General features: G+C 72.8%; 104 protein-coding genes (1 of these 104 cut by a window edge). 52 read left to right on the forward strand and 52 right to left on the reverse strand.

What is annotated here, in order from left to right; genetic code table 11:
- On the forward strand, positions 1 to 76 hold a 76-nt coding region (locus ACFYZ4_RS37275; RefSeq protein ID WP_390786126.1), incomplete at its 5' end, for a galactose oxidase-like domain-containing protein.
- 311 nt (positions 77 to 387) lie between these two features.
- Here the strand turns inward: ACFYZ4_RS37275 and ACFYZ4_RS37280 are convergent.
- Positions 388 to 834 carry a hypothetical protein gene (locus ACFYZ4_RS37280; RefSeq protein WP_390786092.1) on the reverse strand — a complete coding sequence of 149 codons (447 nt, stop codon included), beginning with the start codon at positions 832 to 834 and terminating at the stop codon, positions 388 to 390.
- A gap of 3715 nt (positions 835 to 4549) precedes the next feature.
- On the opposite strand from ACFYZ4_RS37280, the gene ACFYZ4_RS37285 reads away from it, so the two are divergent.
- The 7 genes from ACFYZ4_RS37285 (at position 4550) to ACFYZ4_RS37315 (ending at position 10690) form a co-directional block, all read left to right on the forward strand.
- The gene (locus tag ACFYZ4_RS37285) at positions 4550 to 5389 is read left to right on the forward strand and encodes a HipA family kinase (protein ID WP_351304372.1); all 840 of its coding nucleotides are present in this window, start codon (positions 4550 to 4552) and stop codon (positions 5387 to 5389) included.
- Positions 5386 to 5769 (forward strand): DUF3037 domain-containing protein, encoded by a 384-nt coding sequence (locus ACFYZ4_RS37290; RefSeq protein WP_351304375.1) that lies wholly within the window; start codon positions 5386 to 5388, stop codon positions 5767 to 5769. Before ACFYZ4_RS37285 ends, ACFYZ4_RS37290 begins: the two co-directional genes overlap by 4 nt.
- A gap of 215 nt (positions 5770 to 5984) precedes the next feature.
- Positions 5985 to 6746 (forward strand): 3-oxoacyl-ACP reductase FabG, encoded by a 762-nt coding sequence (fabG, locus tag ACFYZ4_RS37295; RefSeq protein WP_351304814.1) that lies wholly within the window; start codon positions 5985 to 5987, stop codon positions 6744 to 6746.
- Between the two features lie 34 nt (positions 6747 to 6780).
- Positions 6781 to 7542 carry an SDR family oxidoreductase gene (locus tag ACFYZ4_RS37300; RefSeq protein WP_351304811.1) on the forward strand — a complete coding sequence of 254 codons (762 nt, stop codon included), beginning with the start codon at positions 6781 to 6783 and terminating at the stop codon, positions 7540 to 7542.
- 152 nt (positions 7543 to 7694) lie between these two features.
- Complete coding sequence (locus tag ACFYZ4_RS37305) at positions 7695 to 9278, forward strand: ABC transporter substrate-binding protein (RefSeq protein ID WP_390786093.1); 1584 nt, start codon at positions 7695 to 7697, stop codon at positions 9276 to 9278.
- 110 nt (positions 9279 to 9388) lie between these two features.
- Positions 9389 to 10057, forward strand: a complete 669-nt coding sequence (locus ACFYZ4_RS37310) for a uracil-DNA glycosylase (protein ID WP_351303116.1) — start codon at positions 9389 to 9391, stop codon at positions 10055 to 10057.
- Positions 10058 to 10153: 96 nt separating this feature from the next.
- Positions 10154 to 10690 (forward strand): hypothetical protein, encoded by a 537-nt coding sequence (locus tag ACFYZ4_RS37315; RefSeq protein WP_390786094.1) that lies wholly within the window; start codon positions 10154 to 10156, stop codon positions 10688 to 10690.
- A gap of 10 nt (positions 10691 to 10700) precedes the next feature.
- Here ACFYZ4_RS37315 and ACFYZ4_RS37320 read toward each other — a convergent pair whose 3' ends face one another.
- Together ACFYZ4_RS37320 and ACFYZ4_RS37325 are read right to left on the reverse strand one after the other, a co-directional pair.
- Positions 10701 to 11219, reverse strand: coding sequence for a hypothetical protein (locus ACFYZ4_RS37320; RefSeq protein ID WP_351303104.1), 519 nt, complete (start codon positions 11217 to 11219; stop codon positions 10701 to 10703).
- A gap of 106 nt (positions 11220 to 11325) precedes the next feature.
- A complete protein-coding gene (locus ACFYZ4_RS37325) occupies positions 11326 to 11850 on the reverse strand; it encodes a DinB family protein (protein ID WP_351303101.1) in 525 nt (174 codons plus the stop codon).
- A gap of 83 nt (positions 11851 to 11933) precedes the next feature.
- Here ACFYZ4_RS37325 and ACFYZ4_RS37330 point away from each other — a divergent pair, with 83 nt between their 5' ends.
- Entirely contained in the window at positions 11934 to 12839 is a 906-nt protein-coding gene (locus ACFYZ4_RS37330; protein ID WP_351303098.1) for a Gfo/Idh/MocA family oxidoreductase, read from the forward strand.
- Here the strand turns inward: ACFYZ4_RS37330 and lnt are convergent.
- The 5 genes from lnt to ACFYZ4_RS37355 all read right to left on the reverse strand — a co-directional run bounded on the left by lnt (position 12784) and on the right by ACFYZ4_RS37355 (position 16900).
- Entirely contained in the window at positions 12784 to 14361 is a 1578-nt protein-coding gene (gene lnt / locus ACFYZ4_RS37335; protein WP_390786095.1) for an apolipoprotein N-acyltransferase, read from the reverse strand. The genes ACFYZ4_RS37330 and lnt overlap by 56 nt on opposite strands.
- Before the next feature lie 44 nt (positions 14362 to 14405).
- A complete protein-coding gene (locus tag ACFYZ4_RS37340; protein ID WP_351303092.1) occupies positions 14406 to 14873 on the reverse strand; it encodes a nuclear transport factor 2 family protein in 468 nt (155 codons plus the stop codon).
- A 69-nt stretch (positions 14874 to 14942) separates the two neighbouring features.
- On the reverse strand, positions 14943 to 15119 hold the full coding sequence (locus ACFYZ4_RS37345) for a hypothetical protein (protein WP_351303089.1): 177 nt from the start codon (positions 15117 to 15119) through the stop codon (positions 14943 to 14945).
- 125 nt (positions 15120 to 15244) lie between these two features.
- Positions 15245 to 16123: an undecaprenyl-diphosphate phosphatase gene (locus tag ACFYZ4_RS37350; RefSeq protein WP_351303086.1), complete on the reverse strand. Its 879-nt coding sequence runs from the start codon at positions 16121 to 16123 to the stop codon at positions 15245 to 15247.
- Positions 16124 to 16171: 48 nt separating this feature from the next.
- Positions 16172 to 16900, reverse strand: coding sequence for a VTT domain-containing protein (locus ACFYZ4_RS37355; RefSeq protein WP_351303084.1), 729 nt, complete (start codon positions 16898 to 16900; stop codon positions 16172 to 16174).
- A 49-nt stretch (positions 16901 to 16949) separates the two neighbouring features.
- Here ACFYZ4_RS37355 and ACFYZ4_RS37360 point away from each other — a divergent pair, with 49 nt between their 5' ends.
- The 4 genes from ACFYZ4_RS37360 to ACFYZ4_RS37375 all read left to right on the forward strand — a co-directional run bounded on the left by ACFYZ4_RS37360 (position 16950) and on the right by ACFYZ4_RS37375 (position 20989).
- Entirely contained in the window at positions 16950 to 17666 is a 717-nt protein-coding gene (locus tag ACFYZ4_RS37360; protein ID WP_390786096.1) for a DNA alkylation repair protein, read from the forward strand.
- A gap of 273 nt (positions 17667 to 17939) precedes the next feature.
- Positions 17940 to 19121: an elongation factor Tu gene (gene tuf, locus ACFYZ4_RS37365; protein WP_390786097.1), complete on the forward strand. Its 1182-nt coding sequence runs from the start codon at positions 17940 to 17942 to the stop codon at positions 19119 to 19121.
- Positions 19122 to 19223: 102 nt separating this feature from the next.
- On the forward strand, positions 19224 to 20069 hold the full coding sequence (locus ACFYZ4_RS37370; protein ID WP_351303113.1) for a patatin-like phospholipase family protein: 846 nt from the start codon (positions 19224 to 19226) through the stop codon (positions 20067 to 20069).
- Positions 20070 to 20197: 128 nt separating this feature from the next.
- On the forward strand, positions 20198 to 20989 hold the full coding sequence (locus ACFYZ4_RS37375; RefSeq protein ID WP_390786127.1) for a spermidine synthase: 792 nt from the start codon (positions 20198 to 20200) through the stop codon (positions 20987 to 20989).
- A 43-nt stretch (positions 20990 to 21032) separates the two neighbouring features.
- Here the strand turns inward: ACFYZ4_RS37375 and ACFYZ4_RS37380 are convergent, their stop codons facing one another.
- Both ACFYZ4_RS37380 and ACFYZ4_RS37385 read right to left on the reverse strand, forming a co-directional pair.
- Complete coding sequence (locus ACFYZ4_RS37380) at positions 21033 to 22370, reverse strand: MFS transporter (protein ID WP_390786098.1); 1338 nt, start codon at positions 22368 to 22370, stop codon at positions 21033 to 21035.
- A gap of 69 nt (positions 22371 to 22439) precedes the next feature.
- The gene (locus ACFYZ4_RS37385; protein WP_351301489.1) at positions 22440 to 23450 is read right to left on the reverse strand and encodes a hypothetical protein; all 1011 of its coding nucleotides are present in this window, start codon (positions 23448 to 23450) and stop codon (positions 22440 to 22442) included.
- Positions 23451 to 23546: 96 nt separating this feature from the next.
- On the opposite strand from ACFYZ4_RS37385, the gene ACFYZ4_RS37390 reads away from it, so the two are divergent.
- From ACFYZ4_RS37390 to ACFYZ4_RS37410, 5 genes are all read left to right on the forward strand, one after another.
- Complete coding sequence (locus tag ACFYZ4_RS37390) at positions 23547 to 23999, forward strand: DUF4442 domain-containing protein (RefSeq protein ID WP_181382609.1); 453 nt, start codon at positions 23547 to 23549, stop codon at positions 23997 to 23999.
- Positions 24000 to 24170: 171 nt separating this feature from the next.
- Positions 24171 to 24371, forward strand: coding sequence for a type II toxin-antitoxin system VapB family antitoxin (locus tag ACFYZ4_RS37395; RefSeq protein WP_351301492.1), 201 nt, complete (start codon positions 24171 to 24173; stop codon positions 24369 to 24371).
- 115 nt (positions 24372 to 24486) lie between these two features.
- Positions 24487 to 27015: a beta-glucosidase gene (locus ACFYZ4_RS37400; RefSeq protein ID WP_390786099.1), complete on the forward strand. Its 2529-nt coding sequence runs from the start codon at positions 24487 to 24489 to the stop codon at positions 27013 to 27015.
- A gap of 57 nt (positions 27016 to 27072) precedes the next feature.
- Positions 27073 to 27744, forward strand: coding sequence for a DedA family protein (locus ACFYZ4_RS37405; RefSeq protein ID WP_351301498.1), 672 nt, complete (start codon positions 27073 to 27075; stop codon positions 27742 to 27744).
- Complete coding sequence (locus ACFYZ4_RS37410; RefSeq protein ID WP_390786100.1) at positions 27741 to 28439, forward strand: ankyrin repeat domain-containing protein; 699 nt, start codon at positions 27741 to 27743, stop codon at positions 28437 to 28439. Before ACFYZ4_RS37405 ends, ACFYZ4_RS37410 begins: the two co-directional genes overlap by 4 nt.
- Here the strand turns inward: ACFYZ4_RS37410 and ACFYZ4_RS37415 are convergent.
- Positions 28436 to 28981, reverse strand: a complete 546-nt coding sequence (locus ACFYZ4_RS37415) for a gamma carbonic anhydrase family protein (protein WP_351590640.1) — start codon at positions 28979 to 28981, stop codon at positions 28436 to 28438. The two genes, ACFYZ4_RS37410 and ACFYZ4_RS37415, sit on opposite strands and share 4 nt — an antisense overlap.
- 143 nt (positions 28982 to 29124) lie before the next feature.
- Here ACFYZ4_RS37415 and ACFYZ4_RS37420 point away from each other — a divergent pair, with 143 nt between their 5' ends.
- Positions 29125 to 29886, forward strand: a complete 762-nt coding sequence (locus ACFYZ4_RS37420) for an acyltransferase (RefSeq protein ID WP_351301507.1) — start codon at positions 29125 to 29127, stop codon at positions 29884 to 29886.
- Between the two features lie 39 nt (positions 29887 to 29925).
- Here the strand turns inward: ACFYZ4_RS37420 and ACFYZ4_RS37425 are convergent, their stop codons facing one another.
- Entirely contained in the window at positions 29926 to 30792 is an 867-nt protein-coding gene (locus ACFYZ4_RS37425) for an EamA family transporter (protein WP_384345701.1), read from the reverse strand.
- A gap of 119 nt (positions 30793 to 30911) precedes the next feature.
- Between ACFYZ4_RS37425 and ACFYZ4_RS37430 the strand changes: the two genes are divergently transcribed.
- The gene (locus ACFYZ4_RS37430; protein ID WP_351301512.1) at positions 30912 to 31496 is read left to right on the forward strand and encodes an XRE family transcriptional regulator; all 585 of its coding nucleotides are present in this window, start codon (positions 30912 to 30914) and stop codon (positions 31494 to 31496) included.
- On the opposite strand, the gene ACFYZ4_RS37435 is transcribed toward ACFYZ4_RS37430, so the two are convergent.
- Positions 31493 to 31897, reverse strand: a complete 405-nt coding sequence (locus tag ACFYZ4_RS37435; protein WP_351301530.1) for a CoA-binding protein — start codon at positions 31895 to 31897, stop codon at positions 31493 to 31495. The two genes, ACFYZ4_RS37430 and ACFYZ4_RS37435, sit on opposite strands and share 4 nt — an antisense overlap.
- Positions 31898 to 32003: 106 nt before the next feature.
- Here ACFYZ4_RS37435 and ACFYZ4_RS37440 point away from each other — a divergent pair, with 106 nt between their 5' ends.
- From ACFYZ4_RS37440 to ACFYZ4_RS37450, 3 genes are all read left to right on the forward strand, one after another.
- Entirely contained in the window at positions 32004 to 32630 is a 627-nt protein-coding gene (locus ACFYZ4_RS37440; protein WP_351301515.1) for a YigZ family protein, read from the forward strand.
- An 85-nt stretch (positions 32631 to 32715) separates the two neighbouring features.
- On the forward strand, positions 32716 to 33885 hold the full coding sequence (locus ACFYZ4_RS37445; protein ID WP_351301518.1) for an exonuclease SbcCD subunit D: 1170 nt from the start codon (positions 32716 to 32718) through the stop codon (positions 33883 to 33885).
- On the forward strand, positions 33882 to 36893 hold the full coding sequence (locus ACFYZ4_RS37450; RefSeq protein ID WP_390786101.1) for an AAA family ATPase: 3012 nt from the start codon (positions 33882 to 33884) through the stop codon (positions 36891 to 36893). Before ACFYZ4_RS37445 ends, ACFYZ4_RS37450 begins: the two co-directional genes overlap by 4 nt.
- On the opposite strand, the gene ACFYZ4_RS37455 is transcribed toward ACFYZ4_RS37450, so the two are convergent.
- Positions 36883 to 37329, reverse strand: coding sequence for an Lrp/AsnC family transcriptional regulator (locus ACFYZ4_RS37455; protein ID WP_351301524.1), 447 nt, complete (start codon positions 37327 to 37329; stop codon positions 36883 to 36885). The genes ACFYZ4_RS37450 and ACFYZ4_RS37455 overlap by 11 nt on opposite strands.
- Positions 37330 to 37423: 94 nt before the next feature.
- On the opposite strand from ACFYZ4_RS37455, the gene ACFYZ4_RS37460 reads away from it, so the two are divergent.
- Complete coding sequence (locus ACFYZ4_RS37460) at positions 37424 to 37951, forward strand: rhodanese-like domain-containing protein (protein WP_351301527.1); 528 nt, start codon at positions 37424 to 37426, stop codon at positions 37949 to 37951.
- Positions 37952 to 38068: 117 nt separating this feature from the next.
- On the opposite strand, the gene ACFYZ4_RS37465 is transcribed toward ACFYZ4_RS37460, so the two are convergent.
- The 4 genes from ACFYZ4_RS37465 to ACFYZ4_RS37480 all read right to left on the reverse strand — a co-directional run bounded on the left by ACFYZ4_RS37465 (position 38069) and on the right by ACFYZ4_RS37480 (position 44238).
- The gene (locus tag ACFYZ4_RS37465; RefSeq protein ID WP_351303309.1) at positions 38069 to 39790 is read right to left on the reverse strand and encodes a DUF885 domain-containing protein; all 1722 of its coding nucleotides are present in this window, start codon (positions 39788 to 39790) and stop codon (positions 38069 to 38071) included.
- A 150-nt stretch (positions 39791 to 39940) separates the two neighbouring features.
- Positions 39941 to 41383 carry a GNAT family N-acetyltransferase gene (locus ACFYZ4_RS37470; protein WP_351303312.1) on the reverse strand — a complete coding sequence of 481 codons (1443 nt, stop codon included), beginning with the start codon at positions 41381 to 41383 and terminating at the stop codon, positions 39941 to 39943.
- Between the two features lie 196 nt (positions 41384 to 41579).
- Positions 41580 to 43139 carry an alkaline phosphatase D family protein gene (locus ACFYZ4_RS37475; RefSeq protein ID WP_390786128.1) on the reverse strand — a complete coding sequence of 520 codons (1560 nt, stop codon included), beginning with the start codon at positions 43137 to 43139 and terminating at the stop codon, positions 41580 to 41582.
- A gap of 247 nt (positions 43140 to 43386) precedes the next feature.
- Positions 43387 to 44238, reverse strand: a complete 852-nt coding sequence (locus ACFYZ4_RS37480) for an alpha/beta fold hydrolase (protein ID WP_351303315.1) — start codon at positions 44236 to 44238, stop codon at positions 43387 to 43389.
- A gap of 290 nt (positions 44239 to 44528) precedes the next feature.
- On the opposite strand from ACFYZ4_RS37480, the gene ACFYZ4_RS37485 reads away from it, so the two are divergent.
- Positions 44529 to 45299: a GntR family transcriptional regulator gene (locus tag ACFYZ4_RS37485; protein ID WP_351303318.1), complete on the forward strand. Its 771-nt coding sequence runs from the start codon at positions 44529 to 44531 to the stop codon at positions 45297 to 45299.
- A 69-nt stretch (positions 45300 to 45368) separates the two neighbouring features.
- Here ACFYZ4_RS37485 and ACFYZ4_RS37490 read toward each other — a convergent pair whose 3' ends face one another.
- The 3 genes from ACFYZ4_RS37490 to ACFYZ4_RS37500 form a co-directional block, all read right to left on the reverse strand.
- Complete coding sequence (locus ACFYZ4_RS37490) at positions 45369 to 46523, reverse strand: ROK family transcriptional regulator (protein ID WP_351303321.1); 1155 nt, start codon at positions 46521 to 46523, stop codon at positions 45369 to 45371.
- 99 nt (positions 46524 to 46622) lie between these two features.
- The gene (locus ACFYZ4_RS37495) at positions 46623 to 47273 is read right to left on the reverse strand and encodes a response regulator transcription factor (protein WP_351303324.1); all 651 of its coding nucleotides are present in this window, start codon (positions 47271 to 47273) and stop codon (positions 46623 to 46625) included.
- Between the two features lie 4 nt (positions 47274 to 47277).
- Complete coding sequence (locus tag ACFYZ4_RS37500; protein WP_351303327.1) at positions 47278 to 48453, reverse strand: histidine kinase; 1176 nt, start codon at positions 48451 to 48453, stop codon at positions 47278 to 47280.
- 108 nt (positions 48454 to 48561) lie between these two features.
- On the opposite strand from ACFYZ4_RS37500, the gene ACFYZ4_RS37505 reads away from it, so the two are divergent.
- From ACFYZ4_RS37505 to ACFYZ4_RS37515, 3 genes are read left to right on the forward strand one after another with little or no spacing between them, the layout of a single operon-like run.
- Positions 48562 to 49473 carry an ABC transporter ATP-binding protein gene (locus ACFYZ4_RS37505; RefSeq protein WP_351294011.1) on the forward strand — a complete coding sequence of 304 codons (912 nt, stop codon included), beginning with the start codon at positions 48562 to 48564 and terminating at the stop codon, positions 49471 to 49473.
- Between the two features lie 35 nt (positions 49474 to 49508).
- Positions 49509 to 50258, forward strand: coding sequence for an ABC transporter permease subunit (locus ACFYZ4_RS37510; RefSeq protein WP_390786102.1), 750 nt, complete (start codon positions 49509 to 49511; stop codon positions 50256 to 50258).
- 40 nt (positions 50259 to 50298) lie between these two features.
- Positions 50299 to 50736 carry a hypothetical protein gene (locus ACFYZ4_RS37515; RefSeq protein WP_390786103.1) on the forward strand — a complete coding sequence of 146 codons (438 nt, stop codon included), beginning with the start codon at positions 50299 to 50301 and terminating at the stop codon, positions 50734 to 50736.
- On the opposite strand, the gene mug is transcribed toward ACFYZ4_RS37515, so the two are convergent.
- The 5 genes from mug to ACFYZ4_RS37540 all read right to left on the reverse strand — a co-directional run bounded on the left by mug (position 50733) and on the right by ACFYZ4_RS37540 (position 55993).
- Positions 50733 to 51287: a G/U mismatch-specific DNA glycosylase gene (mug, locus tag ACFYZ4_RS37520; protein WP_390786129.1), complete on the reverse strand. Its 555-nt coding sequence runs from the start codon at positions 51285 to 51287 to the stop codon at positions 50733 to 50735. The two genes, ACFYZ4_RS37515 and mug, sit on opposite strands and share 4 nt — an antisense overlap.
- The gene (purB, locus tag ACFYZ4_RS37525) at positions 51284 to 52717 is read right to left on the reverse strand and encodes an adenylosuccinate lyase (protein WP_351294002.1); all 1434 of its coding nucleotides are present in this window, start codon (positions 52715 to 52717) and stop codon (positions 51284 to 51286) included. The genes mug and purB overlap by 4 nt, the downstream gene beginning before the upstream one ends.
- Positions 52718 to 52788: 71 nt before the next feature.
- The gene (locus ACFYZ4_RS37530) at positions 52789 to 53571 is read right to left on the reverse strand and encodes an SGNH/GDSL hydrolase family protein (protein WP_390786104.1); all 783 of its coding nucleotides are present in this window, start codon (positions 53569 to 53571) and stop codon (positions 52789 to 52791) included.
- Positions 53572 to 53636: 65 nt separating this feature from the next.
- On the reverse strand, positions 53637 to 54662 hold the full coding sequence (locus ACFYZ4_RS37535) for a hemolysin family protein (protein WP_351293932.1): 1026 nt from the start codon (positions 54660 to 54662) through the stop codon (positions 53637 to 53639).
- The gene (locus ACFYZ4_RS37540) at positions 54659 to 55993 is read right to left on the reverse strand and encodes a hemolysin family protein (RefSeq protein ID WP_351293929.1); all 1335 of its coding nucleotides are present in this window, start codon (positions 55991 to 55993) and stop codon (positions 54659 to 54661) included. The genes ACFYZ4_RS37535 and ACFYZ4_RS37540 overlap by 4 nt, the downstream gene beginning before the upstream one ends.
- A gap of 205 nt (positions 55994 to 56198) precedes the next feature.
- On the opposite strand from ACFYZ4_RS37540, the gene ACFYZ4_RS37545 reads away from it, so the two are divergent.
- Positions 56199 to 56633: a GNAT family N-acetyltransferase gene (locus tag ACFYZ4_RS37545; protein WP_390786105.1), complete on the forward strand. Its 435-nt coding sequence runs from the start codon at positions 56199 to 56201 to the stop codon at positions 56631 to 56633.
- Here ACFYZ4_RS37545 and ACFYZ4_RS37550 read toward each other — a convergent pair.
- From ACFYZ4_RS37550 to bioB, 4 genes are all read right to left on the reverse strand, one after another.
- Complete coding sequence (locus ACFYZ4_RS37550) at positions 56605 to 57300, reverse strand: class I SAM-dependent methyltransferase (protein ID WP_351293923.1); 696 nt, start codon at positions 57298 to 57300, stop codon at positions 56605 to 56607. The two genes, ACFYZ4_RS37545 and ACFYZ4_RS37550, sit on opposite strands and share 29 nt — an antisense overlap.
- 193 nt (positions 57301 to 57493) lie before the next feature.
- Positions 57494 to 58279, reverse strand: coding sequence for a dethiobiotin synthase (bioD, locus tag ACFYZ4_RS37555; protein WP_390786106.1), 786 nt, complete (start codon positions 58277 to 58279; stop codon positions 57494 to 57496).
- Position 58280: 1 nt separating this feature from the next.
- A complete protein-coding gene (locus ACFYZ4_RS37560) occupies positions 58281 to 59612 on the reverse strand; it encodes an adenosylmethionine--8-amino-7-oxononanoate transaminase (RefSeq protein ID WP_384351176.1) in 1332 nt (443 codons plus the stop codon).
- Positions 59605 to 60858, reverse strand: a complete 1254-nt coding sequence (gene bioB / locus ACFYZ4_RS37565; protein ID WP_351293915.1) for a biotin synthase BioB — start codon at positions 60856 to 60858, stop codon at positions 59605 to 59607. Before bioB ends, ACFYZ4_RS37560 begins: the two co-directional genes overlap by 8 nt.
- 156 nt (positions 60859 to 61014) lie before the next feature.
- Between bioB and ACFYZ4_RS37570 the strand changes: the two genes are divergently transcribed.
- Positions 61015 to 62187 carry an 8-amino-7-oxononanoate synthase gene (locus ACFYZ4_RS37570; protein WP_390786107.1) on the forward strand — a complete coding sequence of 391 codons (1173 nt, stop codon included), beginning with the start codon at positions 61015 to 61017 and terminating at the stop codon, positions 62185 to 62187.
- A gap of 6 nt (positions 62188 to 62193) precedes the next feature.
- On the opposite strand, the gene ACFYZ4_RS37575 is transcribed toward ACFYZ4_RS37570, so the two are convergent.
- Together ACFYZ4_RS37575 and ACFYZ4_RS37580 are read right to left on the reverse strand one after the other, a co-directional pair.
- A complete protein-coding gene (locus ACFYZ4_RS37575) occupies positions 62194 to 62415 on the reverse strand; it encodes a DUF397 domain-containing protein (protein WP_384351170.1) in 222 nt (73 codons plus the stop codon).
- Positions 62416 to 62427: 12 nt separating this feature from the next.
- The gene (locus tag ACFYZ4_RS37580) at positions 62428 to 63312 is read right to left on the reverse strand and encodes a helix-turn-helix transcriptional regulator (RefSeq protein WP_351593827.1); all 885 of its coding nucleotides are present in this window, start codon (positions 63310 to 63312) and stop codon (positions 62428 to 62430) included.
- 198 nt (positions 63313 to 63510) lie between these two features.
- Between ACFYZ4_RS37580 and ACFYZ4_RS37585 the strand changes: the two genes are divergently transcribed.
- The 8 genes from ACFYZ4_RS37585 to ACFYZ4_RS37620 all read left to right on the forward strand — a co-directional run bounded on the left by ACFYZ4_RS37585 (position 63511) and on the right by ACFYZ4_RS37620 (position 70747).
- The gene (locus tag ACFYZ4_RS37585) at positions 63511 to 63966 is read left to right on the forward strand and encodes an ATP-binding protein (RefSeq protein ID WP_351293903.1); all 456 of its coding nucleotides are present in this window, start codon (positions 63511 to 63513) and stop codon (positions 63964 to 63966) included.
- Between the two features lie 350 nt (positions 63967 to 64316).
- Positions 64317 to 64619, forward strand: a complete 303-nt coding sequence (locus ACFYZ4_RS37590; protein ID WP_351293900.1) for an urease subunit gamma — start codon at positions 64317 to 64319, stop codon at positions 64617 to 64619.
- Between the two features lie 14 nt (positions 64620 to 64633).
- Positions 64634 to 64945, forward strand: coding sequence for an urease subunit beta (locus ACFYZ4_RS37595; protein ID WP_266578461.1), 312 nt, complete (start codon positions 64634 to 64636; stop codon positions 64943 to 64945).
- Positions 64938 to 66659: an urease subunit alpha gene (locus tag ACFYZ4_RS37600; RefSeq protein WP_351293894.1), complete on the forward strand. Its 1722-nt coding sequence runs from the start codon at positions 64938 to 64940 to the stop codon at positions 66657 to 66659. The genes ACFYZ4_RS37595 and ACFYZ4_RS37600 overlap by 8 nt, the downstream gene beginning before the upstream one ends.
- Positions 66660 to 66690: 31 nt before the next feature.
- Positions 66691 to 67365 (forward strand): urease accessory protein UreF, encoded by a 675-nt coding sequence (locus tag ACFYZ4_RS37605; protein ID WP_384351165.1) that lies wholly within the window; start codon positions 66691 to 66693, stop codon positions 67363 to 67365.
- Positions 67366 to 67386: 21 nt separating this feature from the next.
- A complete protein-coding gene (gene ureG, locus ACFYZ4_RS37610) occupies positions 67387 to 68085 on the forward strand; it encodes an urease accessory protein UreG (protein WP_351293889.1) in 699 nt (232 codons plus the stop codon).
- 50 nt (positions 68086 to 68135) lie between these two features.
- Entirely contained in the window at positions 68136 to 68897 is a 762-nt protein-coding gene (locus tag ACFYZ4_RS37615; protein WP_390786108.1) for an urease accessory protein UreD, read from the forward strand.
- A 248-nt stretch (positions 68898 to 69145) separates the two neighbouring features.
- Positions 69146 to 70747, forward strand: coding sequence for an alpha/beta hydrolase (locus ACFYZ4_RS37620; RefSeq protein ID WP_351294014.1), 1602 nt, complete (start codon positions 69146 to 69148; stop codon positions 70745 to 70747).
- Between the two features lie 29 nt (positions 70748 to 70776).
- Here ACFYZ4_RS37620 and ACFYZ4_RS37625 read toward each other — a convergent pair whose 3' ends face one another.
- From ACFYZ4_RS37625 to ACFYZ4_RS37650, 6 genes are all read right to left on the reverse strand, one after another.
- Positions 70777 to 71487: a lysophospholipid acyltransferase family protein gene (locus ACFYZ4_RS37625; RefSeq protein WP_390786109.1), complete on the reverse strand. Its 711-nt coding sequence runs from the start codon at positions 71485 to 71487 to the stop codon at positions 70777 to 70779.
- A gap of 78 nt (positions 71488 to 71565) precedes the next feature.
- Complete coding sequence (locus ACFYZ4_RS37630) at positions 71566 to 71730, reverse strand: hypothetical protein (protein WP_351293880.1); 165 nt, start codon at positions 71728 to 71730, stop codon at positions 71566 to 71568.
- 32 nt (positions 71731 to 71762) lie between these two features.
- On the reverse strand, positions 71763 to 72719 hold the full coding sequence (locus ACFYZ4_RS37635) for a cytochrome c oxidase assembly protein (RefSeq protein WP_390786110.1): 957 nt from the start codon (positions 72717 to 72719) through the stop codon (positions 71763 to 71765).
- Positions 72720 to 72808: 89 nt separating this feature from the next.
- Positions 72809 to 73834, reverse strand: a complete 1026-nt coding sequence (locus ACFYZ4_RS37640) for a 6-phosphofructokinase (RefSeq protein WP_030711550.1) — start codon at positions 73832 to 73834, stop codon at positions 72809 to 72811.
- A gap of 215 nt (positions 73835 to 74049) precedes the next feature.
- Complete coding sequence (locus ACFYZ4_RS37645) at positions 74050 to 74778, reverse strand: glutamine amidotransferase (RefSeq protein WP_351293874.1); 729 nt, start codon at positions 74776 to 74778, stop codon at positions 74050 to 74052.
- 28 nt (positions 74779 to 74806) lie between these two features.
- Positions 74807 to 76045, reverse strand: a complete 1239-nt coding sequence (locus ACFYZ4_RS37650; RefSeq protein WP_319731572.1) for a MurT ligase domain-containing protein — start codon at positions 76043 to 76045, stop codon at positions 74807 to 74809.
- A gap of 123 nt (positions 76046 to 76168) precedes the next feature.
- Here ACFYZ4_RS37650 and def point away from each other — a divergent pair, with 123 nt between their 5' ends.
- Entirely contained in the window at positions 76169 to 76714 is a 546-nt protein-coding gene (gene def / locus ACFYZ4_RS37655) for a peptide deformylase (RefSeq protein ID WP_351293871.1), read from the forward strand.
- Between the two features lie 269 nt (positions 76715 to 76983).
- Here def and ACFYZ4_RS37660 read toward each other — a convergent pair whose 3' ends face one another.
- Positions 76984 to 77628 (reverse strand): TetR family transcriptional regulator, encoded by a 645-nt coding sequence (locus tag ACFYZ4_RS37660; protein WP_351294662.1) that lies wholly within the window; start codon positions 77626 to 77628, stop codon positions 76984 to 76986.
- A 204-nt stretch (positions 77629 to 77832) separates the two neighbouring features.
- On the opposite strand from ACFYZ4_RS37660, the gene ACFYZ4_RS37665 reads away from it, so the two are divergent.
- On the forward strand, positions 77833 to 79062 hold the full coding sequence (locus tag ACFYZ4_RS37665) for an acyl-CoA dehydrogenase family protein (RefSeq protein WP_030711563.1): 1230 nt from the start codon (positions 77833 to 77835) through the stop codon (positions 79060 to 79062).
- A gap of 53 nt (positions 79063 to 79115) precedes the next feature.
- On the opposite strand, the gene ACFYZ4_RS37670 is transcribed toward ACFYZ4_RS37665, so the two are convergent.
- The gene (locus ACFYZ4_RS37670) at positions 79116 to 79880 is read right to left on the reverse strand and encodes a hypothetical protein (RefSeq protein WP_390786111.1); all 765 of its coding nucleotides are present in this window, start codon (positions 79878 to 79880) and stop codon (positions 79116 to 79118) included.
- Positions 79881 to 79944: 64 nt separating this feature from the next.
- Positions 79945 to 80382, reverse strand: coding sequence for an SRPBCC family protein (locus tag ACFYZ4_RS37675; protein WP_351294669.1), 438 nt, complete (start codon positions 80380 to 80382; stop codon positions 79945 to 79947).
- A 156-nt stretch (positions 80383 to 80538) separates the two neighbouring features.
- Here ACFYZ4_RS37675 and ACFYZ4_RS37680 point away from each other — a divergent pair, with 156 nt between their 5' ends.
- A complete protein-coding gene (locus tag ACFYZ4_RS37680; RefSeq protein WP_351294672.1) occupies positions 80539 to 80724 on the forward strand; it encodes a DUF5999 family protein in 186 nt (61 codons plus the stop codon).
- Between the two features lie 158 nt (positions 80725 to 80882).
- Here ACFYZ4_RS37680 and ACFYZ4_RS37685 read toward each other — a convergent pair whose 3' ends face one another.
- The gene (locus ACFYZ4_RS37685; RefSeq protein ID WP_384350065.1) at positions 80883 to 82892 is read right to left on the reverse strand and encodes an ATP-binding protein; all 2010 of its coding nucleotides are present in this window, start codon (positions 82890 to 82892) and stop codon (positions 80883 to 80885) included.
- A 147-nt stretch (positions 82893 to 83039) separates the two neighbouring features.
- A complete protein-coding gene (locus ACFYZ4_RS37690; RefSeq protein WP_390786112.1) occupies positions 83040 to 84008 on the reverse strand; it encodes a fibronectin type III domain-containing protein in 969 nt (322 codons plus the stop codon).
- Between the two features lie 180 nt (positions 84009 to 84188).
- On the opposite strand from ACFYZ4_RS37690, the gene ACFYZ4_RS37695 reads away from it, so the two are divergent.
- The 7 genes from ACFYZ4_RS37695 (at position 84189) to ACFYZ4_RS37725 (ending at position 91325) form a co-directional block, all read left to right on the forward strand.
- Positions 84189 to 85805 carry an ABC transporter substrate-binding protein gene (locus ACFYZ4_RS37695; protein WP_390786113.1) on the forward strand — a complete coding sequence of 539 codons (1617 nt, stop codon included), beginning with the start codon at positions 84189 to 84191 and terminating at the stop codon, positions 85803 to 85805.
- A gap of 17 nt (positions 85806 to 85822) precedes the next feature.
- Complete coding sequence (locus ACFYZ4_RS37700; protein ID WP_390786114.1) at positions 85823 to 86788, forward strand: ABC transporter permease; 966 nt, start codon at positions 85823 to 85825, stop codon at positions 86786 to 86788.
- A gap of 16 nt (positions 86789 to 86804) precedes the next feature.
- Positions 86805 to 87677, forward strand: a complete 873-nt coding sequence (locus tag ACFYZ4_RS37705) for an ABC transporter permease (protein ID WP_390786115.1) — start codon at positions 86805 to 86807, stop codon at positions 87675 to 87677.
- 47 nt (positions 87678 to 87724) lie between these two features.
- The gene (locus tag ACFYZ4_RS37710) at positions 87725 to 88672 is read left to right on the forward strand and encodes an ABC transporter ATP-binding protein (RefSeq protein WP_390786130.1); all 948 of its coding nucleotides are present in this window, start codon (positions 87725 to 87727) and stop codon (positions 88670 to 88672) included.
- Positions 88665 to 89324: an ABC transporter ATP-binding protein gene (locus tag ACFYZ4_RS37715; protein WP_384350052.1), complete on the forward strand. Its 660-nt coding sequence runs from the start codon at positions 88665 to 88667 to the stop codon at positions 89322 to 89324. Before ACFYZ4_RS37710 ends, ACFYZ4_RS37715 begins: the two co-directional genes overlap by 8 nt.
- A gap of 98 nt (positions 89325 to 89422) precedes the next feature.
- Entirely contained in the window at positions 89423 to 89617 is a 195-nt protein-coding gene (locus ACFYZ4_RS37720) for a hypothetical protein (protein WP_351294688.1), read from the forward strand.
- A gap of 142 nt (positions 89618 to 89759) precedes the next feature.
- Positions 89760 to 91325: a hypothetical protein gene (locus ACFYZ4_RS37725; RefSeq protein ID WP_351294690.1), complete on the forward strand. Its 1566-nt coding sequence runs from the start codon at positions 89760 to 89762 to the stop codon at positions 91323 to 91325.
- A gap of 105 nt (positions 91326 to 91430) precedes the next feature.
- On the opposite strand, the gene ACFYZ4_RS37730 is transcribed toward ACFYZ4_RS37725, so the two are convergent.
- Positions 91431 to 95234 carry a helix-turn-helix domain-containing protein gene (locus tag ACFYZ4_RS37730; protein WP_390786116.1) on the reverse strand — a complete coding sequence of 1268 codons (3804 nt, stop codon included), beginning with the start codon at positions 95232 to 95234 and terminating at the stop codon, positions 91431 to 91433.
- A 147-nt stretch (positions 95235 to 95381) separates the two neighbouring features.
- On the reverse strand, positions 95382 to 95744 hold the full coding sequence (locus tag ACFYZ4_RS37735) for a hypothetical protein (RefSeq protein ID WP_351294695.1): 363 nt from the start codon (positions 95742 to 95744) through the stop codon (positions 95382 to 95384).
- Positions 95745 to 96095: 351 nt separating this feature from the next.
- Between ACFYZ4_RS37735 and ACFYZ4_RS37740 the strand changes: the two genes are divergently transcribed.
- Together ACFYZ4_RS37740 and ACFYZ4_RS37745 are read left to right on the forward strand one after the other, a co-directional pair.
- A complete protein-coding gene (locus ACFYZ4_RS37740) occupies positions 96096 to 97253 on the forward strand; it encodes a nitrous oxide reductase family maturation protein NosD (RefSeq protein ID WP_390786131.1) in 1158 nt (385 codons plus the stop codon).
- Positions 97254 to 97287: 34 nt separating this feature from the next.
- A complete protein-coding gene (locus ACFYZ4_RS37745; RefSeq protein ID WP_351294701.1) occupies positions 97288 to 98352 on the forward strand; it encodes a methyltransferase in 1065 nt (354 codons plus the stop codon).
- A gap of 162 nt (positions 98353 to 98514) precedes the next feature.
- Here the strand turns inward: ACFYZ4_RS37745 and ACFYZ4_RS37750 are convergent, their stop codons facing one another.
- Both ACFYZ4_RS37750 and ACFYZ4_RS37755 read right to left on the reverse strand, forming a co-directional pair.
- On the reverse strand, positions 98515 to 98772 hold the full coding sequence (locus ACFYZ4_RS37750) for an acyl carrier protein (protein WP_351294704.1): 258 nt from the start codon (positions 98770 to 98772) through the stop codon (positions 98515 to 98517).
- Between the two features lie 13 nt (positions 98773 to 98785).
- The gene (locus ACFYZ4_RS37755) at positions 98786 to 99979 is read right to left on the reverse strand and encodes a SchA/CurD-like domain-containing protein (RefSeq protein WP_390786117.1); all 1194 of its coding nucleotides are present in this window, start codon (positions 99977 to 99979) and stop codon (positions 98786 to 98788) included.
- 147 nt (positions 99980 to 100126) lie between these two features.
- Here ACFYZ4_RS37755 and ACFYZ4_RS37760 point away from each other — a divergent pair, with 147 nt between their 5' ends.
- Positions 100127 to 101797 (forward strand): FAD-dependent monooxygenase, encoded by a 1671-nt coding sequence (locus tag ACFYZ4_RS37760; protein WP_351294710.1) that lies wholly within the window; start codon positions 100127 to 100129, stop codon positions 101795 to 101797.
- Positions 101798 to 101882: 85 nt separating this feature from the next.
- Here ACFYZ4_RS37760 and ACFYZ4_RS37765 read toward each other — a convergent pair whose 3' ends face one another.
- The 3 genes from ACFYZ4_RS37765 to ACFYZ4_RS37775 form a co-directional block, all read right to left on the reverse strand.
- Entirely contained in the window at positions 101883 to 102416 is a 534-nt protein-coding gene (locus ACFYZ4_RS37765) for a hypothetical protein (RefSeq protein ID WP_390786118.1), read from the reverse strand.
- A 163-nt stretch (positions 102417 to 102579) separates the two neighbouring features.
- Complete coding sequence (locus ACFYZ4_RS37770) at positions 102580 to 103215, reverse strand: TetR/AcrR family transcriptional regulator (protein ID WP_390786119.1); 636 nt, start codon at positions 103213 to 103215, stop codon at positions 102580 to 102582.
- 176 nt (positions 103216 to 103391) lie between these two features.
- Positions 103392 to 105458, reverse strand: a complete 2067-nt coding sequence (locus ACFYZ4_RS37775) for a discoidin domain-containing protein (protein ID WP_351294718.1) — start codon at positions 105456 to 105458, stop codon at positions 103392 to 103394.
- A gap of 265 nt (positions 105459 to 105723) precedes the next feature.
- Between ACFYZ4_RS37775 and ACFYZ4_RS37780 the strand changes: the two genes are divergently transcribed.
- A complete protein-coding gene (locus ACFYZ4_RS37780; RefSeq protein ID WP_390786120.1) occupies positions 105724 to 110469 on the forward strand; it encodes a hypothetical protein in 4746 nt (1581 codons plus the stop codon).
- Positions 110470 to 110926: 457 nt separating this feature from the next.
- Here the strand turns inward: ACFYZ4_RS37780 and ACFYZ4_RS37785 are convergent, their stop codons facing one another.
- Positions 110927 to 111139 carry a hypothetical protein gene (locus tag ACFYZ4_RS37785; RefSeq protein WP_390786121.1) on the reverse strand — a complete coding sequence of 71 codons (213 nt, stop codon included), beginning with the start codon at positions 111137 to 111139 and terminating at the stop codon, positions 110927 to 110929.
- A gap of 118 nt (positions 111140 to 111257) precedes the next feature.
- Positions 111258 to 111604, reverse strand: partial view of a serine hydrolase domain-containing protein gene (locus tag ACFYZ4_RS37790; protein WP_351304129.1) — the end only. Its footprint extends 850 nt past the window's final position; 347 of the gene's 1197 nt are visible here — the last part of the coding sequence; its start codon lies beyond the right edge, outside the window; it ends in the stop codon at positions 111258 to 111260.

Consider the following 111604-nt stretch of genomic DNA (forward strand, 5'->3'; position numbering starts at 1 on the left):
GCCCGGCCACTACATGCTCTTCCTGCTGGACGAGAAGGGGGTACCGAGCGCGGCCAAATGGGTGTCCCTGCGCTGAACGAAACGAACGGGAGCGATGGCCCGGTCCTGGATCCCCGGACTCGCGTGCGGCGCGAGGATCGCGTCGGACCGGCCGCCGCCGAACTCGTCGAGACCGTCGGTGAACTGGGCCTGCCCGCCGACAGGGTGCAAGACACCGGCGGAAACGAAACGCCCCGTCCTCGATGGCGAACTGGTCGTCCGGGACACCGAAGCGAGCCGCTTGTCGTTCGAGGCGCCGCGGGCGCGCGGCCGCCGGCCTCGCCGCCGGGTGGCGGCCTGCTTCGCTGCCTTCGACGTCTTGGCCGCGGCCCGTCAGCTCGCAGGGTCTCAGTGGGACCGCGTCGGCCTTCGGTCCACGCCGGCTGGATGCCCGGTGTCGCGCAGGGCCAGGAGGAATGTGGCGACGTGGTCCGGTGCGGCCGGGGCTTCGGCGCGCAGGATCCGGTAGCCGTCGACTTCGACGCCGTAGCCGGTGCGCTGTTGCTTCAGGCCTTCCCGAGGCCGTTCCGCCTTGCCGGCTTTCCGTTGGTACCGCAGGGCGTCGGCACCTGCGGCAATGACTTCGGCGAGCCGGTTGGCGAAGGCCGCGTTGCACCCGCCGAGCCGGACGAAGCCGTGGCCGGCCACCGGCCCGTCGTTGGTCAGGGAGGGAAGCGTCAGGTTTGCGAGCGCGAGCGCGGCCTGAAGGTTGGTCACGGCATCTTCGCCGGCCTGGTAGGCGGTGTCCTGGCGCCGCTTGTACTGGATTCGTTCCGTGTAGGTCAATTCGTACATATTGCTGACCTCTCCTGTGGTTCTGGAGTTGAGGCGCCGGAGCGCGTTGTGTATTCCGTTCAGCGGGGCGCGGTCCTCTACCCGGCGCGCCGGCCCTGCGCACGCATCCCGTGGCCGCCGCAGCGCTGATCGTCCGAGGAGCAGGCCGGCCGCAGATGCCGACTCCGCCGCCCCCGTTGGGCATGGCCGTTCCCTACGGCACGTGGCTCGGTGTGCCGCAGTGACTGGACGCACAGGGGCTGCGGGGGTGCGGACAAGGTCGCATCGCGGTGGACGGCCCGGGCTCGGCTTGCGAGGGGGGCAAGAGTGGGTAGACCGTCGGGCTGAGTCTGTGCACGGCCCGTGACTATCGGTTTGGATCTTCGTTTCAAAGGTGCAGGCGAGCACCCCTTTGACGTGTAGGAAGGACCGGGTTGGCCAGGGAGGAGTTAGCGGCTGCTGCTACCGCCTTTGTCCTTCGCGGTCGCCGCCCATGGGTTGCTCGGCCCTCTTGCGCCGTCGTCCGACAGCGCCGTTCCCGCTGGGACGCTCACCCGGGATTCCCCCTCCCGTGCTTGGGCGGCGAATCGCTCTGGCCGACGGCAAGGCTGTCGGACGGCTGTACTCGCAGCCCCCGTGGAGGATCGAGCGTCGTTCCGATGGCCTCATCGCCCGAGGCGAGAGCCGTTGCGCCGACTTGCGCACGTGGCACTGTCGCACGCGTACGACCGTCATGCGCCGTACCCGAATCCGGGACTGCGGGACGGAGAGCCGGAGCCGGCTTCCCTGCTGTCTGCCACGGGGAAGCGGGGAGGGGCACTGCCCGGGTCACGTCGGGCCGCGGCCGTCTGCCTGAGCGGAACGGACACAGAGGCTGCCGGGTTTCGGTGCCGCGGAGCGGCCTGGCGAGGCGGCCGCGTGAGCGTGATCTGGCGGACCAGCTGTTGGAAGCAGGACAGTGCCGCGACTGCGGGAAGAGCAGACGCCGCCCCGGCGGCGATCGTTCTGGGTGCCTGGGCCACGCACAGAAGTGTGGCCAGGGTGGAGAACAGCAAGACGATGGACCAGGAATGGAGCGCGCGGCGCTGGTGCAAGGCCGATCTAAGGATGGACAGGGAGGCGACCATCCAGGGGCCGTAGATCAGCAGGGGCCACCAGCTGACCACCTCGCGGGCCGTGTGGGGTCCGGCGCTGTGGCGCAGGGTGTCGCAGATGGCCAAGCCACTGAGGATGCTCACCACAGCCGCGATGGCGCCGACCAGCGCGGCGGTGAACACACTGCCCGTTTGGATCAGGGTCACGACTGGCGATTTCGGCAGGTTCCGGCGGTGCCCTCTGGAGGCTTGCGCGGGCGGACGCCTGGGAGGGGTGGGCTTCAGCCCTGCGACGAGGCCGATGGTGTCGGCCGTGTCACCGGTGCCGTCGAAGCTGCCTCGGGTGAGGGGCTCCCGGTGCCCAGGTACGGCGTTCTCCTGGAGAAGGCCGGCGAGTTCCTCGGTCGGATCCCATGGCCGATGCGCCTCGCCCGGCCCGCCGGGCGGTTGCCCAGGAGAGGGGTGTTGTACGTGCTCCGGCCGGCCCCAGAAGGCCGAGGTCTCCTGCAGGGGGCGGACGCCGTGGATGTCCGGGTACCCGTACGGCTCATGCACGGGAGCTGCCACCCGAGCACTCGCCGGCAGCCGTTGCGGACGCTGCCGTGTTCCCCAACCGCCTGCCGAAGTCGACTTGGATCACGCTCATCGTATGGAGGAAGTCCTCAAAGATCGAGGACGAGTAGCTTAGATCGATTTCCAGACTTTCGTGTTCCAGCGTTGCGTTCCGGGTGGCGCCACAGTCGGCTGAGCCCGGAATGAAAAGCCACTTACCGATCCGGATCGCACCGGAGTGAAAACTTCCTCCCTGTCCGTCTTCTTCCGCAGTCCTACGGAAGAAGACGGGGGGCTTTGCTGTTGTCATATTCCATAAACGCTGTCGATGTTGGTCAGGGTATGCGCCATCCGGGTGATGGTGGCCGATGAGTAAATGGTGGGTCTGTCCTATCGGTTCGACGGACAGGCCGGGCGGACAGCTGGAACGTTATTCCAGCCGCCCCGCCACGCCGCGCCGCGCCCGCGACCCATGACACCCCGTCCGCCCCTCTGCCGGGGCGCTTGACGGCAACGCGTGCACGTCCATACGACTGTCTTGCCACGCGCCGAGCCCCACCCGGCGGAGCGGTCCATCGACTTGGAGCCCGGAGGGTCGGCTGCGGCCCTCGTCCGGCCGCTCATGGCAGTCGACCGATCATCGGTAAATAGATCGAGATGCCAAGGCCGGCGGATTGCTGCGCATGGCTGCAATCGAAGGACAGGGCGCAACCAGGCATATGCCTCTGCGTTATGCCGATCGATCGCTGGGGCTCCAGTCCAGGCGTTCCTTGCTACCTCAACCTTCGAAAGGACTAGTCGTGGGAGGCATCCTCCTGTGGATCGTGCTGATTTCCACCGCACTGGGCACAGTTTTCACCTCGTTGAACTCCTCCGGGATCGGCCGCCTCTGGGGCGTGGACACCCTTGAGCTGAGGCGCCAACGACGCTTCAAGCAGGTTCTGTCCCTGCACGTGGACTCCACCCGGCTGTCTCGTCGGGAAGCCGCAGTGCCGGTATGGCCGGGGGAGGGGCCTGTCGGTGTCTGCGTATCCGGGTCGTTCCTGAGCCATGTCGGCCACCCTTCCTACGGCTCGACGCCTCCTTGCCGGTGGCCGGCTCCACCCGCTGAACGACTGCAGTTCTGACGAAGGGTGGTCGCGTCGGCTCGGCCTTCGTCGCGCCCCGGGTTCCGGCGAGGCGTGTGCTGCCGGCACCCCGGGCGTGAGGCTCTGCCCCCGCTGCATTGCCCTCGCGAACCGTGACCCGTAGGGCTCGGTCGGGTCGGGTCGGAACGCGATCCAATGTCACACGCCGGCAGGTCGCTCGGCCCGCTTTCCTGATCAAGCGCACTCGGCGGAAAGGGCGGCTGATATCACTGAAAAACCCCGGCAATTCGTACATCGCCGGAGCGGGGTGGAAACCCCGGCAATTTACACATCGGCGGGCGGGTGAAAACCCCGGCAATTCACGCATCGCTGCTCTCTCGCCGCCAAGCGAGTTGGGCACTTTGTCCTGGCCGCCGAGAGAAAGTCGAGATGTGTCTGAATTGAAAGAATTATCATCGGCCTGTCATTGCGGATGGGGAAATCTCGTGGCATGGACCGGGCCTTCCGGATCATCTGGACACACTCCGCGAGAAGGGGTGTGTGAGGATGCCACCCCGTGGTGACCCGGCAGCTTGTGATCCATGGGCGGCGGCGCAACGGGTGGCGTGCACGGTGCGGGCGGCGCTGATGCGAGCGATCCGGCGCCTGGCTGAAGCAGGCGCGGCCGGCGAAAGGACCCCGCCCCGCACGGGGATGAGCTCGATGCCAGTACTTCAGGACGAATACAGGTCTGGTTTCTCCCTGCCCCTGCCCCTGCCTCCTCCGGCGGGCTCGGCGAGCGGCCTCCACGAATGCACATGGTGCCGATCCCTTGGAACTCCCGGGACTCCTGGCCGGTCGGGGCCTACTGAGGACTGTTGGCGATGACGGAAGGGGCGGAGCGTCAACCCGGTGTTCGAGTCGCCCGCCCCCCCCGGTTTGGCTGATCGGGACCCGGGAAGGTGTGTCATTCCCTAACAACGCCTTGGATGTGCAGACTTGTAGGCCGTGTAGCCTTGGAAGATGTTGACAGAAGTCATGGCGACCCGCTATGTCACGCCCCTGCGTGAGGGCGGCTCGCTCCCGGGAATCGTCGAGGCCGACGACCTCGGTACCTACGTCATGAAATTCACCGGAGCCGGCCAGGGCCGCAAGACCCTGGTCGCCGAGGTCATCTGCGGTCGCCTGGCCCAGCGGCTGGGACTGCGCGTCCCGCGGCTGGTCCAGATGCAGCTCGACCCCGTCATCGGGCTCGGCGAGCCCGACCAGGAGGTCCAGGAGCTGCTCAAGGCCAGCGGCGGACTCAACCTCGGCATGGACTACCTGCCCGGCTCGATCGGCTTCGACCCGCTCGCCTACCAGGTGGACCCGGTCGAGGCGGGGCGCGTGGTCTGGTTCGACGCCCTCATCAACAACGTCGACCGGTCCTGGCGCAACCCGAACATGCTGGTCTGGCACGGGGACCTCTGGCTCATCGACCACGGCGCCACCATGATCTGGCACCACAACTGGCCCACCGCCGGGGCCGCGGCCGCCAAGCCCTACAACGCCTCCGACCACGTACTGGCCCCCGTGGGCCCGGACATCGAGGCGGCGGCCGCCGCCCTCGCGCCGCTCGTGACCGAGGAGCTGCTGACGGAGGTCGCGGCCGACGTCCCCGACGAGTGGCTCGTCGACGAGCCGGGCTTCGACTCCACCGACGCGCTGCGCCGCGCCTACGTGGAGGCGTTGCTGCCGCGCGCGGCCACGATCCACGAGAGGATCACCATGGAGGCCGAGGTCAGGCAGCGGTCCGGTCCGCCGGGCTGGCTGGCCGAACGCCTCGCCCCCCTGCCCCACAAGAAGAAGAGCGACGACGAGTGACCAAGCGGGACGTGTTCGAGTACGCGCTGGTGCGTGTGGTGCCCCGGATGGAACGGGGCGAGTGCTTCAACGCCGGCGTGATCGTCTACTGCCGGGCGCACGCGTACGTCGCCGCGCGCACCCACCTCGACGAGGCGAAGCTCCTCGCGCTGGACCCGAGGGCGGACGTGGCCGGGGTGCGGGCCGCGTTGCACGGGGTCGAGGGCGTGTGCGCGGGTGGGGAGTCCGCCGGGCAGGCGGCCGGTGACGATGCCGGGCGGCGGTTCCGGTGGCTGATCGCCCCGCGGAGCACGGTGGTGCAGCCGGGGCCGGTGCACACCGGCCTTACGGCCGATCCCGCCGCCGAGGTGGAGCGGTTGCTGGACCTGCTGGTCCGCTGACCTCGGGTCCCGTCCGTGGACCGGTGCGGCTCCGTTGCGGGGGCTCCGCCCCCGAGCCCCCGCGCCTCAAACGCCGGCGGGGCTGATTGTGGGCGGCGGGCTGGAAGCGTCGCCGTTGACACCGGGTGCCAGGGCTCCTAGCGTCTCCTCAGCTGAAGCTACTAAGCGGTTGCTCACCTCTGGGCGGCCGTCTCTCAAGGGCGAGGAGATCCAGCATGTCCACCACCGAGCAGCGCGTCGCGATCGTGACCGGGGCGGCCCGGGGCATCGGCGCGGCCACCGCCGTACGCCTGGCCGCCGAGGGCCGTGCCGTCGCCGTACTCGACCTCGACGAGGCGGCCTGCAAGGACACCGTGGAGGCGATCACGGCGGCCGGCGGCAAGGCCCTGGCGGTCGGCTGCGACGTCTCCGACGCCGCGCAGGTGGAGGCCGCCGTCGCGCGCGTCGCGAGCGAGCTCGGCGCCCCGACCATCCTGGTCAACAACGCCGGTGTGCTGCGCGACAACCTGCTCTTCAAGATGAGCGAGACCGACTGGGACACCGTCATGAACGTGCACCTGCGCGGTGCCTTCCTGATGTCGAAGGCCTGTCAGAAGCACATGGTGGAGGCCAAGTTCGGCCGCATCGTGAACCTCTCCAGCAGCTCGGCGCTCGGCAACCGCGGCCAGGTCAACTACTCCGCCGCCAAGGCCGGTCTGCAGGGCTTCACCAAGACCCTGGCCATCGAGCTCGGCAAGTTCGGCGTCACCGCCAACGCCGTCGCCCCCGGCTTCATCGTCACCGAGATGACCGCCCAGACGGCCGCCCGCGTCGGCATGGGCTTCGAGGACTTCCAGGCCGCGGCCGCCACCCAGATCCCCGTCCAGCGCGTCGGCCGCCCGGACGACATCGCCAACGCCATCGCCTTCTTCACGGGCGAGGCCGCGGGCTTCGTCTCCGGCCAGGTCATGTACGTGGCCGGCGGCCCGCTCAACTGACGAGCGAAGAGATCACGAGAGGCAGGCGCACGTCATGACGTACGACGGTATCGACAGCGGCAAGGTCGCGCTGATCACCGGGGCGAGCCGGGGCATCGGCTACGGCATCGCCGAGGCGCTGGTCGCCCGCGGCGACCGGGTCTGCATCACCGGACGCAACGAGGACGCACTCAAGGAGGCCGTCGAGCGGCTCGGCGCGGACCGGGTGATCGGGGTCGCCGGCAAGGCGCACGACGAGGCCCACCAGGCCGTCGCCGTCGAGCGCGCGATGGAGGCCTTCGGCCGCGTCGACTTCCTGGTGAACAACGCGGGCACCAATCCGGTCTTCGGGCCGATCGCGGACCTGGACCTCGGGGTCGCGCGCAAGGTCTTCGAGACCAATGTGATCTCGGCGCTCGGCTTCGCCCAGCGGACCTGGCACGCCTGGCAGAAGGACAACGGCGGAGCGATCGTGAACATCGCCTCCATCGCCGGCGTCTCCGCCTCGCCCTTCATCGGGGCGTACGGGATGAGCAAGGCCGCCATGGTCAACCTGACCCTCCAGCTCGCCCACGAGATGGCACCGGGTGTCCGGGTCAACGCGATCGCCCCCGCGGTGGTCAAGACCAAGTTCGCGCAGGCGCTCTACGAGGGCCGGGAGCAGGAGGCCGCGGCGGCCTATCCGCTCGGCCGGCTGGGGCTCCCGGAGGACATCGGAGGCGCCGCGGCGTTTCTTACATCTGCACAAGCGGAATGGATCACGGGCCAAACTCTGGTCGTCGATGGTGGGATGTTCCTCAATGCTGGTGTGCACTGACCGATAGTCGGACACATTTGCCTCCGAAAGGGAGGTAAATGCGTACTGAATATGCACGTAACCGGTCAAGTGCCCCACGAAACCACCCCATTGGATTCGTGGGGCACTGCGGTAGGGTCTGCCGCACCCCTGGCTGATCGAGGAGCGTGCACGTGTTCAACCGGACCAGATGCCTGCAGATCACTGCGGCCCTTGCGTCCATATCCCTGCTCGCCGGATGCGGCCTGCTGTCGGAGGACAACGACGGCGACGTCAAGAAGATCGTCGTCGGCACCACGAGCGCCCCGAGCACCCTCGATCCCGCCGCGGCGTGGGACGGCTCCTGGGAGCTGTACCGGAACGTCTACCAGACCCTGCTGGCGTTCCCCACGGGCTCCACCAAGCCCCAGCCCGACGCCGCCCAGAACTGTGAGTTCACGGACGGGGCGAGCCAGGCCTACCGGTGCACCCTGCGCAAGGGCCTGAAGTTCTCCAACGGCGAGCCGCTCGACGCCAAGGCGGTCAAGTACTCCCTCGACCGGATCAAGACGATCGGCTCCAAGGTCGGTCCGAAGGACCTCTTCGGCAGTCTCGACAAGATCGAGACCCCGGACGCCCTGACGGTCGTCTTCCACCTGAACACCTCGGACGCCACCTTCCCGTACGTCCTCGGCTCGCCCGCCGCCTCGCTGGTCGCGCCCAAGGACTACCCCGCCGACAAGGTGCGCCAGGACGGCAAGATCACCGGCTCCGGCCCGTACGTGCTCGACTCGTACAAGGAGGGCAGCGAGGCCGTCCTCGGCAACAACGCGACCTACACGGGCTTCGCCAACCGCCGTAACAAGGCGGTGACCATCCGCTATTTCCAGGACTCCCAGAAGATGGTCGCGGCCCTGAAGGCCAAGGAGATCGACGCCACCTACCGAGGCCTGTCGGCCACGGAGATCACGGACCTGCAGAGCCCCGCCGCGCACGCGCAGGGCGTCCAGGTCGTCGAGAACGTCGGCGCCGAGATCCGCTACCTGGTCTTCAACCCCAAGGACCCCGCCGTCGCCAAGCCGGCGGTCCGCCAGGCCATCGCCCAGACCGTCGACCGCGGCACCCTCGTCTCCAAGGTCTACCAGGGCACCGCGGAGCCGCTGTACTCGATGGTCCCCAAGGGAGTCGTCGGCCACAAGACGCCCTACTACGACAAGTACGGCCCCGCCGACGTCACCAAGGCCAAGAAGATCCTCAAGGACGCCGGGGTGGCCACCCCGGTCGACCTGACCTTCTGGTACACCACCGACCGGTACGGCTCCTCCACCGCCGAGGAGTTCACCGAGCTCAAGCGCCAGCTGGACGAGAGCGGACTCTTCCGGATCACCCTGCGCAGCCAGCCCTGGAAGACCTTCCAGGAGGGCTACAAGGGCCAGGAGTACCCGGTCTTCGGCCGTGGCTGGTTCCCCGACTTCCCGGACCCGGACAACTTCATCGCGCCGTTCGTCGGCAAGGAGAACGCGGTCGGCACCCCGTACGAGCCCACCGAGATCCTCACCGACCTGCTGCCCAAGTCCCGCCGCGACGGCGACCGCTCCGCCGGGGTCCAGCAGTTCGAGAAGGCACAGCAGATCTTCGCCGAGGACGTCCGGCTGCTGCCCCTGTGGCAGGGCAAGCTGTACGTCGCCGCGCAGGAGGACATCGCGGGCGGCGAGCGGGCGCTGGACCCGCAGACCGCCATGCAGATGTGGGAGCTGTACCGCAAGACCAGCTGGTAGCGGCCCCGCCCGGGGCATCCGCCCCGGGCGGCCGACGCGTTGTCAGTGGCCACCGGTAGGTTCTGGAGCAGTTGCACGAACTTGTACCGGAGGTTGTCGCCGTGACCCAGATGCTGCCCGAGTCCTGGCTCCCCGTCCTCGGCGGGGAGCTGGACCAGCCCTACTTCAAGGAACTCACCGAGTTCGTCGAGAAGGAACGGGCGAACGGGCCGGTCTACCCGCCCCGCGAGCAGGTGTTCGCGGCCCTGGAGGCCACCCCCTTCGACCAGGTCAAGGTGCTGGTCCTGGGCCAGGACCCCTACCACGGCGCCGGCCAGGGGCACGGCCTGTGCTTCTCCGTGCAGCCCGGCGTCAAGACCCCGCCCTCGCTGCGCAACATCTACAAGGAGATGAAGGAGGAGCTCGGCCTGCCCGTCCCGGACAACGGGTACCTGATGCCGTGGGCCCAGCAGGGCGTCCTCCTGCTCAACGCGGTGCTCACCGTCCGCGAGGCCGAGCCCAACTCGCACAAGGGCAAGGGCTGGGAGAAGTTCACCGACGCCGTGATCCGCGCGGTGTCCGAGCGGCCCGACCCCGCCGTCTTCGTCCTCTGGGGCGCCTACGCCCAGAAGAAGATCCCGCTGATCGACGAGGAGCGGCACGTCGTGGTCAAGGGGGCCCACCCCTCCCCGCTGTCGGCCAAGAAGTTCTTCGGGTCCCGGCCCTTCACCCAGATCAACGAGGCCATCGCCGCCCAGGGCCATGAGCCGATCGACTGGCGGATCCCGGACCTCGGCTGACGCCCCACCGCGCCTCGGCGCCAATGCCGGTGCCTCCGGCTAGCTTCTTGATGATCAGACCCGGAGCAGGTCTGGCGGAGCGAGCCGGAGGCCGCGGTGACGGAGCAGCAGGAGGCGTCGGAGGACGCCGTCATGACCAGGATCGGCCAGGCGGTCATCCTGCTGCACGCCGGGGACCGCGAGGAGGCCCGCAACCGGCTCGGCGCGATCTGGTCGGAGATCGGTGAGGAGGGGGACGACCTCCACCGCTGCACCCTCGCCCACTACATGGCCGACGCCCAGGACGATCCCGCCGACGAACTGGCCTGGGACCTGCGGGCCCTGACCGCGGCCGAAGCCCTGCGCGACCCGCCCGCCACCGGGCCCCGGGACGGGGGGAGCGCACCGCGGGAACCGCATCTCGCGATGCGCGTGTTCTACCCGTCCCTGCACCTCAGCCTGGCCGCCGACTACCTGAAGCTGCAGCGGCCCGAGGCCGCCCGGGTCCACCTGACCCGGGCCCGCGCGGCCACCGGGGCACTCCCCGACGACGGGTACGGGAACGGCGTGCGCGAGGCCATCGCGCGGCTGGAGCGGCGCCTGGCCACGGAACCGGGCGCCGGGCCCCGTCCCTTCCCCGAGCAGTCTCCGTAGCGCCCGGCGGTCAGCCGTCGTGGACGCCCGCGCAAATGCGGGCCTCCGGGCTGTCCGGGTGCCAGCGGCCGTGTCGGCGGCCCAGGGCGCACACGTCGGCCGGGCGCACCGGCAGCTTCCGCACCAGCTCGCGCTCCACGTCGGCATCGGGCCGGGAAGGGTGCGGGCGCCCGCCCGGACGCCCGGACGCGGGCCCGGCCGGCTTCGGCGGCTCCGGGATGTCCGGGACCGGCGGCACGTCCGGCGCGGGCCCCCCGGAGGGGCGCTGGGCGGACCTCCGGGCGGGCGCGGGGGCCACCGGGTGCGCGGGCTGCTCCGGGACCGCCTTCAGCGCCTCCAGGGCGGGCGCCTGGACGACCACGGGGGCGGCCCCGGGCCCGCCGCGCGGCTCGTGACGGGGGAGCCCGCCGGTGGCGGGGACCGCCGCCGGCTGCACGGGACCGGGGCTCACGTTCACACAACCGGAGACGGCCGAGACGGCACAGGCGACTCCGAGCAGCAGGGTTGTCGTGGTTCGGGTTGGATGCACCCGCGCAACTCTGCTGTGCGAGGACCCCGTTGCGAAAACCCTGAGCGGATATTCACCCCGCACGGGTGACGGGGAGCGGGTGTCCGGCGGATCCGCCGGATCCGGCCTAGTCGCCCGTGGCGCCGTCTATCTGCTCGCGCAGCAGGTCCGCGTGGCCGTTGTGGCGCGCGTACTCCTCGATCATGTGGGTGTAGACCCAGCGCAGGCTGAAGATCTCGCCGCGGTGGTGGCTCTCCGCCTTCGACACCAGGTCCAGGGAACGGCCCGAGGCGGCCTGGCGGGCCAGTTCGACCTCGGTCTGCCACACCTGCTCGTTCTCGGCCCAGGTGGCGTCCTCGGCGAAGTGGAAGTCGCCGTCCGGGTCCTCGTCGGTGCAGTACAGCTCGGGAAGGTCCTCGCCGAGCATGATCTCCCGGAACCAGTACCGTTCCACCTCCGCCATGTGCCGTACGAGGCCCAGGAGGCTCAACTCCGAGGGCGCGAGCGGGGCGCGGCGCAGCTGCTCGTCCTGGAGCCCCTCGCACTTCCAGGCGAGGGTCGCGCGGTGGTAGTCGAGCCAGCCGTCGAGCATGTCCCGCTCGTCGGCGGTGGTCGCGGGCTCGGTGCGATGTGATCCGGAACTGGTGGTCATGTGGTCATCCTCGGTGAACGGGGCCCCTGCCACCAGGGATTAAGCTGCGGAAGTCCCACAAGGATCAACCTGGAGGTTCCCCGGTGAAGGTCGGTTGCATCGGACTCGGCGACATCGCGCAGAAGGCGTACCTCCCCGTCCTCACCACCCGCCCCGGGATCGAGCTGCACCTGCAGACCCGTACTCCCGCCACCCTCGAGCAGGTCGGCGCGATCCACCACGTCCCCGCCGCGCGCCGGCACACCGATCTCGACGACCTGCTCGCCGAGGGGCTCGACGCGGCCTTCGTGCACGCCTCGACTGCCGCCCACCCGGAGATCGTCACGCGGCTCCTGCGTGCCGGCGTGCCGACGTACGTGGACAAGCCGCTCGCCTACGAGCTGCCGGACTCGGTGCGGCTGGTGGAACTGGCCGAGGAACGCCGGGTCTCGCTCGCCGTCGGCTTCAACCGCCGCCACGCGCCCGGCTACGCGCAGTGCGCCGACCACCCGCGCGAGCTCATCATCATGCAGAAGAACCGGGTCGGGCTGCCCGAGGACCCGCGCACCCTGGTCCTCGACGATTTCATCCACGTCGTCGACACCCTGCGCTTCCTGCTGCCCGGCGAGGCCGAGCACGTCGACGTCCGGGCCGTGGTGCGCGAGGGGCTGATGCACCAGGTGGTGCTCCAGCTGTCCGGCGACGGCTTCACCGCGCTCGGCATCATGAACCGGCTGTCCGGATCCACCGAGGAGATCCTGGAGGTCTCCGGCCGGGACACCAAGCGGCAGGTCGTCAACCTCGCCGAGGTCATCGACCACAAGGGGCAGCCGACCGTCCGGCGCCGCGGGGACTGGGTGTCCGTGGCCCGTCAGCGCGGCATCGAGCAGGTCGTGGACCACTTCCTGGAGGCCGTCGAGACGGGCAGGACCCTCAGCGCCCGGGACGCGCTGCTCACCCACCGGCTGTGCGAGCAGGTGGTGAAGTCGGCTCTGGAGCAGGCTTCCTGAGCGAACGGACGCCCGCCACCGCGCAGTACACCGCGAGCGCGGCGAGGGCGGCCCCCACCGGCCAGTCCCCGAAGCGCCCGTAGAGGGTCGTGCCCCGGGCGAGCGGGACCTCGTACACCGCCGCCGCGCTCGCGGAGGTCGGCAGGGCCGCGCCGATCCGCTCGCCGGACGGGCCGTGCACGACGCTGATGCCCGTGAGGGTGGCGTGCACCATCGGGCGGCCGTTCTCGGCCGCGCGCAGGGCCGCCAGCGAGGCGTGCTGGGCCGGGGCCCAGCTCTCCTGGAAGGTGGAGGTCGCCGACTGGGCGACGAGCACCGAGGCCCCGCCCCGGGTCAGGTGCCGGCTCATGTCGGGGAAGGCCGACTCGAAGCAGACCAGGGGGCCGAGGCGGACGCCGGCGGGTGCGCTGCCGGCCCCGTCAGGCCGGGCGGGCAGGTCCATGACCACGGGGGCCGTGCCGGCCACCCGGTCCTCGCCGGCCGCCTTGCCGACCGAGGTGGCCCAGCCGAGCAGCGCCCGGGCCGGTACGTACTCCCCGAACGGGACGAGCCGCATCTTGTCGTACCGGTCGCCGGTGGGGCCCCCGGGACCGACCAGGACGGCGCTCTTGCGGATCCCCGGGCGGTCCGCCTGCCGCGCGTCCACGTTCACCAGCAGCGGAGCCCCGACCTCCGCCGACAGCGAGGCCAGCCGCCGGGCCAGGTCCGGGCGGGCCGTCAGGTCCTCGCCGACGCTGCTCTCGCCCCACACCACGAGGTCGACCCGCTGCCCGGCCAGCGGCTGCGTCAGCCGCTCTCCGATCGCGAACCGCCGCTCCGCGCTGTCCGGACCGTCCGGCACCGGACCCGGCTGTACGACGGCCACGCGCAGCCGGCCGGACTCCGCGGGCACCGTCGCCCACACCCACACCACCGCGGTCAGCACCGCGCACCCCGTCATCCCCGCCACCGCCGGGATCCGCGCCCCCGGCACCGCGACCAGCAGCACCACGGCGCAGTTCACCGCCACCACGAGCAGGCTGACCAGCCACACCCCGCCCACGGAGGCCAGCCGCAGCGCGGGCGGCACCTGCCACTGGCTCGCCCCCAGCAGCCCCCACGGCCCGCCCAGCCCCTGCCAGGACCGGACCAGCTCCGACAGCAGCCAGCCCGCCGGTACGAGGACCAGCGCGGACAGCGCCCGGCCCGCCGACGGCACCCCGCCGAGCAACTCCCGCACCAGGAGGCCCCAGGGGATCCACAGCAGCCCCAGCAGTGCGGCCACCGGCACCAGGAAGACGTGCAGGCTGGGCAGCAGCCAGTGGTGGACGGCCACGATGAACCCCGCGCCGCCGAGCCAGCCCTCCAGGGCCGCCCGCCGCCCGGTGGGGGCCGACCTCAGCAGCAGCATCCAGGGCGCGAGGGCGACGTAGGCGAACCACCAGAGCGCGGGGGCGGGGAAGGCGAGGGCGGGCAGCGCTCCGGCGGCGACCGCGGCGGGCACGCGCCACCGGGGCATCCGATCGTTCCGCATCGCGACCATGGCGCGCCTCCGCTTCCAGTCTGGCAGTGCAGGGCCGGGCAGGCTCAGGCGGACATGTGCCGCCAGGTCTCGTGCACGGTGACGCGGGTGAGCCGCCAGCCGTCACGGGTGCGGGCCAGCGCGAAGGAGTAGCGTCCGGCGGCGACGAAGTTGGGCGCCGTGACCGTACCGTCGAACTCCGGACCCGCCAGGCGCATCGGGTTGAGGAAGTCGGCCCGGACCTCGGCGCTGTCGCCGGGCGAGCCGCCCAGGTCCTCCAGCCGGACCAGCCGGTTGACGATCAGGTGCTGCCGCACGGGGAAGAGCTTCATGGTCTCCGCGAGCCAGTCCGCGACCTCCCCCGCCGCCCCCTCGATCCCGCCCGCCGAGCTGTAGTCGGCCCGCCCGGAGGCCGTGAAGAGGGCGCGGTAGGCGTCCCAGTCGCCGTCGTCGACGGCGACCGCGTAGCCCGTGACCACCTCGTCGATCGCCAGCCGGTCCATTACCGTCGCGAGATCCACACGCTGAGTCATCGGGTCAGTGTGGGGCTGCGCGTGCCCGAGGCCAAGGGGGATGCGCGGACCGGATCTTCCCGCGGGCGCTCAGTGACCGGAACGGGCCTCCCGCTGCCGTACGACGACGAGGAACGCATCGCTGTCCAGGTCCATGACCACCTCGGCCGGCACCCCCTCCTGCATCCGCTGCGCCGCGTACTCCTCGGCGGGCCAGCTCCCCCTCGGACTTCCGGCCGGAAAACGCTCCAGTACCACTCGACCCATGGGACACCCCCTGCTTGCTTGCCTTCCGGTCTCTTCAGGTCTCTTCAGGCACAACGACGCGGAAGCCGCCCGGGAACGTTCCCGAGCGGCTTCCGGTTCACCCGAAGCGGTGGAGCGGGGTCCTGCTAGGAGCCGGACTCACCCGCGTGCGGGCTCAGCACGTCCGCGCCGATCAGCGCGAACAGCAGGATGCCCAGGAGGATCCGGTAGATCACGAAGGGCATGAAGCTCTTCGTCGAAATGAACTTCATGAACCACGCGATCACGACGTAGCCCACGAAGAAGGCGATGACCGTCGCGAAGACCGTCGGACCCCAGGAGATGTGTCCCGGCTCCTCCATCACGTCCTTGATCTCGAACGCGCCGGAGGCCAGCACGGCCGGGATGGCCAGCAGGAAGGAGTAGCGCGCCGCGGCCTCGCGGGTGAAGCCCAGCAGCAGACCGCCGGAGATCGTCGCGCCGGACCGGGAGACGCCCGGGATCAGCGCCATCGCCTGGCAGAGACCGAAGATCAGACCGTCCTTGACACCCAGCTGCTGGAGGGTCTTGCGCTCGCGGATGGCGCGGTGCCGGCCGCCCTCCTCGTCGCGCGCGGCCAGCCGGTCGGCGATGCCCAGCACGATGCCCATCACGATGAGGGTGGTCGCCGTCAGCCGCAGGTCGCGGGCCGGGCCCACGATCGCGTCCTTGAAGACCAGACCGAGGACGCCGATCGGAATCGAGCCGACGATCACCAGCCAGCCCATCTTGGCGTCCTGTTCGGAGCGCAGGGCCTTCGTGTACAGGGAGCGGAACCACGTGGAGATGATCCGCGCGATGTCCTTGCGGAAGTAGATCAGCACGGCGGCCTCGGTGCCGATCTGGGTGATGGCCGTGAAGGCCGCTCCTGGGTCGTGCCAGCCGGCGAACGCCGCGGTCAGCCGCAGGTGGGCGCTGGAGGAGATCGGGAGGAACTCCGTAAGCCCCTGGACGAGACCGAGGATTAGGGATTCGAACCAGCTCATGTCGGGGTGCGCTCGTCCTTGTGATCGTCGGGCAGTTCGCCCCCGATGCTAGGGCCCGTGCGAAGTGCCGCTGACCACTGGGGGGTGCTGGGGCGTCAGTTCGTACGACGATTCCCGGGTGCGCGGGGGTGCCAGGCGGTGCCGCTTGCGCCAGGCGACGGCTCCGGCCCCCACCACCGAGACCACGATGAAGCCGAAGGAGACGAGGAAGGCGGGCGAGCCGGGGGAGGATGCGCTGGCCCCCGCGACCACGTACGCGGTGGTGTTCGGGACGACGCCGATCGCCGTGGCGAGGAGGAAGGGGCCCCAGCCGCAGCGGGACACCGCCGCGCAGTAGTTGGCCACCACGAAGGGAACTCCGGGGAAGAGCCGGACGGCGAGCATCGAGCGGAAGCCGTGCCGGCTGAGCTGCCCGTCCGCCGCCTCCAGCCAGCGGCCGCGCAGATACGGACGCAAAGCCTCCTGGCCCATGATCCGGCCGAGGCCGAAGGCGATCCCGGCGCCCAGGACGGTGCCGCCGACCGCGGCGACGAGGCCGAACTGGGTGCCGAAGACGGCTCCCGCGGCGAGGTTCAGCAGGGGACGCGGTACGAAAGCAGCCGCACACACCCCGTACGCGGCTGCGAACAGCAGGACCGCCGTACCCACCGGGAGGCCCGGGGGCCAGCCCTCCGAGAGCAGGCGCTGGGGCTCGAACAGCAGCACGCACACGCCGGCCGCCACGAGCAGCACGACGAGCAGCGACAGCCGGGTCCACGGCGCGAGGAGGAGGGACATCCCGGGAGACTAGCCGACGTATGCGGCGTCGCGCCGTAATCTGGACCTCATGCCGTCGAACGGCCGACGACCCCCGAGGGTTCCCGACAGTGCCCTCGCGGACACCCTGCTGGAGCGGCTGACCGGGACGTACGCGGCAGCCGCCGACCCCGTACGGGCCGAGGCGATGGCCGCGTACATGAAGGACGTCGCGCCCTTCCTCGGCATCCCGACACCACTGCGCCGGGACCTGTCGAAGGCCGTGATCCTGGACACCCCCAAGCCGTCCGAGGCGGACTGCGCGGCGCTCGCGCTGCGCTGCTGGCGGCTCCCGGAGCGCGAGTACCACTACTTCGCGGTGGACTACCTGCGCCGCCACGTCTCCCGGTGCTCCTCCGGCTTCCTGCCGGTGCTCCGGCACCTGATCGTCACCGTTCCCTGGTGGGACACCGTCGACCTGCTGGCCGCGCACGCGGTCGGCCCGCTGGTGGCCGCCGACCCGGAGCGGGCGCGGGTGATGGACGAGTGGATCGGGGACGAGGACCTCTGGCTCGCCCGCGCCGCCCTGCTGCACCAGCTGCGCTACAAGTCCGCCACCGATGCCGGGCGCCTCTTCGCCTACTGCCGGCGCCGGGCCGGTGACCCGGACTTCTTCCTGCGCAAGGCCATCGGCTGGTCCCTGCGCGAGTACGCGAAGACCGACCCCGACGCGGTGCGCGCCTTCGTCGCGTTCGAAAGCGGCTCCCTGTCCCCGCTGTCCGTGCGTGAGGCGCTCAAGAACCTCTGAGGGACCGCCGGTTCACCCGTAAATCATTCGACGGGCCCGGGGCGGTCCGGCAGGATCAGGGGCATGTCCCGGTTCGCCTTCCCCGCAGCGCCGTCCGCAGTCGCGGACGCGCCGAAGGCTGCCGCATTCGCCTTTCCCGCAGAGGCCTTCGCCGCATTCGACGGCGCACGAAGCTGACCCTTCCCGGATCGTCCGGCGGACCCCGCAGGGGGAGGGTCGGCTCGGCTCAGGGGTCCCGTCCACGCTTCGAGCAACGGGAAGAGACAAGCGATCATGGCCAAGACGGCCTTCGTGCGGACCAAGCCGCACCTCAACATCGGCACCATGGGTCACGTCGACCACGGCAAGACCACCCTCACCGCCGCCATCACCAAGGTCCTCGCCGAGCGCGGCGGCGCCTCCTTCGTGCCCTTCGACCGCATCGACCGGGCCCCCGAGGAGGCCCGGCGCGGGATCACCATCAACCTCACGCACGTCGAGTACGAGACCGACACCCGGCACTACGCCCACGTGGACATGCCCGGTCACGCGGACTACATCAAGAACATGGTCACCGGGGCCGCGCAGCTCGACGGGGCGATCCTCGTCGTCTCCGCCCTCGACGGGGTCATGCCACAGACGGCCGAGCACGTGCTCCTCGCCCGGCAGGTCGGCGTCGACCACATCGTCGTCGCCCTGAACAAGGCCGACGCCGGGGACCCCGAGCTGACCGACCTGGTCGAGCTGGAGGTCCGCGAGCTGCTCACCGCGCACGGCTACGGCGGGGACGCCGCGCCGGTCGTACGGGTCTCCGGACTCGGGGCGCTGGAGGGCGACCCGCGGTGGACCGGGGCGATCGAGGCGCTGCTGGACGCGGTGGACACGTACGTGCCGACACCGGTGCGGTACACGGACGCGCCGTTCCTGCTGCCCGTGGAGAACGTGCTCACCATCACCGGCCGCGGGACCGTCGTCACCGGAGCCGTCGAGCGCGGCAGCGTCCGCCTCGGCGACCGCGTCGCGGTCCTCGGCGGCGACGGCGAGCCGGCCGAGACGGTCGTCACCGGGCTGGAGACCTTCGGGAAGCCGATGGAGTCCGCCGAGGCCGGGGACAACGTCGCGCTGCTGCTGCGCGGCGTCCCGCGCGACGGCGTGCGCCGCGGACACGTGGTGGCCGCGCCCGGCAGCGTCACGCCCAAGCGGCACTTCACCGCGCAGGTGTACGTGCTCTCCGGGCGCGAGGGCGGCCGTACGACCGCGATCGCCACCGGCTACCGGCCGCAGTTCTACATCCGCACCGCCGACGTGGTCGGCGACGTGGACCTGGGCGAGGCCGGCGTGGCCCGGCCGGGTCAGACGGTCACCATGACCGTCGAGCTCGGGCGGGACGTCCCGCTGGAGTCGGGGCTCGGCTTCGCGATCCGCGAGGGCGGGCGGACGGTCGGCGCGGGCACGGTCACGGCCGTCCTGGGCTGACCCGGGCGGCCGGGACCGTACCGACCCTCTGTGGTGACGGCGGAGCTGCTGCGGCAGACTGCCGTCACCACAGGCGAGCGCGAAGCAGAGGGGCGGGCGGACATGGGCGGCGACACGGCACTCGTGCTGGGCGGCGGGGGACTGACGGGCGTGGGCTGGGAGTGCGGAATCCTGTACGGGCTCGCCCGCGCGGGCGTCGACCTCACCACCGCCGACCTCGTCGTCGGCACCTCGGCGGGCTCGGTCGTCGGCGCCCAGCTCACCTCCGGGCAGCTGTCCGTGCAGGAGCTGTACGAGCGCCAGCTCGGCGACGCCACCGGGGAGATCGCCGCGAAGCTGGGGGCCGGCGTCATCGCGCGGTACGCCCTCGCGATGGCCCGCTCCCGCAACGCGACGGCCTACCGGCAGCGGGTGGGCGCCATGGCCCTGGCCGCCGACACCGCGGCGGAGGCCGAGCGCCGCGAGGTGCTCGCGGCCCGGCTGGTCTCGCACGAATGGCCCGAGCGGCGGCTCGTGGTCACCGCCGTGGACGCGCTCACCGGCGAACCGGCCGACTTCGACAGGGAGAGCGGCGCTGGGCTCGTCGACGCGGTCTCGGCGAGCTGCGCCGTGCCGGCCGTATGGCCGCCGGTGACGGTCGGCGGACGGCGGTTCATCGACGGAGGCGTCCGTTCCGCCACCAACGCCGACCTCGCCGCCGGGTACGCGCGCGTCGTGGTCATAGCGCCGATCTCGCTCGGCTCCAGGCTCGTCCCCTCACCGGCCGCGCAGGCGGCGCGGCTGCGGGAAGCGGGGGCGCGGGTGCTGGTGATCAGCCCGTCGGCGCAGGCCCGCAAGGCCTTCGGGCGCAACGTCCTCGACCCCGCCCGGCGGGACCCCGCGGCGCGGGCCGGTCTGGCGCAGGCGGTCGAGCACGTCGAGGCGGCGGCCGCGGTCTGGTCCGGCTGAGCCGGAGGGGGCCGGGCCGGTCCCGCCCCCCGGCGGACCGTCCCGTTGCGGACCGGCCCGACAATGGTGGGGTGAGCGACGAACAGATCCCGGTCGTCCGGGACGTGGGCCAGGGCACCGCCAAGCTGATGCCGGACGTGGACGCTGAGCGGGCCTGGCTGCTGACCGTCGACGGGGCCCCGCAGTCGTACGTGGACCTGGACGATCCGCAGCACCTGGAGTTCGAGTACGTACGCCGCCTCGCGCACGTCCTGGACTGCGCGGCGGAGCCGGAGCGCCCACTGGACCTCCTGCACCTGGGCGGCGGCGCGCTCACCCTGCCGCGGTACACGGCGGCGACCCGGCCGGGATCCCGGCAGGCGGTCGTCGAATTCGACGCGGGCCTGGTCGAGCTGGTCGCCGAACACCTGCCGCTGCCGGCGGGGTCCGGGATCACGGTGCACACCGCCGATGCCCGGGCCTGGCTGGAGGCCGCGCCCGCGGCGAGCGCCGACGTGATCGTGGCCGACGTGTTCGGCGGCTCGCGGGTGCCGGCGCAGCTGACGTCGGTGGAGTACGCGCGGGCGGCGGCGCGGGTGCTGCGGCCCGGCGGGCTGTACGCGGCGAACCTGGCGGACGGGGCGCCGTTCGACTTCCTGCGGGCGCAGCTGGCCAACTTCGCGGAGGCGTTCGGGGAGCTGGCGCTGATCGCGGAGCCGGGGGTGCTGCGGGGGAGGCGGTTCGGGAACGCGGTGCTGCTCGCCTCCGACGCGGGGCTTCCGGTGGCCGCGCTGGCCCGGCGGTGCGCGGGGGACGTGTTTCCGGCGAGGGTGGAGTACGGGGACGGGCTGGTGCGGTTCAGGAAGGGGGCGGTGCCGGTGGCCGACGCGGACGCGGGGCCGTCGCCGGCTCCGCCGGAGGGTGCGTTCACGGTGGGGTAGCCGGCTCGCCGCCGCGCCGGGGCTCCGCCCCGCGCCCCGCGCCTCAAACGCCGGCGGGGCTGGAGGGGGCGGCCGGGCTGGAGTCTGGGGCCGGGCTGGAAGGTGGGGCGGGGTGCTTCGTGAAGGTGGTCGGTTTGGTTTTGCGGGTCATGTGGCGGACGTCCGGGATCAGGAGGACCAGCGCCGTGGCCAGGACGACCAGGGACGCGCAGCCCCACAGGGCCTCGGTGCGGCCGAAGGCCGTCTCCGCCGGGCCGGCCAGGGCGGTGGCCAGGGGGAGCATCGACACCGAGCCGAACCAGTCGTAGGCGGAGACCCGGGAGAACTTCTCCTCCGGGATCTCCTGGTGCATCGTGGTCATCCAGTTCACGCCGAAGACCTCGATCGCGGCTCCGCTGACGAACATCACCGCGCACAGCCCCCACACGGGCAGCGGCACGGCGAGGCCCGCCGACGGCAGGGCCAGCGGGAACACGCACAGCGTGCCGATCAGCAGCAGCCGGCGCGGTTTCCACGCCATCATCAGCACGGCCCCGGCGATGGTGCCGAGCCCGAAGAAGGCCAGGGCCACGCCCCAGGGCGCCGCCCCGCCCAGCCGGTCCCGGGCGACCAGCGGACCGTAGACCGCCTCCGCGGCGCCCACGACGGCGACGACCACGGAGAACTGGAGCACGATGCTCCACAGCCAGGGGCGGGTCCGGACCTCCACCCACCCCTCGCGCAGGTCGGCCAGCAGGCCGCCGCCGGGGGCCCGGTCGGGGACGTGGCTCACGTCGAGGAACGCGCGCAGCAGGCCCGCGACGGCGAAGGCGACCGCGTCCACGGCCAGGACCCAGCCCGGGCCGAGCACGGCGATCATCGCCCCGCCGAGGGCGGCGCCGCCGATGCCCGCGCCGTTCATCGCCATGCGGAACAGCGCGAAGGCCCGGTTGGAGTGCTCGCCGGAGACCGTGGACAGCAGCATGCCCTCGGCCGCGGGATTGAAGAAGGCCGTGCCGGTGCCGCACAGGGCGGTCAGCAGCATCATCTGCCAGAGCTGGGGGTCGCCGGTGAGGACGAGCAGCGCGAAGGCGCCCTGCGAGAGGAAGTTCAGGGCGTTGGCCGCGACCATCACGCGGTGGCGCGGCAACCGGTCGGCGATGGCGCCGCCGATGAGCAGGAAGAGGACGAGCGGCAGCGTACGGGCGGCCGCGACCAGTCCGATGTCGCCGCTGGACCCGCCGGCCTCCATCACCGCGAAGGTGGCCGCGATGAGCGCTCCGTGGCTGCCGAGGTTCGTGACGACCGCGGCACCCGTGAGCAGGGTGTAGTTGCGGCCCGCCCAGTCGGGCCGGCGACGGCGTGCGGGGGTACGGGGCGCTGCGGCGGGGGGAGAACTCACCCCCGGACTATCCCCGCCCCGGGCCGAGAATCCAAACGGATTCCCGGACCGGGGCGGCGGAGGCGGAGATCAGCCGGTGGAGAGCCGGATCGAGCTGAGCATCTTGTCGGAGACGTCGGTCGGGACCTCGTCCTTCACGCCGGCCGCGCCGACGATCACGAAGCTGGCGAAGTCACCGACGGCGTTCTTGAAGGCGAAGCCGACGGCCTTGCCGTCCGAGGAGCACTTGTTCTCCTTCTTCACGCCCGGCGCGGTCGCGACCGCCGTGTGGCCCTTGAGGCCGGAGGCGGTCGTGTACTCCTTGGGGTCGGTGACCTTCACCGTTCCCTTGGGCTCCTTCTGGGCGTAGGCCGCCCACACCCAGGTGCCGGTGTTGTCGGTCGCCACCTGGGCGGTGTCCTTGGCGCCCTGGGCGCCCTTCACGCCGGTGTCCGCGAGCGAGTACTTCTCCATGGTGCCGTCCGCGTTCTTGTCGACCGTGCACCACTCGTTCTTGAGGGTGGCGGTCCCGGACATCGTGATGGCCGGCTTGCCGTCGGCCTCGTCGTGGATGGAGAGGGACACCCCGGAGTCGTTGACGTTCCACTCGGGGGGCACGTCGTAGGCGACGTTGTACTTGGTGTTGACGACGACCTTCCAGCCCGGGATGACGGGCTGGAGGTTGCCGCCGGCCCGCGGGTTGGGGCTGCTGCCGGCCGGGGCGGGTGTCTCGGAGGCCGTCGGGGAGCTGGTCGCCGGCGGCTTGTCGTTGGCCTCGGTCTTCTTGTCGTCGTCCCGGGTCAGGACGTACGCGCCGGTCGCGGCGGCGGCCACGAAGACGGCGGTCGCCGCGACGATGGCCACGGTCTTGGTCGAGTACGGGCTCCCGCCGCCGCCCTGGGGCTGCTGAGGTTGCTGGGGCGCACCCCACTGCTGGCCGGGAACGCCCGCGGGCGGCTGGTACCCCGGCTGCTGCGGGTATCCGTAACCGGCCTGCTGCTGGTACGGGTTCGGCTGCCCCGACTGCTGCTGATACGGGTTCTGGTGCGCGTCCTGAGGGTTCTGTTCGCCCCCGGGGGGCTGCTGCTGTCCTGGCCACATGGCCGGTAACGATAGTGGGAGCGGACCACGGGAGCCACGGCCGCCCCCGTGCGAGCTCTGGCCAAGGGCATCTACTCGCGGGTAACATCGTGTTCCATGAGCGCAGATCAGATGAACGTGGGCGAACTGCTCGCCGCGACCGTGCCGATGGCCCGCACCCTGAACCTCCAGTTCCTGGAGACCACCCCCGAGCGTGCGGTCGTCCGGCTCCCGGACCAGCCGGACTACCACAACCACGTCGGCGGCCCGCACGCCGGCGCCATGTTCACCCTCGCCGAGTCCGCGAGCGGTGCGATCGTCCTGGCCGCCTTCGGCGACCAGCTCTCGCGCGCCGTGCCGCTCGCCGTGAAGGCCGAGATCGGCTACAAGAAGCTCGCCAAGGGCGTCGTGACCGCCACCGCCACCCTCGGCCGCCCGGCCGCGGAGGTCATCGCCGAACTCGACGCGGGCGGCCGCCCCGAGTTCCCGGTCACCATCGCCATCCAGCGCGAGGACGAGGCCGTGACCGGCGAGATGACCGTCGTCTGGACCCTGCGCCCCAACGCATAGGTTCCCGGCGCCGCAGCGAAGGCCCCCGCCTCTGCCGAGCGGGGGCCTTCGCATGCCCGCGCTCCCGTGCCCGCGCCCCCGTGGCGAGTCGGCTCCACGAAGCGGCGGAACCACGCGATCCACGGACGTGCGAGGGCTAGAGTCCGTCGGACGACGATGGAGGGAGCGCCCGTGGCCAAGGTCAACATCAGCCTCGATGCCGAGCTCGTGGTGGAGGTGATGGTGCTCGCCGGGGTCGGCTCGCCGCAGGACGCGGTGGAGGCCGTCGTACGCGACTACATCGCGCGCGGGCACCGCACCGAGGCGCGGATCCAGCGGCCGGACGAGCCGCGGCGGACCGCCGACACCCTGCCGCCGCTGCCGGAGGGCTGAACCTGAACGTCCCCGGTGGCGCGTCTCGGCGGGGTCCGCGCACGCGCGGCGCACAGTGGGCGGGGGAGCGGTCCGGCGCGGGCCGCTCCCGCCGAACCCGCCGCAGGGAGCGCCGATGAGCGAGGCCGTGTCCAGACGTTCGGCGATGCGGCTGCTCGCAGCGGCGGGCGGGGTGGGCGCGGCCCTCGGAACGGGGGCCTGCGCGCCCACCGTGCCGCCGGGTGCGGTACCCCGCACGACCGGGCCCGCGGCGGGGGCTCCGGCAGGGCCCGCCGCCGGGCCTGCGGGCTCGGGCGCCGCCCGCATCGAAGCCCTGCTGGAGCGGCTCACCCTCGACGAGAAGACCGCCCTGCTGCACGGCGCCCGGGACCCGGCCTCCCTCGGCCAGGCCGGCTACGTGCCCGGCGTACCGCGCCTGGGCATCCCGGCGCTGCGCCTCGCCGACGGGCCCGCCGGCGTACACGTCGCCAAGCCCGCGACGGCGCTGCCCGCGCCGGTCCTGCTCGCCTCCGCCTTCGACCCGGCGCTGGCCCGCGAGTACGGGCGGGTCCTCGGCCGTGAGGGCCGCGCGCTCGGCCAGGACGTCCTGCTGGCGCCGATGGCCAACCTCATCCGGACCCCGTACGCGGGCCGGAACTTCGAGACCTTCGCCGAGGACCCGCGGCTGACGGCGGACCTGGTCGCGGAGGTGGTCCGCGGCGTCCAGGACGAAGGGCTCATCGCCACCGTCAAGCACTTCGCCCTCAACAACCAGGAACACGGCCGCGACACCGTCGACGTGATCGCCTCCGAGCAGACCCTGCACGAGACCGAGCTACGGGGCTTCGAGGCCGCCGTGGCGGCCGGCGCGGGCGCCGTGATGGGCGCGTACAACCGGGTCAACGGCGTCCACGCCTGCGAGAACAAGCCGCTGCTCGACGAACTGCTGCGCGGGAGCTGGGGGTTCGACGGCTGGGTGATGTCCGACTGGAACGCCACCCACAGCACCGTCGCCGCCATCGGCGCCGGCCTCGACATGGAGCTGCCCGGCGGCACCCACTTCGGCGGGCCGCTGCGCGAGGCGGTGCGCGGCGGCTCCGTGACCGAGACCTCCGTCGACCTCGCCGTCCACCGGATCCTGACCATCATGGACCGCTTCGGGCTGCTGGCCGCCCGCCCCGCCGCCCGGCCCGCGCGCAACGCCGCCGCCGGGGCCCGGGTCGCCCGAAAGGTGGCCACCGCCGGAGCCGTGCTGCTGCGCAACGAGGCCGGCACCCTGCCCCTGACCGGGGCCGCCGCGCGCTCGATCGCGGTGATCGGCCCCACCGCCCAGGTGCCGTTCGTCGGCGGCGGTGGCAGCGCCCACGTGGTTCCCGACGGGGCGGCCGCCCCGCTCACCGCCCTCCGCCAGCGGGCCGGGAACGGCTCCACCGTGCGCCACGCCGTCGGCGAGGACCTGTACGGACGGCCGCTCCCCGCGAGTCTGCTGACCCCGGCCGCCGGCCTGGACGACCAGCGGGTGGCCGCAGGGCGGGAGTGGAGCCACGCGGGCGAGTTCCGGCTGGCGGCGGACGACGAGTGGACCCTGATCGTCCACTACACCGGGCAGCGGCCCCTCGTGCGCCTCGACGGCGAGGAGCTGTTCCCCGTCCGGCAGGGCATGGCCGAGCACTTCGCCGGCGGACTGCTCGGCTCCGCACCCGACGGGATGGCCGTCCGCCGCCGCACCCTCGCCCTCAAGGCGGGCCCTCACCGGCTCAGCGTGACCGCCCGGGGCGGGGACGCGGGCCAGCGCTTCCGGCTCCGGCACACCACCGGGGCGATCCGGGCCGAGGACCTCGCCGAGGCCGTGCGGACCGCGAAGTCGGCCCGCAGCGTGGTCCTGTTCGCCTACGAGGACGCCACCGAAGGCCGGGACCGGACCTCCCTGGCCCTCCCGGGCGGGCAGGAGCGGCTGATCGAGGCGGTGGCCGCCGCGAACCCCCGTACGACCGTGGTGCTCAACACCTCCTCTGCCACGACCATGCCGTGGCTCGCCCGCACCGGGGCGGTCCTCCAGATGTACTACCCGGGCCAGGAGGGCGCGGGCGCCACCGCCGACGTCCTCTTCGGCGACGTGGACCCGGGCGGCCGCCTCACCCAGACCTTCCCGGCCGACGAACGGGCGACGCCGGTCGGCGGCGACCCGCTGCGCTACCCGGGCGTGGGCGGCCGGCAGGAGTACGCCGAGGGCGTCCACGTCGGCCACCGCTGGTACGACGCCCGGCAGGTCGCGCCGCTGTTCCCCTTCGGGCACGGGCTCTCGTACACGACCTGGCACTACGAGAAGCTCACGGTCCGGCCGGAGCGCGGCGGGGTGCGCGCGGAGTTCACCGTCCGCAACACCGGCCGCCGCAAGGGCACCGAGGTGGCCCAGGTGTACGTCGGCCCGTCCCCGGAGCTCCAGCTCGACCAGCCGGTGCGCGCACTGGCCGGCTACCGGCGGCTCACCCTGGCACCCGGCGAGGCGCAGCGGGTCACCGTCGACGTCGACGCCCGGTCACTGTCGTCCTGGGACCCGGAGCAGCACGCCTGGGTGCTGGGTTCCGGCCGCCGAGAGGTGTTCGCGGGCCGTTCCTCACGCGAGCTGCCGCTGAAGTCAAAGGTGGTGGTGGGGAGCCGATAGGCTGCCCGTTCGGCGTGTCACAGGGGGCGCGCCGGGACGACACGGGAGGACGTACCGGTGCACATCCAGGAATGGCTGGAGACGATTCCGGCGGTCAGCATCTATCTCCTGGTGGGTCTGGTCATCGGGCTGGAGAGCCTCGGCATCCCGCTGCCGGGCGAGATCATCCTGGTCAGCTCGGCGCTGCTGGCCTCACAGCACGGCGAGATCGACCCCGTGATCCTGGGGCTCTGCGCGATCACCGGGGCGATCGTGGGTGACTCGATCGGCTACGCGATCGGCCGCCGGGGCGGCAAGCCGCTGCTGGAGAAGCTGGGACGGCGCTTCCCCAAGCACTTCGGGCCGCAGCAGGTGGCGCTGGCGGAACGCTCCTTCGAGAAGTGGGGCATGTGGGCCGTCTTCTTCGGGCGGTTCGTGGCGCTGCTGCGGATCTTCGCGGGGCCGCTGGCGGGCGTGCTGCACATGCCGTACTGGCGGTTCCTCGTCGCCAACGTCCTCGGCGGGATCCTCTGGGCGGGCGGCACCACCGCCGTCATCTACACGGTCGGCATCGTCGCGGAGCCGTGGCTGAAGCGGTTCTCCTGGCTGGCCCTCGCCCTCGCCGTGGTGTTCGGCCTCGTGGTGACCCTGGTGGTGCGCAGCCGGATGAAGAAGGCGGCCGCCGAGGCGGGCGCGGCCGGGGTCGAGATCCCGGCGCAGTCGGAGGCGCGGGCGACGGTCGGCGAGTGACGGCGGCGCAGCGGCCGGAGCCGGACTGGTCGAACGAGGGCCGGGAAGACCACTACCACTCGCTGGCGAACGGGCTCGGACGCGCCGCCGAGGCCGGGGAAACGGACCTGGTACGGCGCCTGCTGGCCGAGGGAGCCGAGGTCGACGACTGGGTCCAGGGCGGCCGCAGGGCGCTGGACCTGGCGGCGTGCGCGGGGCACGCGGACATCGTGCGGCTGCTCCTCGCCGCGGGCGCCGACCCCCGGCGCGTCGCCGGACCGTACTACGAGTCGGGGCACCTGTCGCTGGCGGCGATGAACGGGCACACGGAGGTCGTACGGGCCCTCCTCGACGCGGGCGTCGACCCGAACGGTCCGGAGGGGAAGCTCGAGCACGTGCCGCTGGTCCTCGCGGCCACCACCGTGGAGGGCGGGTACCCGGACACCGTGGACCTGCTGCTGGAGCGGGGGGCCGACATCGAGGGGCGGATGAAGGGCAGTACCGCCCTCGACTGGGCGGCCGCCTGCGGATACCCCGCGATGGTCGAGCAGCTGCTCGCGCGCGGCGCCGCGGTCACCAAGGAGACCGTGCTCGGCGCGATGGCGGGCCGCAGGCGCAACGCGGACGGCGGCGTGAAATACGGCCGGCGCGACCGCGACCCGGAGTACATGGCCGTCCTGGCCGCACTCCGGGTCGTGTGGGAGGCCGCCCGTTAGCCCTCCGGGGTGACCGAGGCGCGGTGCTGCTTGGCCAGCTCCACGTACATGAGGGCGTTGATCCGGATGTGCTCGCGCTCCTCCTCGGACAGCTCGCGGCGCACCTTGGCGGGGACGCCCGCCACGAGCGAGCCGGGCGGTACGACCATGCCCTGCGGGACCAGTGCCTGCGCGGCGACCAGCGAACCGGCGCCGATGACCGCGCCGTTCAGCACGGTCGCGCCCATGCCGATCAGGCAGTCGTCCTCGACGGTGCAGCCGTGCACGACGGCGTTGTGGCCGATGGAGACCCGCTCGCCGATCGAGACGGGGAAGCCCGGGTCCACGTGGACCGTGCAGTTGTCCTGCACGTTGCTGTCGGCGCCGAGCGTGATCGGGCCGCAGTCGGCGCGCAGCACCGCCGAGTACCAGATGCTCGCGCCGGCGGCGAGGGTGACATCGCCGACCACGACCGAGGTGGGCGCGGTGAAGGCCGTCGGGTCGATGTCCGGGTTCTTGCCGCCGACACCCGCCACGAGTGCCTGGGCCGCCTGGTGCGTCATGTTCTCTTCCTCTGCCGTCTGTCGGTCGTCCGGGTGCCGCGCCAACAGCACCGTAGGGCACGAGGCCCGGCGTTCCGGCGATGGGGTGAAGATCACAGGATGGTGGTCCGGACGACTGCCGCCCGGCGCATTACCGTGGCCGGGTGCCGAAAAAGCAGAACACGTTCTCATCTCTGACGGCCCTGCGCCGCCGGCTGGCGAGCCGCGCGGTCCACACCGGCTGGCGCTGGATGCAGCGCGCCGGCGCGGTCACCGCGCAGACCCCCGGGCCCCTGCGGTTCGGGGCGATCGGCGACGGCACCCGGCTGGCCTTCCCGCAGGGCACGATCTTCGGCGAGCCCTGGATCCGGCTCGGCGGGCACTGCATCATCGGCGAGCAGGTCACCCTCACCGCCGGGATGATGCCGGACCTCGACCTGGGCGCGGAGCCGATGCTGGTGCTCGGCGACGGGGTCGTCATCGGCCGGGGCAGCCATGTCATCGCCGACGCCCGGATCACCATCGAGTCGAACACCTTCTGCGGTCCCGGGGTCTACATCACGTCCACGAACCACAGCTACGACGATCCGCACGAGCCCGTCGGTCGGCAGTGGCCGCGCAGCGCGCCGGTGGAGATCGGTCCGGGGTGCTGGCTCGGCACCGGCGCGGTGATCCTGCCGGGCGCGCGGCTGGGCCGCAACGTCGTGGTGGCCGCGGGGTCCGTCGTACGGGGCGAGGTGCCGGACCACGCCGTGGTGGCGGGGGCGCCGGCACGGATCGTACGGCGCTGGGAGCCGGAGACGGGCTGGCAGCCGCCGCTGCGCACGCCGGCGCCGGTGCCGATCCCGGACGGGATGACCCCGGAGCAGCTGCGCGGGCTGGCCCGGCTGGCCGAGGCGGAGCAGGCGCAGGTCGAGCCGGCCTAGGTCGTCTCTAAGAGCCGGCCTAGGGGTGTCCGGGGCCGGTCAGGCCGCGGCCAGGAGAACCGTTCCCGCCAAGGCCAGGCCGGCGCCCGCCGCCTGGATGCCGCGCAGCCGTTCCTTGAGCACGGCGAAGGCGGCGAGCGCGGTGACCACCGGGTAGAGCGAGGACAGTACGGCGGCCAGCGTGACCGGGCCGCTCTGGGCGGCGAGGGAGTACGTGCCGTTCGCCGCGACGTCCGCGAGGCCGACGAAGGCCAGGGCGGGCAGCATCCCCCACAGGATCCGCGGACCGGTGCCCGCCGGCAGGGCCGGGACACCGCGCCGGGACTGTGCCCACAGGGCGGCGCCGCCCACGGTGACGTTGGTGACCCGCTGGACGAACAGGGCGAGGAACAGCCCGGTGAGGGTGGTGGACGCCTCCGCGATCAGGGCCATCACCGCGCCGAACCCGAAGGCCGCGACCAGGGTGAGGACGACGGCCTGCCGCTGGACGGGCGCGCCGCGCAGCTCCGGGCCGCCCGCGAGGACGATGCCGACGACGGCCACCGCGATGCCCGCGAACTGGCCGAGGCCGGGCCGCTCGCCCAGGACCAGACCCGCGGTGACGGGCACGACCACACCGAGGGAGCCCAGCGGGGAGACCACGCCCATCGGGCCGAGGGCGAGCGCCTTGTAGAAGCTGAGCATCGCCACCGGCCCGACCAGGCCGGCGCCGACCGCGAACCACAGCTGTGGTCCGGCCTCCCGCCAGGCGCCGGTGCCGAGGACCACCGCGCCGAGCACGAGGACGGCGACGATCTGCGAGACGACGACCACCGTGAGCGCCGGTATCCGGCGGGTCAACAGCCCGCCGCCGAAGTCGGCGAGGCCCCACAGCACGGCTGTGGCCAGGGCGAAGAGGGCGGTCATGGGGGGCCTCGCAGTACAGTGCAGTGAACGGTGGAGTGCAGCATCGAATACACAGCACGATAGTTCAGTCTACTGGACTGCGTCATCCAATATCTTGGACGAAATGGAGTGGGGAGTCCGTGTCCGATCTCGAAGAGCTCACCCAGGCGCTCGCCCGCAACCTCAAGCGGTGGCGCGCGGAGCGCGGCTTCACCCTGGAGGGGCTGGCGGCCCGCTCGGGAGTGAGCCGCGGGATGATCATCCAGATCGAGCAGGCCCGTACGAATCCCAGCGTCGGGACCACGGTCAAGCTGGCCGACGCCCTCGGCGTCAGCATCACCACACTGCTCGACCACGACCACACCCCCCAGGTGCGCGTGGTGCTGCCCGGACAGGGGGTGCGGATGTGGTCGTCCCGGGCGGGCAGCGATGCGAGCATGCTGCTCGGCGACGACCGGCGCGGTCCGGTGGAGATGTGGACCTACCGGCTGGAGCCCGGCGACGGCACCGCCTCTGACCCGCACCCGGCCGGCACCTTCGAGATGCTGCACGTCACGGAGGGGGAGCTGACGCTCGAGGTGGACGGCGAGCGGTACGCGGTCCCCGCGGGCGGGGCCGTCTCCTTCGAGGCGAACCTGCCGCACGCCTACCGCAACGAGGGGCCCGGGCCGATGGAGATGACGATGGCCGTCTCCATCCCGCCCGTCCGTTCCTCGGGAGCCTAGAGCGCCGGGATCTCGATCGCCGGGCAGCGGTCCATGACCATGCTCAGCCCGGCCGCGCGCGTGCGCTCGAAGGCGGCCTCGTCGATCACGCCGAGCTGGAACCACACGGCCTCGGCGCCGACGGCGGCCGCCTGGTCGGCCACCGGCCCGGCCAGCTCGCTGTTCACGAAGACGTCCACCACGTCCACCTTGAACGGGATCTCCGCCAGCGAGGCGTACCCGCGCTCGCCGTGCACCGTCTCGGCCTTGGGGTGTACGGGGATCACGCGCTTGCCGAACCGCTGGAGCACGCGCGCCACCCCGTAGGCCGCCCGGTCCTGGTTGTTCGAGAGGCCCACCACGGCCCAGGTGTCGCCGAGCTCGGTGAGGATCTTGCGGATGGTTGCCGGGTCGCCGTACACGGGCGCCGCCTCCTGTGGTTCTCGTCCGTCGTTCGAGTCTGCTGCCATTGCCGTTCGGCCTGATCAACCGAAAGGACACATGTCCGATTCCCCGTAGGGTGGAGCGGTGAAGGCAGACCAGTACGCGACGGTGGCCCGCGAGGGCGTGCACGAGTCCGAGATCAACCGCTCGCGGTTCCTGTGCTCGCTCGCGCCCGCCGCGACCGAGCAGGAGGCGCAGGAGTTCGTCGCCCGCATCCGCAAGCAGCACCCCACCGCCACGCACAACTGCTTCGCCTACGTGATCGGCGCCGACGCCTCCGTCCAGAAGGCCAGCGACGACGGAGAGCCCGGCGGCACCGCCGGGGTCCCGATGCTCCAGATGCTCATGCGCCGCGACATCCGCTACGCCGTCGCCGTGGTCACCCGCTACTACGGCGGAGTGAAACTCGGCGCCGGCGGCCTGATCAGGGCCTACGGCGGAGTCGTCGGCGAGGCGCTCGACGAGCTCGGCACCGTCACCCGGCGCCGCTACCGCCTGGCCACCGTCACCGTCGACCACCAGCGGGCCGGCAAGACCCAGAACGACCTGCGCGCCACCGGCCGCACCGTGGTGGACCTGCGCTACGGCTCCGCGGTGGAGATCGAGGTCGCCCTCCCCGAGGCCGATCTGCCCGCCTTCGAGTCCTGGCTCGCCGACAGCACGGCGGGCACCGCCGGTCTCACCCTCGGCGGAGAGACGTACGCGCCCTGAGCGCCCCCGGGGACGGGTTAGCGTAGAGGGGTTCAGCGAGCGGGAGACGACCAGGGGGAGACGGCATGCGCGGCGGGGCCGGCGAGTGAAGTTCCTGCACACCTCGGACTGGCACCTCGGCCGGGCCTTCCACCGGGTGAACCTGCTCGGCGCCCAGGCCGCCTTCGTCGATCACCTCGTCGAGACCGTCCGCGAGCGCGAGGTCGACGCCGTCCTCGTCGCCGGTGACGTCTACGACCGGGCCGTGCCCCCACTGCCCGCCGTCGAGCTGTTCGACCGGACCCTGCACCGGCTCGCCGACCTCGGCGTGCCCACCGTGATGATCTCCGGCAACCACGACTCCGCGCGCCGGCTCGGCGTCGGCGCCGGACTGATCGACCGGGCCGGGATCCACCTGCGCACCGACCCGGCCGGCTGCGCCGACCCGGTCGTACTGGCCGACGTACACGGCGAGGTGGCGCTCTACGGGCTGCCCTACCTGGAACCGGCCCTGGTGAAGGACCAGTTCGGCGCGGACAAGGTCAGCCACGAGGCGGTACTGGGCGCGGCCATGGACCGGATCCGGGCCGACCTGGCCGCCCGCGCCCCCGGCACCCGCTCCATCGTCCTTGCACACGCCTTCGTCACCGGCGGGCAGTCCAGCGACAGCGAGCGCGACATCACCGTCGGCGGGGTCGAGGCCGTGCCCGCCTCCGTCTTCGAGGGGGTGGACTACGCCGCCCTCGGCCACCTCCACGGCTGCCAGACCATCAACGAACGGGTCCGCTACTCCGGTTCCCCGCTCGCCTACTCCTTCTCCGAAGTCCACCACCGCAAGACCATGTGGCTGATCGAACTGGGCGTGGACGGGGAGATCGGCGGCGCCGAGCGCATCGACGCCCCCGTACCGCGCGCCCTCGCGCGGCTGCGCGGACGCCTCGACGACCTGCTCGCGGACCAGGCGCACGCGGTCCACGAGGACGCCTGGGTCGAGGCCACCCTCACCGACCCGGTACGCCCCGACGACCCCATGGCCCGGCTCGCCGCCCGCTTCCCGCACACCCTGAGCCTCGCCTTCGACCCCGAGGGCCGCGAGGAGGAGTCCGGCTCCTCCTACGCGCAGCGGCTGCGGGGCCGCAGCGACCAGGAGATCGCCGAGGACTTCGTCGCCCACGTGCGCGGCGGCGGCCGGGCGGACGAGGCCGAACGGGCCGTCCTCCAGGGCGCCTTCGACGACGTACGGGCCGACGACAGCCGTCAGGAGACCCACCGATGAGGCTGCACCGGCTGGCCGTCACCGCCTTCGGGCCCTTCGCCGAGCCCCAGGAGATCGACTTCGACGCCCTGTCCGGCGCCGGGATCTTCCTGCTGCACGGGCCCACCGGAGCGGGCAAGACCTCCGTGCTCGACGCCGTCTGCTACGCGCTCTACGGCTCCGTGCCCGGCCCCCGCCAGGCCCCCGGCACCAGCCTGCGCAGCGACCACGCGTCCGCCGGAACCCCCACCGAGGTCAGCCTCGAACTCACCGCGGGCGGCCGCCGGCTGGAGATCACCCGGCGCCCCGAACAGGACCGCCCCAAGAAGCGCGGCACCGGCACCACCAAGGACAAGGCCCAGAGCCGGCTGCGCGAGCACACCGGCGAGGGCTGGGAACCGCTCAGCCGCTCCCACCAGGAGATCGGCGAGGAGATCGAGCAGCTGCTCGGCATGAGCCGAGAGCAGTTCTGCCAGGTCGTCCTCCTGCCGCAGGGGGAGTTCGCGAAGTTCCTGCGGGCCGACGAGGCCGCCCGCGGCCGGCTCCTCGGCCGCCTCTTCGACACCCGCCGCTTCGCCGCCGTCGAAACCCTGCTCGGGGAGCGCCGCCGGGCCGCCGAGGCCAGGGTCCGGGCCGGCGACGAGAAGGTGCTGCACACCGCGCAGCGGCTCGCCCAAGCCGCCGGGGACAGCGCCGACCTGCGGGCCTGGCCGCTGCCCGGACACCAGCCGGGGGACCCCGGGCTCGCCACCGCGGTCCGTGCCTGGGCAGCCGTCGCCCGGTGCTCGGCCCGGGAACGGCTGGACGTCGCCGAGTACGCGCTCGCCGCCGTCGAGAGCCGCCACCACGCCGCCCGGCGGGCCGCCGAGGACGCGCGCGAGCTCGACCGGCTCCAGCGCCGGCACACGGAGACCGTCCGCCGGGCCGCCGTGCTCGCCGGGGCGGAGCCCGAGCGGGAGCGGGTGCGCGGCCTGCTGGACCGGGCCCGGCGCGGCGCCCTCGTCGCCCCCGCCCTGGAACTGCGCGGCGCCGCCTCCGCCGCCCACCTCGCCGCCGCGCACGCGGAGGCGGCCACCCGCGCCGACCTCCCGCAGCAGCTGAAGGAGGCGGGCACCGAACAGCTCGCCGCCGTGGAACAGCGGCTGCGCGAGGACCTCGGCGCGCTCGGCGCCGCCCACCGGGCCGAACAGCGCAGCTCCGAGATCGGCCGCGAACGGGCCGACCTGGAACGGGAGTCCCGGGCCGCCGAGGAACAGCACCAGGAGTCCGCCGAGTGGCTGGAGCGCTGGGAGACGACCCGGACCGCCCTGCAGGAGCGCGTGGACGCCGCCCAGCAGGCCGCCACCCTGGCCGAACAGCTCGCGGGCCGGCTGGAACCCGCCCGGATGCACCTCAACTCCGCCCGCCGCAGGGACGAGTTCGCTGCGGACGCGGAGCGGGCCGAAGCCGAACTGCTCACCCTGCGCGAGGAGTCGGCCGCCGCCCGGGAGCGCTGGCTGGAGCTCAAGGAGGCCCGGCTGCGCGGGATCGCCGCCGAACTCGCCGAGGCCCTGGTGGCGGGGGAGGCCTGCACCGTGTGCGGGTCGGCGGAACACCCGGCTCCGGCCCGCCCGGCCCCCGGCCACGTGGACCGCGCCGCCGAGGACGCCGCCCACGGCCTCTTCGAGCGGGCCGAGCAGGCCCGGGCCGCCGTCGAACGCCGCCTCGCCGCCGCCCGGGAGGCCCGCGCCGAGGCCGCGGCCGCCGCCGGGGACGCCACCACCGCCGAACTCCTCGCCCTCACCTCGGACCTGAGCGCCCGGCACGCCGCCGCCCACGCCGCGGCCGCCGGACTGCACTCCGCCCGGGAACAGCTCGCCCGCGCCGAACGGGAGCACGCCACGCGCAGCGCCGAGCGACAGGGCGCCGAGACCCGGGCCGCCGCCCGGGCCTCCCGCCGCGAGGCCCTCGACCGCGAACAGGCCTCCCTGGAGGCCGAACTGACCCTCGTACGGGACGGCGCGCCCACCGTCGCGGCCCGCGCCCGCACCCTGGAGGACCGGGTCCGGATGGTCTCGGCCGCCGCCGGGGCGCTGCGCCGCGCCGAGGGCACCGCCACCCGGCTGAAGGAGGCCGACGACCAGCTCGCCGACGCCGCCTTCAAGGCCGGCTTCGACACGATCGAGGCCGCCGCCGACGCGGTGCTCCCCGAGTACGAACGCACCGCGCTCCAACACCGGCTGGACGCCTGGCAGACGGAGGAGGCCCTCCTCGCGGACCGCCGCGCCGAAACCGGCACCGCCGAAGCGGCAGCACAGCCCCCGGCCGAACCGGAGCGGGCCGAGGCGTACGCGGCCGGGGCCGCGGCAAGGCTCCGTACGGCGGGGTCGGCCGCCGACGCGGCCCGGGTGCGCTGCACGGAGCTGGACCGGCTCTCCCGGCAGGCCGAGCAGGAACTGCGCGCGCTCGGCCCGCTGCGGGAGGCGTACGACCGCGTCGCCCGGCTGGCCGGACTCACCGCGGGCACCTCCGCCGACAACGAGCGGAAGATGCGCCTGGAGGCCTACGTGCTGGCCGCCCGGCTGGAGCAGGTGGCCGCCGCCGCGACGGTACGGCTGCTGCGCATGTCCGGCGGCCGCTACACCCTGGTCCACTCCGACGCGCGGGCGAGCGGACGCGGGCGCTCCGGCCTCGGACTGCACGTGGTCGACGCCTGGACCGGCAGCGAGCGGGACACCGCCACCCTGTCGGGCGGCGAGACCTTCTTCGCCTCGCTCGCCCTCGCGCTGGGCCTCGCCGACGTGGTCACCGACGAGGCGGGCGGCATGCGCCTCGACACCCTCTTCATCGACGAGGGCTTCGGCAGCCTCGACGACCAGGCGCTGGACGAGGTGCTCGACGTACTGGACTCGCTGCGCGAGCGGGACCGCAGTGTCGGCATCGTCAGCCACGTCGCCGACCTGCGCACCCGGGTCCAGGCCCAGTTGGAGATCGTCAAGCAGCGCGGCGGCTCCGTGGTGCGCCACCGGACGGCGGCGCTCACGGACTGAGGGGCCTCCGGGGCAGCGGCGAGGAGTAGACGATGCTCGTCGTGACCGGACCGAGGCCGGAGATCCGGCCCGTGACCTCCTCCAGGTGCCCCATCGAGCGGGCCGCGACCTTGAGCACGAAGCAGTCGTCCCCCGTGACGTGGTGGGCCTCCAGGATCTCGGAGGTGGCGTCCAGGAAGTCGTGGAACGGCTTGTAGTTGCCGTGCGGATAGCGCAGCCGCACCAGCGCGAGGATCGTCTTGCCGAGCTTCTCCGGGTCCACCACCGCCGTGTAGCCGGTGATGATGCCGGTCTCCTCCAGCCGGCGGACCCGTTCGGTGACCGCGCTCGCGGACATGGACACGGACCGGGCGAGCTCGGTGAAACTGGCGCGGCCGTCCCGCTGGAGGGCTTCGAGGATGCGCCAGTCGGTGGCGTCAGGGGAATAGTCGGTCATGGTGCAGGTCTAGCAGGGGATTCCCCGGCCGGACAAGGAAAAGGCCGGGGAAACCCACTTCCGAGAGTGATCAACCAATCGTAGATTTCTTGCCATGACGACGACGAAGAACACCGCCACCGCCCTCACCACCACCCCCGCCACCGCCAACCCCGTGCTGCGGGTGCCCCCGGCCTCCCCGGCCGCGGCCGCCGCGTACTTCGCCGCCAGCCTGGCCTTCCACGCGGACGTCTCGGACGTCGCGAGTGCCTTCAAGGCCCACCGCGAGACGGGCGCCGAGCTCGGCTTCCAGCTCGTCGACTCGCGCTCGACCCCGTCCTGGGACCAGGCCCACGTGCCCGGCGCCGTCCACCTGCCCACGGCCCTCATCCCCGAGCAGGCCGAGCGGCTCCTGGACAAGAACGTCCCGGTGGTGACGTACTGCTGGGGCCCCGGCTGCAACGGCGGCACCCGCTCCGCCCTCGCCCTCGCCGAACTCGGCTTCCAGGTCAAGGAGATGCTCGGCGGCATCGAGTACTGGATCCGCGAGGGCTTCGAGGTCGAGACCTGGCAGGGCAACCAGCAGCGCGCCGAGGCCGACCCGCTGACCGCGCCCACCGACTCGGACGACTGCGGCTGCTGACGTGAGCGCCTTACGAGGCCGGCGCGGCCCACGGGGCAAACGCGGACGGGCCGCTCGTCCCCCGGGGGAGACGAGCGGCCCGTCGGTCGTTCGCGCCGGGCGGCACCCGCCGCGCCGTCAGAGTTTCGACAGCTCGTCCACCAGGTCGTCCAGCCCCAGCGAGCCCTGCGACAGCGCCGCCATGTGCCAGGCCTTCAGGTCGAAGGACGCGCCGTGCGCGGCCCGCGCGTTCTCCCGGCCCAGCAGCCAGGCGCGCTCGCCCAGCTTGTAGCCGATCGCCTGCCCCGGCATGGACAGGTAGCGGGTCAGCTCGCTCTCGATGAAGTCCGCCGGCCGGCCGCTGTGCAGGCCGAAGAACTCCTGCGCCAGGTCGACCGTCCAGTTCTCGCCCGGGTGGAACGGCGAGTCGTCCGGGATCCGCAGCCCCACGTGCATGCCGATGTCCACGATGACCCGCGCCGCGCGCATCATCTGGCAGTCCAGGTAACCCAGTCGCTGCTCGGCGTCCTTGAGGTAGCCCAGCTCGTCCATCAGCCGTTCCGCGTACAGGGCCCAGCCCTCGCAGTTGGCGCTGACCCAGCCCACGGTGGCCTGGTAGCGGGAGAGCTGGTCCGCCACGTGCGTCCACTGCGCGAGCTGCAGGTGGTGGCCCGGCACGCCCTCGTGGTACCAGGTGGAGACCAGGTCGTAGACCGGGAAGCGGGTCTGGCCCATCGTGGGCAGCCAGGTGCGGCCCGGGCGGGAGAAGTCCTCCGAGGGGGAGGAGTAGTACGGGGCCGCGGGGCCGCCCGGCGGGGCGATCCGGGACTCCACCTTGCGCACGCGCTCGGCGAGTTCGAAGTGGGTGCCGTCGAGGTTCTCGATGGCCTCGTCCATCAGGCCCTGCAGCCAGGCCTGGACCTCGTCCACGCCCTCGATGTGGGTACCGTGCTCGTCCAGGTGCTTCAGCGCCTCCCAGGGGCCGACGCCCGGGAGGATATTGGCCGCCTCGGCCTTCATCTCGGCGAGCAGCCGGTGGTACTCCGCCCAGCCGTAGGCGTAGGCCTCGTCCAGGTCCAGGTCCGTGCCGTTGAAGTAGCGCGACCAGCGGGCGTAGCGCTCGCGGCCCACCGTGTCCGGCTTGTCCTCGACGGCCGGGGCGTACACCGCGCGCATCCAGTCGCGCAGTTCGACGACGGCGGCGGTGGCGCCGGCGGCGGCCGCGTCCAGCTCGGAGCGCAGGGAGTCGGGACCGGCGGAGACGAACTCCTGGAAGAAGGCACCGCCCTCGCCGCCTTCGCCACCCTCACCGGCCTCACCGGCCCACGCGCCGAGCTGGCCGATCATGGTGGTGGTGGCGCGCGGGCCGCCGTACATGCCGCGCTCCAGGCCGAGCCCCAGGCTCTCGCGGTAGCCGGCGAAGGCGGCCGGGACGGCGCGCAGGCGCTCGGCGATCGCCGCCCAGTCCTCCTCGGTGTCGGAGGGGGTCAGGGTGAAGACCTCGCGGACCTCGTGCGCGGGACCGTGGATGTTGCTGACGGCACTCAGGTGCTCGTCGGCCTCGTGGACCGCGAGCTCGGCGCTGAGGCGCTCGCGCAGCAGGCGGGCGCAGCGTCGCTCGGCGTCGCTCTCGGCACCCGGCAGCGTTTCGGCGGCGTCGAGCCGGGCGAGCGTGTCGCGGGCCAGCCCGGCGACGGCCGCGCGACCCGCCGGCGAGAAGTCCGGAAGCTTGGTCGAGCTCGCGGCGACACCGAGATAGGTGCCCGTGATCGGGTCGAGGGCGATGAGGGCATCGACGTACGCGTCGGCCACCTGGCGGGGCAGTTGAGGTGCGCTGCCGTTCTGGAGGATCTCTGACATGCGGCCATCTTCGTATGTGAGACGGGCTCCCGTCATCACCGATTGCCGCCGGCCCTCCGAGGTGAACCGGATCCGGTCCTTCGGGAGCTGCGGGAGGAGATCGACCGGCCCGGCGCCTGCGGCGGGTCCGCAGGCAGCCGGGCCGGGCGCTCAGGACCGGCGGCGCGCGGCGGCCTGCTGGTCGTACGGGAGCTCGCGGGGGAGCTCGTAGGGCAGGCGCGAGCCGACCGGGGTGGCGTCGAGCCGGGCGGTGATCACCAGGGTGCCCTCCTCGATCTGGTAGTCGAGGGGGAGGCCGAGGCCGCGCATGGCGGCGACCATGCCGGTGTTGGCGGCCTGCGTGACGGCGTACACGCTGTCGCAGCCGGCCTCGACGGCCATCGCGATGAGCCGGCGCAGCAGTTCGGAGCCGATGCCGCGGCGCTGCCAGTCGTCCTCGATGAGCAGGGCGACCTCGGTCTCGTCGCCGTCCCACAGCAGGTGGCCGAGGGCGACGAGCCTCCCGGAGGCCGTGGTGGCGGCGAGGGTGCGGCCGAAGCGGGGGCTCAGCAGATGGCCGAGGTAGCGGTCGGCGTCGGCGACCGGGCCGTGGTAGCGCAGCCCGAGGGTGCGCTCGGAGCAGCGGTCGTGCATGGCGCGGGCCGCCACCTGGTCGGATCCGTCGGCGCGGCGCACGGTGATCTCGTTGCCCTCGGGCAGGGTCAGCACGTCCTGGCTGCGCGGGACGCGGGGGCCGAGCCGGGCGTCGAGCTCGACCAGGGCGCGGGCCCTCGCGAACTCGGTCGGGGTGAAGGGCAGGTAGGGCCGCTCCACGGTGATCGCGCCGCCCGAGGGGTCGCGCAGCCGCATGACGGTGGCCTCCAGGACCCCTTCGACGGGCGCGTCCGCGCCGACGTTGGGGCGGCCGGAGAGGGTGGTCGCGGGGATCGAGTGGATGGTGCAGCGGCCGAGCAGCTGGCGCAGCGCGAGGGGGAGCTCGGCGGCGTCGAGGGCGGTGCGGGTGGCCAGCCCCAGGACGCGGGTCGGGGTGTCGACGAGGTCGTGGGCGTCGGCGCGTTCGATCCAGGTGCTGTGGCCGCCGGCCCCGGAGATGGCGCGGGTGAGCTCGGCGGAGGCCAGCTGCTGCGGGGCGCGCAGCAGGAACTCGTCGACCGTGCCGCCCTCGGGGAGCGGGTGCGTCTGGAGGGTCAGGATGTCGACGCCGCTGCGGGCGAGCGCGGTGCAGACGGCCGCCAGGGAGCCGGGCTCGTCCCGTACGGTCGTGCGCATCCGCCACAGGCTGGTGGTGGCGGTCGCCGACGCGCTCGGGCCGGAGGCCGCGGCCGGGGGCGGCGTCGGATCACCGGGCGCTGTGCTCCGTGGCGGCGGCGCATGGCTGTGCCGGCGCGCCCACCAGGTGTGGAACGCCGCGGTCACCAGGAGTGCGACGGCCGAGGCGACCAGCAGGATCGGGCCCCTCGGACCGTGCGCGACGAGATTGGCGATGGCGTCGGCGACCGCGACGGCGCAGAACAGGGCGGCGAGTTCGACGAGGTCGCGGCGCCAGTGGTGGCGGTGGGGACGCTGGGCGGAGGCGAGGCTACGGTCAGTCATGCACACCACTGTGGCTCAGGGGTGTTGCGTGATCACGAACGATCTGTGACCGACTGGTTAAGTGTCCATCTGGCCGATTTCATCCAGTTTTCCGGGCCATTTCCGGAAACGAGGGCGTCAACCCTCGCGGGAGCCACCGCGGGAGCCGCGGCAGGAGCGACCGCAGGAGCCCGCGTGGGCGCCTGCGGGTCCGGTCCTACTGGCCCACGCGGCCGGGCTGGAGCGTCCTGGTGAACAGGACGCCGCCGCCCTGGCGGCGCAGCCGGACCGTGAGCTCCCCGCTGCCGCCGTCGATGTCGACCTCGCCGTAGTACGGAGGGTTCTCCGACGGCGACATGTTGGCGAAGGGAGCCGACTGGACGTACGCCGTCTCCGGGCCGAAGGTGGCGTCGAGCCGCCCGGCCGGGAAGCCGCCGGCGCCGATCGGGCCGGACACGAACTCCCAGAACGGCGCGAAGTCGTTGAAGGCGGCCCGCTCGGGCGCGTAGTGGTTCGCGGCGGTGTAGTGCACGTCGGCCGTGAGCCAGATGGTGCCGGTGATGCGCTGGTGCTTGATGTGGCGCAGGAGTTCGGCGATCTGGAGCTCGCGGCCCAGCGGAGCGCCCGGGTCGCCCTGTGCGACGGCCTCGAAGTTCGCGGCCCCGTCGGGGACGACGATGCCGAGCGGCATGTCGGCGGCGATGACCTTCCAGGTGGCGCGGGAGCGCGAGAGCTCGCGCTTGATCCAGGCCAGCTGCTCGGGGCCGAGGATGCCGATGGGGTCCTCGGTCTGGGTGCCGGGGGAGTTGGCGTTGCGGTAGGTGCGCATGTCGAGCACGAAGACGTCGAGCAGTGGGCCGTACCGCATCACCCGGTACATCCGGCCCTCGGCGCGGCCGCCGCGCAGGTCGGTGACGGGGAAGTACTCGCCGAAGGCCTGGCGGGCGCGGGCGGCGAGGGTATCGGCCTCCTTGACGGTGTAGCGGGGGTCGTCGATCAGCTGGCCCGGGTACCAGTTGTTGCGCACCTCGTGGTCGTCCCACTGGGCGAGGACGGGGACCTGGGCGTTGAAGGCGGTGAGGTTGCGATCGAGCAGGTTGTAGCGGAAGTTCCCGCGGAACTCGGCGAGCGTCTCGGCGACCTTCGCCTTCTCCTCGGTGGTCACGTTGCGCCAGAGGCTGCCGTCGCGCAGGGGCACGGACTCCTTGATCGGCCCGTCGGCGTAGATCGTGTCCCCGCTGAAGAGGAAGAAGTCGGGGTTGCGCAGCCGCATCTCGTCGAAGACGCGGTAGCCGCCGAGGTCGGGGTTGATGCCCCAGCCCTGGCCCGCCAGGTCACCGGACCAGAGGAAGCGCACGTCGTGGCGGCGGGAGACGGGCGTGGTGCGGAAGGTGCCGTGGACCGGCTCGGCGGTGCGGCGGGGGTCGTCGGGGTCCGCCAGGACGACGCGGTAGTGGATCTGCTGCCCGGGCGGGAGGTCGCGCAGGACGGTGGTCCCGGTGAAGTCGCTCGACGGGCCGAGCAGCGGGCCGCGGTGGCGGCGTACGGCGTAGCGGAACGCCTCGCTCGGGGAGGTCTCGACGTACATCCGCGCGAGGCGGTCGGAACGGGTCCAGACGGTGGCCGAGTGGGCGGTGATCTCGCCGGACTGGACGCCCCAGAGCGCCTTCGGCCGGCCGGAGCGGGCGAAGGCGGGGGCGGCGAGTGCCGGAGCGGCGAACAGCGCGGAGGACAGGGCGAGGGAACCCCCGATGAGGGTCCGTCGGGTGTGCGGCATCGATGCCATCGGTGCGTCTCCAGGGGCCGGCGAGGACGGGTCGGACCAGCGTGCCGCCGCACCCCGGCCCGGCCGCGTCGCCCACGCGAACCTGGGATGAACAGCCGTCAGCCGCTCATCCGTTCAGTCGCCCGGTACTTCGTACGGCATGTCGTGAGGCGCTGTGGACAGCCCCTCGGACTCCCGCTCGGACGGCCGTCGGGGCGGTCGCTCAGGCAGTTGCTCGGGCAGCCGCTCAGGCGGCCCCTCAGGCCGTCACGAGGCTCGCGCGGCGGGCCGTGTCCAGGATCACCCGGGAGACGAGCGCCGGATCGTCGTTCATCGGGACGTGGCCGCAGCCCGGGAGCCGGACGAGCCGGGCGTCGGGGACGGTGTGCTTGGCGCGCACTCCCTGGCGGCGCAGCAGCAGCCGGTCGCGCGTCCCCCAGGCGATGGTGACCGGCAGGCCGGGCACGTCCTCGGTGAACCGTACGGAACCGCCGGCGGCCAGCGTCTCCTCGAAGCCGGTGGCATCGCGCAGGGCGAGCGTCTCGGCGACCACGGCCTCGGGGGAACGGCGGGCCGGGCGGGCGTAGATGGTGCCGGTGAGCGCGGCGCGGCCGGCGGCGTTGCGCGAGAGCCGTCGCACCGCGGGGAGGGGCAGGGCCTTGGCGCCGGCCCGCATCGCGAGGAGGGCGGCGAAGGCGTAGCGGCGCTCGCCCTCCGTCCAGAACCCGGCGGGGGACAGGGCGGTGACCGATCGGACGAGCTTGTTCCGGCCCATTTCGAGGGCGAGCAGCCCGCCGAGCGAGTTGCCCGCGACGTGCGGGCGCTCGACGCCGAGGGCCGCGCAGAGCGCCCCGAGCGCCGGGGCCACGGTCCCCAGGGTGTACGGAACCCCCGGCGGCAGCGGCTCCGAGGCGCCGAAGCCCGGCAGATCGACGGCGATCACCTCGTGCTCGGCGGCCAGGATGTCGGTCACCGGCTGCCAGGCCTGGAGGTGGTGGCCGATGCCGTGCAGCAGGAGAAGCGGTTCGCCGGAGCCCTTGCGCTCGTAGGCGACGGTGGCGGTGCGGGGGCCGAGCGGCGAATCGAACGTGAAGGAGACCGTGGCGGTCATCTGCTGCTCCTCGTCGGTGGGACGCGTGCGAGACAGGCTGTCAGTAAGGCCTACCGCCATGATTACCGTCCGGTAGCCCTTGACTACAAGCCTTCGGGGCACACGAGAACATCCCGTGAACGGCTTGATACGTATGCCCGATCTGCCCGGCAAAGGGATGAGCATTGGTCTTGACCAAGGGGGTGCACCGTCCTATCGTCGCAGGGATAGTGCAGGAACCTTTAATAAACAAAGGCGCGGAACTGCCGCTGGAACACACGGCGGGTGCAGCGACGGCAGGAGGAGTCAGGGTGGGGACCACGCAGCTCGAAACGGCGCCGGAGCCGAAGTACTGGCACCTCAAGACCGTCCTCAGCGAGGCGCTCGACCAGGACTTCGCCGTCGGTGAGGTGCTGCCCAACGAGCGTGAACTCGCCGCCCGTTTCGGCGTCGCCCGCGCGACCCTGCGTCAGGCGCTGGAGCAGCTGGAACTCGAAGGCCGGCTGCAGCGTCGCCGCGGCGTCGGCACCACCGTCGCCCCGCCGCGCCTGGGCGTCGCCGTCGGCACCGCGCAGCACAGCTGGCCCGGCGACGGCGCCGACGGCTGGGAGCCGGTGGACGCGGCCGAGAGCCTGCCGCCCGCCGCGGTGCTCAAGCTCCTCGGCACCGGTGGGGACTTCGCCGCCGACCAGCCGGTGCACACGGTGCGCCGCACCCGGGTCACGCAGGGCCAGGCCGTCGCCGCCGAGCTGCTCTACGTTCCGGCCGCCTCGGTGCCCGGACTCCCCGCGATCGAGGCCCCGTCCGGACCGGCCCGTGCCCGCGCCGTCCTGCGCGAGCTGCAGCGGCTGGTCCTCGACGGCCAGGACCGCTCGGTGGAACTCGGCTCCGCGCGCGCCGACGACGCCAAGGAACTGGACCGCCTGCCCGGCGCCCCGGTCCTCCTCGTCACCACCCGCTACTTCACCGCCGCGGGCACGGCCGCCGTCTCGGTGGCCACCTACCGCGCCGACACCTGCCGCCTCACCTTCGGCGACTCGGGCAACGTCGAGATCACCCACGAACCCCGCGTCGCCTCCTGACCCCGCCCCGCGGGCCGGGACCGGGCCGTCGCCGGCCCGGCCGGCCTCGGAGGGACCGCGGGTCAGCGGTCAGCGGCGGGCCGTGACCGTCTTCTCCACGGCGAAGAGCTCCTCCTCGACGTGGTCCAGCGCGAGGCGCAGGGCGCCCGTCGCCACCGCGGCCTCGCCGAGCAGGGACTGCGCCACCCTCGGCGGGCGCAGGCAGTAACGCTCCAGCTCCCGGCGCAGGGGCTCCAGGACTCCGTCGAGGCCGGCCGCCCAGCCGCCGACGACGACCAGCTCCGGATCCATCGCCAGGACCAGCGCCGCCACGTCGTGGACCAGCCGCTGCAGGAACCGCTCCACGGCGGCCACCGCGCGCTCGTCGCCCCGCCTGGCCATCGCGAAGACCTCGGCGACGGCAGGCTCGTCCAGCGGGTGCAGCGGCTCGCCCGTGGTCGACAGCAGCCGCTCGGGCGTGGCCTCGCGGCCCAGCAGGTGCAGGGCGCCGATCTCGCCGGCCGCGCCGCCGAAGCCCCGGTGCAGCCGCCCGCCGATCAGCGAGCCCGCGCCGGGACTGAGCCCGGCCATCACGAACACCATGTCGCCGGTGTCCCGCGCGGCGCCCTTCCAGTGCTCGGCGACCGCCGCCGCGTTGGCGTCGTTCTCCACCTGCACGGGGCAGCGGAACGAGCGGCGCAGCCGCTCCCCGAGCGGCAGCCCGGTCCAGCCGGGCAGCGCCGTGCCGAGGCGGACGGTGCCGTCCGCCTCCACGATCCCGGGGCTGCCGACCCCGACCGCCCGCAGGGAGTCCCGCGGGACTCCGGCGCGGCGCAGCAGATCGGCGACGGCCGCCCGCACCCGCTCGAGCCGTTCGTCCGCGGACGCGTCCTCCGCGACCTCCTTGGTGCCGGCCCCGATGACGCGGCCGTCCAGTCCGGACAGCAGCACCGCGATCCGGTGCGAACCGATCTCGATGCCCAGCAGGTGCCCCGCCTCGGCCCTGAAGCGGAACCGCCTGGCCGGCCGTCCCTGGCGTCGCGCGCCTTCCTCCGCATCGGCCTCGACGACGAGCCCGGTCCCGATCAGTCCCTCGACGACACCTTCGACGGTCGGCCGGGAAAGCCCGGTCAGCCGTGTGAGGTCGGTGAGGGTCGGCGATCCGGCCGCGCGCAGCGCGCGCAGCACGACGGCGGAATTGATCCGCCGGAGCAGAGAAGGGTCCCCGCCGGTCAGCTGCCCCAACGTGTGTCCTCCCAGCCGGCGAGCCTGTCAGCCGGATCGTACTGCGCTCCCGGTGCGGCGGCGAGAAGCGGCCCCCCATCGGCCGGAATCAGCTTTTCCTCAGGCCGGCGAGACGAACCCCGACTCGTACGCCATGATCACGGCCTGGGTGCGGTCCCGCGCCCCCAGTTTCGCCAGGATCGCGCTGACGTGGGACTTGACCGTCTCCGTGCCGATGATCAGGTCGGCCGCGATCTCCACATTGGTGAGCCCCCGCGCCATGAGCCGCAGGACCGCCTCCTCCCGCTCGGTCAGCGCGGCCCGCTCCAGCACCGCCCGGGCCTTCCGGTTCCCGTACTCCGCGGCCAGGGCCCGCACCGCGGCCGGGAAGAGCAGCGTCTCGCCCTCCGCCACCAGCCGCACCGCGTGCACGATCTCCGAAGGCCGGGCCCGCTTCAGCAGGAACCCGTCGGCTCCGGCCCGCAGCGCCTCGTAGACGTACTCGTCGTTCTCGAAGGTGGTGACCACGAGGATCTTCGGCGGGGAGTCCACCGTCCGCAGGACCGCACGGGTCGCCTCGATCCCGTCGAGCAGCGGCATCCGCACGTCCATCGCCACCACGTCCGGCCTGAGCTGCCGGACCAGCGGGACCACGGAGGCCCCGTCCGCGGCCTCACCCACCACTTCGATGTCGGGCTGGGAGTCCAGGACGGCACGCAGACCCGCGCGCACCAGGGGTTCGTCATCGACGAGCAGTACGGTAACCGGCATCCGGTCAGCGTATTCGCTCCAGCGGAAGCCGGGCGCGTACCCTCCAACTGCCCTCGTACGGACCGGTCTCGGCCTCCCCGCCGAGCAGCGCGGCCCGCTCCCGCATCCCGCGCAGCCCGCTCCCGCTGCCCTGCGTCAGGGCCGGCCCCGCCGGCAGCGGGTTCGACACCTCCAGGTCCAGCCGGCCCCCGGCCATCTCGATCCTCACCCGGACGGGCACCGGACCGCAGTGCCGCAGCACGTTCGTGAGCGCCTCCTGAAGGATCCGGTACCCCTCCCGGGTGACCGGTCCCGGCAACTTGTCGAGTGGGCCGGTCAGTTGCGCGTCCACCGCCGCGCCGGAGGCCCGGGCCGACTCCAGCAGCCGGTCCGCCTCCACCAGCGTCGGCCGCTGCGACGGCGGCTGCCCCGACTCCCGCAGGACTCCCAGCACCCGTTCCAGATCCTCCAGCGCGGCCCGGCCCGTCTCCTCGATCGCGCACAGTGCCCGGTCCGTGAACTCCGGGTCGCCGGCCGCCCGGGCGGCCCCCGCCTGCACCACTGCCACCGTCAGTGCGTGCCCGATGGAGTCGTGCAGTTCGCGGGCGATCCGGTTCCGCTCCAGAAGCTGTTCGGTCCGGGCCTCCAGCGCGGTGAGCCGCTCGGCCGCCGAAGGCCCCAGCAGCCGCTGGGCGATCGTGGTGATCAGCTCCCCGAGCAGGACCACTATGGCGACGAGCAGGATCAGCGGCACCGGCACCAGCAGCGCGGCGGCCCACCGAGGGGGCACGAAGGGAAGCATGAGGTCCCCGCCCAGCGGATGCCCGATCGCGATCGAGACCAGCTCGACCGTCATGGCCGGAAGCCACACGGTCGGGATCCAGGCGCCTCCCGCGAGGACGAGCCGCACCTCCAGCCAGAGCAGGGTCCGCCACCGGTCGTTCCACCGCTTGGAGGGGACCGCGCTGATGGTGCTCTCCGAGCGGTCCCAGTCGTGCGGGGTGAGCAGAAACCGGGCCTGCAGCCCCTCGACCAGCCGCACCCAGGGGACCAGACCGAGCGGAACCGCGATGAGCAGCGGCACCCACGGCGCCTCCGGCCCTATGAACATCCACAGGGCCACCAGCAGGATGGGCACGCAGAGGTGCAACCAGCGCGAGTAGGTCACCGGTTGGAGCGGGGCACGGAGCAGTCGGTACATACATGCATCGTGACAGTCGGCAGCCGGCGTCCGTCTCCCCCACGTGGGGGAGACGGCACCCTCGCATGGGGGAGGAAGGCGGGTGGGGCCGGCGGCGAATCTTGAGCCATGAACAGCATCGAGATCCGAGAACTCACCAAGGCATACGGCACCCACCGTGCGGTGGACGGCCTCACCTTCGATGTCCTGCCCGGACGGGTCACCGGTTTCCTCGGCCCCAACGGCGCCGGCAAGTCCACCACGCTGCGCCTGCTGCTGGGCCTGGACCGGGCCACGTCCGGCACGGCCACCATCGGCGGGCAGCGGTTCACCGACTTCCCCGACCCGCTCCACCGGGTCGGCGCGCTGCTGGACGCACAGGCGGCCCACGGCGGGCGCACCGCCCGGGACCACCTGCGTTTCCTCGCGGCGGCCGACAGGATCCCGATGCGCAGGGTGGACGAGGTCCTGGAGCAGGCCGGGATAGCCTCCGTGGCCGGACGGAGGGTCAAGTCCTTCTCGCTCGGCATGCGCCAGCGCCTGGGCATAGCCGCGGCGCTGCTGGGCGACCCAGGGGTGCTGCTGCTGGACGAGCCGACCAACGGCCTCGACCCCGAGGGCATCATCTGGATCCGCGAGCTGATGCGCGGTCTCGCCGCCGAGGGACGCACCGTCCTCGTCTCCAGCCATCTGATGTCGGAGACCTCGGCGCTCGCCGACCACCTGGTCGTGCTCGGCAACGGCAGGCTGCTGGCCGACACCTCGATGGAGGAGTTCATCGACGCCCGCAGCACCCCGAGGGTGCGCCTGCGCACCTCCGACCCGGTGCGGCTGCGGGCCGCGCTGGCCCGGGACGGCTTCGAGCTGGTGACCGCGGAGGACGGGCGATGGACCGTCGAGGGCATACAGGCCGATCAGGTCGGCAGCCTGGCCGCCCGGGAAGGCGTGCCCGTGCTGGAACTCGCCGACGACAGGGCCTCGCTGGAGCAGGCCTACCTGGACCTCACCGCCGATCACGCCCAGTTCACCGCAAGCCGCTGATCTTCCCCTCTACTTCTCCACTCAGGAGGTTCGCCATGAGCGCCGCTCTGCCCACCCTGCCCGTCCTGCACTCGGAATGGATCAAGCTGCGGTCCCTCCGCGGCACCATAGGCTCCTACCTCGCCATCTTCGTCGCCACCGCCGGGATCCAGGCGCTCACCGCCGCAGCGATAGGCCAGTCCGAAGAGGGCAGCATGGGTGACGACAGGCTGCTCGCGGCGTACTACGGGCTCAACTTCGGGCAGATAGCGGCGATGGCCTTCGGAGCGAACGCGCTGTCCGCCGAGTTCCACAACGGAGCCCTGCGCACCTCGCTGGCCGCGGTGCCGAACCGCACCCGCTTCTACCTGTCGAAGATGGCCATGGTGGGGGCACTCGCATGCGCGATGGGGCAGATCACCGCCCTCGTCACCTTCGTGGCCGGCCAGGCGTTCATGGGGCCGTACGCGATGGAGCTGGGTGACCCGGACACCCTCCGGTCCGTGTTCGGCTGCGGGATGTACCTGATGCTCATGGCGCTGTTCGCGGCGGGACTGACGGCCGTCCTGCGGAGCGCGGCGGCCGTGCTGAGCCTCCTCATACCCTTCGTGCTGCTGGTGTCCTTCGTCATCGGAGCGAGTGCCGAGGGCGCGGCCCAGCTCCTGCCGGACCGGGCCGGGCAGATGATGATGCGGATGGAGGCCGGTGACCTCGTCGGACCCTGGTCGGGACTCGGCGTGATGGCGCTGTGGGCGGCCGCAGCGGTCATCGGCGGGTGGGTCTCGGTGCGGCGCCGGGACGCGTGACGCCGGGCCAGTTGTCAGTGGTGGTCGGGATACTGACGGTATGACCACGGCAGAGCATCTCGACATGATCGACCGGCTCCGGGTGCGGGAGTTCCCCACCGAGCCGGTCTGGTCCGGCGGGCAGAGCAGCGGCCCGGGTTACCACCTCGTCCCGGTCGGCCGGACCGCGGACCTCTGGGAGGACGGCGGTGCGGGCCGGACCGAGGCGGCCGACCAGATCAACGCCGAGTACGGGGCGCTCACCCAGTCGCTCTCCGACCGGTGGGGAGACCCGCAGGTCTTCAGCCTCCGGTCGCTGCTGGAGCGGGGGCTCGACGGGGAGGAGATACCGGAGCCGTGGGACGAGCTGAGCAACAGCACCGACCACGTGCACCTGTGGCGGGCCGGGGAGCAATGGCTGGTGGCCTACGTGGCTCAAGGGGCCGAGGGGTACCCCTACCTGCTGATGGCAGGGGTCACCGTGATCGACCCGCCCTAGCCTTGCGGCAGCTCGGGAGTCTCGGCGGCGGCGCGGAGGCGGGCGTACTCCTGGGCCATGGACTCGGCGGTCCAGTGGGCGTTGAGGCCGCTCGGGTTGGGGAGGGCCCAGATGCGGGTGGAGCCGATGGTCCGCTCCTGGGGGCCGATCTGCGCCTTCCGCTCGCCGAAGGCGGTGCGGTAGGCCGTCACTCCGACCACCGCCAGCCACTGGGGGCGCAGGAGTTCCACCTTGGCCGTCAGGATGCGGCCGCCCTCGCGGAACTCCTCGGCGCTCAGTTCGTCCGCGCGGGCGGTGGCCCGGGCCACGACGTTGGTGATGCCGAGGCGGTAGGTGAGGAGTTCCTCCTGCTCCGCCGGCGCCAGTCGGCGGGGGGTGAAGCCCGAGAGGTGCAGGACGGGCCAGAAGCGGTTGCCGGGGCGGGCGAAGTGGTGGCCCGTCGCGGCGGAGAGGAGGCCGGGGTTGATCCCGCAGAACAACACACGCAGACCGCCCGCGACCACGTCCGGGAGGACGCGGTCACGGGCGGCGGCCAGCTCTTCGGGGGTCAGAGGATCGACCCCGGCGCGTACCCGGCGGCCTCCGGGTGCTGCTTGGCGATCGCCTCGATCCGGGAGACCACGGTCGCGACCTGGTCGCCCGCGGCGCCCGTGAAGGACAGCTTGTCGGCCATGAGGGCGTCGAGCTGGGCCCTGTCCAGCGGCATCCGCTCGTCGGCGGCCAGCTTGTCCAGCAGCTCGTTGCGCTCGGCGCCCTGCTCGCGCATGGCGAGCGCGGAGGCCACCGCGTGCTCCTTGATGACCTCGTGGGCGGCCTCGCGGCCGACCCCGGCCCGCACCGCGCCCATCAGGACCTTGGTGGTCGCGAGGAAGGGCAGGTAGCGGTCCAGTTCGCGGGCGACGACGGCCGGGAAGGCGCCGAACTCGTCGAGGACCGTCAGGAAGGTCTCCAGCAGGCCGTCGAAGGCGAAGAACGCGTCCGGCAGGGCCACCCGGCGGACCACGGAGCAGGAGACGTCGCCCTCGTTCCACTGGTCGCCGGCCAGCTCGCCGGTCATCGAGGCGTAGCCGCGCAGGATGACCATCAGGCCGTTCACGCGCTCGCAGGAGCGGGTGTTCATCTTGTGCGGCATCGCGGAGGAGCCGACCTGGCCGGGCTTGAAGCCCTCGGTGACCAGCTCGTGGCCGGCCATCAGGCGGATCGTCTTGGCGATCGACGAGGGGGCGGCGGCCAGCTGCACGAGCGCGGTGACCACGTCGTAGTCGAGCGAGCGCGGGTAGACCTGGCCGACCGAGGTGAAGGCCTGGGCGAAGCCGAGGTGGGCGGCGATCCGCTGCTCCAGGTCGGCGAGCTTGGCGGCGTCGCCGCCGAGCAGGTCCAGCATGTCCTGGGCGGTGCCCACCGGGCCCTTGATCCCGCGCAGCGGGTAGCGGCCGAGGAGGTTCTCCAGGCGGTCGTAGGCGACGAGCAGCTCGTCGGCCGCGGTGGCGAAGCGCTTGCCCAGGGTGGTGGCCTGCGCGGCCACGTTGTGGGAGCGGCCGGCCATGACCAGCTCGGCGTGCTCGCCGGCCAGCTTGCCGAGACGGGCGAGGACCGCCACCGTGCGGTCGCGGGCCAGCTCCAGCGAGAGCCGGATCTGCAGCTGCTCGACGTTCTCGGTGAGGTCGCGCGAGGTCATGCCCTTGTGGACGTGCTCGTGACCGGCGAGGGCGTTGAACTCCTCGATGCGGGCCTTCACGTCGTGCCGGGTGACCTTCTCGCGCTCGGCGATGGAGGCGAGGTCGACGGTCTCCAGGACGCGCTCGTAGTCGGCGAGGGCCGCGTCCGGGACCTCGATACCGAGGTCCTTCTGGGCGCGCAGCACGGCGAGCCACAGCCGCCGCTCCAGCGTCACCTTGTACTCGGGGGACCACAGGACGGCGAGCTCCGCGGAGGCGTAGCGGCCGGCCAGGACATTGGGGATGCGGGGCTTGGCAGTCACGTGGAGGGATTCTACTTGGGCTGCCGCTGTGCGTTTACGCAGGTAGGGCCCCCGCTCGCGATTGTGGCTTGCTACGAGCGCGGTGCGTCCCCGTACGGCAGCAGCTCCGGGCGCTTGGCCGGGCGGCCGTCACCGGAGGAGCGGCCCGTCAGACGGCGGCCGATCCAGGGGATCAGGTGCTGCCGGGCGAAGCTCACGTCCTGGGCCCGGCGCACCGTCCAGCCGGGGGGTGCGGCGGCGGGCAGTTCCGTGCGCCAGTCCTCCTCGGCGGGCAGGCCCAGGGTCTGCCAGACGGCCTCGGCCACCCGGCGGTGCCCCTCCGCCGTCAGGTGCAGCCGGTCCACGTCCCACATCCGCTGATCGCCGAGCACGGAAGCCCCGTACAGGTCGACCACCAGGGCGCCGTGCCGGGCGGCGAGCTCCTCGATGATGAGGAAGAGCTCCTCCATGCGGGGCCGGAAGCGTTCCATCACCGGACCGTTGCGCCCCGGGGAGCGCATGAGGACGAGCCGCTTGCAGGACGGAGCGAGGGTTTCCACCGCCGCCTCCAGGTGGCCGCGGACCCGGCCCATGTCCACCTTGGGGCGCAAGGCGTCGTTCAGCCCGCCCACCAGGGCCACCACGTCGGCGCCCATCGCGGCGGCCACCGGGGCCTGGTCCTCGGCGATCTGCCCGATCAGCTTGCCGCGGACCGCGAGGTTGGCGTAGCGGAAGCCCGGCTCGCGGGCGGCGAGGCGGGCGGCCAGCAGATCGGCCCATCCCCGGTAGGAGCCGTCCGGGAGCAGGTCCGACATGCCCTCGGTGAAGGAGTCGCCGATCGCGACGAAACTGGTGTAAGAGGCATTCATCTCCATGGCGGAGTGATGTTACCGCGCGGTACCCCGGCCCCGCAGGGCCGGGGACCACACTCCCTCACGGATCAGGCGGACGCGGGCCTGCCGAACAGCTCCCGCAACACGTCCTCCATCGTCACCAGGCCCGTCATGGCACCCTCCGCCCCGAGCACCGCCGCCAGGTGCGTACGGCTGCGCCGCATCGCGGTCAGCACGTCGTCCAGCGGGGTCTCCGCCCGCACCTGGGCGATCGGCCGCAGCTCCGACACCGGGAACGGCTCGTTCCGCGCGTCCCCGTCCGCGTCCAGCGCGTCCTTCACGTGCAGGTAGCCGAGGATCCCGTCCTGCTCGTCGATCACCGGGAACCGGGAGTACCGGGACTCGGCCGACAGCCGCTCCAGGCCGGCGGGAGTGATGCCCACGCGGGCCGAGACCACCCGGTCCGCCGGCAGCACCACATCGGTCACCGGCCGTCGGCCCAGCTCCAGGGCGTCGTGCAGGCGCTCGCTCGCCCGGTCGTCGAGCAGACCCGCGGCACTGGAGTCCTTGACCATCCGCGCCAGCTCGTCGTCCGAGAAGGTCGCCGCGATCTCGTCCTTCACCTCCACCCGCAGCAGTCGCAGCAGGACGTTGGCGAAGGCGTTGATCGAGAAGATCACCGGCCGCAGCGCCCGGGTGAGGGTCACCAGCGGCGGCCCCAGCAGCAGCGCGGTGCGCACCGGCTCGGACAGCGCCACGTTCTTCGGCACCATCTCGCCGAAGAGCATGTGCAGGTACGTCGCCAGCGACAGCGCCACCACGAAGGAGATCGCGTGCGTCAGCCCGTCGGGTACCCCGACGAGGTCGAACAGCGGGGTCAGCAGGTGCGCGATGGCCGGCTCGGCCACCACGCCCAGCACCAGGGTGCACAGCGTGATGCCCAGCTGCGCCGCCGCCATCAGCGCCGACAGGTGCTCCAGGCCCCACAGGACGGCGCGGCCGCGCCGGTCGCCCTGTTCGGCGTACGGCTCGATCTGGCTGCGCCGGACCGAGATCAGCGCGAACTCCGCACCGACGAAGAAGGCGTTCACGACCAGGGTCGCCAGGCCGATCAGCAGCTGGATGACGGTCATCGGGCCTCCTCCGTTCCCCCGGCGCGCTCGGCCGGGGCGTGCAGCAGCACCCGCGCCGCCCGGCGTCCGCCCGCGTCCACCACGTCCAGGTGCCAGCCGTCCAGTTCCAGCTGGTCGCCGACGGCCGGGATCCGGCCCAGCTCGGTCGCTATCAGGCCGGCCAGGGTCTCGTACGGACCGTCCGGCACCCGCAGGCCGATCCGCCGGAGCTGGTCGGTGCGCGCGGCGCCGTCGGCGGAGTAGAGGAGGCGCCCGGAGTCGTCCGTACCGGCCGGGGCCAGGTCCGGGGTCTCATGCGGGTCGTGCTCGTCGCGGACCTCGCCGACGACCTCCTCGACGATGTCCTCCAGCGTGGCCACACCGGCCGTGCCGCCGTACTCGTCGATGACCACGGCCATCGTCTGCTTGCCGGACAGCCGGTCCAGCAGCCGGTCCACGGTCAGCGACTCCGGTACGAGCAGGGGCTCGCGCAGCAGCTGCGACACGGGACGGCGGCGCCGCTCCTCGGCCGGCAGCGCCAGCACGTCCTTGATGTGGACGGTGCCGACGACGGTGTCCAGGCTTCCCCGGTACACGGGGAAGCGGGACAGGCCGGTGGCGAGCGTCGCGTTCGCCACGTCCTCGGCGGTGGCCTGCACGTCGAGGGCGGTGACCTGGACGCGCGGGGTCATCACGTTCTCCGCGGTCAGGTCGGCCAGGTTCAGGGTCCGCACGAACAGCTCGGCGGTGTCCTTCTCCAGGGCGCCCTGCTTCGCGGAGTGCCGCGCCAGGGCGACCAGCTCCTGCGGAGTGCGCGCGGAGGCCAGCTCCTCGGCCGGCTCCATGCCCAAACGGCGCACCATGTGGTTCGCGGTGGTGTTGAGGTGGCTGATCAGAGGCCGGAAGGCGCGGCTGAAGACGCGCTGCGCGGTCGCCACGCGCTTGGCGATGGCCAGCGGTGAAGAGATCGCCCAGTTCTTGGGCACCAGCTCGCCGACGACCATCAGCACCACGGTCGACAGGACGGTGCCGAGGATCAGGGCGGTGGAGGAGGCGGCGCCGGCCGACAGGCCCATCGCCTCGAACGGGCCCTTGAGCAGGGTGGAGATCGACGGCTTGGAGATCATGCCGATGACCAGGCCGGTCACCGTGATGCCGAGCTGGGCGCCGGAGAGCTGGAACGTCAGGGTGCGGACGGCGGCCAGGGCGCTGTCGGCCCCGCGCTCACCGCGCTCGACGGCCCGCTCGAGCTCGCTCCGTTCCACGGTCGTCAGCGAGAACTCGGCCGCGACGAAGACTCCGCAGGCGACGCAGAGCAGCAGTGCCACGACGAGCAGGAGCACCTCGGTCATCGGTCGATCACCTCCGTCCCATGATCGGCCAGGAGGAGGGGGACCGCGCGGTGTCGCGGACGCTTGTGTCGGGGACTGGGAGGCTCGCCCATGGGCGGACGCTCACACCTTTCACTCGAGAGGGTCTGTGCACACATGGTAAAGGACGGGCAAAGAGAACGGATCATTCATTTGGCGGAGCACGGCCGGATGATGGGATCCGGACATGAGCGATCTTCAGATCGGACCCGCCTCGGCCGCCGATCTCGGCGCCGTACTGGACTTCTGGAAGGCCGCCGCCGAGGGAACGAGTATCAGCGACGACCTCGCCGGGGTCGAGCGCCTCCACGACCGCGATCCGCGGTCGCTGCTGCTCGCGCGGCGCGACGGAGAGCTCGTCGGCACGGTGATCGCGGGGTTCGACGGCTGGCGCTGCCACCTGTACCGGCTCGCGGTGCACCCCGCCCACCGTCGCCAGGGGATCGGGACCGCGCTGCTGGCCGCCGCCGAGGAGCGCTTCGAGGCGCTCGGCGGGCGGCGGGCGGACGCGATGGTGCTCGTCCGCAACGAGCGGGCCCACCTGGCCTGGGAGGCCGCGGGCTACGGGCCCCAGGACCAGTGGAAGCGCTGGGTCAAGCCGCTCGGCGGGCCGAACCGATGACGCAGTAGGAGGTCGGCAGGGCCGGACCGCGCTCGGGCAGCCGCACGCGGCGGTGCGAGACGATCCGGAAACCGGCGGCCTCGATGGCGGCGAGCGGGTCGCGCGCGGTGTGGCAGCCGCCGAAGAGACGGGGCCAGACGGTCCGGTCCAGAGTGCGCTGGACGGCCGCCATGGCGGGGCCGGGCGCGCGGCCGTGCTCGAAGAAGCGCAGCTCGGCGTCGGGGCGCAGGACGCGGTGCAGTTCGGCGAGGGAGCGGGGCAGGTCCCGTACGGTGCACAGCACCAGCGAGGCGACGGCGGCGTCGAAGGCCTCGCTCTTGACCGGGAGGGCCTCGGCGGCGCCGGGTACGACGTCCACGGGGACCTCGCAGCGGAGCGCGGCGGAGGACGCGAGGCGGCGGAGGGTGCGCTCCGGTTCGACGGCGACGACCTCGGAGACGGCGCGGGGGTAGTGCGGGAAGTTCAGGCCGTTGCCGGCGCCGATCTCGATGACGCGGCCGGAGACGCCGTGCAGCAGCTCGCGGCGGAGGGGGGCGATGCCGGCGCGGGTCTCGGCGGCCGTGCTGGCGCGGGCGTAGAAGCGGGCGAAGACCGGATGGTGGACGGGGTCGTGGGGCGGGGTGGTGTGGGTGGGGCGGTTGTTGCGGTTGGTGCGGGGGCGCGGCATGACGGACCTCCCGGGGGCGGATGTGCGGGTACCTTCAGCGTGCCCGGTCGGCGGGGCCTCATCCCTTGCGGTCCGACTGCCGGGCCCCGCCCCCGGCCCCGGCGGAGGTTACTGATCGGGGCTCCGCCCCGGACCCCGCGCTTCAAACGCCGGCGGGGCTGAAAGAACGGGGCTCCGCCCCCGGCCCCGCGCCTCAAACGCCGGCGGGGCTGGAGTTGGCCGGCGGGGCTGGATTGGGCGGCAGGCTGGATCCGTAGGGCGGGGGGGACCAGGTGGTGAGGAAGGATTGGGCCGACCAGGTGCCCGAGAGGGGTGGGGCCAGCCAGGTGGGGGCCGACGCGCGGAACTCGTCGGGGGAGAGGGCGCCCGAACCCTCCGGGATCGCGCCCAGGAGGGGCAGGGCCGAGGTCGTCGGGAAGTCCGCCAGGTTGCAGCGGGCCGCCAGGTCCGGGTTCCGCGGCCAGCTGCCGACGACCACGCCCAGTGGGGTCAGGTCGCGGGCCCGCAGGGCTTCCGCCGTGAGGACGGTGGAGTTGAGGGTTCCGAGGCCGGCCTGGGCGACGATCAGGGTCGGCGCGCCGAGCAGCCGGGCCGCGTCGGCCAGGGTGTTGCCCTCGTCGTCGAAGTGGACCAACAGCCCGCCCGCACCCTCCACCAGGACCAGGTCGTGCGCCTCGGACAACTGCCGCGCCGCCTCCGCGATCTCGGCCGGGGAGAGCGTCGGCAGCCCCGCGCGGCGGGCCGCCGTGTTCGGGGCCAAGGGCTCCGGGTAGCGGGCCAGTTCCACCGCGGTGACCGCGGAGCCGCCCAGGCGGACCACCTCCGCGGCGTCCCCGGGCTCCTGCGGACCGACACCCGTCTGCGCGGGCTTGAGCACCGCGACCGTGCGGCCGGCCGCGAGCGCGGCGGCCGCGAGCGCCGAGGTGACCACCGTCTTGCCGATCTCGGTGCCCGTCCCGGACACCATCACTACGGACATCTCAGCCTTCCTGCGCCGCCGCGCACACCGCGCGGCAGATACGGGTCACGTCCGCCTCGCCGGTGACGAACGGCGGCATCACATAGATCAGGTCCCGGAACGGGCGCAGCCACACGCCCTCGCGCACCGCCGCCCGGGTCGCGGCCGCCACGTCGACCTCGTGGTCCAGCTGCACCACACCGATGGCGCCCAGGACGCGCACGTCCCGTACGCCGGGGATCCCGGCCGCGGCCGCCAGGCCTTCGCGCAGCCCCGCCTCGATCCGCTTGACGTCGGTCGCCCAGTCCTGCCCGAGGAGGAGTTCGATCGACGCGAGGGCCACCGCCGAGGCGAGCGGGTTGCCCATGAAGGTCGGCCCGTGCGCGAGGACGGGCACCTCGCCCTGGGAGATCCCGTCGGCGACCCGTTCCGTGCACAGGGTCGCCGCGAGGGTGAGGTAGCCGCCGGTCAGCGACTTGCCCAGGCACATCACGTCCGGGGTGATCCCGGCGTGATCGGCGGCGAAGAGCGCGCCGGTCCGGCCGAAGCCCGTCGCGATCTCGTCCAGGATGAGGAGGACGCCGTACTCGTCGCACAGTTCCCGCAGCACCCGCAGGTGGCCCGGGTGGTGGAAGCGCATGCCGCCCGCGCCCTGCACGACCGGCTCCACGATGACGGCGGCCAGTTCGTCGGCGTGCGCGGCGATCAGGGACCGCAGGTGGTCGGCGTACGCCGGGTCCACGGGCGTGTCGAAACCGCCGGGCGGCGCGTCCGCGAAGACCTGTCGCGGCAGGTGACCCTGCCACAGCTCGTGCATGCCGCCCTCGGGGTCGCAGACGGCCATCGGCTGCCAGGTGTCCCCGTGGTACCCGCCGCGCCAGGTCAGCAGCCGGGTCTTGCCCGTCCGGCCCACCGAACGCCAGTACTGCAGGCACATCTTGACCGCGACCTCGACGGACACCGAGCCCGAGTCGCAGAGGAAGACGTGCTCCAGTCCCGGCGGGGTGATCTCGACGAGCTTCGTGGCGAGCCGGACGGCGGGCTCATGGGTGAGCCCGCCGAACATCACGTGCGACATGCGGCCCAGCTGCGCGGTCACGGCCTCGTTGAGCACCGGGTGGTTGTAGCCGTGGATGGCCGACCACCAGGAGGACATGCCGTCGACCAGCTCCTCGTGGCCCTCCCCCTGGGAGGGCTCGGCGAGGCGCAGCCGCACCCCCGAGGCGGAGGCGATGACCAGCGGCTCCTGCCGGCCGGGCATTGGACCGTACGGGTGCCAGACGTGCTGCCGGTCCAGCGCGAGCAGTTCCGCGCCGGACGACGGGGCGTCGAGCGGGCTGAGCCGGTCAGGCATTGGGAGCGATGTCCGTCCCCGCGCCGCGACGGCGTACGGCCACCAGCTCCGGCCGGACCTCGCCGGCCTCGGCCTGGGCCGGTACGGGCCTGGCCTCCGCGGGGCCGTGCCCGGCGCAGCCGCCGCACGCCGAGCCGCAGCCCGCCGCCGGGGCGTCGTCGGCCGGGGCCGCGCCCGAACCGCAGACCGAGGCGCCGCCGTTCGAGCCGCAGCCCCCGCCGGCGGCCACGGCCGAAGCGTCGGAGCGGTGCGCGGGAAGGGTCGACGTACCGGCGCCCTCCACCTCGAAACCGGCGTCCGCGATCATGTCGAGGTCGGCCTGACCGGCCTGGCCCTCACTGGTCAGGTAGTCGCCGAGGAAGATCGAGTTGACCACGTGCAGGGCCAGCGGCTGCAGCGAGCGCAGGTGCACCTCGCGCCCGCCGGCGAGGCGGACCTCGACGTCGGGGCAGACGAACCGCGCCATCGCCAGGATCCGCAGGCAACGCTGCGGGGTGAGGTTCCACTCCTTGGCCAGCGGGGTGCCCTCGAAGGGGATCAGGAAGTTGACCGGGACCGAGTCCGCGTCCAGCTCGCGCAGGGAGAAGACGACGTCGACGAGGTCCTCGTCGGTCTCGCCCATGCCCGCGATCAGACCGGAGCACGCGGACAGGCCGGCGGCGTGCGCCTTCTGCACCGTGTCGACCCGGTCCGCGTAGGTGTGGGTCTTGGTGATCGCCCCGTACGTCGCCTCGGACGTGTTGAGGTTGTGGTTGTAGGCGTCCGCGCCCGCGTCGCGCAGTCGCTCCGCCTGGCCGTCGGAGAGCAGGCCGAGGCACGCGCAGACCTCGACGCCCTCGTTCTGCTCCTTGATGGCCTCGATGGTCTTGCCGACCCGGTCCACGTCCCGGTCCGTCGGCCCGCGGCCGCTCGCGACCAGACAGACCCGCTTCGCGCCGCCCGCGACACCGGCGGCGGCGGCCTGGGAGGCCTCTTCCGGCTTCAGCCACGTGTACTTGAGGATCTCGGCCTTCGACCCCAGGCGCTGGGAGCAGTAGGAGCAGTCCTCCGGGCACAGGCCCGACTTCAGGTTGACCAGGTAGTTCAGCTTGACCCGACGCCCGAACCACTGGCGGCGCACCTTGCCGGCCGCGGCCACCACGTCGAGCAGTTCGTCGTCAGAAGTCGCCAGTACGGCGAGTGCTTCTTCACGGGTCGGCAGCTCGCGCCGCAGCCCCTTGTCCACCAGGGTGTTCAGCAGGTCCATGCACCCGATCCTGGACCACACCCCCGCTCCTGGCCAAGGAGAGATCGGACAACATGGCCGGATGGGTGTGTGTGTATCACCACACCTGACGCAGCAGTCGCGGGAGCTAGGGTCGGGCAGGTCTGTGGACTGCCGACAAAACACGAGGACATGCCGATGCCCCAGCACACCCCCGACCCCGAGGATGTCTTCGCCTGGATCGACTCCGCGGAGCGCGCGCGGGAGGAGGCCGGACTGGTCCGCACCCTGCGGCCCAGGCCGTCGGTGTCACCGCTCCTGGACCTCGCGAGCAACGACTACCTCGGGCTGTCCCGGCACCCCGAGACGATCCGCGGGGCACGGGAGGCGGCGGAGCGCTGGGGCGCCGGAGCCACCGGATCCCGTCTGGTGACGGGGACGACCGAGCTGCACGCGGAGCTGGAGCGGGAGCTCGCCGACTTCTGCGGTTTCGAGGCCGCGCTGGTCCTCTCCTCCGGGTACGCGGCCAACCTGGCCGCCGTCACCGCGCTCGGCGACCGGGGAACGCTGGTCGTCTCCGACGCCGGGAACCACGCCTCGATCGTCGACGGCTGCCGGCTCTCGCGCGCCGAGACCGCCGTGATCCCGCACTCCGACCCGGACGCCGCGCGCAAGACGCTCGCCACCCACGACGGCCGGGCGCTGCTGGTCAGCGACTCGGTGTTCTCCGTGGACGGGGACGCCGCCCCGCTCGCCGGGTACGCCGCGGCCTGTCGCGACGAGGGCGCGGCCCTGATCGTGGACGACGCCCACGGACTGGGCGTGCTCGGCGAGGGCGGCCGGGGCGCGCTGCACGCCGCCGGGCTCGCGGGCGCGCCCTACGTGGTCGCGACGCTGACCCTCTCGAAGTCCCTGGGGAGCCAGGGCGGAGCCGTACTCGGTCCGGCCAAGGTGATCAGGCACCTGGTCAACACGGCGCGCACCTTCATCTTCGACACCGGGCTGGCCCCGGCCGCCGCGGGCGCGGCCCTGGCGAGCCTGCGCCTGCTCCGGCGGGAACCGGAGCGGGCGGGCCGCGCCCGCGAGGTGGCCGACCGGCTGTACGGGCGGCTCACCGCGTCCGGCCTGACCGCGGCCCGGCCGGACGCGGCCGTGGTGTCGGTACGGGCCCCGTCGGCGTCGGCGGCACTGCGCTGGGCCGCCGACTGCCGCGAGGCAGGTCTGTCCGTGGGGTGCTTCCGCCCGCCGTCGGTGCCGGACGGCATCTCCCGGCTGCGGCTGACCGCCCGGGCCGATCTCACGGGGGAGGAGATCAACCGGGCGGTCGGGACGATCCTTCGGACCGCGCCCGCCGGAGCCACGGACCGCTAGGCGGAGCTACGCGCGCGCGTCCGCCCGTACGGAGGCGAGGAAGCCGTCCCAGGCCGGCCCGGTGAAGAGCACGGCCGGGCCGTCCGCCCGCTTGGAGTCGCGAACGGCCAGCAAATCACCGCCGAGGGCGGCCGCTTCCACGCAGTTGTTCATTCCGGTGCTGCGGCTGCTCCGCCGCCACCGCGCGCTGATCAGAAGTCCGCCGCTGGATAAGGGGGTTGCGGACACGGGGGTGCCTCCTTACGCGTCGTCAGCAAGGCTGCTGATGAGATCCGACGAGTCCTGGGGCGGGAGGGCGTGTTCCTGGATGGTGCGGAACGCGGCGCTGTACGCCTCTAGGTCTTCCTTCCGCTCCAGATAGAGGCTACTCGTCAAATGGTCGAGTACCACCACATCCAGATCAGCGATGTCCGGAAATGAAAAAATCACGAACGGTCCTGTCAGGCCGAGATGGCCGCCGACGCTGAACGGAAGGACCTGCAAGCACACTTGGGGCAGCCGGGACACCTCTGCCAGGTGCCGCAACTGCTCGGCCATCACCCCGGGCCCGCCGATCTGGCGGCGCAGCACCGCCTCGTCCAGGACCGCGCTCAGCTCCAGCGGCGGATCGGCCCGCAGCACCGACTGCCGCGCCAGCCGTACGTCGACCAGCGCGTCCACCTTCGGCTCCGGCAGCCCGCCCAGCGCGGCCCGGGTCACCGCCCGCGCGTAACCGGAGGTCTGCAGCAGTCCGGGCACCACGGACAGTTCCACGGTGCGGGCCGACCGGGCGCCCGCCTCCAGGCTGATGAAGTCCCGGTACTCCTGCGGCAGCAGCCCCCGGTAGTCGTGCCACCACTGGCGGCCCCGCCCGGCGTCACCGGCCGGACCGGGGCCGGCGGCCGAGGCCGACAGGGCCTCCAGCAGGGCGCGCTGCTCCGGGCTCACGACCTCCCCGTAGACGTCGAGGAGCAGCCGGATGTCCTCCGGCTTCACACCGCTGCGACCTGTCTCGATGCGGCTGATTTTCGACTGGTGCCATCCCGTGATCCGGGCCGCCTCACCACTGGTGAGTCCGGTCCGGTCACGCAGGGCACGCAGTTCCTCGCCGAGCTTGCGCCGACGCACCGCGGGACCGTGCTGCACACCCGCCTCCTTTCCACCGGCACAGCTCGCACCAGTCTGCCGTCCAAATACGCTCTTCCGTAGCAGAGTTCACCGCATCGAGCGACAGATATATGCAGATCTTGGGGGAACGGCAGGTGCGGCGGCACGATGGGTGGCACTCTGGCGTCCAGCACAGATCCGGGGCGGTTCCGCCCCGGTGGGAAAGGGACCGTCGCCATGGCAGACCACCAGGAAGCATCCGTCACTCTGCCGAGCGATCCCGCCTCGGTCGCCGCCGCCCGCCGCTACGTGGCGGACGTGCTGAGCGAATGGGGACTCCCCGAAGACGCCGAGACCGCGGACAGCGTCCGGCTGATCGTCTCGGAGCTCGCCACCAACGCCGTACAGCACACTTTCGGCCAGTCGCCCACCTTCACCGTCGACATCCGGCTGGAGCGTCAGGAGTGGCTGCGCGTCGGGGTGACCGACAGCCACCCGCGCTGGCCCAAGCGGCTCCCGGCCGCCGTCCAGCAGGACAACGGCCGGGGCATGGTCATCATCCGCTGGCTCGCCGTGGAGGCGGGCGGCCGGCTCTCGGTCACGCCGACCGAGGAGGGCGGCAAGACGGTGTGGATCGCGCTGCCCTGGGCCGTCGGAGCGCCGACGCCGGCGCGGAGCGCGACCGGCTGCTGACCCGGCCTGATCCGAACGACACCCCCTGGGGCGGCGCCGCGTTCCACCGCGCCCCCGTGGGCGAATCCGTATACGGAACCTGGTTCTTGGGGCCGCGGAGCTGAACCGGGTGCCTGCCCGAAACGTGGGTTAACGCAGCGGAAAAGCGCGGGCCCTAGCGTGGCGGCCATGTTCGACCGCCAATGATCACCCATGATCCGGTAAAGCGGTGGCGGTCGGGACGGAAAGCCTTCTTCTGCGTTGGGCAAGACATGCTTGGCTCGGATATGTGCAGGTCAACAAAGCGTTGAAGGCGGCTAGGGTCGCTCCGGCGCGTTGCTGATCTTGTCCTGGAAACTTGGTGATGACGAGTGCATCTGACACCGCACGAGCAGGAGAGACTGCTCATCCACGTGGCTGCCGACGTGGCCGAGAAGCGGAGGGCGCGCGGGGTCCGCCTCAACCACCCCGAATCGATCGCGCTGATCACGTCCCACATCCTCGAAGGGGCCCGCGACGGGCGGACCGTGGCCGAGCTGATGGCCTCCGGCCGCACCGTCCTGCGCCGCGAGGACGTCATGGAGGGGATCCCCGAGATGATCCACGACGTCCAGGTCGAGGCGACCTTCCCCGACGGCACCAAGCTCGTCACGGTCCACGACCCCATCGTCTGAAGAGGAGTGCCCGCATGATCCCCGGCGAGATCGCCTACGGGGACGGTCCGGTGCGCCTCAACGAGGGCCGCCCCGTCACCCGCCTCACCGTGCTCAACGCCGCCGACCGCCCGGTCCAGGTCGGCTCCCACTACCACTTCGCCGAGGCCAATCCCGGCCTCGACTTCGACCGCGCCGCCGCCCGCGGGCTCCGCCTCAACATCGCCGCCGGTACGGCAGTCCGCTTCGAGCCGGGCATCCCGGTCGCGGTGGAACTCGTACCGCTGGGGGGCCTGCGGACCGTACCGGGACTGCGCGGGGAGACCGGAGGGCCGCTCGATGGCTGAGATCTCCCGCCAGGTGTACGCCGACCTCTTCGGGCCGACCGCCGGGGACCGGATCCGGCTCGCCGACACCGACCTCTTCGTCGAGATCGAGCAGGACCTCGGCGGCGGACCCGGCCGGTCCGGGGACGAGGCCGTCTTCGGCGGCGGCAAGGTGATCCGCGAATCCATGGGCCAGGCCCGCACCACCCGGGCGGAGGGCGCCCCCGACACCGTGATCACCGGCGTCGTCGTCCTCGACCACTGGGGCATCGTCAAGGCCGACCTCGGCATCCGCGACGGCCGGATCTGCGGCATCGGCAAGGCCGGCAACCCCGACACCATGGACGGGGTCGACCCGGCACTCGTCATCGGCCCCGAGACCGAGATCATCGCGGGCAACGGGAAGATCGTCACCGCCGGCGCCATCGACGCCCACGTGCACTTCATCTCCCCGACCGTCATCGAGGAGGCGCTGGCCTCCGGGATCACCACCCTCGTCGGCGGGGGCACCGGACCGGCCGAGGGCAGCAAGGCCACCACCGTCACGCCCGGACCCTGGCACCTGGCCCGGATGTTCGCGGCACTGGAGGCCTACCCGGTCAACATCGGCCTCCTCGGCAAGGGCAACACCATGTCCCGCGAGGCCATGCACTCCCAACTGCGCGGCGGCGCCCTCGGATTCAAGATCCACGAGGACTGGGGGTCCACCCCGGCCGTCATCGACGCCTGCCTGAGCGTCTGCGACGAGACCGGCGCCCAGGTCGCCATCCACACCGACACCCTCAACGAGGCCGGCTTCGTCGGCGACACCCTCGCGGCCATCGCGGGACGGACCATCCACTCGTACCACACCGAAGGCGCGGGCGGCGGGCACGCCCCCGACATCATCACCGTGGTCTCCGAGCCCAACATCCTGCCGAGCTCCACCAACCCCACCCGCCCGCACACCGTCAACACCGTCGAGGAACACCTCGACATGCTGATGGTCTGCCACCACCTCAACCCGGCCGTCCCCGAGGACCTCGCCTTCGCCGAATCCCGCATCCGGCCCTCGACCATCGCCGCCGAGGACGTCCTGCACGACCTCGGGGCCATCTCCATCATCTCCTCCGACTCCCAGGCCATGGGCCGGGTCGGCGAGGTCGTGCTGCGCACCTGGCAGACCGCCCACGTGATGAAGAAGCGGCGCGGCTTCCTCCCCGGCGACGGACCCGCCGACAACCAGCGGGCCCGCCGCTACGTCGCGAAGTACACGATCAACCCCGCCGTGGCCCAGGGGCTCGCCCGCGAGATCGGCTCGGTCGAGACCGGCAAACTCGCCGACCTGGTCCTGTGGAACCCGGCGTTCTTCGGCGTCAAGCCCGAACTCGTCATCAAGGGCGGCCAGATCGCCTACGCGCAGATGGGCGATGCCAACGCCTCCATCCCCACCCCGCAGCCCGTCATGCCCCGCCCGATGTTCGGCAGCCACGGGCGCGCCCCCGCCCTGAACTCGCTGAACTTCACCGCGCAGGCCGCCCTCGACGACGGACTGCCCGAACGCCTCGGACTCGGCAAGCGGTTCACCGCCATCGAGAGCACCCGCAAGGTGGGCAAGGCCGACATGCGCAACAACGACGCCATGCCGAGGGTCGAGGTCGACGCCGACACCTTCACGGTCACCATCGACGGGGAGGCCGTCGAACCGGCGCCCGCGGCGGAACTGCCCATGGCCCAGCGGTACTTCCTCTTCTGATGGAGCGCACCCCGATGAGAGGCCTCCTGCCGTGAGCCTCGCCGCCCTGCTCGTCCTCGCGGACGGCCGCTTCCCCGCCGGTGGGCACGCCCACTCCGGCGGGGCCGAGGCCGCCTGCAAAGCGGGCCGGATCCACGACGCGGCCACCCTGGAGCAGTTCTGCCGGGGCCGGCTGCACACCGCCGGACTCACCGCGGCCGCGCTGGCGGCGGCCGCGGCCCTCGGGCTCGATCCAGCGGAACTCGACGCCGCCGCCGACGCCCGCACCCCCTCACCCGCGCTGCGCACCGCGGCCCGCAGGCTCGGGCGGCAGCTGCTGCGCGCCGCCCGGGCCACCTGGCCCGCACCCGAACTGGAGGCGCTGGCCGCGGCCTTCCCTCGCGGCGCCCACCAGCCCGTGGTGCTCGGCGTCACCGCCCGGTCGGCCGGGCTCGGACCGCTCGACGCCGCGCACGTGGCGGCGTACGAGAGCGTCGGCGGGCCCGCGACCGCGACCGTACGGCTGCTGGGCCTGGACCCCTTCGAGGCGAGCGGGGTCCTGGCCCGCCTCGCCCCCGAACTCGACGCGGTCTGCGCCCGGGCGGCCGGGGCCGCGCTGCGGGCCCGCACCGAAGGCCCGGAGGCGCTGCCCGCGGCCTCCTCGCCGCTGCTGGACATCTCGGCGGAGATCCATGCCGACTGGCCGGTACGCCTCTTCGCTTCCTGACCCACCGAAGGAGACACCCCCATGCACCTCGACCACGCCGTGACCTACCCCCACCGGCACACCCACAGCGCCGCCCCGCTCCGCGCCGACGGCACCCGGCGCGCCCTGCGCATCGGACTCGGCGGACCCGTCGGCTCCGGCAAGACCGCCACCGTGGCGGCCCTGTGCCGCGCGCTGCGCACCGAACTGTCCATGGCCGTCGTCACCAACGACATCTACACCCGCGAGGACGCCGAGTTCCTGCTCCGCGAGGCCGTCCTGCCGCCCGAGCGGATCACCGCCGTCGAGACCGGAGCCTGCCCGCACACCGCCATCCGCGACGACATCTCCGCCAACCTGGAGGCCGTCGAGGAACTGGAGGACACCTTCCGGGAGCACGGCCGACTGGACCTGATCCTCGTCGAGTCCGGTGGGGACAACCTCACCGCCACCTTCTCCCGCGGTCTCGTCGACGCCCAGATCTTCGTCATCGACGTGGCCGGCGGCGACGACATCCCCCGCAAGGGCGGCCCCGGCGTCACCACCGCCGACCTCCTCGTCGTCAACAAGACCGACCTCGCCCCGTACGTCGGCTCCGACCTCGGCCGGATGGCGCGCGACGCCGCCGAGCAGCGCGGTGAACTGCCCGTCGCCTTCCAGTCGCTGCGCGGTCCCGAAGGGGTGGCCCCGGTGGCCGCCTGGGTGCGCGAGCGGATCGCCGCCTGGACGACCGTCCGGTGACCGGCGCGCCTCCCCTCTCCCCGCCCCGGGTCCCCCCGCACTCCGTCCCCGTGCCCGCATCGGGTCTGCGGGCCACCGCCCGCATCCACGCCGTGGCCGACGGGCGGGGCGGCACCGCCCTGCCGCTGCTGGCCGGCGAGGGGCCGCTCGCGCTGCGCCGCACCCGGGGGTCCGGGGCCGAGGCCCGGGTCATGCTGGTCGGTGCGATGAGCGCGCCGCTGGGCGGGGACCACCTCACCGTCGAGGCCGCCGCCGGGCCCGGCGCGCGCCTCGCCCTCGCCTCAGCCGCGGCCACCCTGGCACTGCCCGGCCGGGGCGGCGAACCCGCGCGGTACGACGTACGCCTGACCCTGGAGGACGGGGCGTCGGTACGGTGGCTGCCGGAGCCGCTGGTCTCGGTGCGCGGCAGCGAACTGCGGGTGCGCACCCGGGTCGCGCTGGCCCCCACCGCCCGGCTGCTGCTGCGCGAGGAGCAGGTGCTCGGACGCGCGGGGGAGGACCCGGGCCTGCTGAGCAGCCGCCTCACCGTCACCCGCGGCGGCCGTCCGCTGCTCGACCAGGAGCTCGGCTGCGGGCCCGGTGCGCCCGGCGGCTGGGACGGACCGGCGGGCCTGGCCGGCCACCGGGCGCTCGGCCAGCTCCTCGTCGTGGACCCCGACTTCGCCGAGGACCCGCCCGCGGCCCGGGTGCTGGGGGAGTGCGCGGTGGTGACGCCGCTGGCCGGGCCCGCCGTCCTGGTGACGGCCCTGGCCGCGGACGCCCTGCTGGTGCGCGAACTGCTCGACGAGGCCTGCCGTACCTACGGGTGGTGAAAGCGGGACGCAACAGGCACCGCTCAGCGGTACACGCCTTGCCGGTTATCGGGTTGGCAAAGAAGTCGATCGAGCCCTGTCGCCGGTCCCGGATCAGACGACAGGATCCCCCTGCACGCCGACGACCGAACCCGACCAACCCGGCCGCCCACGGCGGCACCTGACGCAGGGGGAACAACCACGTGATACGCAACGCGGCGCTGGGGAGCGCCGCCACACTGATCACCGGCACGCTGGCGGCGGGCCTGATGCTCGCGCCGTCCGCGACCGCGGCCTCGGCCGGCCGCGACAACGGGGCCGCGGAGGCGGTAGGCGTCCAGATCGCCGCCGCCCGCGCCGCCCGTACCGGGATCGACTGGAAGGACTGCCCGGCGGACTGGGGCTTCGAGAAGCCCATCCAGTGCGGCTGGGTGAAGGTCCCGCTCGACTACACGAAGCCGTTCGGCAAGACCATCGAGCTCGCCGTCGACCGGATCGGCAGCACGGGGACCAAGGAGGAGCGCCAGGGCGCCCTCGTCTACAACCCCGGCGGCCCCGGCGGTTCCGGCATGCGCTTCCCGCGCCGGGTCACCACCAAGAGCCCGCTGTGGGTCAACACCTCCAAGGCGTACGACTTCGTGGGCTTCGACCCGCGCGGCGTCGGCCACTCCGCGCCCATCTCCTGCATCGACCCGCAGGAGTTCGTCAAGGCCCCCAAGGCCGACCCGGTCCCGGACTCCGAGGCCGACAAGCGCGCCCAGCGCAAGCTCGCCGCCGAGTACGCGGACGGCTGCAAGGAGCGCAGCGGCGAGATGCTGCCGCACATGACCACGCCGAACACCGCGCGCGACCTCGACGTCATCCGCGCCGCCCTCGGCGAGCAGAAGCTGAACTACCTCGGCGTCTCCTACGGCACCTATCTGGGCGGGGTCTACGCGACCCTCTTCCCGACCCACGTGCGCCGCATGATCGTCGACAGCGTGGTCGACCCCGACACGGACAACATCTGGTACGAGGCCAACCTCGGCCAGGACGTGGCCTTCCAGACCCGCTGGAACGACTGGCAGGACTGGGTCGCCAAGAACGACGCCTCCTTCCACCTCGGCACCACGCGTGACCAGGTCGAGGCGCGCTACCAGAAGCTGCGCGCCAAGGCCAAGGCGAACCCGCTCGGCGGGGTCGTCGGCCCGGCCGAGCTGATCGGCTTCTTCCAGGGCGCCCCGTACTACGACTCCTCCTGGGTGCCCGTCGCCCAGACCTGGGCCGCGTACGAGGCGGGTGACGAGCAGGCGCTCGTCGACGCCATCGCCCCGGACCTGTCGGACACCAAGGGCAACGCGGCCTCGGAGAACGGCAACGCCGTCTACACCGCGGTCGAGTGCGCCGACGCCAAGTGGCCCACCAGCTGGGCCAAGTGGGACCGGGACAACACCAGGCTGCACCAGAAGTACCCGTTCCTCACCTGGTCCAACGCCTGGATGAACCTGCCCTGCGCGACCTGGAAGTCCAAGCAGAGCACCCCGATCGAGGTCGGCGCCAAGCGCGGTCTGCCGCCGGTCCTGATCGTCCAGTCCGAGCGTGACGCGGCCACCCCCTACCAGGGCGCCGTCTCGCTGCACAAGCGACTGGCCGGCTCGCGCCTGATCACCGAGCAGAACGCCGGCTCGCACGGTGTCACCAGCCTGGTCAACCCCTGCATCAACACCCGGGTCGACACCTACCTGCTCACCGGAAAGGTCGATGCCAAGGACGTGAAGTGCGGTCCGCACGCCACTCCGGTCGCCCCGGCCCCGGCCGCCGCGAAGTCGCTGACGGCGCAGGCGCCGGCCGCGGACCTTCCGGCGCGTGAGGAGCTCCCGGCGGTCCGCTAGCCGGGAGCGGTCGTGGAACGGGAGGAGGCTCAGCGCGCGGAGCGCCGGGCCTTCTTCCGCTGGGCCTCCTCCTCGGCCTTCACCTCGGCCGCGTACCGGTCGACGTACTCCTGACCGGACAGTTCGAGGATGGCGTACATGATCTCGTCGGTGACCGCCCGCAGGATCGCCCGCTCGCCCTCCATGCCGGCGTACCGGGAGAAGTCCAGCGGCCGGCCGAAGCGGATCGTCACCCGCCGGATGTTCGGGATCTTCTGCCCGGGCGGCTGGATCTCGAAGGTGCCGACCATCGCGCAGGGGATCACGGGCACCCCGGCGCCCAGGGCCATCGCGGCCACACCCACCTTCCCCTTGTAGAGCCGCCCGTCGTGCGAGCGCGTCCCCTCCGGGTAGATGCCGAGCAGCTCGTCCTTGGCCAGCACCGCCAGCCCCTCGCGCAGCGCCGCCTGTCCGGCGTTCTTGCCGGACCGGTCCACCGGGATCTGCCCGGCGCTGCGGAAGAAGGCGGCGGTGAGCCGGCCCTTGACGCCGGGGCCGGTGAAGTACTCGGCCTTCGCGAGGAAGGTGATCCGCCGCTTGAGGATCGCGGGCATCAGGAAGTGGTCGGAGAAGGACAGGTGGTTGCCCGCGACGATCGCGGCACCTTCCGCCGGGATGTTCTCCAGGCCCTCGATCCGGGGCCTGAACAGCAGCCTCAGCAGAGGACCGATCAGCACGTGCTTGAGCAAGTGGTAGAACACCAGGCCGCTCCCGTCGATATCCCGTTGTCACCGCCAGTTTACGGACGGTGAGTCGCGGGCTGGAGGGGGCGGTGGGAATCAACCTCCGACATTGCGCGAGGCGGCCATCCCGGCGGTCAGCAGCCCCAGCACCACCCAGCCGAACCACAGCCAGCCGTTGCTGCCGAGGGCCACGGAGTACGTGGCAACGGCCACCAGTGCGGCGAAGGTCATGACGGCCATTGCCTTAACGGATCCGGTCATGCCCCATGGTCGCGCGCGACAGGGCGGTTCCGCTACTGGCCACGCGCTTGGAGCGAGGCGAGATACGAGTTGTACGCCTCCAGCTCCTTGTCGCCGTTGCGGTCCTCGGCCCGGTCGGAGCGCTTCGCGGCCCGCTGCTCGGAGTGGTACCACTGGTAGACCAGGGCGATCAGGACCAGCACCGAGGGGATCTCGCTGAAGGCCCAGGCGATGCCGCCGCCCCACTGCTGGTCGAGCAGCGGGTCGATGCCGAGGGAGGCCGGCGGGTTCGCGTACGTCTTGATCATCGGCTGGCTCGCCATCATCAGGGCGATGCCGAAGAAGGCGTGGAAGGGCATGCCCGCGAACAGCTCCAGCATCCGCATGACGTAGCCCGGACGGTGCGGACCCGGGTCGACGCCCATGATCGGCCAGAAGAAGATGAGGCCGACGGCGAGGAAGTGCACCATCATCGCGATGTGCCCCGTGCGGCTCTCCATCAGGAAGTCGAAGAGCGGGGTGAAGTACAGGGCGTACAGGCTCGCGATGAACATCGGGATCGTGAAGGCCGGGTGGGTGATCACCTTCATGTACCGGCTGTGCAGCAGCATGAGCAGGACCTCGCGCGGCCCCTTGCGGCCGCGGGCGGCGGGCGGCAGCGCGCGCAGCGTCAGGGTCACCGGAGCGCCCAGCAGCACCAGGATCGGGGTGACCATGCTGATCACCATGTGCTGGACCATGTGCACGCTGAACATGACCATGCCGTAGTCGTTCAGCTTCGTGCACATCACCAGGACCACGGTCAGCACGCCCGCGGTGAAGGCGATCGTCCGGCCCAGCGGCCAGGCGTCCCCGCGCCGGCGCAGCCGCAGCACCCCCCACCCGTACAGGGCGAGTCCCGCCAGCGAGCCGATCAGGAAGAAGGCGTCGAAGGAGAACTCCAGCCCGCGTCCGAGAGTGAAGGGCGGCAGGTCCATGTTCATGTCCATGCCGTGCCCGCTGTGATCCATCTCTTCACTCCCTTGACTGTGGCGCCCCACCACAGTAGTGCCGCCCCCGCACGCTCCTGCGCGCGGGGGCGGCCGTAACGGGCATACGGTTACAGAACCGTCTGGGCCTCGTCGTAGCGGTCGGCCGGCACCGTCTTGAGCGTCGAGGTCGCCTCGGCGAGCGGCACCATCTCGATGTCCGTGCCGCGCAGCGCGGTCAGCATGCCGAACTCGCCGCGGTGCGCGGCCTCCACGGCGTGCCAGCCGAAGCGGGTGGCGAGGACCCGGTCGTACGCGGTGGGCGTGCCGCCGCGCTGGACGTGGCCCAGGATCACCGGCCGGGCCTCCTTGCCCAGGCGGTGCTCCAGCTCCACGGCGAGCCGGTTGCCGATGCCGGCGAACCGCTCGTGACCGTACATGTCGACGCCGCCCTCCTCCAGGTCCATCGACCCGGGGCGCGGCTTGGCGCCCTCGGCGACCACGACGATCGCGAAGCGCTTGCCCGCGGAGAAGCGCTCGCCGACGATCGCCGTCAGCTCCTCGATGTCGAAGGGACGCTCCGGTACGACGATCGCGTGCGCGCCCGCCGCCATGCCCGAGTGCAGGGCGATCCAGCCGGTGTGGCGGCCCATGACCTCCACGACCATCACGCGCTGGTGGGACTCGGCGGTGGTCTTCAGGCGGTCCAGGGCCTCCGTGGCCACGCCGACGGCGGTGTCGAAGCCGAAGGTGACGTCGGTGGAGGCGATGTCGTTGTCGATGGTCTTCGGGACCCCGACGATCGGCAGACCGGCCTGCGACAGCAGGTTCGCGGCCTTCAGGGTGCCCTCGCCGCCGATCGGGATGATCGCGTCGAGGCCGAGGTCGGCGACGTGCCCGCGAGCCCGCTCCACGCCGTCGCGCAGATGCGCGGGCTGGACCCGGGAGGAGCCGAGGATCGTGCCGCCGCGGGCCAGGATGCCGGCGACGGCGTCGAGGTCGAGCTTGCGGTAGTCCGCCTCCAGCAGGCCCTTCCAGCCGTCGAGGAAGCCGATCACCTCGTCGCCGTGGTCGACGACGGCGCGGTGCACGACGGAGCGGATGACGGCGTTGAGGCCGGGGCAGTCGCCACCGGAAGTGAGCACACCTATGCGCATGGCAGGAACGGACCTTTGCAACGTGGGCCGACGACCGGACCACGTCGTCCGGTTGGAACTACGGCCACCCTACAAGCGGTGGAGCAGTGGGCTGAACCATCCTCCACATGCTGGTCGCACTCGTGGTACGAAACCACGTCGGCCCGGTTCCCCCTAGGGAAAACCGGGCCGAACACATGATGGCGGGGCCGCCCCGATGAGCGGTCCGCCGGACGCTACGCGGGCTGCGTCGCGGCGGCGATGCGCTCCGCGCGCAGCGCCTCGTACCACCGGTCGTCTATGGCCGGCAGCGCGTTCACATCGAGGGCCAGCTTCAGCAGCAGGTCCGCGATCTGCGGGTTGCGGGCCATCACGGGACCGTGCATGTACGTGCCGAACACCGTGTCGTTGTACGCGCCTTCGGTGCCGTCGCCGGTGCCGTTGCCGCGGCCCATGCTCACCCGGGCGAACGGCCTGGCCGTCGGGCCGAGGTGGGTGACGCCCTGGTGGTTCTCGAAGCCCGTCAGCTGCGGCAGGTTCAGGCGCGGGTCGATGTCCGCGAGGACGTCGCCGACGCACCGCTCGCCCTCACCGCGCACGGTGACCACGTCCAGCAGGCCGAGGCCCTCCTGGCGCTGGCCCTGGTCGTTGACGAACTCCTGGCCGAGGATCTGGTACCCGGCGCAGACGGAGAAGACGATCGCCCCGTTCGAGACGGCGCGCTCCAGACCGCCGTCGCGCAGCAGCCGCTCCGCGGCGAGGCGCTGCGGCCGGTCCTCGCCGCCGCCGATCAGGTAGATGTCGCCCGAGGTGGGGATGGGCTGGTCGCTGCGCACGTCCACGCGCTGCACGTCCAGGCCGCGCTGGCGGGCCCGGCGCTCCACGACGAGGGCGTTGCCCTGGTCTCCGTACGTGCTGAGCAGGTCGGGGTAGACCCACACCAGACGCAGGCTGTTGTCGCTCATGCTCTTGTCCTCTGCGTTTCTGACGGGCCTAGTTGCCGACGCGGCGGCGGACGTCCTGGAAGGCGGTGTAGTTCGCGATCAGCTCGATCTGGCCGGGCGGCGCGAGCTGCACGGCCTCGTCGAGGGTCTCGCACACCCGGAAGTCCAGGCCCGCGACCTCGAGGCGGACCGCGAGGTCCAGCTTGCGGTCGCCGATCACGAAGATCGGGTGGCCGGCCAGGCGCGGGTAGTCCACGTCCCACAGCCAGGAGGTGTCCGTGCCGTCGGCGCCGCGCGCGTTCACCGAGAGGATCACCGGGGTCGGCGGCGGGTCGATCAGCGAAAACGTTTCGAGCCAGCCCGCCGGGTTCTTCGCGAGCAGCAGCCGCAGCTCACGGCCCTGGAAGGTCACCACGTCGTAGCGGCCGGCGACGGCCTGCACCTGGTACATCCGCTCCAGCGCGACCTGCGGCGGCACGCCGAAGACGGCGGCCACGGCGGCCGAGGTGGCGGCGTTGGCCTTGTTGGCGCGGCCGGGCAGCTGGAGGTGGATCGGCCAGGCCGAGCCGTGCGGGTCCAGCACGTGGTCCCCGGAGAGCACCCAGGTCGGCGTCGGGCGGCGGAAGCCGCACTCGCCGCAGAACCAGTCGTCGCCCGGGCGCTGCATGACACCGCCGCAGGAGGGGCACGACCAGGCGTCGTCCTTCCACTCCTGGCCGGCGGCGACCCACACCACGTTCTGCGAGGAGGAGGCGGACCACACGATCAGCGGGTCGTCGCAGTTCGCGACGATGACCGCCTTCGAACCCTGGAGGCCCTCACGCCACTTCTCCGCGAGCATGCGGGTCTCGGCGGCGCGGTCCAGCTGGTCGCGGGAGAGGTTGAGCAGGGCGATCACCTTGGGGGTGACGTCCCGGGCCACTCCGGCCAGGTACTTCTCGTCGACCTCGATGACGCCGTACTTGGCGTCCGAGCCGCCCGCCAGGGCCGAGGTGATGCCGGCCGGCATGTTGGCGCCGAGGGCGTTGGAGACGACCGGACCGCTGGCCCGCAGGGCCTCCGCGATCAGTCGGGTCGTCGTGGTCTTGCCGTTCGTCGCGGAGACGAGGACGACGTCGAGGTGTTGCGCCAGCGCGCCGAGAAGATCGGGGTCGAGTTTGAGTGCGACCTTGCCACCGATCACCGATCCGCTTCCGCGTCCCGCGGCCCGCGACACCGCCGCCGCGGCCTTGCCCGCCGTCACGGCCAGCTTGGCCCGCGGCGAAAGCGGCTCCGTGTTGCCTGCCATCGTCCCTTGTCCTCCTTGCGTCGGTCGCCCCCAGCCTATCCAGTACCGGCCGGAGCCTTGACCGCGGCGCCCCCGCCCCGCCGCGGATCTCCTCATATAGTCGCCCGTCGTAGGCTTACGGCCATGCGACAGCGCCCCATTCCCGGTACCACCGGACTCGTCCGCACCATGAGCCTGCTGGGTGCTCCGGTGCTCCACTCGGCCTGCGCGGAGGTCACCGAATTCGGCCCGGACCTCGACCGGCTGATCGAGGACATGTTCGCGACGATGTACGCGGCGGAGGGCGTCGGCCTCGCCGCGAACCAGATCGGCGTCGGGCAGCGGGTCTTCGTGTACGACTGCCCCGACGACGAGGACGTCCGCCACGTCGGGCACATCGTCAACCCGCGGCTGGTCGAGGCCGACGGGGACGAGTTCCTCGGGCCCGAGGGCTGCCTGTCCCTGCCGGGGCTGGAGGCGGGGACGGCGCGGTTCGACCGGGCGGTCGTCGAGGGGGTCACCTCGGGCGGGGCGCCCGTGCGGGTCGTTGGTACGGGGTTCTTCGCGCGCTGCCTGCAGCACGAGTGCGACCACCTGGACGGGACCGTGTACGCGGACCGCGTGACCGGCCTCCGCGCCCGTCGCCTCCGGCGCGCCATCCGCAAGGCCCCCTGGTCCTCGCCCGCCTAGCCCCACCTCTTCGGCTGCGCCGGGCACATTCAGCCCCTCCGGCGTTTGAGGAGCGGGGTCTGGGGCGGAGCCCCAGGAAACCCGGCTCCGCCGGGCAGGGGGGGGCGGCCGGCCCGCCGCGCCCCCCCCCCCCCCCCCCCCCAACCCCGGCCCCGCCGGCCCCCGGCCCCCGCCCGCCCCCCCCCCACAACCGCCGGCGAGGCTGAATGGCCCCGGCCGAGGCTCGAAGCAGGGACCTTGGCAAGGGTGGGGCTGCGAGCCCGGGTTGGTCAGAAGCCCGGGCCGTCGACGCGGTTGCCGGCGGAGGAGAGGCGGCCCCAGAGGAGGTCGGTGAGGCCGGTGACGAGCTCCGCGCGCTCGCAGGGGCGTTCGCCGAGCCACCAGTCGCCGGCGGCGTGCATCATGCCGACGATGCCGTGGCCCCAGACCCGGGCCAGGCGTTCGCCGCCGGGGCCGAGGTCCACCCGCTCGCCGATCACCTCGGCCAGTTCCTCGCCGAGCCTGCGCAGCAGCGGCGCCGAGTGCAGGCCCACGTCGAAGCCGCGCTCCGCGCTGTGGGAGTCCTCGGCCGGGTGCATGAGGAAGCGGTAGACCTGCGGGCGGGCCTCGATGGCGGCGAGGTACGTGTCGAGGGTCGCCTCCACCCGGCGGCGCCGCTCGGCGGGGGCGTCGAGCGCGGCCCGCAACGAGTCGAGCAGGGCGTCTGTGTGCCGTACGGCGAGTGCCTGGTAGAGGCCCGCCTTGTCCCCGAAGTGCCGGTACAGGATGGGCTTGGTGATGCCGGCCTCGGCCGCGATGGCGTTCATGGAGGCCTTGGGGCCGTCCCTGAGCACAACCCGGTCCGCGGCTTCGAGCAGCTCCCGCCGGCGGCGTTCGGCCGCTCCCGGTTCGCCGGCCTGCTGAGTGGTCTCCATGACGTGTTTCTCTCCCCGCCCTTGCGATGTGCGTGACGCCCACGCAACGTAACACCCGGTGCACCCCGGGGATCGAATCGGCGGCCGTCGCCGTCGGAATCTTCCGTGCTTGACAGGCCTTACTCGCCGGTAACAGACTGTGGCCTTCGTGGTGGTTACCGCTAGTAACCCCCGCAGGGACGAGTACAGACAGGTGGAGGGGACATGGCGGAGTTCACCATGGAGCTGAACGACGACCAGAAGCAGGTACGGGACTGGATCCACGGCTTCGCCGCCGATGTGATGCGCCCCGCGGCCGCCGAATGGGACGAGCGCGAAGAGACTCCCTGGCCCGTCATCCAGGAGGCCGCGAAGGTCGGCATCTACTCGCTGGACTTCTACGCCCAGCAGTTCTTCGACCCGACGGGCCTCGGCATCCCGATGGCGATGGAGGAGCTGTTCTGGGGGGACGCGGGCATCGCCCTGTCCATCGTCGGCACCGGACTCGCGGCCATCGGCGTCGTCGCCAACGGCACCGAGGAGCAGATCGGCACCTGGATCCCGCAGATGTACGGCACCCCGGACGACGTGAAGGTCGCCGCCTTCTGCTCCTCCGAGCCGGACGCCGGCTCCGACGTCGGCTCGATGCGCACCCGCGCGGTCTACGACCAGGCCAAGGACGAGTGGGTGCTCAACGGCACCAAGACCTGGGCGACCAACGGCGGCATAGCCAACGTCCACATCGTCGTGGCCGTCGTCGACCCCGAGCTCGGCACCAAGGGGCACGCCTCCTTCATCGTGCCGCCCAACACCCCCGGGCTGTCCCAGGGCCAGAAGTTCAAGAAGCACGGAATCCGCGCCTCGCACACCGCCGAGGTGGTGCTGGAGGACGTACGGATCCCCGGTTCCTGCCTGCTCGGCGGCAAGGAGAAGCTGGACGAGCGCCTCGCGCGGGCCCACGAGCGCGCCCGCAGCGGCGGCGGGGAGCGCGTGAAGAACGCGGCCATGGCCACCTTCGAGGCCTCCCGGCCCGCGGTCGGCGCGATGGCCGTCGGCACCGCGCGCGCGGCGTACGAGGTCGCCCTCGACTACGCGAAGACCCGCACGCAGTTCGGCCGCCCGATCATCGACAACCAGGGCGTGGCCTTCCAGCTCGCCGACATGCGGACGCAGATCGACGCGGCCCGGCTGCTGGTGTGGCGGGCCTCCTGGATGGCGGTCGCGGGCCGCCCGTTCGACTCGGCCGAGGGCTCCATGTCGAAGCTCTTCGCGAGCGAGGTCGCCAAGAAGGTCACCGCGCAGGCGGTCCAGATCCTCGGCGGCAACGGCTTCACCCGGGAGTACCCGGTGGAGCGCATGCACCGGGACAGCGCGATCTACACCATCTTCGAGGGCACCAGCGAGATCCAGCGGCTGGTGATCGCCCGCACGATCTCCGGCATGCCGATCCGCTAGGCGCCCCGCCGGCCGGGGGTGCGGGGCCCGGCCCCGGGCCCCCGGCCGGGGCGTCAGCGCAGTGACGTGAGGCAGGCGCTGGTGAAGTCGTCGGGGCCGTACTTCGGGTCGGCGAGGTAGTCCAGCGGGGCGCAGTGCGCGCCGGGGGTGTCCAGCAGGGCGGTGACCTTGTACTGGGCGCGGGACGAGCCGCAGGACACGACCTCCAGGTCCTGGTCGGTCCAACTGCCCTCGTTGCGCACGCACTGCCCGACGGAGAGCTGCTCCGGGCCGTCGACCACCAGGCCGAGCACGAGCAGCGCCTGGACGGCCAGGAAGACGAGCAGGACCGGTGCGAGGAGGAGCAGCGCCGGGGGCCGGCGCCACAGCGGCCTGCCCGGGTCCAGCGGCGGGCGGAAGCCGCCCGCCGGGGGCCCGAGCCTGCGGAAGGCCGCCCGCGGGCCGAGGTTCGTCAGCAGGGTCACCGGCGTGATGAAGAAGGACAGCGGGCCCCACCAGCCCTGCCACAGCGTGTCCGAGGACATGCGGCGGTAGGTGGCGAGTCCGCAGTCGCGGCAGAACGGCCCGCGCAGGCTCAGGAACCGCATCAGCACGATCAGGCCCTGGTGGCCGCGTACGGTCGCGGGCGCGGCGGGCCAGGCCCCGCACAGGGTGCAGCCGTACCGGCCCGGCTGCGGGTGGGCGGCGTACGCACCGTACGGCTGCTGCGGGCCGGTGAACACGGGGCCGCCGGCGCCGGTCGGCTGCTGCGGTGCGTAGGGGTTCGCCGGGCTGTACGGGCCTCCGGCGCCCTGCTGCGGCGGTGGCGGAGTGGCCACGGGGATTCTCCTCGGTCGCGTGATGATCACCGGCGCGGTGATCACGGCACCCTAGCCCGTGCCCTCAGGGGCGCAGCAGCCGGGCGAGGGCCCGCCCGAAGAGCAGCCGGCCCGCCGCCGCGACCACGGGGTCCAGGGCGCGGGGGAGGCCGCGCACGCGCAGTTCCTCACGCCAGTGGACCTCAGTGCCGCCCGCGGGGAGGGGCCGGACCTCGATCTCCGCCCAGCCCGTCACGGACCGTCCGCGTTTCTCCAGCCGGACGCGTCCCGGCGATCCGTCCGCCGGGGGCTGCCAGACCACGACCTCCATGGGATCGTCGAAAGTGATCCTGCCCACACCCGTGCGCGCGGTGAAGATCGTTCCGACGTGCGTCGGGGGCGCGGTGTCGATGATCGTCCGCGTGAAGGGGACCTGTGCGCCGTGGCGCTCCCAGTCGGTGAGCCGCAGCCAGGTCTCGGCGGGTGGCCGGGACGTACGGTGAACGATCCGGATACCGGGCATGAGCGCATGGTAATCGGGCATACACACCCTGAACTGGACGGCGAATATGGGTTCCGTACGGGGGTGGCGATCAGCAATACTCACCAGCCACCGTGGATCGCGGAATCGACCGGGTGACCACCGGCCCTCCCGCCCCACTTTGCGAGGAGGTGCGCCATGTGCTCCCACCAGCCACCCTGCCCATCCGCCGACAGCGCCGATCACGACGCCGCCCGCATCGTGGCCTCCCACCCCGAACAGGGCTGGAGCCTGCTGTGCAACGGGGTCGTGATGTTCGACGACACCGGTGAACTGCTCCCCGACAGCCGCACGGTGGAACCCCGCCGCCCGGCCCTGGTCTGAGCGAGGAGGCAGCATGCGCCAGCAGCTGATCCGCAAGCCCGTCCCCAAGCCCGCCCCACGAGACCTGGACCTGCGCACACCGTCGGGCAGACCCCTCCCGTACTGACGGGAGCCCCGACGAAGCCGATCCAGTACGCACAGCGTCCACCGGCCGCTGCTCAACCGGTGGACGTCGCCGCGCCGCCCAGGAACGCCGTCTCGTACGCGGCGTCGCCGATCGCGGCCCGGGCCTGCCGCTCGCCCTGGTCCCGCAGGGCCGTCAGCGAGGGCGAGCCCATCTGCGGCCGGCCCACCGTGCGCCACCAGGCGTGCCCGGTGCCCAGCAGCCGCGCCGCCAGTTCCCCGTCGCCCAGCCCGGCCACCGCCGCCGCCAGTACGTCCAGGCCCAGCGCGATGCCGAAGCGGTCGCCCAGCAGCCGTTTGCCGGAGAGCATCGCCCGCACGTGCCGGGCCGCCTCCCCGTGGTCGCCCAGGCCCAGCGCGGCCACCGCCAGGATGTAGTCCGCGTAGGCCCGCAGCCAGCGCTCGCCGAGCTCCGCGCACGCCTCCCGCAGGGCCCGTGCCTCGTCGGCCGCCTCCTCGAACCGCCCCTGGTCGCACAGGGCGTAGCCGGTGGCCAGCTTGCACAGCAGCCAGCCCGGGCCGCTCGTCCGCCCGCCGTGGCCCGCCCTGGCCCGCGGACCCGCCAGCCCCAGCGCCCGTACCGGGTCGCCGGGCATGAGGACCGCCACCGCCTGCAGATAGGCCGCGCGCAGCTCCCGCTCCGGGTCCGCGAGCCGGGCCGCGTCCCGCGTGCACTCCTCGGCGATCCGCCCGGCCGTGTCCATGTCGCCCTGGAGCAGCAGCGTGAGCCCGAGGGCCCACTGGGCCTGGTTGTACGCGGCCCCCGCGGGCGGAGCGGCCCGCAGCGCCCGTTCCAGGAAGCCCCGGCCCTCGTGCACGTGTCCGCAGGCGAACCAGTGGAACCACAGGGCGCCGGCCATCTCCAGGGCCGCCGTCGGGTCGGCGGTGAGCAGGTGCTCCAGGGCCGTGCGCAGCTGCGCGTGCTCGGCGCTGATCCTGCGGTACCAGTCCACCTGTCCCGGGCCCAGCCAGCCCCGGTCGGCGGCCTGGCAGAGCGCCGCGTACCAGTGGGCGTGCCGATCGCTCACGAGCCGCGTCTCGCCGAGCTCGCCCAGCCAGTCCTGCCCGTACTCGCGGATCGTGTCGAGCATCCGGTAGCGGGCGCCGGCGCCCCGCTCATCGGTGCGCAGGACCACCGACTTGGCGGCCAGCCCCGCCAGGACCCGCTCGACCCGCGCGGCGGGCAGCGGGCCTCCCGCGCAGACCGCGCGGGCCGCGGCCACGTCGAAGTCCCCGGTGAACACCGAGAGCCGGGCCCACAGCAACCGCTCCAGGGGTTCGCACAGTTCGTGGCTCCAGCCGATCGTGGTCCGCATCGTCTGGTGCCGGGGCGGCAGGGCGGCGCGGGCGCCGGACAGCATCTCGAAGCGTTCGCCGATCCGCTCGGCCGTCTGCTCCAGCGTCCACAACCGCAGCCGGGCGCCCGCGAGTTCCAGGGCGAGCGGGATGCCGTCCAGGCGCCGGCACACCTCGGCCGCGAGGGCCGTCCGTACGGGGTCGGTGAAGACGGCCGCCGCCTGCGGGGTCGCGGCGAGGGCGCGGGCCCGGAAGAGGGCGAGGGCGTCGCTGTCCGGCCCCTCGCAGGGCAGCGGCCGGACCTCGACGACCTCCTCGGCCGGGGAGCCGAGCGGCTCCCGGGAGGTGATCAGGACCGTCAGCCCCGGTGCGGACTGCAGGAGTTCGCCGACGAGGTGGCGGCAGGCGGCCACCAGGTGCTCGCAGGTGTCGAGGACCAGGAGGAGCCGCCGGTCGGCCATCCACGCGCACAACTCCTCGTCGAGCGGGCGCGGGGAGTGGTCGGCGAGGCCGACGGCGTGCGCGACGGTCGCGGTGAGCAGGCCGGGATCGCGCAGCGGCGACAGTTCCACCCACCAGACGCCGTCGGGCCGGGACTGGCGGGGATCGGCGACGGCCCGCAGGGCGATCCGGGATTTGCCGACCCCGCCCACCCCGGTGAGGGTGATCAGCCGCCGCTCGTGCAACAGGTCGCCGAGGAGGCCGAGTTCGCGTTCCCGGCCGACGAAGCTCGCCGGTTCCGGAGGCACGTTCCCCGGCGTGCGGGAACCCGGAGGGGGGTCGTCGTCCGCGGATTCTGCCTGATTGTCATTGACCGAGTACTCACCGAACACGGTTGTATTGTGCGTGATCTTCTTATCCGACCGTGCCGTTCGGGCCGGATCGGTGCCGTAATTTCACGCCACGAGGGTGATCAGCCGTTCTGCGGAGAAGGCGCCCCAGTTGCCGTCGGGCAGCCTGGCCCGCAGTTTTACGGCCCATTCGGTGCCGGTGGGCTCCGCCACGGTGAGCCGGTGCTCCACCCGGCCGGTGGGTACGGCGCCCGCACCGAACTGGATGACGGTGGTGGCGCGTCCGTTGACGTACAGCTCGTACTCGGTGGTCTCGCGGCCGGTGTCCGGGGCGGTCCAGGCGAGCGTGACCGCCCCCGGTGAGGCGGTCGCGATCAACGCGGCGGGGGCGGTGCCCGGCCCGTCGCCGGAGGCGGGCGGGGTCGTCACGTCCACGGCCGGTCCGTCGGGGGAGGAGTTGTCCGCACCGTCCCGGGCGCGGACGGTGAAGGTGTAGACGGTGTCCGGCTGGAGGCCGCTGAGCGCGGTGCCGCTCTCGCCGGGGCCGGCGGTGTGGATCCGGACGCCGCCCTGGTAGACGTCGTACGCCGTCACGCCCGTGTCGTCCGTCGCCGGCGTCCAGGACACCCAGGCGGCCCGGGGGCCGGTCGCGCGGCCGGTGGTGGCGGCCGGGGCGGTGGGCGCCGCGCGGTCCTCGGCCTTGGCCGCCGGGGTGGTCGTGCGGACGGCCGGGGCGGGCTCGGAGAGGTTCCCGGCGGCGTCCTCGGCGCGGACCGTGAAGGCGTAACCGGTCTGCGGGGCGAGGCCGGTGACGTCCACCATGGTCTTCCCGGCCGGGAGTTCGCGCACCAGCCGGTCGCCTTCGAAGACCCGGTAGCCGCTCACCCCGTCCCGGTCCGCCGCCGCGTCCCACATGACGTGCACGGTGGTGGCGCTGCCGGCCTGCGCGGTCAGTCCGGCCGGAGCGGGCGGGGGCCGGGTGTCGGGCGCGGAGCAGGCGGTCAGGCCCGTGAGCCCGGTGAGACCGGTGAGGGCCAGGCAGAGGGCGAGCGTGGGGGCGGCGTTGTATCGCACGGGGTGCCTTCCTCCGCTCCGTAAAGGTCTAGACATATATGGCACGGGGGGCGGGAGCCCGGCAAGACCCCTGCAGCCGGACGACGGCGATGTGCCCCGGTTCGTCTTCTTCCGATCCTGTCTGGCATTATTGCCAGCTCTTTGCAATAACAGATGATTTTGAACAGGGATGTGCAGAGCATGACGGCCCGGACAGTACGGGGAGTGGCCGGCGCGACGCTGGCCGCCGCACTCATCACGGGCGTGACGGCCTGTTCCACCCCCGGCGCCACCGGCGCGGCCACCGACGCGGTGGTGGTGGGCACAGCGACCGAACCCGAAAGCCTCAGCCCGCTGCTGGGCTACGGCAAGGACGGCAACTCGAAGATCTTCGACGGGCTGCTCGCGCACGACGCGGACATGAAGCTGAAGCCGGCGCTGGCCGAGGCCCTGCCGGAGGTCTCCGCCGACGGGCGCACGTACACCTACAAGCTGCGCGCCGGCGTGAAGTTCAGCGACGGAGCGCCCTTCTCCGCCAAGGACGTCGTCTTCACGTACCGGACGATCCTCGACGCGAAGACGAACAACGCCTCCAAGACCGAGCTCGACGCGATCGAGGGCGTCGAGGCGCGCGGCGAGGACACCGTCGTCTTCACCCTGAAGTACCCCTACGCCCCGTTCGCCGAGCGGACCGTGCTGCCGATCGCCCCCGAGCACATCGCGGGCCGGCAGGACGTCAACAGCGGTGACTTCACCACCAAGCCCGTCGGCACCGGTCCGTACGTGCTCGCCGGCTGGTCCAAGGGCGAGAAGCTCAGCTTCAAGGCCAACCCCGGCTACTGGGGCGGCGAGCCCGCGGTGAAGAGGTTCACCATGGCCGTCGTCAAGGACGACGACGTGCGCGCCACCCGGCTGCGCTCCGGCGAGCTGGACGGGGCGATCCTGCCGCCGAACCTCGCCAAGGGCTTCGAGAAGGACCCCGCGCGCCTGGGGGCACCTCCCAGCGGTAGCTGGGGGATCTACGCCGCCAAGACCTTCGACTACCGCAACGTGACCCTCCCGACGCACCACCGGGTCACCGGCGACGTGGCGGTCCGGCAGGCCCTGGACATCGCCGTGGACCGCACGGCCATGGTCGACAAGCTCCTGGAAGGCGCGGGCAAGCCCGCCTTCGGCCCGGTGCCCGCCGACAGCCCGTGGTTCACGGCCGGCACCGAGCGCGGACACGACCTCGACCGGGCGAAGAAGATCCTCGACGAGGCCGGCTGGAAGGCGGGCGAGGACGGCATCCGCGTCAAGGACGGGGTCCGCGCCTCCTTCCCGCTCTGGTACACCTCCGGCGACAAGATCCGCCAGGACCACGCGCTCGCCTTCGCCTCCGACGCGAAGAAGGCCGGCATCGAGGTCAGGACGGAGGCCGGGACCTGGGAGGTCATCGAGCCGCGGATGAAGACCGACGCCGTCCTCGCGGGCGGCGGCTCCCCGGCCGACCCCGACTTCGACCAGTACCTGCTCCTCACCTCCTCCCTCGGCGGCGACGGCTTCAACAACATGGCCTGGTACGACAACCAGAGCGTCGACCGCGCCCTCGACGAGGCGCGCAGGAGCGGCGACCCGGCCGTGCGCAAGGCCGCGTACGACACCGTGCAGCGCGAGCTCGTGAAGGACCCGGGCTACGTCTTCCTCACCCACATCGACCACCTGTACGTGGTGAACGACCGCTGGGAGGGGCTCACCACCCAGGTCGAGCCGCACGACCACGGCCTCGGCTCCGGCCCCTGGTGGAACGTCGAGAGCTGGAAGCCGAAGGCCAAGTGAGCCTCCCCTGGGGGCCGATGGCGCGCATGGCGGGGCGGCGGGCACTCCTCGCCGCCCCGGTCCTGCTCGCCGTCACCTTCGGTGTCTTCGCCATCGCCGCGCTGTCCCCCTTCGACCCCGTGAAGGCCTACGCCGGCACCGCGGGCCTCACCGCCTCGCAGGCCGAACTCGACCAGCTCCGTGCCAACCTCGGCGTCGACCAGGCGCTGGTCCCGCGCTGGTGGGACTGGCTCGGCTCGGCGGTCACCGGCGACCTCGGCACCTCCTCCGTCATGCGCCGGCCCGTCGCCGACGTCATCGGGGAGCGGCTGGGCTGGTCGGCGCTGCTGGCCGCGTGCGCGTTCGCCGTGGCGGTGCTGGCGGGCACGGTGCTCGGGGTGCTGGCCGCCCGTCGGCAGGGCGGCCCGCTGGACCGGCTCGTGTCCTCGCTCGCCTACACGCTGGAGGCCGCCCCGGCCTTCTGGCTGGGCCTGTTGGCCATCTGGTTCTTCTCGGTCCGGCTCGGGGCGCTGCCCTCGGGCGGCCTGACCGACGCCGGCAGCGACACGGTCACCTTCGGGCAGGTCGCCTCGCACCTGGTCCTGCCCGCGCTGGTGCTGGGCGTCTCCCAACTGCCGTGGTTCTTCCTGTACGTCCGCCAGGGCGTGGCCGACGCGCTGGCGGAGGACCCCGTACGCGGGGCCCGTGCGCGGGGTCTCGCGGAGCGGAGGGTCCTGCTCGGGCACGGGCTCCGCTCCGGCATGCTGCCGATGCTGACCCTGATCGGCTCCCGGGTACCCGAACTGATCACCGGTGCGCTGCTGGTGGAGACCGTCTTCAGCTGGCCGGGCATCGCGGCGGCGACCGTTCAGGCGGCCACCTCGGTGGACTTCCCGCTGCTGGCCGCCCTCACGGTGCTGGCCACGGCGGCGGTGCTGGCCGGGAACCTGCTGTCCGACCTGCTGTACGGGCTGGCCGACCCGAGGGTGGGCTTCGATGGCTGAGCACCCGGCGACTCCGATGACTTCGACAGACATCAGGTGGCGGCCGGCCGGGCGTACCCGGCGCTCCACCCACACCCTGCGCGTGCGCACCTCGGCGCTCGTGACGGCGGCGCTCGTGCTGGCGGTGCTGATCGTTCCGCCGCTGGCGCAGCTGGACCAGCAGGCGGTCGACCTGTCGGCCAGGCTCCGACCGCCCTCGTGGGCCCATCCCTTCGGCACGGACGACGTCGGCCGCGACCTGCTGCTGCGGTGCGTCTACGGCCTGCGGGTCTCCCTCCTCGTCGGCCTGGTGGCCGCCCTCGTCGCCACCGTGATCGGTACGGCGGTGGGCGCGGCCGCGGGCGCGCTGGGCGGCTGGACGGACCGGGTGGTGATGCGGGCCGTGGACACCCTGTCCTCGATCCCGCACCTGCTCCTCGGCATCTTCATCGTGGCGATGTTCCGGCCGGGCGTGTGGCCGGTGGTGGTCTCCGTGGCCGTGACGCACTGGCTGTCCACGGCCCGCATCGTCCGCGCCGAGGTCCTGTCCCTGCGCGGCCGCCCCTACGTGGACGCGGCCGTCTCCGGCGGCGCCTCGCGGTGGCGGGTCGCCGTACGCCACCTGGTGCCGGGCGTCCTGCCCCAGGCGGGCCTGGCCGCGGTGCTGATGATCCCGCACGCGATGTGGCACGAGTCCGCCCTGTCGTTCCTGGGCCTGGGGCTCCCCGCCCACCAGGCAAGCCTGGGCAGCCTCGTGCAGAGCGCCCGCGGCTCGCTGCTCGCCGGCGACTGGTGGCCCACCCTCTTCCCCGGCCTCCTCCTGATCGTCCCGACGCTGGCCATCGCCGGCCTCGCGGGCGCCTGGCGCGAGCGCCTGAACCCCCGCCGCCGCTCGGAGCTGACCCTGTGACCTCGCCTCCCGTGCTCAGCGTCGAGCAGCTCTCCGTCCGCTTCCGCATGCCCGCGGGCCGGTACGTCGAGGCCGTCACCGACGCCACCTTCTCCCTGGCGCCCGGGGAGTGCCTCGCCCTCGTCGGCGAGAGCGGCTGCGGCAAGTCCGTGCTCGCCTCCGCCCTCCTCGGCCTGCTCCCGGGCAATGCCGAGACCGCCGGATCGGCCCGGCTCGCCGACGGCCTGGACGTGCTCGCCGCCGACGAGCGCACCCTGGCCCGGTCCGTACGGGGCCGGCGCATCGGCCTGATCCCGCAGAGCCCGGCCGCGCACCTCACCCCGGTCCGCACCGTCCGCGCCCATCTGGAGGAGACCGTCCGCGAACTGGCCGGCCGGGCGGGCCGGCCCCCCGCGCCCGGCGGATCCGTACGGCCCGCCCCTCGCAAGCGGTTCGGCAAGGCCGACCTGCGCGCGGCGGCAGAGGCGGCCGGCGAGCGGGCCGCCTTCCCCGCCACCCACCTCGACCGCCACTCGCACGAACTGTCCGGCGGCCTCGCCCAGCGGGCCGCCACCGCCCTCGCCCTCGTCGGTGACGCGCCGCTGCTCCTCGCCGACGAGCCGACCACCGGCCTCGACCGCGATCTGGTCCGGCGCACCGTCGACGAGCTGCGCGCCCACACCCGTGAGGCCGGCCGCGCGCTGCTGATGATCACGCACGACCTCGCGGCGGCCGAGCGGATCGCCGACACCGTCGCCGTCATGTACGCCGGGCGGATCGTCGAAATCGGCCCGGCCGGAGCCTTCTTCGGCCGCCCCGGTCCCCGTCACCCCTACGCCCGGGGCCTCCTCGACGCCCTCCCCGAACGTGCCTTCACCCCGGTCCCCGGGGCTCCGCCCGAGCTGGGCGCGCTCCCGGCGGGCTGCGCCTTCGCCGCCCGGTGCGTGGCCGCCGACCAGATCTGCCGCAGCCGGCGGCCCGCGCTCACCGAAGGGGTGGCCTGCCACCGTGCTTGAGCTCAAGGACATCACCGCGGGCTACGACCGCCGCGCGCCCGTGGTCCGCGGCGCGCACCTGACCCTGCGGCCCGGCGAGTCCCTCGGCCTGCTCGGCCCGAGCGGCTGCGGAAAGTCCACCCTGGCCCGGGTCGCCGCCCTGCTGCACCGTCCCGACCGCGGGACCGTGGCGTTCGACGGGCGTCCCGTGACCGGCTTCTCCCACCGGGCCCCGCGCTCCCTGCGGACCGCGGTCGGCGTGGTGTTCCAGCAGCCCCGGCTCTCCGCGGACCCCCGCCTGCGGCTGCGCGACCTCGTCGCCGAACCGCTCCGCGCGACCGGCAGGCGCGGGGAAGCGGCGGCGACGGTGCCCGAGTTGGCGGAGCGGGTCGGCCTCGGCGCGGACCTGCTCGCCCGCCGTCCCCACGAGGTCAGCGACGGCCAGCTGCAACGCGCCTGCCTGGCGCGGGCCTTGGTGCTGCGGCCGCGCTGGCTGGTCTGCGACGAGATGACCGCGATGCTGGACGCCTCCACCGCCGCGGCCCTGGTCGCGGTCGTCGAGGAGTACCGCGCCGAGAGCGGCGCCGGGCTCCTCGCCGTCGGTCACGATCCGGTGCTCCTCGGCCGCTGGTGCGGCCGCACGACCCACTGGAACGAGATCGTCAAGGACTGACCGCCCGTCACGGACGGTCAACACCCGTACGGCGGACACGTGTTTCGCCCGAAGGCACCCCCTGCTGCGCCACCATGGCGGCGAGTAAGGAGGTTTCGATGGTGATTTCCCTCTCCGTGGTCGTCCTGCTCCTCATCCTCGCCTGGATCTTCCTGCGCAGCGGCGGACTCAAGTTCTCCCACGCGCTCGTCTGCGTACTGCTCGGCTTCTACCTCGCGAGCAGCAGCATGGCCGCGACCATCCACGACGGACTGACGGCCACCGCGAACGTGGTGTCCAGCCTCCGCCCCTGACCCTGAGCTTGATCGACTGTTGCGCCTTCGTGAATCATCCGGCGCATCCATGGACTCCTCGGGCACTGCGATCTAGCGTCTGGCCGCGGCGCGATGTCAGACGCAATGTCAACAAGACCGAAGAGACAGGGAGGAAGTCCGGATGTTCCGAAGAGCGCTGAACTGCGCCGTGGTGCCGGTCGTCGCCGCCTTCACGGTGATGTACGGCGGCTCGCCGGCCCAGGCCGAGGAGATACCCAAGGCCCCCGGCCACCGCCTGATCAGCCACTACGACGGCAGCCCCGCGGCCGCCGCACCGCTGCCCGGCCAGGCCCCGCCGCAGCACCCCCACCTCGCGCCCAACGGCCGCAGCGGCATGCACTCCGACGCGGCCGGCAGTGCCACCTCACCCTGGTCGGGACCGCTCGGCAAGAACCCCAGGGTGACCAGCGAGAAGATCGCCGCACTGGGCGGCGAATGCGCCACCGCCACCTTCGACACGGGCGGCCGGCTCGTCACGGTGTGCGGCACCTTCTCGGGCTTCAAGGTCAAGCTCCTGGAGCCCCGTACGCTCGCCACGCTCGCGGAGTACCAGCTCCCGCAGCGCTCTTCGACGGTCGAGGCGATCACCTCGCTCGACTTCGCGAAGATCTTCAAGGACACCTCGGGCGGTGCCTACTTCTACCTGGACGACCAGGACCGGGCCGTGCTGGCCGACTCCCGCCAGCACATCCTGCGCCTGGCCCACTCCCAGAACCCCGACGGGAGCTGGAAGTTCACGGTCGACAACGACTGGGACCTCACCGGCCAGGTCCCGCACGACTGCGTGACCTGGACCAACCTGTGGCCCAGCGGCACGTGTGACCCCGTGACCTCCGTCATGCCCGACTGGGACGGCCGCATCTGGTGGGTCACCCGCCAGGGCCGGGTCGGCACCGTGGACCCGGCGACCTCGGTGATCCGTTCCGTCCGGCTGCCGGGCGAGGAGATCCAGAACTCCTTCTCGGTCGCCCGGGACGGCGTCTCCATCGTCTCCGACCACGCGCTCTACAGCTTCCGCGCCGCCGCCGACGGCACCCCCGAGGTGCAGTGGCGCCAGACGTACGACCGCGGGACCGCCGCCAAGCCCGGTTCCGTCAACCAGGGTTCGGGAACCACCCCGGACCTCTTCGGCAACGGCTACGTCGCCATCACCGACAACGCCGACGACCGGATGAACGTCCTGGTCTACAAGCGGGGCACGGACGTCCCCGCCGACCAGCGGCTGGTCTGCAAGGTGCCGGTCTTCGGCTCCGGCGCCTCGACCACCGACAACTCCCTGATCACCTGGGGCAACAGCATCGTCGTCGAGAACAACTACGGCTACGAGAACCCCACCACCCTGCTGCTGGGCAAGTCGGTCGTCGGCGGTGTGACCCGCATCGACGTCCGGGCCGACGGCAGCGGCTGCGACACGGTGTGGGAGAGCGCGATCCGCGCTCCCTCCGTGGTCCCGAAGCTCTCCACCGCGAACGGGCTGCTCTACTTCTACGAGAAGGAGCCCAACTTCTGGGGGATCGACGGCTGGTACCTCACGGCCGTGGACTTCCGCACCGGTGAACGCCGCTGGCGGCAGCTGGTCGGAACCGGCCCGCTCTACGACAACAACTGGGCCCCGATCACCCTCGGCCCCGACGGCACCGCGTACGTCGGCGTCTTCAACGGAATCGTCGCGGTCCGCGACAGCTGACCGACGGACCGCCGGCCTCCGGAAATTCCCCGGAGGCCGGCGGGCGGTCCCGGGCCGGCCGGCCTCCCGGTCGGGTCCATCCCCGTTTGGTCGCTCCCTGTCGGGTCACTCCCGCAACCGCCCGATCGCCGCCAGCCGCGCCCCCACGTCCAGGTTCCACAGCCGTACGGTGCCGTCCGTGCTGCTGCTCGCCACCGTCCGGCCGTCGGGGGCGAAGACGACCCCCCACACCGCGCTCGTGTGGCCGGACAGCGCCGCCACCGTCCGGCGCCCCGCCACGTCCCACAGCCGCACCGTACGGTCGTTGCCGCTGCTCGCCAGCGTGTGCCCGTCGGGGGAGAAGGCGATGCCCCGCGCGGAACCGGTGTGGCCGGACAGCGCCGCCCGGAAGCGGTGGCGCCGCGCGTCCCACAGCCGTACGGTCCCGTCGTTGCCGCTGCTGGCCAGGGTCCGCCCGTCCGGGCTGAAGGCCACCCCGCGCACGGCGCCCGTATGACCGGTCAGGGCGGCCAGCGGGCGGCGCCCCGCCACGTCCCAGAGACGGACCGTCAGATCGTCGCCGCCGCTCGCCAGCGTGCGTCCGTCGGGGCTGAACGCCACGTCGTTGGCGAAGTCCGTGTGCCCCGTGAGGGTGGCCAGCGGGCGGCGCTCCGCCACGTCCCACAGCCGTACGGTGCCGTCGGAGCCAGCCGAGGCGAGCGTGCGCCCGTCGGGGGAGAAGGCCACCGCGAACACGGTGCCGCCCAGCCCCGCGAGCATGGCCGACGGACCGCCCGCCCTGACGTCCCACAGCCGTACGGTGCCGTCGGAGCCGGCCGAGGCGAGCGTGCGCCCGTCGGGGGAGAAGGCCACCGAGAACACCGTCTCGCCGTGCCCCTCGAAGGTGGCCAGCACCCTGCGCTCCGCCACGTCCCACAGCCGCACCCGGTGATCCGCCTCCGCCGTCGCCAGCAGCTTTCCGTCCGGGCTGTACGAGGCGTGCCAGATCTCCGTGAACGGCCGCGAGGCCAGCGTCGCGCCCCGCAGGTCCCACAGCACCACCGACTGGTCGAAACCGGCGGTGGCCAGCATCGCGCCGCGCGGGTCCACGGCCACCCCGAGCACGTAGTCGGTGTGCCCGGCCAGGGTCGCCGTCAGCCGGCCGCCGGCCACGTCCCACAGCCGCGTCGTCCCGTCGCCGCCCGCGCTGACGACCGTCGTCCCGTCCGGTGTGTAGGCGACGCCGTTGACGTCGTCGCTGTGCCCGGTCAGCGTCGCGGCCGTCCGCCGGCCGGCCACGTCCCACAGCCGTACCGTCCGGTCCACGCCCCCCGTGGCGACCGTACGGCCGTCCGGGGCGAAGGCCGCGCCCAGCACCTCGTCGGTGTGCCCGGTGAGCACGGCCAGCGGGCGGGCCTCCACCGGATCCCACAGCCGTACGGTCCGGTCGGCGCCGGCCGACACCAGCGTCCGGCCGTCCGCCGCGTACGCGAGGGCGTTGACCCGCCCGGTGTGGCCCGCGAGGGAGGCGACGGCGCGGTGGTCCCCGGCGGTCTCCCACAGCCGGACCGCCCCGTCGGCGCAGGCGACCGCCAGCGTCCGCCCGTCGGGGGCGAAGGCCACCGCCCGGGCGCCCGCCGTGCTCGCCGGGAGCACCCCCTTCGGCCGGCGGCCGACGGTGTCCCAGAGCCGCGCCGGCCCGTCCGTGGAGGCGGCCGCGAGGGTCTGCCCGTCGGGGCTGACGGCGACCGCGCGGACCCGCCCGGGCATGCCGAAGGTGGCGAGGGTGCTGCGGTCGGCCACCCGCCGCAGGGTCACCGTCCCGTCGGAACCGGCCGTCGCCAGCGCGCCGTTGCCCGGTGAGAAGGCCACCGCGTTGACCGGCCCGCCGTGCCCGCCCAGGCGGGCGATGAACGGCTGGGACTGGGTGCTCAGCAGGGCGCCCCGGGCCTCGCTCGTCGGCGCCGTCCGGTAGGCCTCCCCGGCGAGCAGCATCGACGCCTCCGGCTGACCCGCGGCCAGCGCCGCCGACTGCAGGGCGAGCGCCCGCGAACGCGCGACGCGTTCCTGGCCGAGCGCCCCCGCACGCTGCTGGTACGCCAGTCCGCCGGCGCCCAGGGCGAGCACCAGGAGGACGACCAGCGTGGCCAGCATCCGCTGCCGCAGCCGCACCTGGCGCGCGGCCTGCCGCTCGCGGCCGTCGTGCGCCTCCTGGCCGGCCCGGAGGAACGCGGCCTCCAGGGGGCCGAGCCGGCTCCTGCCGTCCAGTTCGTCGGCCCAGGAGCGGGCGGTGTCCAGCCGGGTCCCGCGGTAGAGCGCCGACGGATCACGGCCCTCGCGCTCCCATTCGGCGGCGGCGTGGGCCAGCTGCTGGTGGATCAGGAGCCCGGCCCGGTCGGCGTGGATCCAGCCGCGCAGCCGTGGCCAGGCGTGCAGCAGCGCCTCGTGGGTGATCTCGACGGTGTCGCTGTCCATGGTGATCAGGCGGGCCCGTACGAAGGTGTCGAGCGCGGCCGTGGCGGGGCCGGCATCGGCCGGTTGTTCCATCAGGGCGGTCCGGCTCATCCGGCGCCGCGCCGCGCCCGTGCCGTCGGCCACGTGCACCAGCCGCACCAGAACGCGGCGCAGCGTGTGCTGCTCCGCCGGGTACAGGCGGGCGAACACCTCCTCGGCCGTGCGGGCGATCGCCCCCTGGATGCCGCCGGTGCGCTCGTACCCGGCGACGGTCAGGGTGGTGCCCTCGCGCTGCCGCCAGGTGGCCATCAGCGCGTGCGAGAGCAGCGGCAGCGCGCCGGACGGCGTCCGGTCCGGCGGATCGTCGCGCAGGCCGACGTCGCGCAGCAGCAGCGGGACCAGGCCCGGTTCGAGGGTGAGACCGGCGAGCTCGGCCGGCCGGGTGATCGATTCCCGCAGCTCCGCCAGGGACATCGGGGGCGGCACGAACAGCCCGCCGGTGAAGACCGGGGCCAGCTCCGGAAGGTCCAGACAGTTCCCGGAGAAGTCGGCCCGTACGCCGAGCACCACGACGGCGGGGGCGTGACCGGCCGGCGGCGCCGGGCCGGACACGGCCAGCGCGCAGAGCACCCGGACGAAGGCGCGCCGCTCGTCCTCGTCGGAGCAGAGCGTGAAGAGCTCCTCGAACTGGTCGACGAGCAGCACCGGACGCGGGGGAGGAGGCCGCCGGTCCCCGGCGCCGCCCGGGGGAGGGTCCGAGAGCCGGTGGACCGCTTCGAGGAGCGCGTGCGGGCGGTCCCGCAACTCCCGTGCGGTGATGCCGAGATCACCGCCCAGCACCTTCGCCGCGCGGTCCAGCAGCTCCTCCAGCGGATGCGCGGTGGGAGTGAACCGCACCACCGGCCACCTGTCGGCTCCCGGCATCGGGAAGCCTCCGGCGCGCCGCAGCGCCGGTACCAGACCGGCGTTGAGCAGCGAGGACTTGCCCGCGCCCGAGGGGGCGACCAGCATCAGCGGGCCGGCGCCGATCCGCTCGAAGACCCGTTCGACCAACGCGGCCGTCGCCCGCTCCCGGCCGAAGAACCACCCGGCGTCCCGCGCGGTGAAGGCCGGCAGGCCGCGGTACGGACACTCGCCGTCCGCCGCCGGCCCGGCGTCGGCGGGTTGTTCCGTGCCGGCGGCGCCGCCGGCGCCGGGTGCTCCCGTCTCCCGGACCATCCGCAGCAGTTCACCCCCCGCCCGCAGGACGTCGTCGCAGCGCCGCGCGACGTCGACGGTGACGCGCTTCGAGCCGGTCTCGATCTTGCTGAGGTAGCCCTTGCTGTAGTGCGTCTGCCGTGCGAGGTCCGCGAGGGACAGGCCGCGTTGCACCCGCAGACGTCTCAGCTGCGCGGGGAAGTGCACCGCGGTGTCTTCGGATTCGTGCTGGTGACCGGTGTTCCGCCGGCGGTCCGGATCCCCCAAAACATCCCCCATGGCAATGCGCGCCGAGGCAGCGAGATGGCGCTGCCCAGGCTACCGCGAGGGTGGCCGGGAAAGCCGGATCTTCCAGCCGGTATGACGAGCACAGGAACCCCGGGAGCCGCCGGCGCGGCGGCTCCGGAAGCCCTCGCCGCGGGGGTGCTACCGGTTGAGCCGGATCGAGTTGATGGGCGTGAGGTCGGCGTAGACACCGGTCTTGGCGGCGATGGGGCTGCCGCAGCCCGCGCCGTTGGAGCCGGTGCACAGGTTTGCGGTCGCACCGCCGTACTGATTGTTGAGCACCCAGTGGTTCCCGAACTGGTTGCGCAGGTTGTGCGACCCGTACGAGTAGAAGACGTGGGTCGGCTTGACGGCGGGGTTCTGGTTCTGAGGGTAGATGCAGACCGCCCCCTCGGGGCATCCGGCCCACGCGTCGGCCGGCTTGGCCTCGACGGAGCCGCTGAGCGCGAGCACGGCGGTGGCGGCGGTCGCGAGAGCGGCGAGGCCGCGGAACATCCTGTGCATGGTTTCCCCTGGTGGTTCTTGCCTCCTGCGGACGGCTTCAGCCTGCCCCCGCCGGGTGCCGGGGTCGACGGGTTGCCCGTTGCCCCTTGCCGGAACACCCGGGAAACCCCCTGTGGCCAGCCCGGTCGCGCAGGCGGAGGCAACGGCTCGTGGCGCGCTCCCGGCTCCGGGTGACGAGGCGTCACGGCACGGGGGCGGAAGGGCGTCGGCCCGAGTCCCGAGCGCCACTCCTGAGGAGGTCAAATTGCGCCGTTTGCGTACGGCATGTGTCCTTCCGCTCACTCGGTGTGGCGAATTGCCCTAATCGCCCATAACTTCTGCATCGTGACGAACCGACAACTCAAGTCCCTCATGTGCATCGCAGTCGTCATGGCCGCAGGGCTCGGCGTGGCCGCGCCACCCGCCGCCGCGGCCGGACGCCGAGTGCACCCGGGCGACTCGATCCAGGACGCGGTGGACGCCGCACGGCCGGGCGACATCATCACCGTGATGCCCGGCACCTACTACGAGAACGTGCTGATCACGAAGCGGCTGACCCTGCGGGGATACGGCAGCCGTACGGTGATCAGGCCACCGGCCGCCGAGGCCGGGCCGGCCTCACCCGCGGCACCGGTCGCGCCCGCGGTCCCCGCCGTACCCGCGGCCCCCGCCGCACCCGAGGCGACGGCGGGAGCGGCCGAGGCCGCGCCGGGCGCGCCGGCGGCCCCCGTGCGCGCGGCCACCGCCTGCTCGCAGGCCGACACCGGCATCTGCGTCATGGGGACGCCGGAGCAGAGCGTGAACCAGGTGAAGATCCGCGCGCTGACCGTCTCGGGCTTCAAGCGGAACGGCATCTGGGCCTCCTACACCGACCGGCTCAGCGTCGAGCGGGTGATCTCCGAGAAGAACGGCACCTGGGGCATCGCCCAGGAGCGGTCCACCCGCGGGGTGTTCCGCGGCAACATCGCGCGCGACAACACCGAGTCGGGGATCTTCATCGCCAACACGGTCGAACGGGAGGGCGGCGCCACCGACACCCTGGGCGCGGTGGTCCGGCGCAACACGCTGACCGGCAACCGGATCGGAGTCACGGTCAGGCGCGTCCGGAACCTCTCTGTCAACGGCAACACGCTCACCGGCAACTGCGGCGGCATCTTCGTCGTCGGCGACGAGGGCGAGCCGGGCGCCGGAGCCATGACCATCCGCGGCAACCTGATCCACGAGAACAACAAGTTCTGCAAGGGCAACAGCCGCCTCCCCGACATCCAGGGCGTCGGCATCGTCCTCACCGGGGCCGAGGAGACGGTCGTCCGTTCGAACTCCATCCGCGGCAACGTCGGCGCCTCCCCCCTCTCGGGCGGAATCCTGCTGTTCAAGAGCTTCGTGGGCGCGACGAACACCGACAACGTCATCCAGGACAACGTGGTGCGGGACAACCGGCCGGCCGACCTGGCCAACCAGGGCACCGGAACGGGCAACCGGTTCGTCGGCAACCGGTGCGGGACCTCCGTACCGGCCGGGATGTGCTGACCGTGCTCCACCTCACCGGAAGAAGCGAGGCCGTATGACCACGGTAAGTTCCACCTCCACCCCCGCGACCGTCCCCGTTCCCGCGCACACCCCCCAGCCCGCCATGCGGCTGCGGGAGCTCGTCTTCGGGGCGGCCGTCGCCGCGGCCGTACGGGCCGCCGCCCGCCTCGGCGTGGCCGACGCCCTCGGCTCGGAGCCCGCCACCGCCGCCGAGCTCGCCGCGGCGGTGAACTGTGAGCCCCGGCCCCTGGAACGGCTGCTCCGCACCCTGGCCTGCTACGGGATCTTCGAGGAGACCGAGGACGGGCAGTTCGCCCACACGGAGATGTCCCGGCTGCTGCGCGAGGACGACCCGCAGAGCCTGCGCTACATCTCCCTGTGGTGCACGGAACCCTGGACCTGGCAGGCCTGGCCGCGCCTCGACGACGCCGTGCGTTCCGGCGGGAGCGTGTTCCAGGACCTCTACGGCAAGGGGTTCTTCCAGTACCTGCACGAGGACGCGCACGAGTCGGCCCACGTGTTCAACAAGGCCATGACCACCTCCAGCATGCAGTCGGCGCTCGACGTCGCGGAGCTCCTCGACCTCACCGGGGTCTCCGTGGTCGCGGACATCGGCGGCGGCCAGGGGCACGTACTGGCGAGCCTGCTGGAGAAGCACCCGGCGGTGCGCGGCGTCCTGCTCGACCTGCCGGGCGTGGTGGCCAAGGCGGATCCCCGCCTGCGGGACGGCGGCGCGCTCGCCGAGCGGGCCGGCATCGTCCCCGGGGACTGCCGCGAGGCCATCCCGGTCGAGGCCGACATGTACATCATCAAGAACATCCTGGAATGGGACGACGAGAGCACCCGCAGGACCCTGCACAACGTCGTCTCCGTGGCCCGCCCCGGAGCCAGGGTCGTCATCATCGAGAACCTGGTCGACGACACCCCGTCGATGAAGTTCACCACGGCGATGGACCTGCTGCTGCTCCTCAACGTGGGCGGTGCCAAGCACACCAAGGACAGCCTGTGCACCCGGATGCGGGACGCGGGGCTGGTGATCGGCGAGATCCGTCCGGTCAACCCGTACCTGCACGCGTTCGAGTGCACCGTGCCCGGCTGAGCCGGACCCACCCCGCACGGGCCCACTCCGCACGGGCCCACTCCGCACGGGCGCACCCGCACGGGAACCACCCGGGCGCCACAACGCCCCGAGACCGGCGCGAAGAGCCGGTCTCGGGGGCGTCGGCACGACGGACGGGCGGCGCCCGTCCGTCCGAACGCGTCAGGCCTTGGACGCCAGGGCGTTGTTGACGAGGTCCAGGAACTCGCGCGGCGACTTGCACCGGTCCGCGTCGGCGGGTAGGGGCCGACTGTGCCGGTTCTCCAGTTCGCCGACGATGCCGAGGAGCCCCAGGGAGTCGAGCCCCCACTCGTCGAAGCCCGAGTCGGGGCGGCTCGCCATGGCCGCGGGGTCGACGTTCACGCCGGCCCCCTTCTTCATCAGGGCGGCCAGTTCTTCCATGGTCAGTCGAGGGGTCATGACGGCCATCTCCTCAGGCTTGGTCCGGCGTACGCCGGTCGGTGATCAGGCGCATTTCAGAGCGCGCGAGGAAGCGTGAGATCTCCTGCTCTGTGGTGGGGACGCCGTCCTTGGCGCTGTCGAGCAGCCGGGCCAGCACCGCCGCCTTGTGGCCGCCCTCGACGCCGAGCGTCAGGGCGGGCCGGGCGTCGAGCGGGCCCCGCATGTCGAGGAGCCGGACGACGATGTCGTCGCGCTGGAACAGGGTGCTGGCCTCGATGGGGTTGCCCGGGTCGTCCACGGCCGCCTCGTCCTGGCCGGCGAGCAGCCGGGCGAGTTCCATGCCGCAGCCGTTCTTGGCGGGGTAGAAGAGCGCGTGCCGCCGGACGTCCGCGTGCTCGCGGCCGCCGCCCGCCACGTGGTGCACCGCGGGGAGCGCCGCACGGGTGAAGAACAGCCGGGCGGATCCCGGGTCGCTGAGGTCCCGGTCCTGTTCCAGATACGGGTTGATGGCCTCCTCCAGGGCCTGCACCTCGGGTTGCAGGGCCACGTGGCGCAGTGCCGCGAGGAGGTCGCCCTCCACCTCGACCGCCCGTACGACCCGGTTGCCGTGCATGAAGAGCGAGGTGCGCCGCAGCCGGGTGTTCTCGTCGACCCGCGCCTGCGGGGAGGTGTAGCCGGCGAGCAGCTCCGCCACGACGGGTTCGCTGCCCGGCTTCACGGTGAAGGTGAGGGCGTGGCGGACCACGCCGTCCCCGCGCCGCGGAGCGACCTGGAGGCGGTCCCCGGACCGGTTCCCGAAGTGCGCGGTGGCGGCGTCGGGGCCGAACCCGGGATCGGAGTCGGAGCTCGCGGGGGAGGGGGAGCCGAGGGGGACGGAGTCGTCCTTGCCGGTCACCCGCAGCACGCTGAATCGCAGCGAGCGGGTGTCCCGTACGCAGCCGTGGAGCGGCTGTACCGACGCGACGTGCTCCTCGCTGTTGACCCAGGCCAGGAACCGCGGTGCGCTCTCCCACTCGCTGGTGATGAGCCACTGCGAGGGGTTCTCGATCGACTGGCACAGCTCGTCGCTGATGTGTCCGGGGACGGAGGACACCTGCTTGCGGAGATGTTCGTAGACCTCCAGGAACTGGTTCTGCGCACCGTCGTACAGATCCAGCAGCAGCACGACCCGAAGCCTCGAGCCGTCGAAGGCGGACTGGGATATCCGTTCCGACAAGGTTGTCATCGTTCACACTCCTTCGAGACCACACGGTCGCCACAGGGCGGCGCCACCCGAACCGATCGTTGTCCCGTAATCCCCTCGGCGCGAGAGGAGAGAACCAAGCGGGTGAACGAGCGAGGGAAACGCCCTCGTACAGGGCATGGAAGAGCCATGAAGGAAAACGTCGACCACCGCGTCCCTGTCCTCATCGTGGGCGGCTCGCTGGTGGGCCTGTGCACCTCGCTGTTCCTCGGCCGGCACGGCATCAGCCACATGCTGGTCGAGAAGCACGCGGGTACCTCGATGCACCCGCGAGGACGCGGTATCAACGTACGGACCATGGAGTTGTTCCGCGTCGCCTGTGTCGAGGACCGGATCCGCGAGGCCGCCTCGGTCCTGGCGGACAACCACGGCATCCTGCAAGGCGGCTCACTCACCGGCGAGGACCAGGAGTGGCTGTTCGAGCAGATCGACCCGGGGGGTGCGCTCGCCCGCTTCAGCCCGTCGGCATGGTGCCTGTGCAGCCAGAACGACATCGAGCCGGTCCTGATGTCGGTGACCCCCGGGCTCGGAGCCGACCTGCGGTTCTCCACCGAGCTCCTCTCCTTCGAACAGGACCCGGGCGGTGTGACCGCCATCGTGAAGGACCGCGAGAGCGGTGAGCACAGCACGGTGCGCGCGGACTACCTCGTCGCCGCCGACGGGCCGCGCAGCCCGGTGCGGGAAGCGCTCCGGATCGGCCAGTCCGGCTCCGGGGACCTCTTCCACAACGTGAGCATCACCTTCCGGTCCCGCATGCTGGCGGACGTGGTCGGCGATCGGCGTTTCATCGTGTGCTACCTGACCAAGCCCGATGCCGACGGGGCCCTGCTGCCGGTGGACAACAGCGAGCGGTGGGTCTTCCACGCGCCGTGGCACCCCGACCGCGGCGAGACCCTGGAGGACTTCACCGACGAGCGTTGCGTCGAGCACATCCGCCGGGCCGTCGGCGCACCCGACCTGGACGTCGAGATCACCGGGAAGGCCCCGTGGCACGCGGCCGAGCGGGTCGCGCAGCGGTACGTGGCCGGCCGGGTCTTCCTGGCCGGTGACTCCGCCCACGAGATGTCCCCCACCGGGGCGTTCGGCTCCAACACCGGTATCCAGGACGCCCACAACCTGGCCTGGAAGCTCGCCGCGGTACTGGACGGCGCGGCCGGTCCCGGGCTGCTGGAGACGTACGAGGCCGAGCGGCTTCCGGTGGCGCGGGCGACGAGCGAGCGCGCCTCGGCCCGGTCCGCCGAGCACAGTCACCCGGGGTACGAGCCCGACCCCGAGACCGTCCCCGGGGCCCAGCCCGAGCCCGCCCAGGGCGGGGGCGGACGGCAGGGCGGTGTCCTGTCCGTGGCCATGGGCTATCGCTACAACGAGGGCGCGGTCCTGGGCACCGACCCCGACCATCCGGTCGTGCCCGAACGGATGCGGCTGTGCGGCGAACCGGGCACGCGCGCGCCGCACATGTGGCTCCACGTCCCCGGGGAGGAGCAGCCGAAGTCCACCGTGGACCTCTACGAGCGGTCGTTCGTCCTGCTCAGCTCCGAGGGCACGCCGTGGAGCGGGGCGGCGGGATCCGTCGCCAAACGGATGAACGTGCGCCTGGACGCCTACGCCATCGGTACCGGACCGGAGGCCGACCTGGTGCCCGCGGACGGCGGCGACTGGGCCGCGGCGCACGGCACGACCGCGGCCGGGGCGGTCCTCGTCCGCCCGGACGGCTTCGTGGCCTGGCGCTCGGAGGAGGCCGTGGCGGACGAGGAATCGGTCCTCTACAAGGTCCTGACCACCCTCCTGGACCGGTACTGACGGCCGGGCCCGCAACGGGAAAGGGCGCCGCCCCCGCGTCATCCGCGGGGGCGGCGCCCTTTGCCGCAGCCGGGCCCCGGTCAGGTCACCGGACCGACTTCGAACCGAGCTCGCCCGGCGTCTTCGGCACCCAGGGCGCCACGGCGGTGGCCTCTTCGGGGTCCGGCTCGGCCATGCTCACCCGGTAGGCGGTCTCGCGGTCCACGCTCACGGGCAGGACGTGGAGCGCCTTGATCTGCCGGGTGTCGTGGAAGTAGAGCACGACGGTCTGCCGGTACGAACCCTCGTCGTAGAACTCCGCGGTGACCTTCCCGGCCGCGCCCGTGCGGAACGCGGTGATCCAGTTCTCGGCGGTCTTCCGGGTGGCGGCGTTGTCCTGCCGGTCGTCGCCCAGGGCCGCCAGCTCGCCGACCTTGCCGTCGGCGATCCGCCACACCACCTGCTGGGTGATCCCCAACGTGTCTGTCGACGGATACCCGACGACGGCGAGCGGTGTATGGCTGCCGTAGTCCCCGGCGTACTCCACGTCGTCGGCGTCGTGGTCCGCCGAGCACGCGGTCAGCGCGCCGAGGGCCAGGACGCAGACGAGGGCGGTCCGCAGGGCCGGTCCCGGCCTCACCGGGATGCCGCGGAGAAACGAGTGGACATGCTTTCCCGGTCTTTCGGTGAGCACCCGACGCTCCGGTGCTCCAGGTGTGAGAGGAGCAACGTAGCGCTCTGACCAGGAAGTTCGATCTCGGAAACGGACAACGGGGACGTAACCGGCGCCTGGGTGACGCATTTCACGCCACGGCCGGTTTCGATCCTTGCTCCCCGTCGGCGCGCTCGTCCCCGACGAGGCTCGCGACGTGGTCGGTGACCGTGTCGAGGATGGCCGTGGAGATCGTCGCGTCGCCGAGCACGAGGTGGTTGAGCGTCAGTCCGTCCGTCATGGCGGCCAGATAGCGGGCCAGTACGGTGACGGGGACGCGGAGTTCGAAGCCCATGTGGTGGCGGAGCTGCTCGACCAGCTCGGTGTAGGTGTCGGCGTACCGCTCGTACTGGCGGCGCGCCAGGTGCTCGAAGCCGGGGCGGCGCAGGGCGTACTGCGTGAGCTCGTACGTGAGCATGTGCTCGCCCGGGTGGGCGGACACGTGGTCCCAGTACGCCTGGAAGCCGGCCCGGACGGTCTCCCGGAGGGTGGCCTTCGGCTGGATCGCCTCCCGCACCACGGTGATGCTGTGCTCGGTGATCGCCGTCATGACGGATTCGAGCAGCGCCTGCTTGGAGTCGAAGCAGTAGTGGAAGACGCTCAGCGACACGCCCGCCTCGGCGGAGATCGACCGGGTCGTCGTCCGGGCGACCCCGTCGCGGGTCATCGCTCGGATGGCGGCCTCGGTCAGCTGCCGGCGCCGGTCGGCCGACGGCATCCGTGCCATGGGCGATCCCTTCGGTTCGTGCTGCGGTGCTGTTCCGTGCGGTGCTGTTCCGTGCTGTGCCGTGCCGTGCTGTTTCGGGGGAGGCGGGCGGCGCCGGGAAGGCGGCCGGGGCCGGCCGGATCGGTGAGGATCCGGCCGGCCCCGGCACCCGGACGCCGCCCGGGCGGCGTCACGCGTCAGCTGCTGTAGACGCCGACCTCGTGGAGCGAGTACCCCCACTGGGTGCCGCGCTGCAGCCCGTGGACCCGTACGTACCGGGCCGGGGTGCCGGCGAACTGCGCCGTGTCCAGCCCGCCGTCACCGGTGGTCGTGGACCATGCGGACTGCCAGTTCGTGCCGTCGCCCGAGAGCTCGATGCGGTACGACTTCCCGTGGGCGCGTTCCCATTCGAGGGTGACGCGCTTGACCAGGCCCGGTGTCCCGAGGTCGATCTGGAGCCACTGGTCGTCGCTCCAGTCGCTCGCCCAGCGGGTGCCCGTGTTGCCGTCCACGGCCCGGGAGGGCGCGTAGCTGACGAACGGGTTCCACTCGGACGAGCTCGCCGAGGCGGCGGCGCCCGCGGCGAGGTTCACCCCCGCCTTGTGCTTCTCGGACGAACCCCACGTGGTCAGGTAGGACTCGGCGCCCCGGAAAAGGTCGTCCACCACGTCCTGGCCGCCGGTGATCCGGATGTCCTCGATCCAGTCCGGGACCAGGCCGTAGTGCGAGGCGCCGTCGGTGTTCAGGTCCCAGGTGCGCACGCCGGTGGTCTGCTTGTCGATCACGGAGCCGCCGTCGGTGCTGCGGAACGGGTAGCGGACCGGGTTCGGGGTGTCCGCGCCGCGGGGGCCGGGCCAGCCGCCGACGCCGTTCATGTCGGTGCCGTAGCCGTAGCCGACCTTGTACTTCTCGCGCAGCGCGTCCGTGCGCTTGGCCTCCGCGCTGAAGGCCTCGGAGCCGCTCATGTACTGGGCGACGAAGCCGCCGAGCCGGTACACCCGCTCCGTCCAGTCCAGGTCCATCCAGCTGTGCGAGGAGATCACGCCGGGGTACGACTCGGATTCGAGGATGTCGAAGGCCCGGCCCGCGGCCTTCACCCCCATGTGGTCGATCTCCAGCATCATCTTGCGTTTCATCATGCCGCGCACGGCGTACTCGCCGAGGTCGGTGAGACCGCGGGTGTTGCACTGCGCGTCCGCCGCGTACGAGGGGACCGCCACGCCCGCCGGGAGCTGCTTCTGCGCTTCGGGAGCCGCCGCGAGACCGATGGGGTTGTCGTGCTGCGGGCCCTTGCACTTCTCCGTCTGCCAGAAGGTGCCGGTGGACAGGAACTGGCCCACGTTGATCGCGGTGCCGAGCGCGCCCTGGTCGAAGCGGACCCCGCACAGGGCGTTGTCGAACTTGTGGCACAGGAACATGCTGCGCACGCCCAGCTTGTGCAGCTCGTCCAGGCCGCGGTCGATGTCCGCCTTGCTGCACTGCGCGATGTCCAGGATCTGCTTGCAGCCGAACGGTTCGGAGGTCTCCACCCCCAGGACGACGGCCAGCTTGCCCTGCTTGACGACCTCGCGGGCCTGCGCGGAGTCGGTGACGATCCGGAACCATCCCTTGCCAGGACCGCCGTACATCTTGTCGATGTACGCCTGCATGTCGTACGTCTTCTGCGCCTCCAGGCGGATGGCGGTCATCTCGTCGCAGCCGCGGTCCTTGAAGAAGTAGACCGAGCAGATGACGCCGTTGGTGACGAGGTCGTTGACGAGCACCCGCTGACCGCCGCGCCAGGCGCGTTCGACCCAGGCGTAGTAGTTCTGCTGGTGGGTCAGCGAGTCGTGGGCGGGCCAGTCCTTGAAGGTCGGCCAGCCGTCGGGGTCGTGCTTGCCGTCGCCGCCCTTGGTGATGAAGTCGAAGATGGCGAGCGTGCCGTCGGGATAGTGCTCGGGGCAGTCCTTGAGGGCGTCGGCCACCCCCTGCTCGGAGAACGGCTTGCCGCAGATCAGGCGGCCGCCGAAGCCCTCGTTGGACATCAGGTGGTCGTGCGCGTCGACGAAGCCGCGGACGCGTCCCTGGGAGTCGGTGCCCTTGAAGGGTTCACCGGTGACGTTGATCTCGGAGTCGGGCGCGGGCCGGGCGACCGGGTTCCACCAGCCGGGGTCGGCGGCGGAGGAACTGGGCACGGGGCCGAGCACCATGGCCACCACGGCGAGGAGCAATGACAGGACCGCCAGGGGCCTACGCCTGTGGTGCGTGTGTCGGGAAATGGTCATCACTCACGTCTTCGGTCAGTGGGGGGCTCGGTCGAGGAGCCGGAGCCGTCCGGGGGGCATGACGGCCACGGCCACATGGCACGGCCATGGCGTGATTGTCATGGACCGCACAAGCGATGGAACCGAGAATCGCCACTGGCAGCAGCAGAGTCAAGAGTCCGGGACGGATGACCTGATGACTCGTCAGTCCGGCCGGATCCGTCCCCTCCGGGCAGTGGTGTCCCGGGCGCCGGCGGTGTCGGTGGGGCGTGCGACGATCCCAGGCATGAGCGCCTCGCCCGCCGCCCTCCTGCCCACCGCCGGTCCGCACGCCTCCACCACCTACGCCGACTGGGTCGCCGCCCACGACCCGGACGCGGCCGGGACCGCACGCGCCCTGATGGAGGACATGCGCTCCGAACTGGCCCGGTCCTACAGCAAGCCCGGCCGCTTCCTCGACACGATGACGGCGCGCGCACGACGGCTGCCGCCGGCGCACCTGCCGTGGTTCTGGGACACCGTCGGCCACTGGCTGATCGGCTACGGGAGCCGGCCCGGCGGGCGGGCCTACGCGGCGGCGCGGGCCGCCGAGGACCGGCACGGGCTGCCGGTGGACCCGGCCTACCGCCGGGCCAACGCCCTGCTGTTCGCCAGGGGCGGGGCCATGCCGGCCAAGGAGTTCGGGGCCCACCAGCGCTTCCTCGCCGAGACGTTGGAGCCGGCCGCCGCGCACACCGCCCTGGACGCGTTCCTGACCGCGTGGGCGGCCTCGCGCGCGGACCTGCCGGCGGATCTCGTACGCCGCGTACGGGCCTCCGCCAAGGCGGCCGGGCAGGGGGACGAGGAGGTCGCGCGCCTGGTGGGCGGCATCCTGTCCGTCACCCGGAAGAAGTCGGTGCCGGACGCGCTGCTGGCCGCCGCGGAACAGGTCCTGACGGCCCGTCCGCCGGCCGACGCGGTCGCCGCCGGGCTGGTGGAGGTCTTCCCGGACGGGGTCACCGACGGCGGGGCGTGGCTGCGGATGCTGATCGGCTGCGGCGCGGCGGAGGCGATGGAGAGCGGCCGGGTGGTGCCGGAGGGCGGACTGCACCACTGGGTCGGGAACTTCGTCCGGATGTACCAGTACGCGGCGCAGTCCGGCGGCGGCGTCGCGCGGCAGCCGCTCCCGGCCGAGTTCCTCGACCTGGTGGGCCGGCTGGGGCCACGGCTGCGGGCGGCGGGCGCCCCGGTGACGGTCCACACCACCCGCCACCACTACCAGGGCTTCGACGCGGACGTGCTGGACGCCTGTCTGGCCGCCGGGGTCACGGTCGTCGACCCCGGCCCGGAGACGCGGATGCGCTTCTGGGGCGAGCGGTCCCGGCGGGACCTCGCCGCACTGGCCGCCGACCCGGTCTTCGGCCCCCGCCTGGAGGGCCGCGTACACCAGGACCTGACGCCCCGCTGGTCGCCGGCGCGCGGCCGCCGGCCCGGGTCCGCGGTGACGCTGCTGCCCGGCAACGAGGGCATCGCCCACGAGGTGGCCGGGCGGGTCGGCAAACTCGTCGACACGGTCGCCGGCGGCGGCATGGCGGGAGCCGAGGAAGCCGTCGCCGAGCTGGAGGCCCTGCTCGACCGGCCCACGGTGACGGCGCTCGACGGGATCGCCGACGCCCTCGCCGAAGCCGGCGCGGCAGGCGCGCTGCGGCGCTCGCTGACGGCCGGACTCCCGGAGGAACTGGCCTGGCCGGCCCTGGAGTCGGTGTACGCGCAATTCGCGGCGGACGCCGGTCCCGTGGCCGCCGACGAGCTGCTGCCGGGGGTGGCCGGGGTGACCTGCACCTGGCCGGTGCTGACGGTGTTCGGGCGGGACCGGGCGGTCGCCGTCGCCCCGGACGGGGTGCGCGGCTCCTGCCGGTTCACCGTCCCGGACGGCGCGACCATGTACGCCGTCCACTACGCGGGCGGCTCCTTCCTGGTGAGCTGGACCCTCAAGGCGAGCCCCTGGTTCTGCGACACCGCCGTCTGGGCCGACCGTCCCGACGAGCCCTTCACACCCGACGAACTGAGCGGCCTTGTGCCGTACGGCGGCAGCCTGGACGGGGCCTACGGCTTCCAGTTCGAGACCGCCGACGGCGGCGGGCGGCACGGCGGCGGGCGCGTGCTGCGCCCCGGCGGCACCGAGGGCATCGACGGGGACGAGCTGCTGCTCGGCGACGGAACCCGGATCTGGACCAACGCCGTCTTCGGGCGACGGCCGTGGGAGGTCGCCGACCCGGTCACCGGGGAGCGGCGGGGACCGACACCACTGCCGGACTTCCCCGGCCGGCCCGCGAACGCCGACCCGGCCGCGGCGCCGTCCGAGGCGGACATGAGCCTGGCCGTGGAGGCGCTGCAGCTGGCGCCGCTGCCCGTGGGCCTGGACGGCTCCCCGCTGGGCAGCCGGAACGGGCTGGTCGGGACCCGGGTGCTGTTCCGCACCCGGCACCGCGACCACGCGCCCGACCACTACCTGCTGGAGAGCGTGGACGGGCGCACGGCCCGGTTCGACATCGACCGACAGGGCCAGGAGCCCTGGGCCCTGTGGGCCCCGCCCGAAGGCGCCGTGGAGGACGTGGTCCTCGCCGAGGCGGAGACCCGCACGGGCGTGCGCGCGTACACCGCCGACGGCGTCCTGCTGTGGGAACTGGACGGACACCACTCACCCCGGCACCCGCGGGTGAGGCCGGCCCGGCGGGCCACCGCATCGGGCGGCGTGGCCCTGCCGCCGGCCTTCTGGTACCTGTTGCGGACCCGGGACGCGACCGGATCCCGGGCACTGCGCGGCGTCGGACCGCAGACCGCCGACACCCTGCTCACGGCGGCCCTCGACGGCCCGGCGGCGCTGCGCGCGGCCGTGGCCCGGGAGTTGCCGGAGGTCACCGACCCGGTCCTGGCCGAGGCCGTCGTGGCGGTGGCCGGCCGGGCCGCCCGGGTGGAGGAGCGCCGGCGCGCCCTGCACCGGCGCGTCACCCTGCTCGCCGAGGCCGCGCCGGCCCTGCCGCGCCGGTCCGCGCCGGACACCGAACTGCTGCCCGCGCTGTTCGGGCTGGTCTCGGCGGGGGACCGCGATCCGTGGCGGCGGACCCGGGACGTGGCCCTGCCGGCGACGCTGAGCGCACTGGCCTCCGACGGCGCCTGCCTGGCCGGGACGATCGTGGAGGAGGTGCGGCGGCTCTCGCCGCCGGCGCCGCCGCACGACTGGTCGCAACTGCTCGGCACGATCGACGCCGCGGCCTGGCGGGCGGCGGTGGCACCGACCCCGGACGCGGACCGGGCCGCGCTGCTCGCGCTCCTGGACACCTGGGCCGGCCTGCCGTTCGCCCGCGCGGACAGCCGGTGGTGGGTGGGCCGGGCCGACGCCGCGACCCTGGACGGACTGCGGGCGGGCGGCACCCTCGTGGCGTCCGCCGCGATGCGGGCCGGAGGATCCGCGTGCTGGTTCGTCGCCCCCGCCGCGCCGGACGCCGACGGCGATCCGGTACCGGCGGCGCTCGCCGAGGCACGCCTCGTCCGGGTGGAGCGGGACGACGCCGCCCGGCTCCGGACCCTGGTCGAGACCGTCGACGCGCACGGGCCGGTCCCGCTGCCGGAGTCGGCCGCCGAGCGCTTCGCCGAACTGACGGGCGTACGAAGGGCCGTGGCCCGGCTCGTCGTGGCCGGACTGGCCGGCCGGCCCGACCGGGACGAGGACCGCTCCCTGGCGCGCAAGGCCCCGTACAAGGCGACCCCGATGACGGCCGAGTCGTACCAGGCGCTGCGCGCGCGGCTCGGGGGCGCGGGCCGGCGGGCCGTCCTGGCGGCGGCCCTGCCCGAGGACCCGGCCGAGCTGTGGCGGCCGGGCGGGGTCCTGGCGGCCGTCGAACGGATGGCGGCGGTCTGGCGGGAGCTGCTCGGCGCCCAGCCCGCCGTGCACGACGAGGCGGCCGACGCCCTGGAAGCCGACCTCGGCCTCTCCGAGGTGTGGGCCCGCCGGCTCGCGGGCGGCTACGGAGCCGCCGAGGACACGACCGTGGAAGCGGCCGGCTGGGAGCTGGCGTCGACCCGGTACGGCAACAAGGTGGAGGTCAGGGCCGTGCCGCCGGCCGGACCCGAGCTGCCCTACGGCACCCCGGTGGGCCTCGCCCTCGGGCAGATCGCGAGCGCACTGGTGTGGGCCTGGACGGACCGGCCCGTCGGCGATCCGGCGGTGGCCGGGGCCATGGCCCTGTACGAGCGGCTGCGGGCCGAACTGGAACGCCCCGAGCTGCTGCTGGAACTGCCCGGCGGGAAGGTCCACGACAGCTCGACACCGATCGCCGAGCAGTTCGGGCCGGGGCGGCTGCCGGTGGTGAAGGGCCGCTACGCGGAGGAGGGCCCGGTGACGGTGGCCGCGTACGACTCCGGGCCGCTCGTGGCCTGCGCGCCCGGCGGCGCCGCCTTCCTGCGGCCCGCGGCGGCCGTCGGCCCCGAGGTGTGGACGCGGCTGCGCGCGATCACCGGCCTCGCCGAGGCACTGGACCGCGTGGCTCCGCTGATGCCCGGCGGCGGGCTGGAGCGGATGATGCTCCGGGCCCGCTCGGGGGCGCTGCCGGCCGGCGCGTACGAGGCGGATCCGCGGCAGTCCTGCCCGGAGCTGGTCGCCCGGGTGGGGCGGGAGCTCGGCGCGGGTGCGGACGCCGCGGCGCTGTACCTCCAGCTGGCCACCCTGGCCGCGCCCACCGACCGCAACGTACGGCGCTGGAACGGCTGGTCGACCAAGCAGCACGCGCAGGCCCGGACGGAACTGCTCGCCACCGGCGCGGTGGTGGAGGCCAAGCGGGCGCGGGCGGGCCGGACCCTGTTCCTGCCCGGGGAGTGGACCGAACTGAAGGCCCCGCACCTGCCGCTGGAGACCGTGAAGCTGGCCAGTCACCTGGTGCGACCCCTGTGGCGGGACACGATCCAGTCCCCGTTCGGCCGCGTCCTGCCGACGGCGCCCCTGCACGAGATGTTCGCGGAGGCGTGGGAGCGGGGGCGGGTCGGCGGGGCGTAGCGGTTGCCGGTCGGCTGCGCCGCTTGGGCGGTCTTCGGGTGGGGGCCGGTTGTGCCGGGGCCGGGCGCGCGCCGGGGTGTCTCCTCGGACGCCGAACGTGTCGAGGGGTCGGAGAGCTCGGCCCCGAGGCGTTCGGCGCCCTGCGGGGATCACCCCGACACACACCCGACCCCGGCCCAACCGGCCCGGTTCGATCCCGGCCGCGGCGGCATTTCACCCCGGCCTGGCTGCACCATCCAGCTTCGCCGCACCAATTCAGCCCCTCCGGCGTTTGAGGAGCGGGTCCGGGCGGAGCCCGGCGGGGTCCGGGGCGGAGCCCCGATCTTTGAGCCGCACCGTCCAGTGGCGCTGCACCACTCCGACCCCGCCGCACAATCCAGCCTCGCCGGCGTTTGAGGCGCGGGTTCGGGCGGAGCCCGGCGGGGGCTGGGGCCGAGCCCCGGTGGCGGCGTGCTGGTCAGGCTTCGCGGGCCATGACGCGGCGGGCCGCTTCGGCCTCGGCCGCGGGGGGAGACAGCTCGTCGAGGGTGTCGAGCTCCTCGTCCGACTCCAGTTCCCGCTCCCACGCGGCCGCGAGACGCTCCTGCTCCTCCGGCGGTCTGCCGCTGACGGCCTCCCGCTGGCCGGGGTCCAAAGCCGCGAGGAAACGTCCGATCGTGTCCGCGGGCATGCCGTGCTCCTTCTCGCCGTGGGGGAGGGGGCGCGGCCTCCGCGAGACCGCGCCCCGCCCAGGATGGCGAACCCGGCCGGTGCCGGCGGCACGACACGCTGCCCGCACCGGGGGTGCGTCAGCGCACGTCGTGCTCGGGCAGGTCCACCTCGGCCGGGGCGAACCCGAAGCCGCGCTTGGTCGCCTTCGTGGCCTGCTTCCCGCAGAACGCGGCTTCGAGGGTTCCGCCGAGGGCGGTGTTCGCCTCGCCCTTGTTCGAGGTGTTCGCCATGGCGGCGAGGCTGCGGCGGCCGTCGCGGGTGGAGAAGGCGTAGGTGTAGAAGCCCTGCACGGTGCCGGTGTGCCCGTAGACGGACGTGCCGCAGGAGAGGTCGTAGCGCCGCAGGCCGAGCCCGTAGAACCGGGTGTTCGTGGCGTCGGTCGGGGTCACGGTGATCATGGCGTCCAGCAGCCGCGCGGGCAGCA

Source organism: Streptomyces sp. NPDC001513 (assembly GCF_042894695.1).
In the GTDB taxonomy this organism is placed as follows: Bacteria; Actinomycetota; Actinomycetes; order Streptomycetales; family Streptomycetaceae; genus Streptomyces.

Bases quoted from the DNA above. Each gene is read 5' to 3' on its own strand.
- ACFYZ4_RS37545 (WP_390786105.1), top strand. From the start codon at position 56,199: ATGAGCGATCTTCAGATCGGACCCGCCTCGGCCGCCGATCTCGGCGCC.
- ACFYZ4_RS37640 (WP_030711550.1), bottom strand. From the start codon at position 73,834: ATGCGCATAGGTGTGCTCACTTCCGGTGGCGACTGCCCCGGCCTCAAC.
- ACFYZ4_RS37775 (WP_351294718.1), bottom strand. From the start codon at position 105,458: ATGACCATTTCCCGACACACGCACCACAGGCGTAGGCCCCTGGCGGTC.
- ACFYZ4_RS37600 (WP_351293894.1), top strand. From the start codon at position 64,938: ATGGCTGAGATCTCCCGCCAGGTGTACGCCGACCTCTTCGGGCCGACC.
- ACFYZ4_RS37505 (WP_351294011.1), top strand. From the start codon at position 48,562: ATGAACAGCATCGAGATCCGAGAACTCACCAAGGCATACGGCACCCAC.
- ACFYZ4_RS37720 (WP_351294688.1), top strand. From the start codon at position 89,423: ATGGTGATTTCCCTCTCCGTGGTCGTCCTGCTCCTCATCCTCGCCTGG.
- ACFYZ4_RS37390 (WP_181382609.1), top strand. From the start codon at position 23,547: ATGAGCGCAGATCAGATGAACGTGGGCGAACTGCTCGCCGCGACCGTG.
- ACFYZ4_RS37650 (WP_319731572.1), bottom strand. From the start codon at position 76,045: ATGGCAGGCAACACGGAGCCGCTTTCGCCGCGGGCCAAGCTGGCCGTG.
- ACFYZ4_RS37695 (WP_390786113.1), top strand. From the start codon at position 84,189: ATGACGGCCCGGACAGTACGGGGAGTGGCCGGCGCGACGCTGGCCGCC.
- ACFYZ4_RS37680 (WP_351294672.1), top strand. From the start codon at position 80,539: ATGTGCTCCCACCAGCCACCCTGCCCATCCGCCGACAGCGCCGATCAC.
- ACFYZ4_RS37310 (WP_351303116.1), top strand. From the start codon at position 9,389: ATGCTGCCCGAGTCCTGGCTCCCCGTCCTCGGCGGGGAGCTGGACCAG.
- ACFYZ4_RS37745 (WP_351294701.1), top strand. From the start codon at position 97,288: ATGACCACGGTAAGTTCCACCTCCACCCCCGCGACCGTCCCCGTTCCC.
- ACFYZ4_RS37630 (WP_351293880.1), bottom strand. From the start codon at position 71,730: ATGACCGGATCCGTTAAGGCAATGGCCGTCATGACCTTCGCCGCACTG.
- ACFYZ4_RS37510 (WP_390786102.1), top strand. From the start codon at position 49,509: ATGAGCGCCGCTCTGCCCACCCTGCCCGTCCTGCACTCGGAATGGATC.
- bioB (WP_351293915.1), bottom strand. From the start codon at position 60,858: ATGGACCTGCTGAACACCCTGGTGGACAAGGGGCTGCGGCGCGAGCTG.
- ACFYZ4_RS37360 (WP_390786096.1), top strand. From the start codon at position 16,950: ATGCCGTCGAACGGCCGACGACCCCCGAGGGTTCCCGACAGTGCCCTC.
- ACFYZ4_RS37535 (WP_351293932.1), bottom strand. From the start codon at position 54,662: ATGACCGTCATCCAGCTGCTGATCGGCCTGGCGACCCTGGTCGTGAAC.
- ACFYZ4_RS37345 (WP_351303089.1), bottom strand. From the start codon at position 15,119: ATGGGTCGAGTGGTACTGGAGCGTTTTCCGGCCGGAAGTCCGAGGGGG.
- ACFYZ4_RS37325 (WP_351303101.1), bottom strand. From the start codon at position 11,850: ATGACCACCAGTTCCGGATCACATCGCACCGAGCCCGCGACCACCGCC.
- ACFYZ4_RS37465 (WP_351303309.1), bottom strand. From the start codon at position 39,790: ATGTCAGAGATCCTCCAGAACGGCAGCGCACCTCAACTGCCCCGCCAG.
- ACFYZ4_RS37280 (WP_390786092.1), bottom strand. From the start codon at position 834: ATGTACGAATTGACCTACACGGAACGAATCCAGTACAAGCGGCGCCAG.
- ACFYZ4_RS37450 (WP_390786101.1), top strand. From the start codon at position 33,882: ATGAGGCTGCACCGGCTGGCCGTCACCGCCTTCGGGCCCTTCGCCGAG.
- ACFYZ4_RS37355 (WP_351303084.1), bottom strand. From the start codon at position 16,900: ATGTCCCTCCTCCTCGCGCCGTGGACCCGGCTGTCGCTGCTCGTCGTG.
- ACFYZ4_RS37750 (WP_351294704.1), bottom strand. From the start codon at position 98,772: ATGACCCCTCGACTGACCATGGAAGAACTGGCCGCCCTGATGAAGAAG.
- ACFYZ4_RS37595 (WP_266578461.1), top strand. From the start codon at position 64,634: ATGATCCCCGGCGAGATCGCCTACGGGGACGGTCCGGTGCGCCTCAAC.
- ACFYZ4_RS37415 (WP_351590640.1), bottom strand. From the start codon at position 28,981: ATGACGCACCAGGCGGCCCAGGCACTCGTGGCGGGTGTCGGCGGCAAG.
- ACFYZ4_RS37480 (WP_351303315.1), bottom strand. From the start codon at position 44,238: ATGACCGCCACGGTCTCCTTCACGTTCGATTCGCCGCTCGGCCCCCGC.
- ACFYZ4_RS37375 (WP_390786127.1), top strand. From the start codon at position 20,198: ATGCCGGACGTGGACGCTGAGCGGGCCTGGCTGCTGACCGTCGACGGG.
- ACFYZ4_RS37470 (WP_351303312.1), bottom strand. From the start codon at position 41,383: ATGACTGACCGTAGCCTCGCCTCCGCCCAGCGTCCCCACCGCCACCAC.
- ACFYZ4_RS37500 (WP_351303327.1), bottom strand. From the start codon at position 48,453: ATGTACCGACTGCTCCGTGCCCCGCTCCAACCGGTGACCTACTCGCGC.
- ACFYZ4_RS37385 (WP_351301489.1), bottom strand. From the start codon at position 23,450: ATGTGGCCAGGACAGCAGCAGCCCCCCGGGGGCGAACAGAACCCTCAG.
- ACFYZ4_RS37740 (WP_390786131.1), top strand. From the start codon at position 96,096: ATGTGCATCGCAGTCGTCATGGCCGCAGGGCTCGGCGTGGCCGCGCCA.
- ACFYZ4_RS37455 (WP_351301524.1), bottom strand. From the start codon at position 37,329: ATGACCGACTATTCCCCTGACGCCACCGACTGGCGCATCCTCGAAGCC.
- fabG (WP_351304814.1), top strand. From the start codon at position 5,985: ATGTCCACCACCGAGCAGCGCGTCGCGATCGTGACCGGGGCGGCCCGG.
- ACFYZ4_RS37570 (WP_390786107.1), top strand. From the start codon at position 61,015: ATGCCCCAGCACACCCCCGACCCCGAGGATGTCTTCGCCTGGATCGAC.
- ACFYZ4_RS37285 (WP_351304372.1), top strand. From the start codon at position 4,550: ATGTTGACAGAAGTCATGGCGACCCGCTATGTCACGCCCCTGCGTGAG.
- ureG (WP_351293889.1), top strand. From the start codon at position 67,387: ATGCACCTCGACCACGCCGTGACCTACCCCCACCGGCACACCCACAGC.
- ACFYZ4_RS37340 (WP_351303092.1), bottom strand. From the start codon at position 14,873: ATGACTCAGCGTGTGGATCTCGCGACGGTAATGGACCGGCTGGCGATC.
- ACFYZ4_RS37475 (WP_390786128.1), bottom strand. From the start codon at position 43,139: ATGCCGCACACCCGACGGACCCTCATCGGGGGTTCCCTCGCCCTGTCC.
- ACFYZ4_RS37370 (WP_351303113.1), top strand. From the start codon at position 19,224: ATGGGCGGCGACACGGCACTCGTGCTGGGCGGCGGGGGACTGACGGGC.
- bioD (WP_390786106.1), bottom strand. From the start codon at position 58,279: ATGTCCGTAGTGATGGTGTCCGGGACGGGCACCGAGATCGGCAAGACG.
- ACFYZ4_RS37770 (WP_390786119.1), bottom strand. From the start codon at position 103,215: ATGGCACGGATGCCGTCGGCCGACCGGCGCCGGCAGCTGACCGAGGCC.
- ACFYZ4_RS37645 (WP_351293874.1), bottom strand. From the start codon at position 74,778: ATGAGCGACAACAGCCTGCGTCTGGTGTGGGTCTACCCCGACCTGCTC.
- ACFYZ4_RS37780 (WP_390786120.1), top strand. From the start codon at position 105,724: ATGAGCGCCTCGCCCGCCGCCCTCCTGCCCACCGCCGGTCCGCACGCC.
- ACFYZ4_RS37635 (WP_390786110.1), bottom strand. From the start codon at position 72,719: ATGGATCACAGCGGGCACGGCATGGACATGAACATGGACCTGCCGCCC.
- ACFYZ4_RS37730 (WP_390786116.1), bottom strand. From the start codon at position 95,234: ATGGGGGATGTTTTGGGGGATCCGGACCGCCGGCGGAACACCGGTCAC.
- ACFYZ4_RS37735 (WP_351294695.1), bottom strand. From the start codon at position 95,744: ATGCACAGGATGTTCCGCGGCCTCGCCGCTCTCGCGACCGCCGCCACC.
- ACFYZ4_RS37620 (WP_351294014.1), top strand. From the start codon at position 69,146: ATGCTCGCGCCGTCCGCGACCGCGGCCTCGGCCGGCCGCGACAACGGG.
- ACFYZ4_RS37585 (WP_351293903.1), top strand. From the start codon at position 63,511: ATGGCAGACCACCAGGAAGCATCCGTCACTCTGCCGAGCGATCCCGCC.
- tuf (WP_390786097.1), top strand. From the start codon at position 17,940: ATGGCCAAGACGGCCTTCGTGCGGACCAAGCCGCACCTCAACATCGGC.
- ACFYZ4_RS37540 (WP_351293929.1), bottom strand. From the start codon at position 55,993: ATGACCGAGGTGCTCCTGCTCGTCGTGGCACTGCTGCTCTGCGTCGCC.
- lnt (WP_390786095.1), bottom strand. From the start codon at position 14,361: ATGGTCGCGATGCGGAACGATCGGATGCCCCGGTGGCGCGTGCCCGCC.
- ACFYZ4_RS37675 (WP_351294669.1), bottom strand. From the start codon at position 80,382: ATGCCCGGTATCCGGATCGTTCACCGTACGTCCCGGCCACCCGCCGAG.
- def (WP_351293871.1), top strand. From the start codon at position 76,169: ATGCGACAGCGCCCCATTCCCGGTACCACCGGACTCGTCCGCACCATG.
- ACFYZ4_RS37755 (WP_390786117.1), bottom strand. From the start codon at position 99,979: ATGACAACCTTGTCGGAACGGATATCCCAGTCCGCCTTCGACGGCTCG.
- ACFYZ4_RS37760 (WP_351294710.1), top strand. From the start codon at position 100,127: ATGAAGGAAAACGTCGACCACCGCGTCCCTGTCCTCATCGTGGGCGGC.
- ACFYZ4_RS37705 (WP_390786115.1), top strand. From the start codon at position 86,805: ATGACTTCGACAGACATCAGGTGGCGGCCGGCCGGGCGTACCCGGCGC.
- ACFYZ4_RS37495 (WP_351303324.1), bottom strand. From the start codon at position 47,273: ATGCCGGTTACCGTACTGCTCGTCGATGACGAACCCCTGGTGCGCGCG.
- ACFYZ4_RS37660 (WP_351294662.1), bottom strand. From the start codon at position 77,628: ATGGAGACCACTCAGCAGGCCGGCGAACCGGGAGCGGCCGAACGCCGC.
- ACFYZ4_RS37725 (WP_351294690.1), top strand. From the start codon at position 89,760: ATGTTCCGAAGAGCGCTGAACTGCGCCGTGGTGCCGGTCGTCGCCGCC.
- ACFYZ4_RS37560 (WP_384351176.1), bottom strand. From the start codon at position 59,612: ATGCCTGACCGGCTCAGCCCGCTCGACGCCCCGTCGTCCGGCGCGGAA.
- ACFYZ4_RS37300 (WP_351304811.1), top strand. From the start codon at position 6,781: ATGACGTACGACGGTATCGACAGCGGCAAGGTCGCGCTGATCACCGGG.
- ACFYZ4_RS37665 (WP_030711563.1), top strand. From the start codon at position 77,833: ATGGCGGAGTTCACCATGGAGCTGAACGACGACCAGAAGCAGGTACGG.
- ACFYZ4_RS37400 (WP_390786099.1), top strand. From the start codon at position 24,487: ATGAGCGAGGCCGTGTCCAGACGTTCGGCGATGCGGCTGCTCGCAGCG.
- ACFYZ4_RS37710 (WP_390786130.1), top strand. From the start codon at position 87,725: ATGCCCGCGGGCCGGTACGTCGAGGCCGTCACCGACGCCACCTTCTCC.
- ACFYZ4_RS37460 (WP_351301527.1), top strand. From the start codon at position 37,424: ATGACGACGACGAAGAACACCGCCACCGCCCTCACCACCACCCCCGCC.
- ACFYZ4_RS37785 (WP_390786121.1), bottom strand. From the start codon at position 111,139: ATGCCCGCGGACACGATCGGACGTTTCCTCGCGGCTTTGGACCCCGGC.
- ACFYZ4_RS37350 (WP_351303086.1), bottom strand. From the start codon at position 16,123: ATGAGCTGGTTCGAATCCCTAATCCTCGGTCTCGTCCAGGGGCTTACG.
- ACFYZ4_RS37515 (WP_390786103.1), top strand. From the start codon at position 50,299: ATGACCACGGCAGAGCATCTCGACATGATCGACCGGCTCCGGGTGCGG.
- ACFYZ4_RS37700 (WP_390786114.1), top strand. From the start codon at position 85,823: ATGGCGCGCATGGCGGGGCGGCGGGCACTCCTCGCCGCCCCGGTCCTG.
- ACFYZ4_RS37550 (WP_351293923.1), bottom strand. From the start codon at position 57,300: ATGCCGCGCCCCCGCACCAACCGCAACAACCGCCCCACCCACACCACC.
- ACFYZ4_RS37530 (WP_390786104.1), bottom strand. From the start codon at position 53,571: ATGGAGATGAATGCCTCTTACACCAGTTTCGTCGCGATCGGCGACTCC.
- ACFYZ4_RS37425 (WP_384345701.1), bottom strand. From the start codon at position 30,792: ATGACCGCCCTCTTCGCCCTGGCCACAGCCGTGCTGTGGGGCCTCGCC.